At 58.1% G+C, this 112,970-nt stretch carries 109 protein-coding genes and 1 tRNA gene (1 of these 110 running past the window's edge); 74 read left to right on the top strand and 36 right to left on the bottom strand.

The genetic code is table 11. From position 1 onward, the window contains the following. Together G5179_RS06855 and G5179_RS06850 are read right to left on the bottom strand one after the other, a co-directional pair. Window positions 1-1,171, bottom strand: the 5' portion of a protein-coding gene (locus tag G5179_RS06855; protein WP_005348906.1) for an HlyC/CorC family transporter. 110 nt of this gene lie to the left of the window's left edge; only the first 1,171 of its 1,281 coding nucleotides appear in the window; it begins with the start codon at window positions 1,169-1,171; its stop codon lies beyond the left edge, outside the window. A gap of 42 nt (window positions 1,172-1,213) precedes the next feature. Next, window positions 1,214-2,005, bottom strand: coding sequence for a cytochrome C assembly family protein (locus tag G5179_RS06850; RefSeq protein ID WP_216952848.1), 792 nt, complete (start codon window positions 2,003-2,005; stop codon window positions 1,214-1,216). A gap of 205 nt (window positions 2,006-2,210) precedes the next feature. Between G5179_RS06850 and ffh the strand changes: the two genes are divergently transcribed. From ffh to rplS, 5 genes are all read left to right on the top strand, one after another. Continuing rightward, the gene (ffh, locus tag G5179_RS06845) at window positions 2,211-3,587 is read left to right on the top strand and encodes a signal recognition particle protein (RefSeq protein WP_005341384.1); all 1,377 of its coding nucleotides are present in this window, start codon (window positions 2,211-2,213) and stop codon (window positions 3,585-3,587) included. Between the two features lie 182 nt (window positions 3,588-3,769). Continuing rightward, window positions 3,770-4,018 (top strand): 30S ribosomal protein S16, encoded by a 249-nt coding sequence (gene rpsP, locus G5179_RS06840; protein ID WP_216952849.1) that lies wholly within the window; start codon window positions 3,770-3,772, stop codon window positions 4,016-4,018. 24 nt (window positions 4,019-4,042) lie between these two features. Further along, window positions 4,043-4,564 (top strand): ribosome maturation factor RimM, encoded by a 522-nt coding sequence (gene rimM / locus G5179_RS06835; protein WP_005340394.1) that lies wholly within the window; start codon window positions 4,043-4,045, stop codon window positions 4,562-4,564. Window positions 4,565-4,598: 34 nt separating this feature from the next. Continuing rightward, the gene (gene trmD / locus G5179_RS06830) at window positions 4,599-5,348 is read left to right on the top strand and encodes a tRNA (guanosine(37)-N1)-methyltransferase TrmD (RefSeq protein WP_290037524.1); all 750 of its coding nucleotides are present in this window, start codon (window positions 4,599-4,601) and stop codon (window positions 5,346-5,348) included. A 32-nt stretch (window positions 5,349-5,380) separates the two neighbouring features. Next, on the top strand, window positions 5,381-5,728 hold the full coding sequence (gene rplS / locus G5179_RS06825) for a 50S ribosomal protein L19 (RefSeq protein WP_005308701.1): 348 nt from the start codon (window positions 5,381-5,383) through the stop codon (window positions 5,726-5,728). Window positions 5,729-5,829: 101 nt separating this feature from the next. Here rplS and G5179_RS06820 read toward each other — a convergent pair whose 3' ends face one another. Together G5179_RS06820 and mutH are read right to left on the bottom strand one after the other, a co-directional pair. After that, complete coding sequence (locus tag G5179_RS06820) at window positions 5,830-6,153, bottom strand: isoamylase early set domain-containing protein (RefSeq protein WP_227341903.1); 324 nt, start codon at window positions 6,151-6,153, stop codon at window positions 5,830-5,832. Window positions 6,154-6,233: 80 nt separating this feature from the next. Continuing rightward, window positions 6,234-6,908 carry a DNA mismatch repair endonuclease MutH gene (gene mutH, locus G5179_RS06815; RefSeq protein ID WP_421172262.1) on the bottom strand — a complete coding sequence of 225 codons (675 nt, stop codon included), beginning with the start codon at window positions 6,906-6,908 and terminating at the stop codon, window positions 6,234-6,236. A gap of 733 nt (window positions 6,909-7,641) precedes the next feature. Between mutH and rppH the strand changes: the two genes are divergently transcribed. The 8 genes from rppH (at window position 7,642) to G5179_RS06775 (ending at window position 15,240) form a co-directional block, all read left to right on the top strand. Continuing rightward, window positions 7,642-8,169 carry an RNA pyrophosphohydrolase gene (gene rppH / locus G5179_RS06810; protein ID WP_005340421.1) on the top strand — a complete coding sequence of 176 codons (528 nt, stop codon included), beginning with the start codon at window positions 7,642-7,644 and terminating at the stop codon, window positions 8,167-8,169. Window positions 8,170-8,183: 14 nt separating this feature from the next. After that, the gene (ptsP, locus tag G5179_RS06805; protein WP_421258087.1) at window positions 8,184-10,463 is read left to right on the top strand and encodes a phosphoenolpyruvate--protein phosphotransferase; all 2,280 of its coding nucleotides are present in this window, start codon (window positions 8,184-8,186) and stop codon (window positions 10,461-10,463) included. A gap of 67 nt (window positions 10,464-10,530) precedes the next feature. After that, window positions 10,531-11,355 carry a prolipoprotein diacylglyceryl transferase gene (gene lgt / locus G5179_RS06800; RefSeq protein ID WP_031227775.1) on the top strand — a complete coding sequence of 275 codons (825 nt, stop codon included), beginning with the start codon at window positions 10,531-10,533 and terminating at the stop codon, window positions 11,353-11,355. Then, window positions 11,355-12,149, top strand: a complete 795-nt coding sequence (gene thyA, locus G5179_RS06795) for a thymidylate synthase (RefSeq protein WP_330124901.1) — start codon at window positions 11,355-11,357, stop codon at window positions 12,147-12,149. The genes lgt and thyA overlap by 1 nt, the downstream gene beginning before the upstream one ends. A 223-nt stretch (window positions 12,150-12,372) precedes the next feature. Then, on the top strand, window positions 12,373-13,563 hold the full coding sequence (nhaA, locus tag G5179_RS06790; protein ID WP_421258086.1) for a Na+/H+ antiporter NhaA: 1,191 nt from the start codon (window positions 12,373-12,375) through the stop codon (window positions 13,561-13,563). A 38-nt stretch (window positions 13,564-13,601) separates the two neighbouring features. Continuing rightward, window positions 13,602-13,967 carry a hypothetical protein gene (locus tag G5179_RS06785; protein ID WP_216954529.1) on the top strand — a complete coding sequence of 122 codons (366 nt, stop codon included), beginning with the start codon at window positions 13,602-13,604 and terminating at the stop codon, window positions 13,965-13,967. After that, window positions 13,954-14,886: a transcriptional activator NhaR gene (nhaR, locus tag G5179_RS06780; protein ID WP_005340434.1), complete on the top strand. Its 933-nt coding sequence runs from the start codon at window positions 13,954-13,956 to the stop codon at window positions 14,884-14,886. Before G5179_RS06785 ends, nhaR begins: the two co-directional genes overlap by 14 nt. 51 nt (window positions 14,887-14,937) lie before the next feature. After that, entirely contained in the window at window positions 14,938-15,240 is a 303-nt protein-coding gene (locus tag G5179_RS06775; protein WP_013724128.1) for an ArsR/SmtB family transcription factor, read from the top strand. A 49-nt stretch (window positions 15,241-15,289) separates the two neighbouring features. On the opposite strand, the gene rpsT is transcribed toward G5179_RS06775, so the two are convergent. Then, a complete protein-coding gene (gene rpsT / locus G5179_RS06770; RefSeq protein WP_005308808.1) occupies window positions 15,290-15,553 on the bottom strand; it encodes a 30S ribosomal protein S20 in 264 nt (87 codons plus the stop codon). Window positions 15,554-15,744: 191 nt separating this feature from the next. On the opposite strand from rpsT, the gene murJ reads away from it, so the two are divergent. The 12 genes from murJ to tppA all read left to right on the top strand — a co-directional run bounded on the left by murJ (window position 15,745) and on the right by tppA (window position 29,707). After that, on the top strand, window positions 15,745-17,307 hold the full coding sequence (gene murJ / locus G5179_RS06765; RefSeq protein WP_042053341.1) for a murein biosynthesis integral membrane protein MurJ: 1,563 nt from the start codon (window positions 15,745-15,747) through the stop codon (window positions 17,305-17,307). A 155-nt stretch (window positions 17,308-17,462) separates the two neighbouring features. Further along, entirely contained in the window at window positions 17,463-18,437 is a 975-nt protein-coding gene (gene ribF / locus G5179_RS06760; protein ID WP_421258119.1) for a bifunctional riboflavin kinase/FAD synthetase, read from the top strand. Then, window positions 18,437-21,298: an isoleucine--tRNA ligase gene (gene ileS / locus G5179_RS06755; protein ID WP_421258085.1), complete on the top strand. Its 2,862-nt coding sequence runs from the start codon at window positions 18,437-18,439 to the stop codon at window positions 21,296-21,298. Before ribF ends, ileS begins: the two co-directional genes overlap by 1 nt. Beyond that, window positions 21,298-21,795, top strand: coding sequence for a signal peptidase II (gene lspA, locus G5179_RS06750; protein ID WP_005340447.1), 498 nt, complete (start codon window positions 21,298-21,300; stop codon window positions 21,793-21,795). The genes ileS and lspA overlap by 1 nt, the downstream gene beginning before the upstream one ends. Beyond that, entirely contained in the window at window positions 21,792-22,244 is a 453-nt protein-coding gene (gene fkpB, locus G5179_RS06745) for an FKBP-type peptidyl-prolyl cis-trans isomerase (RefSeq protein WP_005341354.1), read from the top strand. Before lspA ends, fkpB begins: the two co-directional genes overlap by 4 nt. Continuing rightward, window positions 22,244-23,179, top strand: coding sequence for a 4-hydroxy-3-methylbut-2-enyl diphosphate reductase (gene ispH / locus G5179_RS06740; protein WP_421202924.1), 936 nt, complete (start codon window positions 22,244-22,246; stop codon window positions 23,177-23,179). Before fkpB ends, ispH begins: the two co-directional genes overlap by 1 nt. Before the next feature lie 255 nt (window positions 23,180-23,434). After that, window positions 23,435-23,938, top strand: coding sequence for a type IVa pilus pseudopilin TppE (gene tppE / locus G5179_RS06735; protein WP_100646794.1), 504 nt, complete (start codon window positions 23,435-23,437; stop codon window positions 23,936-23,938). Further along, entirely contained in the window at window positions 23,935-24,348 is a 414-nt protein-coding gene (gene pilV, locus G5179_RS06730) for a type IV pilus modification protein PilV (RefSeq protein WP_100654571.1), read from the top strand. Before tppE ends, pilV begins: the two co-directional genes overlap by 4 nt. Further along, window positions 24,345-25,445: a PilW family protein gene (locus G5179_RS06725; protein WP_421172256.1), complete on the top strand. Its 1,101-nt coding sequence runs from the start codon at window positions 24,345-24,347 to the stop codon at window positions 25,443-25,445. The genes pilV and G5179_RS06725 overlap by 4 nt, the downstream gene beginning before the upstream one ends. Before the next feature lie 11 nt (window positions 25,446-25,456). Continuing rightward, complete coding sequence (locus G5179_RS06720) at window positions 25,457-25,933, top strand: pilus assembly PilX family protein (protein WP_123173790.1); 477 nt, start codon at window positions 25,457-25,459, stop codon at window positions 25,931-25,933. A 10-nt stretch (window positions 25,934-25,943) separates the two neighbouring features. Continuing rightward, window positions 25,944-29,297, top strand: coding sequence for a pilus assembly protein (locus G5179_RS06715; protein ID WP_421206087.1), 3,354 nt, complete (start codon window positions 25,944-25,946; stop codon window positions 29,295-29,297). Between the two features lie 8 nt (window positions 29,298-29,305). Next, window positions 29,306-29,707, top strand: coding sequence for a type IVa pilus pseudopilin TppA (gene tppA / locus G5179_RS06710; protein ID WP_100654567.1), 402 nt, complete (start codon window positions 29,306-29,308; stop codon window positions 29,705-29,707). Window positions 29,708-29,710: 3 nt separating this feature from the next. On the opposite strand, the gene G5179_RS06705 is transcribed toward tppA, so the two are convergent. Beyond that, window positions 29,711-30,100, bottom strand: a complete 390-nt coding sequence (locus G5179_RS06705; protein ID WP_100654566.1) for a type IV pilin protein — start codon at window positions 30,098-30,100, stop codon at window positions 29,711-29,713. Window positions 30,101-30,195: 95 nt separating this feature from the next. On the opposite strand from G5179_RS06705, the gene G5179_RS06700 reads away from it, so the two are divergent. From G5179_RS06700 to luxS, 8 genes are all read left to right on the top strand, one after another. Beyond that, window positions 30,196-30,747 (top strand): GspH/FimT family pseudopilin, encoded by a 552-nt coding sequence (locus G5179_RS06700; protein ID WP_216952860.1) that lies wholly within the window; start codon window positions 30,196-30,198, stop codon window positions 30,745-30,747. A 20-nt stretch (window positions 30,748-30,767) separates the two neighbouring features. After that, on the top strand, window positions 30,768-31,355 hold the full coding sequence (locus G5179_RS06695) for a PilW family protein (RefSeq protein WP_216954532.1): 588 nt from the start codon (window positions 30,768-30,770) through the stop codon (window positions 31,353-31,355). Window positions 31,356-31,359: 4 nt separating this feature from the next. Further along, window positions 31,360-32,466, top strand: coding sequence for a PilX N-terminal domain-containing pilus assembly protein (locus G5179_RS06690; protein ID WP_216952861.1), 1,107 nt, complete (start codon window positions 31,360-31,362; stop codon window positions 32,464-32,466). Between the two features lie 8 nt (window positions 32,467-32,474). Further along, entirely contained in the window at window positions 32,475-34,583 is a 2,109-nt protein-coding gene (locus tag G5179_RS06685; RefSeq protein ID WP_421206088.1) for a type IV pilus modification PilV family protein, read from the top strand. 73 nt (window positions 34,584-34,656) lie between these two features. After that, window positions 34,657-36,279, top strand: coding sequence for an NAD+ synthase (locus tag G5179_RS06680; protein WP_421258084.1), 1,623 nt, complete (start codon window positions 34,657-34,659; stop codon window positions 36,277-36,279). Between the two features lie 9 nt (window positions 36,280-36,288). After that, the gene (gene glnB / locus G5179_RS06675; protein ID WP_005308848.1) at window positions 36,289-36,627 is read left to right on the top strand and encodes a nitrogen regulatory protein P-II; all 339 of its coding nucleotides are present in this window, start codon (window positions 36,289-36,291) and stop codon (window positions 36,625-36,627) included. Between the two features lie 50 nt (window positions 36,628-36,677). Continuing rightward, window positions 36,678-37,280 (top strand): transglycosylase SLT domain-containing protein, encoded by a 603-nt coding sequence (locus G5179_RS06670; RefSeq protein WP_042030721.1) that lies wholly within the window; start codon window positions 36,678-36,680, stop codon window positions 37,278-37,280. Window positions 37,281-37,298: 18 nt separating this feature from the next. Continuing rightward, on the top strand, window positions 37,299-37,808 hold the full coding sequence (luxS, locus tag G5179_RS06665; protein ID WP_005340462.1) for an S-ribosylhomocysteine lyase: 510 nt from the start codon (window positions 37,299-37,301) through the stop codon (window positions 37,806-37,808). A 324-nt stretch (window positions 37,809-38,132) separates the two neighbouring features. Here the strand turns inward: luxS and G5179_RS06660 are convergent, their stop codons facing one another. Beyond that, window positions 38,133-38,750, bottom strand: coding sequence for a type II secretion system protein (locus G5179_RS06660; protein WP_421258083.1), 618 nt, complete (start codon window positions 38,748-38,750; stop codon window positions 38,133-38,135). Between the two features lie 41 nt (window positions 38,751-38,791). Between G5179_RS06660 and G5179_RS06655 the strand changes: the two genes are divergently transcribed. The 7 genes from G5179_RS06655 to deoD all read left to right on the top strand — a co-directional run bounded on the left by G5179_RS06655 (window position 38,792) and on the right by deoD (window position 46,013). Continuing rightward, a complete protein-coding gene (locus tag G5179_RS06655) occupies window positions 38,792-39,565 on the top strand; it encodes a TatD family hydrolase (RefSeq protein ID WP_421258082.1) in 774 nt (257 codons plus the stop codon). A gap of 222 nt (window positions 39,566-39,787) precedes the next feature. After that, window positions 39,788-41,062: a NupC/NupG family nucleoside CNT transporter gene (locus G5179_RS06650; RefSeq protein ID WP_005340466.1), complete on the top strand. Its 1,275-nt coding sequence runs from the start codon at window positions 39,788-39,790 to the stop codon at window positions 41,060-41,062. A 125-nt stretch (window positions 41,063-41,187) separates the two neighbouring features. Next, window positions 41,188-41,358, top strand: coding sequence for a XapX domain-containing protein (locus tag G5179_RS06645; protein WP_005340467.1), 171 nt, complete (start codon window positions 41,188-41,190; stop codon window positions 41,356-41,358). Between the two features lie 424 nt (window positions 41,359-41,782). Then, on the top strand, window positions 41,783-42,556 hold the full coding sequence (gene deoC / locus G5179_RS06640; RefSeq protein WP_421258081.1) for a deoxyribose-phosphate aldolase: 774 nt from the start codon (window positions 41,783-41,785) through the stop codon (window positions 42,554-42,556). A 109-nt stretch (window positions 42,557-42,665) separates the two neighbouring features. Beyond that, window positions 42,666-43,997, top strand: a complete 1,332-nt coding sequence (gene deoA, locus G5179_RS06635) for a thymidine phosphorylase (protein ID WP_005358033.1) — start codon at window positions 42,666-42,668, stop codon at window positions 43,995-43,997. A 14-nt stretch (window positions 43,998-44,011) separates the two neighbouring features. Next, a complete protein-coding gene (locus G5179_RS06630) occupies window positions 44,012-45,220 on the top strand; it encodes a phosphopentomutase (RefSeq protein ID WP_139408470.1) in 1,209 nt (402 codons plus the stop codon). Between the two features lie 76 nt (window positions 45,221-45,296). Further along, window positions 45,297-46,013 carry a purine-nucleoside phosphorylase gene (deoD, locus tag G5179_RS06625; protein ID WP_040096807.1) on the top strand — a complete coding sequence of 239 codons (717 nt, stop codon included), beginning with the start codon at window positions 45,297-45,299 and terminating at the stop codon, window positions 46,011-46,013. Between the two features lie 60 nt (window positions 46,014-46,073). Here deoD and G5179_RS06620 read toward each other — a convergent pair whose 3' ends face one another. Then, window positions 46,074-46,709: an AhpA/YtjB family protein gene (locus G5179_RS06620; RefSeq protein ID WP_219265291.1), complete on the bottom strand. Its 636-nt coding sequence runs from the start codon at window positions 46,707-46,709 to the stop codon at window positions 46,074-46,076. Window positions 46,710-46,828: 119 nt separating this feature from the next. Here G5179_RS06620 and serB point away from each other — a divergent pair, with 119 nt between their 5' ends. Both serB and G5179_RS06610 read left to right on the top strand, forming a co-directional pair. After that, window positions 46,829-47,839, top strand: a complete 1,011-nt coding sequence (gene serB, locus G5179_RS06615) for a phosphoserine phosphatase SerB (RefSeq protein ID WP_216952868.1) — start codon at window positions 46,829-46,831, stop codon at window positions 47,837-47,839. Window positions 47,840-47,867: 28 nt separating this feature from the next. Continuing rightward, complete coding sequence (locus G5179_RS06610; protein WP_216952869.1) at window positions 47,868-48,773, top strand: alpha/beta fold hydrolase; 906 nt, start codon at window positions 47,868-47,870, stop codon at window positions 48,771-48,773. A 38-nt stretch (window positions 48,774-48,811) separates the two neighbouring features. Here the strand turns inward: G5179_RS06610 and G5179_RS06605 are convergent, their stop codons facing one another. Continuing rightward, the gene (locus G5179_RS06605; RefSeq protein WP_421206094.1) at window positions 48,812-51,193 is read right to left on the bottom strand and encodes a PilZ domain-containing protein; all 2,382 of its coding nucleotides are present in this window, start codon (window positions 51,191-51,193) and stop codon (window positions 48,812-48,814) included. A 100-nt stretch (window positions 51,194-51,293) separates the two neighbouring features. Between G5179_RS06605 and radA the strand changes: the two genes are divergently transcribed. Further along, window positions 51,294-52,661 (top strand): DNA repair protein RadA, encoded by a 1,368-nt coding sequence (gene radA / locus G5179_RS06600; protein ID WP_005341318.1) that lies wholly within the window; start codon window positions 51,294-51,296, stop codon window positions 52,659-52,661. 56 nt (window positions 52,662-52,717) lie between these two features. Here radA and G5179_RS06595 read toward each other — a convergent pair whose 3' ends face one another. Beyond that, window positions 52,718-53,098, bottom strand: a complete 381-nt coding sequence (locus G5179_RS06595; RefSeq protein WP_216952871.1) for a PilZ domain-containing protein — start codon at window positions 53,096-53,098, stop codon at window positions 52,718-52,720. 101 nt (window positions 53,099-53,199) lie between these two features. Further along, the gene (rsd, locus tag G5179_RS06590; RefSeq protein ID WP_216952872.1) at window positions 53,200-53,682 is read right to left on the bottom strand and encodes a sigma D regulator; all 483 of its coding nucleotides are present in this window, start codon (window positions 53,680-53,682) and stop codon (window positions 53,200-53,202) included. A 337-nt stretch (window positions 53,683-54,019) separates the two neighbouring features. Between rsd and hupA the strand changes: the two genes are divergently transcribed. Beyond that, a complete protein-coding gene (gene hupA / locus G5179_RS06585) occupies window positions 54,020-54,292 on the top strand; it encodes a nucleoid-associated protein HU-alpha (protein WP_005340484.1) in 273 nt (90 codons plus the stop codon). Window positions 54,293-54,406: 114 nt separating this feature from the next. Here the strand turns inward: hupA and G5179_RS06580 are convergent, their stop codons facing one another. The 3 genes from G5179_RS06580 to G5179_RS06570 form a co-directional block, all read right to left on the bottom strand. Next, window positions 54,407-54,850 (bottom strand): PACE efflux transporter, encoded by a 444-nt coding sequence (locus G5179_RS06580; protein WP_005358045.1) that lies wholly within the window; start codon window positions 54,848-54,850, stop codon window positions 54,407-54,409. A 136-nt stretch (window positions 54,851-54,986) separates the two neighbouring features. After that, the gene (locus G5179_RS06575; protein WP_421258080.1) at window positions 54,987-55,871 is read right to left on the bottom strand and encodes a hypothetical protein; all 885 of its coding nucleotides are present in this window, start codon (window positions 55,869-55,871) and stop codon (window positions 54,987-54,989) included. A 111-nt stretch (window positions 55,872-55,982) separates the two neighbouring features. Beyond that, window positions 55,983-57,206, bottom strand: coding sequence for an Nramp family divalent metal transporter (locus tag G5179_RS06570; protein WP_227341920.1), 1,224 nt, complete (start codon window positions 57,204-57,206; stop codon window positions 55,983-55,985). Window positions 57,207-57,443: 237 nt separating this feature from the next. On the opposite strand from G5179_RS06570, the gene rpsF reads away from it, so the two are divergent. The 4 genes from rpsF (at window position 57,444) to G5179_RS06550 (ending at window position 59,432) form a co-directional block, all read left to right on the top strand. Continuing rightward, window positions 57,444-57,830: a 30S ribosomal protein S6 gene (gene rpsF / locus G5179_RS06565; RefSeq protein ID WP_005308887.1), complete on the top strand. Its 387-nt coding sequence runs from the start codon at window positions 57,444-57,446 to the stop codon at window positions 57,828-57,830. 30 nt (window positions 57,831-57,860) lie between these two features. Continuing rightward, a complete protein-coding gene (gene rpsR / locus G5179_RS06560; RefSeq protein ID WP_005308890.1) occupies window positions 57,861-58,091 on the top strand; it encodes a 30S ribosomal protein S18 in 231 nt (76 codons plus the stop codon). Window positions 58,092-58,143: 52 nt separating this feature from the next. Next, the gene (gene rplI / locus G5179_RS06555; protein ID WP_005340490.1) at window positions 58,144-58,590 is read left to right on the top strand and encodes a 50S ribosomal protein L9; all 447 of its coding nucleotides are present in this window, start codon (window positions 58,144-58,146) and stop codon (window positions 58,588-58,590) included. A 101-nt stretch (window positions 58,591-58,691) separates the two neighbouring features. Further along, window positions 58,692-59,432 (top strand): ferredoxin--NADP reductase, encoded by a 741-nt coding sequence (locus tag G5179_RS06550; RefSeq protein WP_201953778.1) that lies wholly within the window; start codon window positions 58,692-58,694, stop codon window positions 59,430-59,432. Between the two features lie 50 nt (window positions 59,433-59,482). Here G5179_RS06550 and G5179_RS06545 read toward each other — a convergent pair whose 3' ends face one another. Further along, window positions 59,483-59,833 carry a hypothetical protein gene (locus G5179_RS06545; RefSeq protein WP_042053367.1) on the bottom strand — a complete coding sequence of 117 codons (351 nt, stop codon included), beginning with the start codon at window positions 59,831-59,833 and terminating at the stop codon, window positions 59,483-59,485. A gap of 19 nt (window positions 59,834-59,852) precedes the next feature. Then, window positions 59,853-60,149, bottom strand: a complete 297-nt coding sequence (locus G5179_RS06540; RefSeq protein WP_139494910.1) for a hypothetical protein — start codon at window positions 60,147-60,149, stop codon at window positions 59,853-59,855. A gap of 255 nt (window positions 60,150-60,404) precedes the next feature. Here G5179_RS06540 and G5179_RS06535 point away from each other — a divergent pair, with 255 nt between their 5' ends. After that, window positions 60,405-61,415 carry a Preprotein translocase subunit SecY gene (locus G5179_RS06535; protein ID WP_421208954.1) on the top strand — a complete coding sequence of 337 codons (1,011 nt, stop codon included), beginning with the start codon at window positions 60,405-60,407 and terminating at the stop codon, window positions 61,413-61,415. 54 nt (window positions 61,416-61,469) lie between these two features. Here the strand turns inward: G5179_RS06535 and G5179_RS06530 are convergent, their stop codons facing one another. After that, the gene (locus G5179_RS06530) at window positions 61,470-61,637 is read right to left on the bottom strand and encodes a hypothetical protein (protein ID WP_005308905.1); all 168 of its coding nucleotides are present in this window, start codon (window positions 61,635-61,637) and stop codon (window positions 61,470-61,472) included. A gap of 56 nt (window positions 61,638-61,693) precedes the next feature. Here G5179_RS06530 and G5179_RS06525 point away from each other — a divergent pair, with 56 nt between their 5' ends. The 4 genes from G5179_RS06525 to gshA all read left to right on the top strand — a co-directional run bounded on the left by G5179_RS06525 (window position 61,694) and on the right by gshA (window position 67,606). After that, on the top strand, window positions 61,694-62,671 hold the full coding sequence (locus tag G5179_RS06525) for an NADP-dependent oxidoreductase (RefSeq protein ID WP_236758185.1): 978 nt from the start codon (window positions 61,694-61,696) through the stop codon (window positions 62,669-62,671). Next, the gene (locus tag G5179_RS06520; protein ID WP_421222207.1) at window positions 62,668-63,105 is read left to right on the top strand and encodes a YqaA family protein; all 438 of its coding nucleotides are present in this window, start codon (window positions 62,668-62,670) and stop codon (window positions 63,103-63,105) included. The genes G5179_RS06525 and G5179_RS06520 overlap by 4 nt, the downstream gene beginning before the upstream one ends. Before the next feature lie 27 nt (window positions 63,106-63,132). After that, complete coding sequence (locus G5179_RS06515) at window positions 63,133-65,946, top strand: M16 family metallopeptidase (protein ID WP_064337320.1); 2,814 nt, start codon at window positions 63,133-63,135, stop codon at window positions 65,944-65,946. Between the two features lie 61 nt (window positions 65,947-66,007). Further along, complete coding sequence (gshA, locus tag G5179_RS06510) at window positions 66,008-67,606, top strand: glutamate--cysteine ligase (RefSeq protein ID WP_421258079.1); 1,599 nt, start codon at window positions 66,008-66,010, stop codon at window positions 67,604-67,606. Between the two features lie 81 nt (window positions 67,607-67,687). Here gshA and G5179_RS06505 read toward each other — a convergent pair whose 3' ends face one another. Then, window positions 67,688-69,478: an AMP-dependent synthetase/ligase gene (locus G5179_RS06505; protein WP_421203820.1), complete on the bottom strand. Its 1,791-nt coding sequence runs from the start codon at window positions 69,476-69,478 to the stop codon at window positions 67,688-67,690. A 227-nt stretch (window positions 69,479-69,705) separates the two neighbouring features. Here G5179_RS06505 and G5179_RS06500 point away from each other — a divergent pair, with 227 nt between their 5' ends. Then, window positions 69,706-70,206, top strand: coding sequence for a hypothetical protein (locus G5179_RS06500; protein ID WP_406596058.1), 501 nt, complete (start codon window positions 69,706-69,708; stop codon window positions 70,204-70,206). A 7-nt stretch (window positions 70,207-70,213) separates the two neighbouring features. On the opposite strand, the gene rimI is transcribed toward G5179_RS06500, so the two are convergent. Beyond that, on the bottom strand, window positions 70,214-70,663 hold the full coding sequence (gene rimI / locus G5179_RS06495; protein WP_216952883.1) for a ribosomal protein S18-alanine N-acetyltransferase: 450 nt from the start codon (window positions 70,661-70,663) through the stop codon (window positions 70,214-70,216). A gap of 111 nt (window positions 70,664-70,774) precedes the next feature. Next, on the bottom strand, window positions 70,775-71,209 hold the full coding sequence (locus G5179_RS06490; protein WP_421258078.1) for a DNA polymerase III subunit psi: 435 nt from the start codon (window positions 71,207-71,209) through the stop codon (window positions 70,775-70,777). 313 nt (window positions 71,210-71,522) lie between these two features. On the opposite strand from G5179_RS06490, the gene G5179_RS06485 reads away from it, so the two are divergent. From G5179_RS06485 to G5179_RS06465, 5 genes are all read left to right on the top strand, one after another. Then, entirely contained in the window at window positions 71,523-73,136 is a 1,614-nt protein-coding gene (locus tag G5179_RS06485) for an ATPase RavA domain-containing protein (protein ID WP_216952885.1), read from the top strand. Between the two features lie 9 nt (window positions 73,137-73,145). Further along, window positions 73,146-74,600 (top strand): ATPase RavA stimulator ViaA, encoded by a 1,455-nt coding sequence (viaA, locus tag G5179_RS06480; RefSeq protein ID WP_421172245.1) that lies wholly within the window; start codon window positions 73,146-73,148, stop codon window positions 74,598-74,600. A 195-nt stretch (window positions 74,601-74,795) separates the two neighbouring features. Then, complete coding sequence (locus G5179_RS06475) at window positions 74,796-76,643, top strand: diguanylate cyclase (protein WP_421258077.1); 1,848 nt, start codon at window positions 74,796-74,798, stop codon at window positions 76,641-76,643. A 219-nt stretch (window positions 76,644-76,862) separates the two neighbouring features. Further along, a complete protein-coding gene (prfC, locus tag G5179_RS06470; RefSeq protein WP_421258076.1) occupies window positions 76,863-78,449 on the top strand; it encodes a peptide chain release factor 3 in 1,587 nt (528 codons plus the stop codon). Between the two features lie 57 nt (window positions 78,450-78,506). Further along, on the top strand, window positions 78,507-78,983 hold the full coding sequence (locus G5179_RS06465) for an ASCH domain-containing protein (protein ID WP_302247330.1): 477 nt from the start codon (window positions 78,507-78,509) through the stop codon (window positions 78,981-78,983). 44 nt (window positions 78,984-79,027) lie between these two features. On the opposite strand, the gene G5179_RS06460 is transcribed toward G5179_RS06465, so the two are convergent. Both G5179_RS06460 and mdtH read right to left on the bottom strand, forming a co-directional pair. Next, complete coding sequence (locus tag G5179_RS06460) at window positions 79,028-79,942, bottom strand: bifunctional helix-turn-helix transcriptional regulator/GNAT family N-acetyltransferase (protein ID WP_081042924.1); 915 nt, start codon at window positions 79,940-79,942, stop codon at window positions 79,028-79,030. Between the two features lie 139 nt (window positions 79,943-80,081). Next, window positions 80,082-81,278: a multidrug efflux MFS transporter MdtH gene (gene mdtH, locus G5179_RS06455; RefSeq protein ID WP_005340523.1), complete on the bottom strand. Its 1,197-nt coding sequence runs from the start codon at window positions 81,276-81,278 to the stop codon at window positions 80,082-80,084. 92 nt (window positions 81,279-81,370) lie between these two features. On the opposite strand from mdtH, the gene G5179_RS06450 reads away from it, so the two are divergent. Next, window positions 81,371-82,264, top strand: a complete 894-nt coding sequence (locus G5179_RS06450; protein ID WP_005349020.1) for a LysR family transcriptional regulator — start codon at window positions 81,371-81,373, stop codon at window positions 82,262-82,264. Between the two features lie 32 nt (window positions 82,265-82,296). Here the strand turns inward: G5179_RS06450 and G5179_RS06445 are convergent, their stop codons facing one another. After that, window positions 82,297-84,072 carry a M4 family metallopeptidase gene (locus G5179_RS06445; RefSeq protein WP_421258075.1) on the bottom strand — a complete coding sequence of 592 codons (1,776 nt, stop codon included), beginning with the start codon at window positions 84,070-84,072 and terminating at the stop codon, window positions 82,297-82,299. A gap of 345 nt (window positions 84,073-84,417) precedes the next feature. Here G5179_RS06445 and G5179_RS06440 point away from each other — a divergent pair, with 345 nt between their 5' ends. Both G5179_RS06440 and rimJ read left to right on the top strand, forming a co-directional pair. After that, a complete protein-coding gene (locus G5179_RS06440) occupies window positions 84,418-84,972 on the top strand; it encodes a GNAT family N-acetyltransferase (protein ID WP_005340529.1) in 555 nt (184 codons plus the stop codon). Then, entirely contained in the window at window positions 84,972-85,523 is a 552-nt protein-coding gene (gene rimJ, locus G5179_RS06435) for a ribosomal protein S5-alanine N-acetyltransferase (RefSeq protein WP_204480175.1), read from the top strand. The genes G5179_RS06440 and rimJ overlap by 1 nt, the downstream gene beginning before the upstream one ends. A gap of 62 nt (window positions 85,524-85,585) precedes the next feature. Here the strand turns inward: rimJ and G5179_RS06430 are convergent, their stop codons facing one another. The 3 genes from G5179_RS06430 to G5179_RS06420 all read right to left on the bottom strand — a co-directional run bounded on the left by G5179_RS06430 (window position 85,586) and on the right by G5179_RS06420 (window position 88,492). Beyond that, window positions 85,586-85,834 carry a hypothetical protein gene (locus G5179_RS06430; protein ID WP_005340533.1) on the bottom strand — a complete coding sequence of 83 codons (249 nt, stop codon included), beginning with the start codon at window positions 85,832-85,834 and terminating at the stop codon, window positions 85,586-85,588. A 309-nt stretch (window positions 85,835-86,143) separates the two neighbouring features. Further along, window positions 86,144-87,193 carry an oxidoreductase gene (locus tag G5179_RS06425; RefSeq protein WP_279497455.1) on the bottom strand — a complete coding sequence of 350 codons (1,050 nt, stop codon included), beginning with the start codon at window positions 87,191-87,193 and terminating at the stop codon, window positions 86,144-86,146. A gap of 135 nt (window positions 87,194-87,328) precedes the next feature. Beyond that, a complete protein-coding gene (locus G5179_RS06420; RefSeq protein ID WP_042053392.1) occupies window positions 87,329-88,492 on the bottom strand; it encodes a multidrug effflux MFS transporter in 1,164 nt (387 codons plus the stop codon). A gap of 238 nt (window positions 88,493-88,730) precedes the next feature. Between G5179_RS06420 and rdgB the strand changes: the two genes are divergently transcribed. Then, window positions 88,731-89,327: an RdgB/HAM1 family non-canonical purine NTP pyrophosphatase gene (gene rdgB, locus G5179_RS06415; protein WP_005340539.1), complete on the top strand. Its 597-nt coding sequence runs from the start codon at window positions 88,731-88,733 to the stop codon at window positions 89,325-89,327. Between the two features lie 90 nt (window positions 89,328-89,417). Further along, window positions 89,418-90,563: a radical SAM family heme chaperone HemW gene (gene hemW / locus G5179_RS06410; RefSeq protein WP_421258074.1), complete on the top strand. Its 1,146-nt coding sequence runs from the start codon at window positions 89,418-89,420 to the stop codon at window positions 90,561-90,563. A gap of 215 nt (window positions 90,564-90,778) precedes the next feature. On the opposite strand, the gene G5179_RS06405 is transcribed toward hemW, so the two are convergent. Both G5179_RS06405 and zntR read right to left on the bottom strand, forming a co-directional pair. After that, window positions 90,779-91,018 (bottom strand): alternative ribosome-rescue factor A, encoded by a 240-nt coding sequence (locus tag G5179_RS06405; protein WP_421258073.1) that lies wholly within the window; start codon window positions 91,016-91,018, stop codon window positions 90,779-90,781. Between the two features lie 214 nt (window positions 91,019-91,232). Continuing rightward, entirely contained in the window at window positions 91,233-91,688 is a 456-nt protein-coding gene (zntR, locus tag G5179_RS06400; protein ID WP_335837108.1) for a Zn(2+)-responsive transcriptional regulator, read from the bottom strand. A 415-nt stretch (window positions 91,689-92,103) separates the two neighbouring features. Between zntR and purH the strand changes: the two genes are divergently transcribed. From purH to G5179_RS06380, 4 genes are all read left to right on the top strand, one after another. After that, a complete protein-coding gene (gene purH / locus G5179_RS06395; protein ID WP_247823934.1) occupies window positions 92,104-93,696 on the top strand; it encodes a bifunctional phosphoribosylaminoimidazolecarboxamide formyltransferase/IMP cyclohydrolase in 1,593 nt (530 codons plus the stop codon). Between the two features lie 114 nt (window positions 93,697-93,810). Further along, complete coding sequence (purD, locus tag G5179_RS06390; RefSeq protein WP_058056774.1) at window positions 93,811-95,097, top strand: phosphoribosylamine--glycine ligase; 1,287 nt, start codon at window positions 93,811-93,813, stop codon at window positions 95,095-95,097. Between the two features lie 277 nt (window positions 95,098-95,374). Further along, the gene (locus G5179_RS06385; protein ID WP_005349056.1) at window positions 95,375-95,749 is read left to right on the top strand and encodes a cytochrome b562; all 375 of its coding nucleotides are present in this window, start codon (window positions 95,375-95,377) and stop codon (window positions 95,747-95,749) included. Continuing rightward, window positions 95,730-96,284: a cytochrome b/b6 domain-containing protein gene (locus G5179_RS06380; RefSeq protein WP_247823935.1), complete on the top strand. Its 555-nt coding sequence runs from the start codon at window positions 95,730-95,732 to the stop codon at window positions 96,282-96,284. The genes G5179_RS06385 and G5179_RS06380 overlap by 20 nt, the downstream gene beginning before the upstream one ends. 164 nt (window positions 96,285-96,448) lie before the next feature. Here the strand turns inward: G5179_RS06380 and G5179_RS06375 are convergent. The 5 genes from G5179_RS06375 to rpsU form a co-directional block, all read right to left on the bottom strand. Next, window positions 96,449-96,525, bottom strand: a tRNA-Ile gene (locus G5179_RS06375). Window positions 96,526-96,712: 187 nt separating this feature from the next. Further along, on the bottom strand, window positions 96,713-98,608 hold the full coding sequence (gene rpoD, locus G5179_RS06370) for an RNA polymerase sigma factor RpoD (RefSeq protein WP_263718854.1): 1,896 nt from the start codon (window positions 98,606-98,608) through the stop codon (window positions 96,713-96,715). Window positions 98,609-98,791: 183 nt separating this feature from the next. After that, entirely contained in the window at window positions 98,792-100,579 is a 1,788-nt protein-coding gene (gene dnaG, locus G5179_RS06365; protein WP_421208946.1) for a DNA primase, read from the bottom strand. A gap of 88 nt (window positions 100,580-100,667) precedes the next feature. Continuing rightward, on the bottom strand, window positions 100,668-101,111 hold the full coding sequence (locus G5179_RS06360; protein WP_421208945.1) for a GatB/YqeY domain-containing protein: 444 nt from the start codon (window positions 101,109-101,111) through the stop codon (window positions 100,668-100,670). Between the two features lie 15 nt (window positions 101,112-101,126). Next, complete coding sequence (rpsU, locus tag G5179_RS06355) at window positions 101,127-101,342, bottom strand: 30S ribosomal protein S21 (protein ID WP_005309452.1); 216 nt, start codon at window positions 101,340-101,342, stop codon at window positions 101,127-101,129. 179 nt (window positions 101,343-101,521) lie between these two features. On the opposite strand from rpsU, the gene tsaD reads away from it, so the two are divergent. Further along, window positions 101,522-102,535 carry a tRNA (adenosine(37)-N6)-threonylcarbamoyltransferase complex transferase subunit TsaD gene (gene tsaD / locus G5179_RS06350; protein WP_042052807.1) on the top strand — a complete coding sequence of 338 codons (1,014 nt, stop codon included), beginning with the start codon at window positions 101,522-101,524 and terminating at the stop codon, window positions 102,533-102,535. A gap of 243 nt (window positions 102,536-102,778) precedes the next feature. On the opposite strand, the gene G5179_RS06345 is transcribed toward tsaD, so the two are convergent. Beyond that, window positions 102,779-104,098 (bottom strand): anaerobic C4-dicarboxylate transporter, encoded by a 1,320-nt coding sequence (locus G5179_RS06345; protein ID WP_021229055.1) that lies wholly within the window; start codon window positions 104,096-104,098, stop codon window positions 102,779-102,781. Between the two features lie 125 nt (window positions 104,099-104,223). Beyond that, complete coding sequence (gene aspA, locus G5179_RS06340) at window positions 104,224-105,666, bottom strand: aspartate ammonia-lyase (RefSeq protein ID WP_005340569.1); 1,443 nt, start codon at window positions 105,664-105,666, stop codon at window positions 104,224-104,226. 442 nt (window positions 105,667-106,108) lie between these two features. On the opposite strand from aspA, the gene G5179_RS06335 reads away from it, so the two are divergent. After that, window positions 106,109-106,585 (top strand): FxsA family protein, encoded by a 477-nt coding sequence (locus tag G5179_RS06335; protein WP_005340570.1) that lies wholly within the window; start codon window positions 106,109-106,111, stop codon window positions 106,583-106,585. A 47-nt stretch (window positions 106,586-106,632) separates the two neighbouring features. On the opposite strand, the gene G5179_RS06330 is transcribed toward G5179_RS06335, so the two are convergent. Continuing rightward, entirely contained in the window at window positions 106,633-107,967 is a 1,335-nt protein-coding gene (locus tag G5179_RS06330; protein WP_421208996.1) for an MATE family efflux transporter, read from the bottom strand. Between the two features lie 260 nt (window positions 107,968-108,227). Between G5179_RS06330 and G5179_RS06325 the strand changes: the two genes are divergently transcribed. The 4 genes from G5179_RS06325 (at window position 108,228) to G5179_RS06310 (ending at window position 112,760) form a co-directional block, all read left to right on the top strand. Then, window positions 108,228-108,521, top strand: a complete 294-nt coding sequence (locus G5179_RS06325) for a co-chaperone GroES (RefSeq protein ID WP_005309514.1) — start codon at window positions 108,228-108,230, stop codon at window positions 108,519-108,521. A gap of 44 nt (window positions 108,522-108,565) precedes the next feature. Continuing rightward, the gene (groL, locus tag G5179_RS06320; RefSeq protein ID WP_005341224.1) at window positions 108,566-110,200 is read left to right on the top strand and encodes a chaperonin GroEL; all 1,635 of its coding nucleotides are present in this window, start codon (window positions 108,566-108,568) and stop codon (window positions 110,198-110,200) included. Between the two features lie 104 nt (window positions 110,201-110,304). Further along, window positions 110,305-110,805 carry a molybdopterin-binding oxidoreductase gene (locus G5179_RS06315; protein WP_216952894.1) on the top strand — a complete coding sequence of 167 codons (501 nt, stop codon included), beginning with the start codon at window positions 110,305-110,307 and terminating at the stop codon, window positions 110,803-110,805. A 23-nt stretch (window positions 110,806-110,828) separates the two neighbouring features. After that, complete coding sequence (locus G5179_RS06310; protein ID WP_227341942.1) at window positions 110,829-112,760, top strand: putative bifunctional diguanylate cyclase/phosphodiesterase; 1,932 nt, start codon at window positions 110,829-110,831, stop codon at window positions 112,758-112,760. Window positions 112,761-112,970: the final 210 nt, after the last annotated feature.

The raw sequence follows: 112,970 nt of genomic DNA, 5'->3' as shown, positions 1-112,970 counted from the left end.
TCCCGATGTTGGGCTGGGGGATCTCCTCCAGATATTCGAGGATCAGGCCGTTGAGGGTACGCGGGCCATCGATGGGCAGATGCCAGTTCATCTCCTTGTTCAGCTCACGAATATTGGCTGAGCCTTCGACCAGATAAGAACCATCTGACTGGGGATGGATCTCGTCGCTCGGCGCTGGCGTCATGGAGGTGGTGAAGTCGCCGACGATCTCTTCCAGAATATCGTCCAGAGTGATTAGCCCCTGAATATCGCCGTATTCGTCGACGATCAAGCCAATTCGCTCCTTGTTGCGCTGGAATTTGGCCAGCTGCACGTTGAGCGGCGTTCCTTCCGGAATGAAGTAGATCTCGTCCACTTCCCGCAACAGGCTCGATTTGTTGAACTGATCCCTGGCTACCAGCCGCAGGGCATCGCGCGCGTGCAAAAAGCCGACAACGTCGTCGATATTGTCGCGATAGAGGAGGATCTTGGTGTGAGCGCAGTGGGCCAGCTGGCGCTGGATGCTCTTCCAGTCATCGTTGATGTCGATGGCGTAGATATCGCTGCGTGGCACCATGATGTCCTCGACCAGCATCTTGTCGAGATCCAGAATGCTCAGCAGCATCTCCTGATGACGTTGGGGGATCAGGTTACCCGCCTCATTGACTATGGTGCGCAGCTCCTCGGTGTTGAGGGAGTCATCCTTGTTGGGATTGATCTTCAGCATCTTGAGCAGGCCGCTGGTGATGCCGTTGATCAGCCAGACCAGCGGCGAGAGCGGCACCATCAGCCCCTTGAGGATCCAGGAGGCGGGATAGGCGATCTTCTCCGGAAACATGGCTGCCAGGGTCTTTGGCGTCACTTCACCGAATACCAGCACCACCAGAGTCAGGCCGAAGGTGGCGATGGCGACCCCGAGATCACCAAACAGCCGGATACAGACGATGGTGGCGATGGCGGAGGCGAGGATATTGACCAGATTGTTGCCGATCAGGATCAGTCCCAGCAGGCGATCGGGGCGGGCGAGCAGTTGCTCGACGCGACGTGCGGCTTTGTGTTTGGTCTGTGCCAGATGCCGCAGTTTGTAGCGGTTGATGGACATCAGGCCGGTTTCGGCACTGGAGAAAAAGGCGGAAAGAAGGATCAAGATAACGAGAACAATCAGTAATGTACTCGTTGAGATGCTGTCCAAAAAGGGCTCCTGTTGGATGGTATGGCTAAAAGAGTATAGGTGTCAGCTCAACAGCACTTCTTTGACGAAGCGGCTGCCAAAGTAGGCAAGAGTCAGGATGAAGCTGCCAATCAGACTGAGTGTGATGACTTTACGGCCGCGCCAGCCATAGGTGTGATGACCCCACAGCAGCAACACGTAGACACACCATGCCAGGATGGAGAGCACTGCCTTGTGAGACTTGCCCTGGGCGAACATATCTTCGAGGAAGAAGAGGCCGGAGGCGATGGAGAGTGTCAGCAGCAGCACTCCCGCAGAGATCAACTGGAACAGCCGTTTCTCCACTGTCATCAGTGGCGGCATGGCTGGCAGGTTGCTGATTTTTCGAGATTTTAGTTGCTTGTCCAGACAGGCGAGCTGCAGCGCAAACAGACAGGCGATCATCAATACCGAGTAGGCCATCAGGGCGAGGCCGATGTGCAGCAACAGCTGGGGATGGGCCTCCAGATGGGTTATGTAGCGACCCGGGATCAAGGCGCTGGCAGCCAGCAACAGGGCCGAGAAGCTATAGACTACCGGCAGCAGGATCCAGCCGTTGAAGCGACGGGTGACGCAGGTCATGAAGCAACTGATGATCAGGCTCACCAGCGAGGCGACGTTGAGCATGCTCAGGTTTTGACCGGAATGGGTCACCATTACTTCGCTGGCAACAGATGCACCATGGGCTACCAGTGCCAGTCCCACGCAAGCGAACAGGGGGGTGTACCCGACTTGTTTGGCATTGAGCAGCAGGTGCAGTGAGGCGATGATGGCCAGCAGATAAAACGCCAGGGCCAGAACAGAGATCACGATCATAACCAGGTCGTTGTTACACAAGCATTTAGGGATATAAGAGGAGCAGTATACCTTGCACAAGATGTGCTCGCCAGTTGTGCAATGGCCGATCCGCCCATATATAGGGACGAAGCATAGATGAGCGACGGTGCGGTGAATAATCGTCCTCGCGGCTGCTCTGGGTTATAATGCCCCCCATTTATTACGCCAAGAACCGGAATGCGTCATGTTTGAGAATTTGACTGAAAGACTCTCGCGCACCTTGCGCAATGTCAGTGGCCGTGGTCGGCTGACCGAAGAGAACATCAAAGAGACCCTGCGCGAAGTCCGCATGGCGCTGCTTGAGGCGGACGTCGCCCTGCCGGTCGTGCGTGATTTCGTGGCGCGCGTCAAGGAGCGTGCCGTCGGGCAGGAAGTGGCCAAATCCCTGAGCCCGGGTCAGGCATTCATCAAGATAGTGCACGGCGAGCTGGTCACCGTGATGGGGGAGGCCAATGAACAGCTCAATCTGGCTGCCCAGCCGCCCGCCATTATCCTGATGGCCGGTTTGCAGGGGGCCGGTAAGACCACCACGGTCGGCAAACTGGCCAAACTGCTCAAAGAGCGCAACAAGAAGAAGGTGTTGGTGGTCAGTGCCGACGTCTATCGCCCTGCGGCGATCAAACAGCTGGAGACCCTGGCGGGTGACATCGGCGTCGACTTCTTCCCGAGCGATGCAAGCCAGAAGCCGGTTGCCATCGCGACTGCCGCTATCGATCAGGCGCGCAAGAAATTCTATGACGTGGTGATCGTCGATACCGCCGGCCGTCTGCATGTTGATAGCGAAATGATGGCCGAGATCCAGGATCTGCACGCCACCATCAAGCCTGTCGAGACCCTGTTCGTGGTGGATGCCATGACAGGTCAGGATGCCGCCAACACCGCCAAGGCGTTCAACGAAGCGCTGCCCCTTACCGGCGTGATCCTCACCAAGGCGGACGGCGATGCCCGCGGTGGTGCCGCCCTGTCGGTGCGCCACATCACCGGTAAACCGGTCAAGTTTATCGGTATGGGTGAGAAGACCGATGCGCTGGAGCCGTTCCACCCGGATCGTCTCGCCTCCCGCATCCTCGGTATGGGCGATGTGCTCTCTCTGATCGAAGAGGTGGAGCGTAACGTCGATAAAGAGAAAGCTGCCAAGCTGGCCAGCAAGGTCAAGAGCGGTAAAGGCTTCGATCTCGAGGACTTCCGCGAGCAGTTGGCCCAGATGCGCAACATGGGCGGCATGATGGGTATGCTCGACAAGCTGCCGGGCATGTCCGGCCTGCCGGACAACATCAAGGATCAGATGGATGACAAACTCACCGTGCGGATGGAGGCCATCATCAGCTCCATGACGCCGAAAGAGCGTGCCCATCCCGACCTCATCAAGGGCTCTCGCAAGCGTCGCATCGCTGCAGGTTCCGGCATGCAGGTGCAGGACGTGAACAAGCTGCTCAAGCAGTTCACAGAGATGCAGCGCATGATGAAGAAGATGTCCGGCAAGGGCGGCATGCGCAAAATGATGAGCCAGATGAAGAACATGCTGCCACCGGGATTTGGTGGCGGTCGCGGTCCGTTCTGATTATCCGGAGTTAGGTATTGAGCGAGGGTCTGCGAGTTGCAGGCCCTTTTCATTGCAGCCCTGCGCAAAAAATGGCTGGCTTGGTTGCAATTATTACGAATCCAAGTAGAATTATGCGGCTTATTTTAAGCTAGGGTCCGCGTGTTTGCGGGCCTTGTTCATTAGATGTTAATGAGGACGATATGGTAACCATTCGTTTACAACGTGGTGGCGCGAAAAAGCGTCCGTTCTACCAGGTAGTAGTTGCTGACAGCCGTAACGCCCGCGACGGTCGTTTCATCGAGCGCGTTGGTTTCTTCAACCCGGTTGCTTCTGGTCAGGCTGAAAAGCTGAACCTGGACCTGGCTCGTATCGAGCATTGGGTTGCTACTGGTGCCGCTGTTTCTGAGCGCGTTGCCAAGCTGATCAAAGACGCTGCCAAAGCTGCTTAATCAGCCAAACGGTAAGGAGTTAAGGTGGAAAAACCTGTAGTTCTGGGCACCCTGGGGACCGTTTACGGCATCAAGGGCTGGCTTAAAGTGAACTCCTTCACCGATGTTGCCGAAGCGATTTTCGATTACAACCCTTGGCTGATTAATCAGAACGGGGCGTGGCGTGAAATTCGGGTTTCATCCTGGAAACGTCACAACAAGGGTCTGATCTGCAAACTCGATGGTATCGATGTGCGCGAAGATGCCCTGGCATTGACCAATGTCGAGATCGGCGTACCCGCTGATCTATTGCCTGCGTTGCCTGAGGGCGAGTTCTACTGGCGTGACCTGATTGGTTGCTCGGTAGTGACCACCAAGGGATATGACCTAGGCAAGGTGACCGAATTGATGGAAACCGGCTCCAACGATGTGTTGGTGGTTGAGGCCAATGTAAAAGATGCCTTTGGTGCAAAGGAGCGGTTGATTCCGTTCCTGGAAGAGCAGGTGATCAAGAATATTGATCTGACTGCTCGAACAATCGAAGTTGATTGGGATCCTGGTTTCTAGTTTCCCGCGCTAACACGGGTGCCGGAGGTTTCTTATGTGGATTGGGGTTATTAGCCTCTTCCCTGAAATGTTCCGAGCCATTACCGAGCACGGGGTAACGGGTCGGGCCGTCAAGAGTGGCCTGCTGCAGATTGAGTGCTGGACCCCCCGGGACTTTACCCACGACAAACACCGTACGGTCGATGATCGTCCTTATGGTGGTGGGCCCGGCATGTTAATGATGGTTCAGCCGCTGCGTGACGCGATTCATGCAGCCAAGCAAGCGGCGGGAGACGGGGCGAAAGTCATCTATCTCTCCCCTCAGGGACGCAAGCTGACTCAAGCGGGCGTAACCGAGTTGGCGACGAATCAGAAACTGATTCTGGTAGCCGGTCGATACGAAGGTATCGATGAACGCGTGATACAAACCGAAGTCGACGAAGAGTGGTCTATCGGGGATTACGTGTTAAGTGGTGGCGAGTTGCCTGCCATGACCCTGATCGATGCGGTTTCGCGTCTGGTTCCAGGAGTCTTGGGTGATCAGGCCAGTGCTGAGCAGGACTCCTTTACGGATGGCTTGCTGGATCATCCCCACTACACTCGGCCGGAGGTGTTGGATGGATTGGCGGTGCCCGAGGCGCTGACAAGCGGCAATCACGAAGTGATTCGGCGCTGGCGTCTCAAGCAATCTCTCGGACGAACCTGGCAAAGAAGGCCGGAACTTATTAACAACCTAGCTCTGACTGACGAGCAAGAATCACTTCTTGCCGAGTATGTCCGCGAAGTGCGTGACAGCGTTAAGTAGAGTTTTCAGTTTATCCTAGGTAAGGAAAGACAATGAGCAAGATTATTCAGCAGCTTGAACAAGAGCAAATGCGTACCGACATCCCGGCTTTTGCCCAGGGCGACACCGTACGTGTTCAAGTTCGTGTTAAAGAAGGTGGTAAAGAGCGTCTGCAGGCTTTCGAAGGCATCGTTATTGCCAAGCGTAACCGCGGTCTGCACTCTGCTTTCACCGTTCGCAAGATCTCCAACGGCGAAGGTGTTGAGCGTGTATTCCAGACTCACTCTCCGCTGATCCACAGTGTAGAACTGAAGCGTCGTGGTGATGTTCGCCGTGCCAAACTGTACTACCTGCGCAACCTGTCCGGTAAAGCTGCTCGTATCAAAGAGAAGCTCAACTAATTCGATTCGAATTGGTGTCGGTATGTCGGCTAAAAGCTCGACAGGTAGTGAAAAGGCTCGCCAATGGCGAGCCTTTTTTGTATCCGGAATTCGGTCACTGCTTACTGGCTGACTCGTACCACCGAGTTGTCGCGGCCGTAGGGGCTGGGTACGTAGGCATCGGCTTGCCAGTCATTCTCGTAGAGGGTCTCTCCCTCAGGAGTGATGAACTGGTAGCAATACTCGAAACTCTCCGGCCCGTCGGTCGGCAGATTGAGGGTGGCCTTGAACTCACCGCTCTTCATGCGTTTCAGCTCGACCGGTTGCCACTGGGTGAACTCGCCGATCAGCATCACCTGTTCTGCCCCTGCTGCGGCCTCCTTCTCTACGGCGAAGGTCACCTTGACCTCGGGTTTGGACTTGAGAAACTGCTTGGTAAGCGGCATGACGCCTCCTTGTCTGTGAGTTAAAAATGGCTCCTGTCTATTTTTATACCACCATATGACAAAGATGTTGATAAGGTAGATCAAGTCGGCAAGGCAAAATAGCGTTGCAGCAGACTGTGGGTGAAGTCGATCTTGAGATAAAAGCCGCGGGGCAGCGTCATGATGGGTTGACCATCGCGGCCGATGGCGCGAGTCAGCGCTTTGTTGTTGGCTGCCTTGGGGCGCAGTTGCATCACCTGGCCGTGGCGCGCGCTGATCTGCTCCACCTCTCCCAGCACTATCATATCCATCAGCTCCTCCCAGTCCTGACGCAGCAGCCGATCTTCCTCTTCATTCGGGCTCCACATCAGCGGCATCCCGACCCGTCGCTCGCCAACCGGGATCTCCCGACTGCCTTCCACCGGGATCCAGAGCACCCGGGAGAGCTTGTTGCGCACGTTTGACTCTTCCCAGCGCTGGCCGCTGACGCCGATTAGCGGGGCGACGCAGACGAAGGTGGTTTCCAGCGGTTTGCCTTGAGGATCCACGGGGATCGTCTTGAGTTCGATCCCCAGCTCTGGGAAGTCTTGTTCCGGCTTGCTCCCCGCGCTGGCCCCCAGTTGCAACTCGATCAACTGGCCAACCCACCCCTTGTCACGGCGCAGATCTTTGGGCACCACGACGCCGGCCTCGGCGGCTATCTGCGCCAGGGTGAAACCGGCCATGGCATTGGCGCGGCTTAATAACTCCTGCTCGGATTGGGGATTGCTTGGCATAGTTGGCTCCATCTTGCTCGCCATATTCTAACAGGGGAGGATCCCGAGAAGGATCGTTGTTTTTATAACCGATCCTGAGTGGATAAGATCAAACATGGATAAGTTGAGTGTTATGTGTGCATCATCATGATTTTAAAGGTTTTTGTATGTTTTATCGAGCACGGTTCCTAGCGGTGCTTGAGCTTGAAATAGTTGTCCAAGGGTTTGCTCGCGATGTTACACACAGTTATCCACAGAAATCTTGGATAAGTGGATGAAAGTGGAAGGTATGGCCGATATGTTACAAAAAATTGTGAATCCTCCCCCATTTTTGCCGAGCAAGCAGGGTAGATAATGTGCCGTGCTTGTGGATAATCTGTCCTGGGTGGATCTTTGACCAGTTGAACTTGTTCACAATCAGTCTCAGGGAGCACGCTACCGGAAGAGCATGGATCCAGATCCAGTATTATGCATTTAAGTTATTGTATATAAAGTGATTTTTATATTGTGTGTCGTGTGGTGACATGAATGTCTTCTTTTCACTACTATTGAAAAAGTACTGTATATACCCGTTTGCTAACAGCTTTATGCACAGCCTGGGTGGGCAACTTGGAGGCGCGGATCCTTGGATTTGTTTATAAGTATGTTTGAAATCGAAAGTTATTCATGAAACAGGGGATTCACTCCTTGTTTGCTGCCACGGAGTGAATGTGGAACAATCTCCTTATAGATTCAGCCTTTATAAGGTGATCACGTGATTGATGGCGACGGATTTCGTCCCAATGTCGGTATCGTGATCTGTAACCGTGAAGGACAAGTGTTGTGGGCTAAACGCTATGGGCAGCACTCCTGGCAGTTTCCGCAGGGGGGGGTTGATGATGGTGAAACGCCAGAGCAGGCCATGTATCGAGAGCTGTATGAGGAGATTGGCCTCAAGCCCGAAGATGTGACCATCATGGCCACCAGTCGTAACTGGCTAAAGTACCGTTTACCCAAACGTCTTGTCCGCTGGGACAGTTCACCGGTCTGTATTGGCCAAAAACAAAAATGGTTCTTGTTACAGCTGAATTCGGGCAAGGAGTCGCGGATCCAGTTCGGCTGTCATGGCCATCCCGAATTTGACGACTGGCGTTGGGTCAGCTTCTGGTACCCGGTGCGTCAGGTCGTTTCGTTCAAGCGGGAGGTTTACCGCCGGGTCATGAAAGAGTTTGCCCCGCTGGCGATGCCGGTGCCGGCAGTGCAGGTCAACAAGAAGGATGGGCGGCGCAATCGCGCCCGTTAAGGAGCACAGATTAGTTGTTAACGGAACTGAGACGTATCGTCGAGAGCATGGCCGAGGCCAATACCCTCGAGCAGTCCTTGCAAGCATTGGTGAGCCAGACCCGGCACGCCATGGCAGTGGACTGCTGCTCCGTCTATGTCTCGGAACCCGAGGTGCGCCGCTATCGCCTGGCGGCTACTGACGGCTTGGCCCCGTCCGCAGTCGGCAAGGTGACCCTGCCTTACGAGCAGGGCATCGTCGGTCTGGTGGGTCAGCGGGAAGAGCTGATCAACCTGGCTGATGCCCCCGCGCATCCCAGTTTCAAATTCCTGCCCGATGTGGCCGAAGAGGCGTTCCGCTCTTTCCTCGGCGCTCCCATCATGCATCAGCGTCAGGTGGTCGGCATTCTGGTGGTGCAGCAGAAGGAGAGCCGCCGCTTCGATGAGGGGGAAGAGTCCTTCATGGTCACCCTGGCGGCCCAGCTGGCGGCGCGGATCGCCCAGGCGCAGGCCAAGGGGTGGTTGCAGAAGACCGACTGGAGCAAGCCGCTGCGCGGTATTGCCGGTGCCAGCGGCATCGCCATGGCCAAGGCCTGGGTGTGGCGGCCCCGCAAGGCGCTCTCGTCCATTACCCCGCGCAAGGATGAAGACCATGCCAGCCAGCTGGCGCGGCTGGAGCTGGCGGTTGAGGAGGTGCGCCACGATCTGGAGAGTCTGGCGCTGCGTTTTCGCGAGAGCTACAGCCAGGATTCGGTGGCGATTTTCGATATCTACCTCCATCTGCTGAACGATCCCGGCTATATCAAGCCCATTCGCAACAAGGTGAGCAAGGAGCACTGGACTGCGGTATCTGCGGTCAAGCTGATCAGTGATCGCTTGATCGAGCAGTTCAAAGGGATGAAGGATCCCTACCTGCAGGAGCGCTCCACCGACGTGAAGGATATTGCCCAGCGGCTGATCAGCCGACTGGTGCAGAATGAACCGGAACATATCTCCATCGGCGAGCCGGTGGTGCTGGTTGCCGATGAAGTGACCGCCACCATTCTGGCGGAAGTGCCCCGCGAGTATCTGACCGGGGTGGTCTCACTCAAGGGGGGGACCAACTCCCACGCCGCCATTCTGGCCCGCGCCATGGGGGTCGCCGCCATCATGGGGGTCGATCTGCCCCTCGGCGACATCGGCGGTCGCATGCTGGTTGTCGATGGTTACAGCGGCGATCTCTTCATCGAACCCAATCAGGTGATTCTGACCGAGTATCGTCAGCTGCTGAGCGAAGAGCGGGCGCTCGATACCTTGGTGCGCAGTGTCGACAACTTGCCATCCGAGACGGCCGACGGCACCAAGGTCTCCCTGCTGCTCAACGCCGGTCTCAGTGCCGATACCGAGATCTCCCTCAATCAGCTGGCGGACGGGGTCGGTCTCTATCGCACCGAGATCCCCTTTATGCTGCAGGAGAGTTTCCCCTCAGAGTGGGAGCAGACAGCCCGTTATCGCGGCATTCTGGAGACCTACCGCAACCGGCCGGTCTGCATGCGGACGCTGGATGTGGGCGGCGACAAGCCGTTGCCCTATTTCCCCATCGTCGAGGAAAACCCCTTCCTTGGCTGGCGGGGGATCCGGATCACCCTGGATCACCCCGAACTGTTTCTGGTGCAGCTCAAGGCGATGCTGCGGGCCAGTGAAGGGCTGGACAATCTGGCCATCATGCTGCCGATGATCAGCAGCGTCAGCGAAATCAAAGCCTCCCGTCGTCTGCTGGATCAGGCATGGCGGGAAGTGTCGGAAGAGGCGGCGAGCCGCGATGCAGTGATCCGCTACCCCAGCCTCGGGGTGATGATCGAGGTGCCCTCAGCCCTCTTTATTTTGCCGGAGATGGCGCCGCTCATCGACTTCTGGTCTGTGGGCAGCAATGACCTTACCCAGTACCTGCTGGCGGTGGATCGCAACAATTCCCGGGTTGCCAACATCTATGATGCTTTCCATCCTGCGGTGATCCGCGCCCTGCAACAGCTGGTTGATGCTTCCCACCGCTACCAGAAGCCGGTGTCGGTCTGTGGCGAGCTGGCCGGTGATCCGGTCGGTGTACTGTTGCTGCTTGCCATGGGCTATCGCCGCTTCAGTATGAACACCCACAACATCGCCCGGATCAAGTACGTGCTGCGTCAATCCACCCTGAGCGAGTTGACCGAACTGATGGCCGATGGCCTCAAACATGACAACCCCCACGTACTGCGCGGCCTGTTTGCCCGCTATCTGGAGGAGCATGGTTTGGGCGGTTTGCTGCGAGCCGGTCATAAATCGAAACAGAGTGATTGATAATCATGCCTTGTCCCTGCTGACGAATGATCGGAAAATGCGGCTTTTATTTTGACTGGGGCCGCATATGCAGCACGATGGATATTGGGTTTTCTCGCAGATTGATCCCGTAGCATTCAGTTTGGGACCACTATCGGTACGCTGGTATGGTCTCATGTACCTGTTCGGTTTCGCGTTTGCCATGTGGCTTGCCGGCCGTCGCGCCGATGCGCCGAACAGCGGCTGGACCCGCAACGAGGTGTCGGATCTGCTGTTTTACGGCTTCCTCGGGGTGATCCTCGGTGGCCGTGTCGGTTACGTGCTGTTCTACAACTTCGATCTCTTCCTCGCGGATCCCACCTACCTGTTCAAGATCTGGACCGGCGGTATGTCGTTCCACGGTGGTCTGATCGGGGTGATCACCGCGATGATCTGGTTTGCCCACAAGACCAAGCGCCACTTCTTCACCGTGGCCGACTTTGTGGCACCGCTCATTCCGTTCGGTCTCGGCGTCGGCCGGATCGGCAACTTCCTCAACGGCGAGCTGTGGGGCCGGGTCACCGATGTACCCTGGGCCATCATCTTCCCGGAGGCCGGCCCCGAGCCGCGTCATCCCTCCCAGCTTTACCAGTTCGCACTGGAAGGGGTGGTGCTGTTCATCATCCTCAATCTCTTCTGGCGCAAGAATCCGCCGCGCGGTGCCATCTCCGGCATGTTCCTGCTGTTCTACGGCCTGTTCCGCTTCCTGGTGGAGTTTGTGCGCCAGCCGGACAGCCAGCTTGGTCTCTATTTCCAGGAGATCAGCATGGGCCAGATCCTCTCCACCCCGATGATTATCGCCGGTGCCCTGATGATCTGGGCCGCCTACAAGCGTCCGCAGTTGTTCGGTAATGCCGTGAAGGAGGCGAAATAATGCGAGCTTATCTCGACCTGATGCAGAAAATCCTCGATGAGGGGACCGTCAAGTCTGACCGTACCGGCACCGGTACTATCTCCCTGTTCGGCCATCAGATGCGCTTCAATCTGGCGGAGGGTTTCCCGCTGGTGACCACCAAGAAGTGCCACCTGCGCTCGATCATTCACGAGCTGCTCTGGTTCCTCAATGGCGATACCAATACCGCTTATCTGAAGGAAAATGGCGTCAGCATCTGGGATGAGTGGGCCGACGAGAATGGCGATCTGGGGCCGGTTTACGGCGCGCAGTGGCGCTCCTGGCCTGCCGCTGACGGGTCTGTCATCGACCAGATCCAGAAGGCGGTGGATGACATCAAGCACAACCCGGATTCGCGCCGCATCATCGTCTCCGCCTGGAACGTGGGCGAGCTGGACAAGATGGCGCTGGCTCCCTGCCACGCCTTCTTCCAGTTCTATGTGGCGGACGGCAAGCTCTCCTGCCAGCTCTACCAGCGCAGTTGTGATGTGTTCCTCGGCCTGCCGTTCAACATCGCCAGCTACGCCCTGCTGACCCACATGATGGCCCAGCAGTGCAATCTGGAAGTGGGTGACTTTGTCTGGACTGGCGGTGATGTGCATCTCTACTCCAACCACATGGAGCAGACAGCTCTGCAGCTCTCCCGCGAGCCGCGCCCGCTGCCGACCCTGCTGATCAAGCGCAAACCTGACTCCATCTTCGACTACAAGTTCGAGGATTTCGAGATCGAGGGTTATGACCCCCATCCCGGCATCAAGGCGCCCGTCGCCATCTGATAGCAAGGCGCCTCAGGGCGCCTTTTTTATGCAGTTAAATAATTGAAAATTCATTTTATTGATTAATAAGACGGTAGCCAGAGACGAGGAAAAACCTGCTTATAGCAGGTATGTTCTATTTTGCTTTCGGTTTTTTCGTTGTATTGAGCAGCAAGAAACGATTTTCCATTGGTTGTTGCAAGGGATAGACTCAAACCAAAGCAATACGGTGGAAAATTTAACCATGAGTGACGTAATCAAAAAGTTCCTGAAGCTGGAGGCCGCCTCCGGAATTATTCTGATCATGGCTGCCATGCTGGCAATGATTTTAGCCAATACCGCGCTGGCTGGCGGGTATCAGGCGTTTCTCGACACGCCGGTGCAGGTGCGCATCGCGGCTCTCGACATCAACAAGCCACTGCTGCTCTGGATCAACGATGGCTTTATGGCGATTTTCTTCCTGCTGGTTGGTCTGGAAGTGAAGCGTGAAATGTTGGAGGGGGCGCTCTCCTCTCGGGTGCAAGCGACTTTTCCGGCTATTGCGGCGGTGGGCGGCATGCTGGCTCCAGCCTTGATCTACGCCTTTTTCAACTATTCGGACGAAGTGGCGCGTGCTGGCTGGGCGATCCCGGCTGCGACCGACATCGCCTTTGCCCTCGGGGTGATGGCGCTGCTCGGCAAGCGGGTGCCGGTGAGCCTCAAGGTATTCCTGCTGGCGCTGGCCATCATGGATGACCTCGGCGTCATCATCATCATCGCACTCTTCTATACCCAGCAGTTGTCGCTTGAGGCGCTGGCGATCGGCCTTCTGGCTACCTTTACCCTGTTCTGGATGAACCGTCGTGGCGAGGACAGGATCAGCCTCTACATGCTGGTTGGTCTGGTGCTCTGGGTTGCTGTACTCAAGTCGGGCGTTCACGCGACGTTGGCCGGTGTGGTGGTCGGATTTATGATCCCGCTCAAGGGGAAGCGTTATGAGTCGCCACTCAAGCATCTTGAGCACTCGTTACATCCCTGGAGCGCCTATCTGATCCTGCCGCTGTTTGCCTTTGCCAACGCAGGGGTATCCCTTGAGGGGATAGGTCTCTTCTCCCTGTTGAATCCGGTGCCCATGGGCATCATGCTGGGACTGTTTATCGGCAAGCCGCTCGGGGTGTTTACCATCAGCTGGCTGTCGGTCAAACTGGGTATCGCCCAGTTGCCGCCCGGGGTTAACTTCAAGCAGATTTTTGCGGTCAGCATCCTCTGTGGTATCGGATTCACCATGTCGATGTTTATCGCGTCACTGGCCTTTGAGCATGGTGGGCTGGATTACGGCAGCTACTCGCGCCTCGGGATCCTCGTTGGATCCAGCATTGCAGCGCTGGTTGGCTATCTGGCCTTGCGATTGTCACTCCCCAAGAGTGATGGGGACCAGAATGCGGAGGGTTTATGAGAAAACAGGCATGGTTACTGCTCTTCTTGGTCAGTCCTATGGGATTAGCTGGCGGGTTTGAAGAGTGTCGACAGGAGGCTGGATCGGCCAGCTGTTCGGCCTATCTCAACGGGGTGGTGGAGAGTGCTCTGATGTTGGGGGACAAGCAGGCTAAGGCTCGTTTCGGCGAGACCTTCTCCGAGCGGGCGCTGAGCAGCCGGGCTGGCGAGATGGTCAAGCGTTCCAACAAGCGTTATTGCGCTGACCGGATGCCGGACAAGGCACGCCTCAAGGCCAGTCTGATGGAGCAGTTTGGCGCGAACAAGGTTGACTCGGTCAGCGACATGTATGACATTCTGGCGGTTGAACTCAGCTGCTACCGGAGTCCGCGTCAAGCGGGAACCCCATCGGATGTCACACCTTAACTACAACCATCTCTACTATTTCTGGATGACTCAAAAGAAGGGCTCCGTTACCCAGGCAGCGGAAGCCCTTTTTTTGACCCCGCAGACGGTCACCGGCCAGATTAAGCTGCTGGAGCAGCGCCTCGGTGGCAAGCTGCTCAAGCGCAAGGGGCGTTCCCTTGAGGCGACAGAGCTGGGCCAGCTGGTGTTTCGCTATGCCGACAAGATGTTCAGCCTCTCCTACGAGATGCTCGATATCGTCAACTACCGCAAGGAGAGCCAGATCCTGTTCGACGTCGGCATCGCCGATGCCCTCTCCAAGCGCCTTGCCAGCCGCGTGCTGCTCTCCGTCATCCCCAATGATGGTTCCATCCATCTGCGTTGTTTCGAATCGACCCACGAACTGCTGCTGGAGCAGCTGAGCGAGCACAAGCTCGATATGATCCTCTCCGACTGTCCGGTGGACTCCAGCCAACATGCGGGGCTGCTCTCCAAACGGCTGGGCGGCTGTGGCGTCAGCTTCTTCTGCAAGGCGCCGCTGCCTGAAAAGCCCTTTCCAGCCTGTCTGGAAGAGCGCAAGCTGCTGATCCCCGGTCGTCGTACCGCCATGGGGCGTCAGCTGACCCAGTGGTTCGAGCAGCAGGGTGTCTCTCCCAGCATTCTTGGCGAGTTTGATGATGCCGCCTTGATGAAGGCGTTTGGCTTCTTCAATCAGGGCATCTTCATGGCTCCTACCATCTATCGGGAGGAGATCCTTGAGGGGGAGGGGGTGATGCTGATCGGGGAAACCCAGGATCTGATGGAGGAGTATTACGTCATCTTCGCCGAGCGGATGATCCAGCATCCGGCGGTGAAGCGGGTCTGCGAGAGCGATTTTACCTTTCTCTTTTCCGGCCAGGAGAACTTCTCCGCCATCCAGCCGGCCACCCTGTCGTTTTAAAACGGCCCGTCACCACGTATCATCGGCGATGAGTGGTAGAGGAGAGATGTGATGCAACTTGAAGAGATGGAAGCCAATGCGAGTAAAGCAGTGGCCTTGCTCAAGGCGCTGGCTAACGAACGGCGACTGTTTATTCTGTGCCAGTTGCTGGAGCGCGAACTGTCGGTGGGGGAGCTCAACGAGCGATTGGGATTGAGTCAGTCGGCCTTGTCACAGCATCTGGCGCTGCTGCGGCGGGATGAGCTGGTGACGACGCGCAAAGAGGCCCAGACGGTCTACTATTCGCTGCGCAGCCATGAAGTGCGTGAAATGATCAGCTTGCTGCATCGACTTTATTGCAGCGCAGATAAATAAAAAACCGGCACTAAGGCCGGTTTTTTCAGCTTTGATCAGCAGAAGCTGATTAAGCCATAGCTTTGATCTGGGCAGACAGGCGGCTCTTGTGACGAGCAGCTTTGTTCTTGTGGATCAGGCCTTTGGTCGCCATACGATCCATGATCGGCTGAGCAACAGCGAAAGCGGCAGTCGCAGCAGCTTTGTCGCCAGAGGCGATAGCAGCAATGACTTTCTTCAGGTAGGTACGGGTCATGGAACGACGGCTGGCGTTGTGCTGACGGCGTTTTTCTGACTGAAGAGCGCGCTTCTTAGCAGATTTGATGTTAGCCAAGGTAAAACTCCTAAAACTGTCTTAGCGAGTGTATTGAAAAGGCCCGGAAATATGCCCTTCCAACCACATATTGTCAAATGATTTGTGCAAATAAACACCGCCTCCCGGTGGTGTGTCAGTAGGGAGACGGTTAAACTGTCGGCCGATTCTAGCAGCATTCTTTTCATTCTGACAGTTCCAGAGGCCTCGTCTTGAGTAAGAAATTGATCAAATCCGGCATGATAGTGTCCGGAATGACGCTGGCATCCCGCGTAATGGGCTTGGTTCGCGATGTGGTGATCGCCAATCTGCTCGGTGCCGGGGTGGCCGCCGACGTCTTCTTTTTTGCCAATCGCATTCCCAACTTTCTGCGTCGTCTGTTCGCCGAAGGTGCTTTCAACCAAGCCTTTGTTCCCGTGATGACGGAGTACAAGAAAAATGGCGACGAGGGGGAGGTGCGTGAATTGCTGGCCGCAGTGGCGGGCACGCTGGGGGGCATAGTGACTGTGGTCACCCTGCTCGGGGTGCTGGGGTCGGGTGTGCTGACAGCTCTGTTTGGCTGGGGTTGGTTCTGGGACTGGCTGCATGGCGGCCCTGCGGCCGAGAAGTTCGAGCTCGCCAGTCTGATGCTCAAAATCACCTTCCCCTACCTCTGGTTTATCACTTTTACCGCCATGGCGGGGGCCATTCTCAACACCTTCGGCCGCTTTGCGGTCTCGTCGTTCACGCCGGTGTTTCTCAACATCACCATGATTGCGGCGGCCTGGTGGATTGCGCCGCTGATGGACAAACCTGAGATCTCGCTGGCGATTGGTGTCTTTTTGGGCGGTTTGGTGCAGTTTTTGTTCCAGTACCCCTTTTTGCGCCAAATCAACATGCTGGTATGGCCCAAGTGGGGATGGAATCACCCTGGGGTGGTGAAGATCCGCACCCTGATGATCCCCGCCCTGTTCGGGGTATCGGTCAGCCAGATCAACCTGTTGGTCAATACCATGCTGGCTTCTTTCCTCGCGACCGGTGCCATCAGTTACCTCTACTACTCGGATCGTCTGCTGGAGTTCCCCCTCGGGCTGTTTGCGGTAGCCATCAGTACCGTGATCCTGCCTGCGCTGGCCAAGAAGCATGTGGATGCCGATCCGGCCGACTTCTCCCGCACCATGGATTGGGGGGTGCGGATGGTGATGCTGCTCGGCTTGCCCGCCATGATAGGCATTGCGGTCATGCGCGAGCCCATTTTGCGAGTGCTGTTCATGCGCGGCGAATTTGGCCTGCATGAAGTGGCCATGTCGAGCGCCAGCCTGCTGGCCTCCACTACCGGTCTGCTCTCCCTGATGCTGATCAAGGTGCTGGCGCCCGGTTACTACGCCCGTCAGGACACCAAAACGCCGGTGCGGATCGGGGTGATGTCGATGATTGCCAACATGGTCTGCAACCTCATCTTCATCTACCCGCTCGGTTACGTGGGTCTGGCGCTCTCGACCGCCTGCTCGGGCACTCTGAATGCGGCCTTGCTGTTCAAGGGGCTGTACCAGCAGAGCGTCTATCGTCCCTCCCGCCATACCGGCGTGTTCTGCCTCAAGCTGCTGGTTGCCAGCGTGCTGATGGGGGGCGTGCTCGCCTATCTGTCGCCGGATCTGACCCAGTGGGGCGCATGGAGCATGGGCAAGGCCAGTTTGCAGCTGACCATGCTGCTGTCGCTAGGGGCTGCGGTCTATGCAGTGGTACTGCTGCTGCTGGGCATTCGACCGCGTCACCTTAAATCTGGGCAGCAGTAGCCGTGATCCTGCGGCGCCATGGGGATAGTGCCTCATGGCGCCGCAGATGGGCGGGCTTGGGCCCGGATAGTTGAAATCAGGCTATGAGGGCTGACCCTGCCTGCTGCCTGATATATAATCCGCCGATTTCCATGGCAGCAACGCACAAGGCACTGATGGAGCTTATTCGCGGCATTCACAATCTCAAGCCCCGTCACCGGGGATGTGTATTAACCATTGGCAACTTTGATGGGGTTCATCAGGGTCACCATGCGGTATTGGCACGTCTCAAGGAGAAAGCGGCCCAGCTGGGATTGCCCGCCTGCGTCATGCTGTTTGAGCCGCAGCCGCTGGAGCTGTTTGCCGGCACAGCTGCGCCCGCCCGGCTGAGCCGGTTGCGGGAAAAGTACGAAGCGCTGCTGGGGCTGCATATCGATCGCATGCTCTGCGTACGCTTCAGCCACCGCTTTGCCGAGCAGGGTGCCTCGACCTTCATCGAGCAGTTGCTGGTGGAGAAGCTCGGAGTGCGCTATCTGGTGGTCGGCGACGATTTTCGCTTCGGCAAGGGGCGGGAAGGGGACTTCCACCTGCTGGAGGAGGCGGGTCATCGCTTCGGCTTTGAGGTGATCAGTACCCAGAGCTTCCAGCTCGAACGGCAGCGGGTCAGCAGCACACTCGTACGCGAAGCACTCAAAGCGGGCCGGATGGCGGAGGTGGAGCTGATGCTTGGCCGCCCCTATACCATCAGCGGCCGGGTGGCCCACGGCGACAAGTTGGGGCGCACCATAGGTTTTCCCACCGCCAATCTGGCCCTCAAGCGCCAGGTGATCCCGGTCGGTGGCGTGTTTGCGGTGGAAGTGATATGTTCCGGCAAGACCTTCCCCGGTGTAGCCAATGTGGGTGTACGGCCGACCTTGAGCGGTACACAAGCCAGATTGGAAGTACATCTATTTGATTTTTCTGGTGATCTATATGGTCAGCAGGTCAAGGTGCTGCTTCGCCACAAGCTGCGCGAAGAGCAGAAGTTTGCCTCTTTCACTGCCTTGAAAGAGCAGATCGAACGAGATGCCCTGGCGGCCCGAGCCTGGTTCGGGCTGCCACAATTCAATTTACCCAGCACTCTTTTAGAAAAGAAGGGAACCCAGGACTGATGAGCGACTATAAACACACCCTGAATCTTCCGGAAACCGAGTTTCCGATGCGTGGCGATCTGGCCAAGCGCGAACCCAACATGCTGAAACGTTGGTACGATCAGGATCTCTACGGCACTATTCGCCGCGCCAAAGCGGGCAAGCCTTCTTTCATTCTGCATGATGGCCCCCCCTATGCGAACGGCAACATTCACATCGGTCACTCGGTCAACAAGATCCTCAAAGACATCATCATCAAGTCCAAGGGCCTCTCCGGTTTCGATTCCCCCTATGTGCCGGGTTGGGATTGCCACGGTCTGCCTATCGAACTGAAAGTAGAAGGTATGGTCGGCAAGCCGGGCGAGAAGGTTTCCGCTGCCGAATTCCGCGCCGAGTGCCGCAAATACGCCAAGACCCAGATCGAAGCGCAGAAGACCGACTTCATCCGTCTGGGTGTGCTGGGCGACTGGGAACACCCCTACCTGACCATGGATTTTGGCACCGAAGCCAACATCATCCGCTCCATGGCCAAGATCGTTGAAAACGGCCACCTGCACAAAGGCTCCAAGCCGGTGCACTGGTGTACCGATTGTGGCTCTGCGCTGGCTGAAGCCGAGGTTGAGTACTACGACAAGAACTCCCCCTCCATCGACGTGCGCTTCAAGGCGGTCGACGAGGCGGGCGTTGCCGCCAAGTTTGACTGCGCCGAAGGCCACACTGGCAAGGGCCCGATCTCTGCGGTGATCTGGACCACCACTCCGTGGACCCTGCCAGCCAACCGCGCCATCGCCATGCACGCCGATCTGGATTACGCACTGGTGCAGGTTGAAGGTGAGCACCCCGAGCGTCTGATCCTGGCCGCCGAGCTGGTCAAGGATGTGATGGATCGCGCCGGTATCGAGAAGTTCCACAATCTGGGCTATGCCAAGGGCGCCGCGCTCGAGTTGCTGCGCTTCAACCACCCCTTCTACAGCTTCGATGTGCCGGTGGTTCTGGGTGATCACGTCACCCTGGATGCCGGTACCGGCGCCGTACACACCGCCCCTGGCCACGGTCAGGAAGACTTCGTGGTCGGTCAGAAGTACGGTCTGGAAGTGGCCAACCCGGTTGGCAGCAACGGTGTTTACCTGCCGGATACCGAACTGTTTGCCGGCCAGCATGTGTTCAAGGCCAATGCCTCCGTGATCGAAGTGCTGACCGAGCGCGGCGCCCTGCTGCACCACAAGGTGTTCAACCACTCCTATCCGCACTGCTGGCGTCACAAGACCCCGATCATCTTCCGTGCTACTCCACAGTGGTTCATCAGCATGGAGCAGAAGGGTCTGCGCAAGCGCGCACTGGAAGAGATCGAGCGCATCGAGAAGGACGGTATTGCCCAGCAAGGCCAGAGCGGCTGGGTACCGGCCTGGGGTAAAAATCGCATTCAGGCGATGGTCGAGAACCGTCCTGACTGGTGTATCTCACGTCAGCGCACCTGGGGTGTGCCCATCTCCCTGTTCGTCCACAAAGAGACCCAGGAACTGCACCCGGAATCCGTGCGCCTGATGCACGAAGTAGCCAAGCGGGTCGAGCAGTCCGGCATTCAGGCATGGTGGGATCTCGACAAGGCCGAGCTGCTGGGTAGCGATGCCGACATGTACGACAAGGTGCCTGACACTCTGGATGTCTGGTTTGACTCCGGTTCTACCCACGCTTCCGTGGTTGATGCCCGTCCCGAGTTCAACGGCAAGCCGGCCGACATGTATCTGGAAGGTTCTGACCAGCACCGTGGCTGGTTCATGTCCTCCCTGATGATCGGTGTGGCCATGAAAGACAAGGCTCCCTATAACCAGGTGCTGACTCACGGCTTCACTGTGGATGGTCAGGGTCGCAAGATGTCCAAGTCCATCGGCAACGTGGTGAGCCCGCAGGACGTGATGAACAAGCTGGGTGCCGACATCCTGCGTCTGTGGGTAGCGAGCACTGACTACACCGGCGAAATGACTGTCTCCGACGAGATCCTCAAGCGCTCTGCCGATGCTTATCGTCGTATTCGCAATACTGCCCGCTTCCTGCTGGCCAACCTGAACGGCTTCAATCCGGCGACCGACATGGTGGCACCTGCCGACATGGTAGTGGTGGATCGTTGGGCTGTGGGTCGTGCCAAAGCGGTACAGGCCGAGATCATGGCGGCGTTCGATGAGTACAACTTCCACGGCGTAACCCAGAAGCTGATGCAGTTCTGCTCCATCGAGATGGGTTCCTTCTATCTGGACGTCATCAAGGATCGCCAGTACACCGCCAAGGCTGACAGCCTGGCCCGTCGCTCTTGCCAGACCGCCCTCTATCACATCGCCGAGGCCATGGTGCGCTGGATGGCGCCGATCATGAGCTTCACCGCCGATGAAATCTGGGCACTGCTGCCGGGTGAGCGCGGCGAGTTCGTCTTCACCGAAGAGTGGTACGACGGCCTGTTCGGGCTGGAAGCGGGTGAAACCCTCAACGACGATTTCTGGGCCGAGATCCTCACCGTGCGTGGTGAAGTGAACAAGGCGCTGGAGGTGGCCCGTGGCGAGAAGCGTATCGGCGGTTCCCTGCAGGCCGAACTGACCCTGTTCGCCAAGCCGGAGCTGGCTGCACGCCTGAACGCCCTGGCTGATGAGCTGCGCTTCGTGCTGCTCACCTCCAAAGCCAAGGTTGTGGAGGCTGACACTGCGCCGGAAGGCTCTGTGGCGACCGAGCGTGATGACCTGTGGCTGAGGGTGGCCCAGTCTGCCGCCGCCAAGTGCGACCGCTGCTGGCACCATGTGGAAGATGTGGGCACCATCGCGGGTCACGAAGATATCTGTGGTCGCTGTGTGACCAACGTCGAGGGTGACGGCGAAACGCGTCAATTTGCCTGATGAACATGACTCAACATAAAAGCGGCCTGCGTTGGCTGTGGCTGGCAGTGCTGGCCTTTGTACTGGACCAGGCGAGCAAGCTCGCCGTGGTCAAGTTGCTGCCATTTGGTTACCCGGGGGTGGAGATCACCCCCTTCTTCAATCTGGTTCACGTCTACAACAAGGGCGCCGCATTCAGCTTTCTGGCTGATCAGGGGGGCTGGCAGCGCTGGTTCTTCGCGGTGCTGGCTTTTGCCATCTGTGGATTGCTGATCCACTGGCTGCGCAAGCAGTCGGTGACCCAGCGTTGGAGCGGTATCGCCTATTCACTCATCATCGGCGGCGCCCTCGGCAACGTCTTTGATCGACTGGTGTTGGGCCATGTGGTCGATTTTCTCGACTTCTACTGGCAGCGTGCGCATTGGCCGGCATTTAATCTGGCCGACAGCTTTATCTTTATCGGGGCCGCCATGATCGTGCTGGACGGTTTCCGTGGTGAGAAAAAGGAGCAGGCATGAGCCAGCAGATCACCGCTAACAGCAGCGTGCTGTTCCACTTCTCCATCAAGCTGGAAGATGGCTCGGTTGCCGACAGCACGGCGCTGCACGGCAAACCTGCCCGCCTGCGGATGGGCGATGGCAGCCTGACCCCCACCTTCGAGCAGTGCCTTTTGGGGCTGAGCGAAGGGGAGAGCAAGAGTTTTACTCTGGCGCCGGAAGAGGCCTTTGGTCTCTCCAACCCCGACAACATCTACCATCTCGACCGTGCCAAATTTGGCGCCGATGTGGAGCCAAAAGTCGGCACCATCATCCTGTTCGATCAGCCCAATGGCAGCGAGCTGCCGGGCATTATCCGGGCGGTAGCCGGGATGTCGGTGACGGTCGATTTCAACCACCCGCTGGCCGGTCATACCGTCACCTTCGAGGTGGAGATCCTGGGCGTTGATGATGAGGAGAAGGTGCATTAATGGATATTCTGCTCGCTAACCCTCGCGGTTTTTGCGCCGGTGTCGATCGCGCCATCAGCATTGTCGAGAGCGCGTTGGAGAAGTTCGGTGCCCCCATCTATGTCCGCCACGAAGTGGTGCATAACCGCTATGTGGTGAACAAGCTGAAAGATGCGGGTGCCGTCTTCGTCGAGGAGCTCGATGAGGTGCCGGATGACAGCATCGTCATTTTCTCTGCTCACGGCGTGGCCAAAACAGTGCGCGAGATGGCCAAGTCCCGCGCCCTCAAGGTATTTGATGCCACCTGTCCGCTGGTGACCAAGGTTCACATGGAAGTCCATCGCGCCAGTCGCAAGGGCTCCGAAGCCGTGCTTATCGGTCATGCTGGCCACCCCGAGGTGATAGGGACCATGGGGCAATACGAGAATCGCGAAGGTGGCATGTATCTGGTAGAAACACCGGAAGATGTGGCCAAGCTCAAGGTAAAGAATCCGGATGACCTCTGCTTCGTCACCCAGACCACCCTGAGCGTGGATGAGACCTCTGACGTCATCGATGCGCTGCGCAAGCACTTCCCCAAGATCCAGGGGCCGCGCAAGGACGATATCTGCTACGCCACCCAAAACCGTCAGGATGCGGTGCGGGAGATGGCGGGGCTGGTGGACGCCATGCTGGTGGTGGGGTCTCGCAACTCCTCCAACTCCAACCGTCTGCGCGAGCTGGCCGAGAAGGTGGGCGCCAGAGCCTATCTTATCGACGATGCGTCGATGATTGAGGCGAGCTGGCTGGAAGGGGTGAAGGCGATAGGCGTCACTGCCGGCGCATCCGCCCCCGAGGTGCTGGTGCAGTCCGTGATTGCCCGCTTGCGGGAGCTGGGAGGCAAGGTGGTCGCCGAGCATCCTGGCCGTGAAGAGAACGTGGTGTTTGAAGTGCCGCCAGAGCTGCGGATCCTCTGATCCCTCTCATCTCGCTGGATGTCGGTTTATTGCCAGAGCCACCTCGTTGAGGTGGCTTTGTTTTTTTTGGCTCTAACGAGTCCTATTTTCATGTTCGCAACCAGATTGCAGCGAAAATTGATGATGCAGCTCGAACTTTTGCATTGCCGGGATTGAAACACCAAGTGCCCGGCATAGACTGCCAGCAAGCCCTTACTCTGGCTTAGCACACATGGAGTGTGTCTGTCCTCCTGGAACAAATCAGAGCGAAACAGGATGTTTTTGCGTTCAGGTTTTAGCCTTATCGAGCTTATGGTCACCATAGCGCTCGTTTCTTTGTTACTCACGTTGGGGGTTCCTTCCTTCAACGCTTTGCTGCGCACTATTTCTCTCAATACTCAGGCTAACAACTTTGTTGCGGCCATCAACCTTGCCCGCTCAGAAGCCATTCGCCGCAACACGGTAGTGACCCTCTCCGCCTCTGCCGATAACCTGACCCAGCATCACTGGGAGGCTGGCTGGCAGATCTGGGTCGATGGCAACGGTAACGGCATACTGGATAATGGTGAGTTGTTGCGAGGCTTTCCCGACATGGGGGGCGGGGTATTGAGCAGCAATACCTCCCTGCTGCGTTTTAATAGCGAGGGTTTTCTTGATGGCCGCACTCCGTTGGCACGGGTATTTTCCCTGCGTCCTGATGAGTGTCGAAATGAGCCCTCCCGTGATATCAACATCACAGTGGCTGGTCGCCCTTCCATTACCGAGGCTAGCTGCCCATGATGCGAGAACGGGGTTTGTCACTGCTTGAAATCATGATCTCGGTACTGGTGCTCTCCATCGGTATTCTGGGCATGGCGACTCTGCAACTGCAGGCTCTCAAGAGTAACCAGTCGGCGCTGACGCGTACCGAGGCGACCCAGTATGCATACATGATCAACGACATGATGCGGGCTAATCGCAGCGCGGCTCTGAACGGGCAATACAATATCGACTTGGGCGAAACTGTCTCGGGTAGCTCTATGGCGGTTCAGGATCTGCAACACTGGAAGCGGGTCGTAGCCGAGCTACCAGGTGGCGATGGCGCCGTATCGGTCAGTGCCGGAAGGGCCACCATCACTATTCAGTGGGATAGCAGTCGGCTGTCGACTGATCCTGCGTCGCGCAGCATGATCCTGAGGACGGACCTATGAGCAGGAGCGGTTTGCCGCTACACCAGCACGGGATCGGCTTGGTCGAGGTGATGATCGCCTTGGTGCTCTCGCTGATAACGGTGGGGGTCATGATTCAGGTGTTTCTCGGCAATCACAAAACCTATCTCACTGGCGAGGCCATTGCCCGGGTGCGGGAAGATAGCGGATTTGCCACCAATCTGCTGCAAAAAGAGCTGCGTATGGTGGGCTATCAGGGGTGTCTCAGCAAACAGGGGGTCAATATCACCAATACCCTCAATAACAGTACGGCACTGCCCTACAACTTCACCACCTTTTTGCGTGGTTACGACAATGTGACGTCCACTTTGCCAGCCGAGCTGTCTGCTCTGTTCAGCGGTTCCGAGCCCAGACCCATGCCGGGTAGCGATATCCTGTTGGTTCAGGGGCCGGTTGGGGTTGGGGTTCCGCTCAGTCGTGATAATCATAACAGTGCCGCCCAGCTGTTTGTGCAGCAGCTATCCAGCAAGGCCGACTATTGTGGTTCCGGCGCACAGGGTTATAGCGATCTGTGCGAGGGAGATATCGTCATGGTCTCCGACTGTCAGAAGGCCAGAATATTTCAGGTCACCAAAGTACAGGGCGTGGCAGGGGGGCGTGAGGTCAATATCGTCCACTCCAATGACAACAAATATACGCCAGGCAATGCCAGCAGTTCCTGGGGGGGGGCCAGCAGCCCACCCGAGGAGCGGTTTGGTCTTGGCTCGGTCGTGAACAGGGTGGAAACCCGTCTCTACTATATCGCCCGCCCCTCAGCCAGCAGCCCCTATGCGCTTTATCGCAAGAACGGGGTGGCTGCAGGTATGCCCCTTATCGAAGGGGTGGCCAATATGCAACTTACATTCGGCGAGGATCAGAACCGGGATCGGGCGGCAGATCGCTATGTGAGCGCCGCCAGCAATCCAAACTGGAACAATGTACTGGGGATTGGAGTACAGCTTCTTATGCGCAGTAACCAAGGCAATGTGGTGTCGTCTCCGCAGGCCCTTAGCTTTGCCGGAACCACCTTCCGGGCGACCGATCGCAACTGGTACTGGGTCGCCGAAACCACAGTTGCGCTGCGCAATCGGCTACCTTGAGGAGCCCAGTCATGATGGATCGACAGCAGGGGATGGCGCTGGTGATCAGCCTGATTTTTCTGGTCATGGTGAGCCTGCTGGGTATGGCCAGCATGCGTGGGGCGCAGTTGCAAGAGAAGATGGCGGGTAACCAGAAAGAGGCACTGCAGGCATTGCAGGCGGCAGAAGCGGGCCTGCGCGCTGCCGAGCGCTATATCGAGGCTGGCAACTCGGGTCCCTATGACAACAGCGCGGGCCTGTATGAATTTATCGACACCGCGGTGGATCCTGCCTCCCCTTCGACCGCCTGGCGTACCTATACCAACAGTGGTCTGGCGGGGCGCGCTCCCGAATACTTTATCGAACGGTTGCCCTATACCCAGGGGGGGAGCGAGGATCTGGCAGTCGATGAGCCCATCAGTGAGCGTCGTCTATATCGTATTACTGCAAGGGGATTTGGTCTCTCTGACGAGAGCCGGGTGCTGTTGCAATCGACCTATAGTCGCTAGGAGGCGGTGTATGGGCAAACTTGGTTTTGGCCTTTCAGTGATGCTCTGCTGTGCTTCGGCACAGGCGGCGCTCGATATTGCCCAGGTTCCCCTCTATCTCGGCACCCGGGCCGATCCCAATATCATGTTTACCCTGGATGATTCAGGCTCGATGCATTTCGAGTTGATGCCGGAGGGGTTGATCGAGAACAGCGCTCGCTACGTCTACCCCAGAGCCGACAATGTCTATGGCAGCGAGGATTATGACAACCGGACCGTGACCTTCACCAGCAATAACGACCGCAATGCCTATACCCGCTCAAGCAACAACAACAAACTCTACTACAACCCGCAGCAGAGCTATCGGCCCTGGGCCAAGGCGGATGGTACCCCGATGGCGAATGCCAGCATCAGCTGTGCACCGCACAACCCCTTCAATACCGCCGCCGGCTGTCGTGACCTGACCAAGAACAACCGCTCCAAGTCCCTGCGTTACTACACCGGATTCTCTTCCACCGATTACAACGATGACGAGACCTTCTGGCCAGCCGTCTACTTTGCCTACAAGGGCAGTGGTGACGTGAAGAAAGTGAGCAGTTATACCCGGGTCGAGATAAAGTCCGGCAGCACCTATGGCGGGCGGTCCAATCGCAGTGATTGTAAGAGCGCCCCCGTTTGTACCTATGACGAGGAGATCCAGAACTTTGCCAACTGGTATACCTACTACCGCTCCCGGATCCTAGCGGCTCGTGCCGGGGTCGGCCGTGCCTTTGCCAGCCAAGGGCAGGCCCTGCGGGTGGGGTTTGCCACCATCAACGCTAGCGGCAGTGTGATCCGCGGGGTGGCGCCTTTCTCCGGAACCGATCGCAGCGCCTTTTTCAGCGACCTTTACAGCCGCGATATTCCGGCCGCCGGCACGCCGCTGCGCACCAGTCTGAAGGACGTGGGGGAGTACTTCTCCCGCACCGACAAAAACGGCCCCTGGGCGGCCAGTGCCGGCAGCACCTTGCCCCACCTCACCTGCCGGCAGAGCTACAACATCCTGATGACTGATGGCTACTGGAACGGAAATTCTCCCTGGGTCGGCGATCAGGACAAAGATAGCATCGAGAATACGCTGGCCGATGTGGCCTACCAGTACTGGAAGACCGATCTGCGCCCCGATCTCGCCAACAAGGTGCCGACCAGCACGGCGGATCCGGCCAATTGGCAGCATCTGGTCAACTTTACCGTCGGACTCGGCGTCAACGGTTCCCTCAATCCTGCCAACGGTATCCCGAGCCGTTGGCCCAATCCCCATGATCCGGATGACAAGGAGTACAAGAATGCGACCTACATTCCGGAGTACAAGATTGATGACCTGTGGCACGCGGCACTCAACAGCAAGGGCAGTTTTTTCAGCGCGGGTGACCCCGACATCTTTGCTGCAGCTCTGAGCAGTACCCTTGCCCAGATCGCAGCGCGCAACAGCTCCGCCAGCTCGGTAACCGCCAACGCAACCCGGCTGGACAGCAATACCCACATCTACCAAGCCCGCTACAACAGCGGCGACTGGTCGGGGCAACTGGTCTCGATCCCGCTTAACAGCGATGGCACCCTTGGGGAGATCGCTTGGGATGCCGCTACCTTGATCCCCGAGCCTTCGGCACGCAATATCTTCACCCGGCAAGATGGTGTCGGCATCCCCTTTCGTTGGGATACGCTGAATGTGACCAACCGGGCTCTATTCAATGTCGCTGGTGACAACCAGGGAGAAAGCCGTGTCGCCTATCTGCGCGGTGATCGCAGTGGTGAGCAGCGCAATGGTGGTGCGTTTCGTAATCGTAGTGATCTGCTCGGCGACATCATCAATTCTGATCCCGTCTACGTGGGCAAGCGTGATTACGGTTACAGCAGTGCAGCCGGTCTGACCCAGACCGAGCGGGAGGGTTACCAAGCTTTTCTAAGCTCGACGGCGATTACCCGGCGCCCACCCATGCTCTATGTCGGTGCCAATGACGGTATGCTGCACGGATTTCGAGTCGCCGACGGTGTCGAGCGACTGGCCTATATCCCGTCCAGCCTGCTGGGCGAGCTGAATCAGTTGACCAGACCGAATTACAGCCATCGCTACTATGTGGATGGGACGCCCAGGGTAGGCGATGCCTATCTGGGCAGTCGCTGGAAGAGCATCTTGCTGGGATCCACCGGTGCCGGTGGCAAGGCGGTATTTGCCATCGATGTGACGGCCCCGGATAACTTCACCGCCGACAAGATGCTGTGGGAGTTCACCGATAGCGAAATGGGGGTTGCACTGGCGGCACCCACTCTGGTGCGGGTCAAAGCCGATAACAAATGGGTTGCTCTGGTTGCGAATGGTTACAACAGCACCAGTCAGACTGCGAGGCTGTTTGTGCTGGATCTGGCGACTGGCGCCATCATCAAAGAGATTGATACCGAGGTAGGGTCTTCCAGCGAGCCCAACGGTCTATCTTCCCCCTTGCCGGTAGATCAAGACGGGGACAGGGTTGTCGACTATGTCTATGCCGGTGACCTGCACGGCAATCTGTGGAAATTCGATCTGACTGACAAAAACAGTGCCCAGTGGGGAAGTGCTTTGAAAACGGGCAACAAGCCCAAGCCGCTGTTCCAGGCTTGTAATGGCAGCTGCAGTGCCGGTACGCGTCAGCCGATCACCATGCGTCCTTTGGCTATTCGGCACCCTAAAGGGGGGGTTATGGTGATGATGGGGACTGGCAGTTATTTTACCAATGATGACAAACTGGTTCCCGCCACGCCGAGGCTGGAAGCGGTGTACGGTATCTGGGATACGGGGGCTACCGTGCTCAGTAGCCAGCTGTTGCAGCAGAGCATCACCCATGAGTTTGTGGCCAACGGCACCACTATCAAGTTCAACGTGAGGGTTGTCTCCAACCGGAATGTCAATTACACCAGCCAAAAGGGTTGGTACCTGCTATTGAAATCGCCAAGCTTGAGCAAGGGGGTCGGTGAGCGGGCCGTCTCCGAGATGCTCTATCGGCATAAGCGATTGATCTTCAATACCTTGATCCCGTCGGCGGATGCCTGTGACTTTGGTGGCCGCTCCTGGCTGATGGAGCTGGATCCCATCTCGGGGGCCAGACTCACCTACTCGGTGTTTGATGTTAACGGCGACGGGGCCGTCAACGATGATGATTACGTCGCGATCGAGGATGAAGCCGGCAATGACATCAAGGTGCCGGTCAGCGGCAAGCAATTTGATGAGCTCACCACGACGCCAAGCGTAGTGGAAGATGCCGAGATGGAGCGCAAATATATCAGCGGCTCCAGCGGAAATATCTCGGTCACGCTGGAAGAGGGGGCTGGCGATCTGGGTGGCCGCCAGTCCTGGTTGCAACTGGAGTAGAGGTTGGCATGGAACGTGGTTTTACCCTGATTGAGTTGATGATAGTGGTCGCAGTGGTCGCCATTCTGGCCGCGATCGCGTATCCCAGTTACAACAACTACATGGCGGCTGCCAAGCGGGCCGAAGCCAAGGCAGTGTTGCTGGAAGCGGCGCAATATCTGGAGCGGGAGTTTACTGCCAATGGCAATTACGACGCCGGTAACCTAGCCTCTGCCGGCTTGGCGACCCTGCCGAGGGATGGGGGGGCTGCGTATTACAATGTAGCGCTCAATGCCAGTGGGGCCCGTTATACCCTGACCGCCATTCCGACCGGTGTGATGAATGGCGATCCCTGTGGATTGTTGACTCTCGATCAGAGCGGACTGCAGGGGGTATCACGAGCCACCATGACAGCCACCGAATGCTGGTAGCGTTCAGTTCCAGCACTCGGCAGGCGTCTTGATGTCGGCCTTGTTGATAGTCAGGGTATCACAGGCCGTATTGCCGGCCTTGTCGCCGACCTGGGCCCCCTTGCTGGTGGCCACCAGTGTGTAGGCGGTGGCGCTGGCGCCAGAAATGCTAAAGGTGTAGTAATCGCTGGTTGGGTTGCCCACACTGGCTATCGCACTGCTGTAACTGGCATTGGAGATGCGAAATTCTTCTTGTTTGAGCTGCATGGTCAGCAAGCCCTTGATGGCATCGGCTCGACGAGATTTACGCAGACCGTCAGTAAAGCTCGGGTAGGCGACAGCGGCAATGATGGCAACGATGGCAACGACCACCATCAATTCCAGCAGGGTGATTCCGGATTGTTTGATTCTCATGGGCGCGGCAGGGTTCGTTAAACAGATAGATACTATAGGATAGTACTGACATCATACTCTACTGGCATGTGCGAAAAGAAAGGAGTCTTTAGCCAATGGAATTCGCAGAGGGGCGCTCAGCCGGTTTTACCATGATTGAATTGATGATCGCCATGGCTCTGGTCGCCCTGCTGCTAACCGTAGCCATCCCCAGTTATCAGTCATTGCGCCAGGAGCAGATAGTCAAGGCGGCTACCCAAGCCGTTTACACGGATATCATGCTGCTCAAGTCTGAGGCTATCAAACGTAATAAACCGATAATCTTCAAGATATTCAATGCGGGGCAGGCCAATTGGTGCTATCGCATCGCTCTTGATTCGGCATGTAATAGCTGCTCGGATTCATGTTCTGCTATTGAAGGTCGCAAGGGCGTTGATGCCAGCGAGTTTAACGGCATTACTCTGACGACAAACTATGAATTATCCGGTTCTGAAAATGCTCTTGAAATCAATAACCGTAGAGGCTCATTCAAAGATCTTCACGGCAGTGGCGGTTTGGGCAATGGTTCTATTTGTCTGAAGAACGGGACCTCTGAGCACAGGGTTATTATTGCCACAAATGGGCGAGTGAGAACCGAGCCAGTCACGGGGAGCTCTCCATGCGATTAGGTCTAGCACGAGGCTTTAACATCGTCGAGTTAATGGTGGCCATGGTCGCAGGTCTGTTTTTGGTTGCAGCTGTAACATCCTTGTTCGCCACTATTCTCAAGGCCAATCAAACATCGATGCAGGTAAGTCGTCTAAATCAGGAGTTGCAAAGTATCACGGACATGATTGCCCGTGATGTACAGCGAACTGGTTACGATCAGGGAGCTACTGTGTTTCTCAATGCTGCATCAGGCTCCAGATCCCCCTTCTATTTTGATACTGGCAGCGACCTGATGAATGAGACGATCACTGGTTCCAAGATTTATCGCTGTATCCGGCTGAAATACGATGATGATAACAATGGAACCCTCGGTGCCAATGAGATCTTTATTTACAGCTACGACAGTACCGACAAAGGGGTGCAGCTCGGTACCAGTTGCAGCACGGGGAATTTACTCAGTACCGATGACACCATTGAGGTGACTGACCTCACTTTTTCGCTGCTTGGAAGCAGTGCGTCGGCTGGCGCGAGAACGGTGCGCTTGGCCATATCGGGTCAGTTAAAGGCAAATAGTGCACTTAAACTCACCTTGCAGCGTGATATCAAGCTGCGTAACGACGGGTATTGATGCCATGAAACGTTATCTTGGCTTTACCACATTCACTATTACGCTGCTGCTTATTGTGATCCTGCTTGGCATCTCTTTGCTGGTGGGCAAGCTGATGGTTGCTGACCGTCGTGTCAGTCTTAATGAAGTACAGTACCGGCAGGCGTTGGCACTGGCCGAGCTGGGTCTCTCGGATGGGGTCGGACGGCTTGCGCAGGATGCAGCTTGGCGCACCCCCAGTAGCGGTATATCTATCACTGTTTCGGCTGGCAATTATACCCTGTGGGCTCTGGATGAACCGACCGTGATTGTCGGTGGGGCGAACGTAGTTCCGGTTAAAGTGCGCACTATGGCAACCCTGGTGGACAGTACCGCCAATGCAGAGGTTGAGGTGAAGGCCATCAAGATAAGCGTGTTGGCCGGCACTCCCGCAGCCCCCCTGACAGTTGCCGGTGGTATGGCAGTATCCGGCAACTTCACTGTGGTGGCCAACCCTAACGGTGGGGGGCCAGGGGTTCCGCTATCTGTCTGGACGAATGGCAATGTGGATTTGACCAATGGTTCTGGTCAGACTTGCCACCAGGGAGACTACAGCGGCGGGTGCAGTACCTACATTAGCCAGAAGGGTGATAAGCAGTCGGACATCAAAGATAATGATACGGCATTCCCCACAGACCTGGTCTGGTATCTGTTTAACGAGAATGATGACGCTACGGGGTGGGCCAATCTGGAGTCACGAGCAGTACAACGGTTGAATAATTGCGACTCGCTCTCGACCGCCTCAAGCGGCCTTATTATCGTCGATGGAGACTGCAAACCGGGTGGGTCTATCGGCTCGGTTGCTGCGCCCGTGGTACTCATCGTTCGCAATGGCAATCTGATGGTCAATGGAAGCGCTACCCTCTATGGGCTGGTGTTTGCCTATTCATCCACGCCTGCTACGGCGACTACTGATATCAGCTTGAAGGGGGGGGCTATCGTCAACGGTGCCGTGGTGGCCAACTATCAACTGGGCAAAACGGCTAACGGCACCTTTGATGCCAAGTATGATCAGGCGGTGTTGAGCAATATCGAAAATGGGGCTGCGTTTCAGAGCATCAATCTGGTGCCTGGTAGCTGGCGCGACTGGTAGGAGCATGTATGAAACCGCACAAGGGATTTGGGCTGTTAGAGATTTTGATCACCCTGGTTCTGCTGGGAGTGGGGGTCGCAGGACTGGTGGCTATGTCTCGTTCGTTGCTCAATACCTCCCAGGATAGCCGCCGTTATGAGGTAGCCATGCGTCTGGCGGAGTCAAAACTAGATGCGTTTCGTACCTTCAATGGAGTGGTAAGCGCGGTTTCACCGCTTACTGCTTATAACAGTATCGCGGCAGGTTCCAGTTCGGCGACACCTCCTGATGGCGGTGGGACTTATGCCCTTAGTTGGAGCGTCAGTAATCAGTACTGGAATGGCTCTGGCTGGCAGACGGCTATCCCGGCGGGTTATTTGCATGCCTATCCTGGCCGAAAGGTGGTCAATGTCACTGTCAGTTGGAGCGACAGCGTCGGGCAGTCCCATTCCTTGTTGCTTTCCGGTGCGGTATCGCCTGCTGAGTCATTAACCCAGAATCAGTTTAACGGGGGGTTGGATACCAGTCGTGAACCGCCCCATGTGGTTTATACCCCCGGGGTCGCGCCCGATGTCATTTCCATCCAGATTGACCAGGAAGGACGCAAGCAAGAGACCAGCAAGCCATTGCCCACCGTGACCTCCAAGGATGGTTCTGTTGGCAAACTGGTGCAATTCGAGACTGTTACCTATAAGCCAGACAATGGTGGCAATACCCAACAGGTGCTGCAGGATCTGGCATCGGTCTCCTGTTCCTGCAGTTATGGCTCGAGTGTCAATGCCTACCTGCCCGGTAAGGCCATTTTGACCAGCAGCAACCTGTTGTACTGGAATGTGGGCTCCCAGGTTACCAAGCAGACCGGGGTACTCAACAGCAGTGTCAGAGATCAGCCGAGTCTCTGCACCAGTTGCTGCAAGGATCATTTCGATGGCAGCGGCAGCAGTTTCGAACAGTTTTACGCTCCACTCAATACCAGTCGACTGCGTTACAACAGTGGCCTCTCATCGGTCAATAGTGGTGATTATGTGGATGCCTGCCGCTTTGTCAGACTTGATGGTTACTATCGTCCGCTGCCTGACTGGAACCTGATAAAAGTTGTCGTGACCAGCGCTGATTTTCTTGCCAAGCCCGCAAACCAGACCAGCTACCAGAACTACATCAAGTACGTGGTTACTACCTACATCACCTGGCAGAAAAACACCCTGAACTGGACCGCAAACCCCACGGCCACGCCGCCGACGATCACCGAATTTGCAGAGTGGTTGCCTGCCAATGCTGCGACAGGGGGAGATACCAGCACCAAGATCACCATGAATACGGGGACCGCCCAGTTGATTGCTAGAGGTATCTACGTGGATCTGCTCGCGCCGGACAGTCTCTCGAAGCTCGATCTGACTTCTCAGGATCTGTTGGCCAAGGTCCCGTTTCAGGACATCAATCTGACCATGCTGGCGGAGTGGAGCTTGGTGCCATTGAGTGGCCAGTTGACTGGCAGTGCCTCTGACTATGTCGGTGTGACCAACGAGCCGGTCAAGACAGTCGTTGATCTTGGCAGCTATTATTTTGGTAGCTACAGCCGTGGTTATCTGTCCGCCAAGAAGAGCACCAAGGATGCATCCAACGTGTTGCAAAGTGCATCGATCAAGGTGACGGCCTACCAAGGTAACTCGGGGATCACAGCTTCACTTATCTCACCGGTAGATCGAAGTGAGGCCAAGGTCGCCACCATGCCTATCTCGATCGATACCAGCTCCCAGACTGTGCCAACTCTCACTGTATCGGGACGCATAGAGTGTCTTGAGCAAGGGAATGGCAACAATACTGCGCCAGTATCTTGCGGCAAAAATACCTTCAGTGGCTTGAATGTCAGTACCACAACTTCGGGGGCTACTTGCCGTATTGATAAACCCCAGGCTAACAACCAGCCGGCTACCTATGTCTGTACGGCAGCGCAAAATAGTAGCTTGGTGGTGAACTTCTCCTACAGTGCACAGGGCAATAAAACTTACTTGTTGAAACCTGCTTCCCTCAGCATCGCCATGACGCCACCCGCCAACGGTCAGGTGATTAGTGGTCCTTGTGCCCTGCTGGTGGATAATGGTGTAACCAATGCAGCTAATCTAAGTTGTACCCCTTGAATCCGGGGCGCTGGCACAGCCAGCGCCTTTTCTTTATCATTCCCCATCATTTTCGAATACAAGATGCATCGCCATGGCAAAAGCCCTCTCTCTGATGCTTGCCCAGTTGAATCTGACGGTAGGCGCCATCGAAGATAACACTGACAAAGTGCTCGCTGCGGCGGCTCAGGCCGAGCAGCAAGGTGCCGATCTGCTGGTCTGCTCCGAGCTGGCCCTGACCGGCTATCCACCGGAAGATCTGCTGCTGCGCGCCGATCTGATGATCCGGGTCGAAGCCGCGTTGGCTCGTGTTGCCGAATGGCAGGGCAACTGTGCCATTTTGGTGGGGCATCCCTGGCGTGAAGGGGAGGCGCTCTACAACGCGGCGTCACTCTATGAGCAGGGCAAGCTGATTGCCCGTTACTTCAAGCAGGACTTGCCCAACTACGGCGTGTTTGATGAGAAGCGCTACTTCACCGCGGCAACCGAGACCTGCGTGGTGCCGTTCCGTGGTCACCAGCTGGGGCTGCTCATCTGTGAAGATCTGTGGCAGCCGGGTCCGGCGCTGGCTGCCAAGGCGGCGGGTGCCGAGCTGCTGCTCACCATCAATGCGTCGCCATACGATCAGGAAAAACCCTGGATCCGCCGCGAGCTGATGGCCGAGCGCTGCGATCAGACCGGTCTGCCGCTGGTTTACCTCAATCAGGTATGCGGTCAGGATGAGCTGATTTTCGACGGCTGCTCCAAGGTGTTCAACAGCCAGGGCGAGTTGACCCACAAACTGGCCCCGTTTGCCGAAGAGCTGGCGCTGGTACGTTTTGCCGATGGCCAGCCGGTGAAAGAACGGGAGCCCGCTGCGCCGCTGGAACCCTTGGCCGAGACCTATCAGGCGCTGGTGCTGGCGGTGCGCGACTATGTCACCAAGAACGGTTTCCATGGTGCCGTACTGGGTCTCTCCGGCGGTATCGACTCGGCGCTGACGCTGGCCATCGCGGCCGATGCCATCGGGGCCGACAAGGTGCAGGCGGTGATGATGCCGTTCCGCTATACCGCCCAGATGAGCGTGGAGGATGCCAAGGAGCAGGCCGAGCGGATGGGGGTTGAGTTCAACATCATCTCCATCGAGCCTATGTTTGAAGGGTTTATGGCCCAGCTGGCACCGCTGTTTGAAGGCACTGCCCGTGATACTACCGAAGAGAACCTGCAGGCCCGCTGCCGCGGCGTGCTGTTGATGGCGCTCTCCAACAAGCGTCGCCGTATCGTGCTGACCACCGGTAACAAGAGCGAAATGGCGGTCGGTTATGCCACCCTGTACGGTGACATGGCGGGCGGTTTCGACGTGCTGAAAGATGTGCCCAAGACGCTGGTATTCAAATTGTGCGAATATCGCAACTCGGTCGACTATGTGATCCCGCAGCGGGTTATCGACCGTCCTCCTTCAGCGGAGCTGGCGCCGGATCAGGTGGATCAGGATAGTCTGCCCCCATACGACATCCTCGATGCCATTCTCAAGTGCTACGTGGAAGAGGATGCCTCGGTCGCAGACATGGTGGCGGAGGGCTTCGAGGAAGCTGTGGTACGCAAGGTGATCCGACTGGTGGATCTCAACGAATACAAGCGCCGTCAGGCGGCGGTCGGGCCCCGCATTACGGCTCGCAACTTTGGTAAGGATCGCCGTTACCCCATTACATCCGGGTTCGGCAAACAGAACTGGTAAGGAGTCACCATGAAGAAGATTGAAGCCATCATCAAACCGTTCAAGCTGGACGATGTGCGCGAGGCCCTGGCAGAGATCGGCATCAACGGCATGACCGTATCCGAAGTCAAAGGCTTCGGCCGCCAGAAGGGCCATACCGAGCTCTATCGCGGCGCCGAATATATGGTCGACTTCCTGCCGAAAGTGAAGGTGGAGCTGGTGGTGCAGGATGAGGATCTCGATGCTTGTCTGGAAGCGATCCAGAACACCGCCCGCACCGGCAAGATTGGTGACGGCAAGATCTTCGTTTGCGAGGTGGAGCGCGTCATTCGTATCCGTACCGGCGAAGAGAACGAAGACGCTATCTGATGTCGTTTTTGCCTCGTTATGTTCAGGAGAGCAAATCAAGTTCTGCTCTGATGTCCCGAAAGCGCATCGTGGCGGTGGCAGGCCTGCTGGCAGTACTCACTGCGTGCAGTACCCGCCCGCCGGCTCAGCCGGAAAACCTGTGCCAGATCTTTCGCGAGAAGCCGGAGTGGCACAAGGCCGCGCTCAAGATGAACGAGAAGTGGGGGACGCCGATCCATGTGGTGATGGCCATGATGTATCAGGAGTCCTCCTTCGTACACGACGCCCAGCCGCCGATGGAGTATTTCCTCTTTATTCCGACCGGGCGGGCGAGCTCGGCTTATGGCTACGCTCAGGTGAAAGACGAGACCTGGGCTGATTACCAGCGAGAGACCGGCAATAGCTGGAGCGATCGCGATGACTTTGCCGACGCCATCGATTTTATGGGCTGGTACACTAACAAGGCCCAGCGGCTCAATGGCACCTCCAAGTGGGATGCCTATGGCCAGTACCTCAACTATCACGAAGGGTGGGGTGGCTACCGGCGTGGCAGCTATCGCAGCAAGGGGTGGTTGATGAAAACCTCGCGCAAGGTAGAGGCTCGCGCCCAGCGCTACGGCGCCCAGTATCGACAATGCAAGGATCAGCTCTCCCGCGGGGGCTGGTTCTGGTAACCCAATCAGGAGTCAGAAATGCCGTTATTGGACAGTTTTACCGTTGACCACACCCGTATGGAAGCGCCAGCGGTGCGTGTGGCCAAGACTATGCAGACCCCGAACAAGGACACTATTACCGTGTTCGACCTGCGTTTCTGTGTGCCGAACCAGGAGATCCTCTCCGAGCGCGGTATCCATACGCTGGAGCACCTGTTCGCCGGTTTTATGCGTGATCACCTGAATGGCAACGGCGTGGAGATCATCGATATCTCCCCCATGGGTTGCCGTACCGGCTTCTACATGAGCCTGATCGGCGCGCCGGACGAAGCCCGTGTTGGCGCAGCCTGGCAGGCGGCCATGAGCGACGTGCTGACCGTGCAGGATCAGGCCAAGATCCCCGAGCTGAACGAGTATCAGTGCGGCACCTACAGCATGCACTCGCTGGAAGAAGCGCACGCCATCGCCCGTCATGTGCTGGAGCGTGGCATCGGTGTTAACCACAACGACGAGTTGGCTCTGCCGGAAGAGAAACTGAAGAGCCTTTGAGGCGGATGAGCTATCGCTCATCTGATAACCTCTTCAGGGAATCTTAAAAGAGCCGGTCAGCCATGCTGACCGGCTCTTTCTATCTCAACCGACCGCAAAAATTGGGATGGCTTGCTCCCCTTGTCGACTCTGATTAGGATGGTTTTTGACCTGAACCTGTTGGCGGAGGTGTGACGATGAAAGGGGTATTGCTGCGTTGGCTGGCCCGTTACGATGCGTGGTGCGAGGAGTGGGGGCTCACTCAGGAGAACCGGCGCTGCTGCACACCGGTTCGTTATAATGAGGACTCAAGCAAAGAGCGAGCTTGCGCAGAAGAGGCTGAGCTCAATCAAAATTGCGGGTCACGGCACCGGTAACACTGTTGTATTCGAAGCCGAGGCCGTTGGGGTGATCCGGGAAGCGGCCGATAGAATCACGCAGGATATAGCGGCAGTTGTGATGCTCTAACCCTCCGATCTCAGTTTGGTCATCTGCAATAATAAGTTCGGAACTATAGTCAGTTTCAGTGTTGTTATTGTCTAAGTCAGGAACAGTCTGCTCTGTATCAAGTAATCCAGTGAAGAGTAGCTTGCAGTCATCTTCGTTGTTAACAGAGATCTGGTTTTCGTTAGAGCCAGGTGGAAATGTTGTATCTGGCGCTTGGTTATAGTCCTCTTTCGTGCCTACAGGCCAACCATAGCGATTAATATCAAGATCGCCTTTGCCAAAGCTACTCAAGTTGTAGAGCCCGATAGACTCCCCCTTCACTTTCACCGACCAGCCGGCATTTGCCAGCTGAACTGCACTGGCAAAGCTGCCAGCACTCGCCGAGACCGTGCTTTTCAGGGCATCATCCTTGATATTGATAAAGCGTGGCAGGGCGGTGACGGCCAGGATCCCCAGCACTATGATCACCAACACCAGTTCAATCAGGGTAAAGCCGTTGTTTCTGTTGTTCATCATGTTCAATGACCCATTAAATACCGCAAACAGGTGTGAGTGATATGCAGCTGATAGATACCCATTGCCATCTCGACTTTCCGGTGTTCGACCAGGACAGGGAGGCGCTGCTGGCCCGTTGCCGAGCATTAGGGGTGACGCAGTATATCATTCCTGCCATCGCAGAGGATAACTGGACTCGTGTGATGGCACTGGCAGATCAGCATGACGGCCTTTTTTATGGTTTGGGCATTCATCCCTGGTATACCGGTGAGCAGCGGGAGGGGGTGATGGAACGGCTGCGAGCGTTGGTGATGAGCCAACCTGCTAGGCTGGTGGCTATCGGTGAGTGTGGGCTGGACCTCCGTTCTCACGTGCCGCAGGAGGGGCAGCTTGCGCTGTTTGAGGCTCAGATCCGGCTGGCTGCAGATGCCGGGCTCCCCCTGATGATCCACTCGGTGCGCGCCAATGACACTGTGGCCAAGCTGTTGCGCCGCTTCAAGCCGCCTCGTGGTGGGGTGATCCATGCTTTCAGCGGTTCGTTGCAGCAGGCGGAGGCTTTCTGGCAACTGGGCTTTCGACTCGGGGTGGGCGGGGTAATCAGTTTTGAACGGGCGAACAAGACGCGAGAGGTATTTCGGGCTATGCCGCTCGAGGCCCTGGTGCTGGAAACCGATTCGCCAGATATGCCGTTGCAAGGCGCACAAGGCTCCCGAAATACACCGGAAGCTCTGCCGAAAATAGCGGAAATATTGATGACATTGCGGGATGAATCATCGGCAGATGTTGCCAAGGTGTTATTTGAAACTGCCCAACATATTTTCCATCACGACCAATAGCCATGAAACAAATTCGCAACACCTGATTGAGTTGTCAGGAAAAAAAATGAGCGTAAAAATCGTTTGCTGTCTAATTTTGTGACACTTGGACATTCTGATAACGATAAAATGTGACCAGCATTCTATTTTATCGGACTTTAATTAGTATAATGCGCTCCCCTTGATTAGTTGGGTTTAATAACAACTCGCTAACAAGCCAGGTGCTACTAGAGGAAGATAATAATGAATTTGTTCATGGGTCTGGTAGGGATGGCGACGCTCGTCCTTATCGCGGTGCTGTTCTCCAGCAATCGCAAGGCAATCAACGTCCGTACCGTTGTCGGTGCGTTCGCAATTCAAGCCGGTCTGGGGGCGTTTGTTCTCTATGTTCCGGTTGGTCGCGATATCCTGGTCGGCGTGTCCGACGCGGTATCCAGCGTGATCAGCTACGGCCAGAACGGGATCGACTTCCTGTTTGGCGGTCTGGTCAGCAACAAGATGTTTGAAGTGTTCGGTGGCGGCGGCTTTGTCTTTGCCTTCCGTGTTCTGCCGGTCATCATCTTCTTCTCTTCCCTGATTGCAGTGCTCTACTACCTGGGCATCATGCAGATGGTCATCAAGTTGCTGGGCGGCGGTCTGCAGAAAGTACTGGGTACTTCCCGCACCGAATCCCTCTCTGCAACCGCCAACATCTTCGTCGGTCAGACCGAAGCGCCGCTGGTAGTTCGTCCCTACATCGCCAAGATGACTGACTCCGAGCTGTTCGCCGTCATGTGTGGTGGTCTGGCTTCCGTTGCCGGTTCCGTACTGGCCGGTTACGCCTCCATGGGCGTGAAGATGGAGTACCTGATTGCTGCCTCCTTCATGGCTGCACCGGGTGGTCTGCTATTCGCCAAGCTGCTGGTTCCCGAAACCGAGACCCCGAACTACGACGAAAGTTCTGCCGATGCCGAGCTGGATGACAAGCCTGCCAACGTCATTGACGCTGCTGCTGCTGGCGCTTCTGCCGGTATGCAACTGGCCCTGAACGTCGGCGCGATGCTGCTGGCCTTCATCGGTCTGATTGCCATGATCAACGGCATCTTCTCCGGTGTGGGTGGCTGGTTCGGTTATCCGCAACTCTCTCTGGAACTGCTGCTGGGCTGGATCTTCTCCCCGCTGGCCTTCCTGATCGGTGTGCCCTGGAATGAAGCAGTGGTTGCCGGTTCCTTCATCGGTCAGAAGCTGGTAGTGAACGAGTTCGTGGCTTACCTGAACTTCGCTCCGTACCTGAAAGACGAAGTGCTGATCAACGGTGTGGCCATGTCCGATCACACCAAGGCGATCATCTCCTTCGCGCTGTGTGGTTTTGCCAACCTCTCCTCTGTTGCCATCCTGCTGGGTGGTCTGGGGTCCATGGCGCCGAACCGCCGCGGTACCATTGCACGCTTTGGTCTGAAAGCCGTACTGGCTGGCTCTCTGTCCAACCTGATGTCTGCCACTATCGCAGGCTTCTTCCTGGCACTGTCCGGCATGTAATCGCCGCCTGACTGACAGGGTATAAACACGAACGCCACGGCATCTGCCGTGGCGTTCGCGTATGGAGCGGTGACAACCGTTTTCCTATCTAAACTAATAATAAAATGAGTCAAATCGGAGGTTATATGAATGAAGTGCTACTGGCGATGGTGGCCGGCTTTATAGTTGGTTTGTTGTTTTCTTTCCTCAAATTGCCGATCCCGGCGCCTCCCGTTTTATCCGGGGTAATGGGGATCGTCGGGGTCTATCTGGGGGGATTGGCCTACTCATGGATCCTGACCCGTTTCTTTTCGTAAGGCTTTTTTAGACCTGGATTTGTCAGATGTGAGGTACCTCTGAAATTGGCAAATCCGGCTTGCAAACAGGGGGTATCTCGGCTGAAATAGGCGTTGCCAGCAGGGTGCTGGCAATGACTAATACTCGATGAAATCGGGTGTTGGCGGTCAAATGGAATTGATTGGGAAGTCGGGTCAGATGTTGTCGGCCTTTCTCAAGTCTTCATGGAACCAAGTCCGCACTTTTGTAAGAAAGTGACAGGGCTCTTGCCTTATTTACAGTCGCAGTGCCTGCAGGGTGTTTTGAATAGCATCCCGATAGTGCCGGTGCCTTCGCACTGTAATTCCATTCCCGTATAGCTGGGGATTACTGCCTGTGCATCCATCGCTGGATGGTATGGTGGTGCCCGGTTATCTGGATTAAATCGAGACTTTGGAGAACAGAATGACTGATCTGAAAGTGGCCGCTCAGCGCGCCCTGAATCTGATGGACCTGACCACCCTGAACGATGACGACACCGATCAGAAGGTGATCGACCTGTGCCATAAGGCCAAGTCACCGGCTGGCCTGACCGCCGCCGTCTGCATCTACCCCCGTTTTATCCCTATCGCTCGCAAAACCCTGCGTGAGATCGGCGCTGCCGACGTACGCATTGCGACCGTGACCAACTTCCCGCACGGCAACGACGACATCGAGATCGCCGTGGCCGAAACCCGTGCCGCTGTCGCCTACGGTGCTGATGAAGTGGACGTGGTGTTCCCGTATCGCGCCTTCATGGCCGGTAATGAACAGATCGGTTTTGATCTGGTCAAAGCCTGTAAAGAGGCCTGCGGTGCCAACGTGCTGCTGAAAGTGATCATCGAAACCGGCGAGCTGAAAGAAGAGGCGCTGATCCGTCGCGCTTCCGAAATCTGTATCGATGCCGGTGCCGACTTCATCAAGACCTCCACCGGCAAGGTGCCGGTCAATGCGACCCCAGAAGCGGCGCGGATCATGATGGAAGTGATCAAAGCCAAGAATCCGAAAGTCGGCTTCAAGCCAGCTGGTGGCGTGAAAGATGCCGCCGTGGCCGGTCAGTACCTGGCCATGGCCGAAGAGATCCTCGGCAACGACTGGGTATCCGCCCGTACCTTCCGCTTTGGTGCATCCAGCCTGCTGGCCAGTCTGCTGGCCACTCTGGGGCATGGCGACAAGTCAGCCAACACCAGCGGTTACTAATAGGTTGATGAGAGGGCGGACGGCTGTCCGCCCTGTTAGCCCCCACCATGCGGTGTGCGGGCAAAGATTCAGGCTTGTGTAACGCCAGCAATGGCGGAGGGAATGAAAGATGTTTTTGCCTCAAGAAATTATTCGCAAGAAGCGCAACGGTGAAGCGCTCAGTACCCAAGAAATTCAATTCTTCGTCCAGGGCATTACCAATAACACCATCGGCGAGGGGCAGATCGCTGCACTGGCGATGGCGGTCTACTTCAAAGACATGACCATGGATGAGCGGGTCGCCCTGACCTGCGCCATGCGCGACTCCGGCATGGTGCTAACCTGGGATCACCTCAATCTGGGTGGCCCGATTGTCGACAAACACTCCACCGGCGGTGTGGGTGATGTGGTCTCTCTGATGCTTGGCCCGATGGTCGCTGCCTGTGGCGGTTTCGTGCCGATGATCTCCGGTCGTGGTCTGGGCCATACCGGCGGTACCCTCGACAAGCTGGATGCCATTCCCGGCTACCAGACCTCGGTCGACAACGACCGTTTCCTGAAAGTGGTGAAAGAGGCGGGCGTGGCCATCATCGGCCAGACCGGCGATCTTGCCCCTGCTGACAAGCGTATCTATGCAGTACGTGACATTACTGCAACCGTCGAATCCATCGCCATGATCACCGGCTCCATCCTCTCCAAGAAGCTCGCCTCCGGGCTCGAAGCGCTGGTGATGGATGTGAAAGTGGGCTCCGGCGCCTTTATGCCAACCTTCGAAGCCTCCGAAGAGCTGGCCAAGAGCATTGTGGCCGTGGCCAACGGTGCCGGTTGCCGCACCTCTGCGCTCTTGACCGATATGAACCAGGTGCTGGCCTCCAGCGCCGGTAACGCGGTGGAAGTACGTGAAGCGGTGCGTTACCTGACAGGTGAATACCGCAACCCGCGCATCCACGAAGTGACCATGGCGCTGTGCGCCGAGATGCTGATCTCCGCCGGCCTTGCCAGCGACGAGCGCGATGCCCGCACCAAGCTGCAGGCGGTGCTGGATAACGGCAAGGCAGCCGAGATCTTCGGTCGCATGGTGACTGGTCTCGGTGGCCCGGCCGATTTTATGGAGCGTTATGACGCTTACCTGCCCAAGGCTGCCATCGTGCGCCCGGTCTTCGCGGCCAACAGCGGTTTCGTGACCGCCATGGATACACGCGAGCTGGGTCTGGCCGTGGTGGCGATGGGCGGTGGTCGCCGCGCTGCCGGTGACAAACTTGATTATGCGGTCGGTCTGACCGACTTTATCCGCCTGGGTCAAAGTGTTGATGCTGACAAGCCGATCGCGATGATCCACGCTCAGACTGAAGAGCAATATGCTCAGGCTGCTAGCATGGTGCAGGCGGCTGTCCGGATTGGTGGCGAGCGGCCGGAAGCACTGCCTGAAGTGTACCGCCGTATCACCCTGGCCGATTTGTAACAAGGGGAAGACCCATGAAACGTACCTTTATTCTGATGATGGACTCTTTCGGTATTGGCGCAGCTGCCGACGCCGACAAGTTCGGAGATGTGGGCGCCAATACCCTTGGCCATATCGCCAAAGCGTGTGCGGCAGGTGAAATTGAAGGCCGTGGTGCCCTCAATCTACCCAACCTCAACAAGCTGGGTCTGGGCCACGCCTGCGAGCAGGCTTCCGGCTACTTCCCGGAAGGGCTGAAGAAAGATATCGAGGTGGTCGGTGCCTACGGCTTTGCTCAGGAGCTCTCCTCCGGCAAGGATACCCCGTCCGGTCACTGGGAGATCGCCGGCGTGCCCGTGCTGTTCGAGTGGGGCTACTTCAAGGATCACCACAACAGCTTCCCGCAGGAGCTGCTGGACGCCATCGTCGAGAAGGCTGGTCTGCCGGGCTATCTCGGTAACTGCCACGCCTCCGGTACCCAGGTGCTGGACGATCTGGGCGAAGAGCACATGCGCACCGGCAAGCCGATCCTCTACACCTCTGCCGACTCCGTGTTCCAGATTGCCTGCCACGAAGAGACCTACGGCCTCGAGAAGCTCTATGAGCTGTGCCACATAGTGCGCGAGCTGCTGGAGCCCTACAACATCGGCCGCGTGATTGCGCGTCCGTTCGTGGGTACTGGCAAGGGCAACTTCAAGCGCACCGGCAACCGTCACGACTACTCAGTGCTGCCGCCGGCGCCGACCGTGCTGGATTACATGAAAGATGCGGGTGGCCAGGTTGTCTCCATCGGCAAGATTGCCGACATCTATGCCCAACAGGGCATCACCAAGCAGGTGAAAGGGACCGGTCTGACCGAGTTGTGGGATCGCACGCTGGAAGAGGTGAAAGCGGCCGGTGACAACACCATCGTCTTCACCAACTTTGTGGACTTCGACTCCTCCTACGGCCACCGCCGTGATGTTGCCGGTTATGCCGGTGCGCTGGAGTATTTCGATTCCCGCCTGCCGGAGCTGTTTGAGCTGCTGCAAGATGGCGACGTGGTGGTGCTGACTGCCGACCACGGCTGCGACCCGACCTGGGGTGGTACCGACCACACCCGCGAATACATTCCGGTGCTGTTCTTCGGCAAGCCGGTCAAGGCTGGCTCTGTCGGTCGTCGCGAGACCTTTGCCGATATCGGCCAGAGCATCGCGGCTTACCACGGCCTGCCGAAACTGGCGTACGGTACCAGCTTCCTGTAATTTACCCGCCCGCCACTTCGGCGGCGGGCAATTTATAAAACAATAAAACTCAACCTAGTGTGAAGGAATCAAGAGAATGGCAACTCCTCATATCAATGCGAAAGATGGCGCCTTTGCTGATACCGTGCTGATGCCGGGCGACCCCCTGCGCGCCAAGTACATCGCTGAAACTTTCCTGGAGAACGTCGAGCAGATCTGCGACGTGCGCAACATGTTCGGCTTTACCGGTACCTACAAGGGCCGTCGTATCTCCGTAATGGGCCACGGCATGGGTATCCCCTCCTGCTCCATCTACGCAAAAGAGCTGATCACCGATTACGGTGTGAAGACCCTGATCCGTGTGGGCTCCTGTGGTGCCGTGCGTGAAGACGTGAAACTGCGTGACGTGGTGATCGGTATGGGTGCCTGCACCGACTCCAAAGTAAACCGTCTGCGCTTCAAGGATCACGACTTCGCTGCCATCGCTGACTTCGACCTGGTTGCCAATGCCGTGCAGGCCGCCAAGAACAAGGGCGTTGCCGTGCGCGTCGGTAACATCTTCTCCGCCGACCTGTTCTACACCCCGGACCCCTCCATGTTCGACGTCATGGAAAAATACGGCATCCTGGGTGTCGAGATGGAAGCCGCCGGTATCTACGGCGTGGCCGCAGAGTACGGTGCCAAGGCGCTGACCATCTGCACCGTCTCCGACCATATCCGTACCGGTGAGCAGACCACCTCTGAAGAGCGTCAGCTGACCTTCAACGATATGATCGAAATCGCGCTGGATTCCGTCCTGTTGGGCGACAACTAATCCCGCAGCCTCTGGAACCATGCAAAAACGGCGACCTCTGGTCGCCGTTTCTTTATCCGTTTACTGCGCCGCATCATTGTTGGTTGGCGGCGGGGAGGGTGGAGGACTTCGTTTTTTGTGCTTGCGCACTCGCATATAGTTGCGACGAATGCCATAGGAGATAAGCAGACCTGCCAGCAGCGCAATCAGCAATATCAGCCGCTGTTTCTCCTGAATCGTTTTGAGTCTGGTGTCCTTGTCCGCCAGCATCTGCTGCTCTTCCAGGGTGATGCGCAGGTAGCCCAGTGTCTGATCGCCATCCAGGACCTCCTGTACGAACTGGATCCGCCCCTTGCCTTGTTCCGGCATCGATTTGTTATTGTCACCGATGGGTAGCAGGCTCTCCAGCGGTACGGCCTGTTCCGACTGGGCGAGGGGAATGCCGCGTCCATCATAGAGTGTGACATCGAGGATCTCCGGCTCGGTCGCCAGATCCCGGGCCAGCCGTTCCAGCTCACTGCTGTTCTCCTCCTTGATCCAGCGCTTCATGTCGCGGGCAGCATAGGCGACCAGTGCCTGGGCGCGGTTGCGTGCTTCGGTGTGCAGCGCAGCCTGGCTCTCTCCCTGCATATGAAGGAGAACAACCAGTACCCAGCAGCCGAGCAGCAGGCCGGCTACCAGACTGAGTACACGTTTGATGGGAAGATGACGCTGCAAGCGCGAGACCTCATGCTGACAATGAGTGCCGGATCTTGGCGCTTGCCTGCGCAAAAAGCAATACGCTACTCTGGGTCAGCATTGTTAACCCCCTGATCACCAAGGAAGGCGTATCTCTTATGTTGTTGTCCCGGCTCCCCCCTCTGTTATCCGATTGGCCTGCGTTGTTGTCCGGCTCACCCTGTTGGCAGCTCAACGCCGATGCGTTGCAACCGACAGAGACCCCGCAGGCGGGCGGCTGGTTGGTACTGTTTGGCAAGGGGCTGGGCGCCTCCCATCTGACGCATCTGTCACCACTGTTGGCTGCGCAGGGGCTGGTGGCCACCCTCTATCCTCCCACCGAGGTGACGGAGGTGCCGCTGCTGCTGCTTGGCTGCGATCGCTTCTCTTCCGAGTTGGTGGCCGAGCTCAAGAGCGGTGAGTGGGAGATCGATCTCTGCCACCTGCCGGCACTACCCACCCTGAGCGAACCCGGCCTGTTGGTGATGGACATGGATTCCACCGCGATCCGTATCGAGTGCATCGACGAGATCGCGCGGCTGGCGGGGGTCGGCGATCAGGTGGCGGCGGTAACAGCTGCTGCCATGCAGGGCAAACTGGAGTTCTCCGACAGTCTGCGCAACCGGGTGGCCCTGCTGGCTGGAGCGCCGGTCACCATTCTCGACGAGGTGGCCGCCAACATGCCGTGGATGCCCGGCTTGCAACTGATGGTCGATACCCTCAAAGAGGCTGGCTGGAAGGTGGCCATCGCCTCCGGCGGTTTTACCCGTTTTGCCGGCGAGTTGCAGCAGGCGCTGGGGCTCGATGCTATCTTCGCCAACGAGCTGGCGGTGGAAGGGGGTCAGCTGACTGGCAAGGTGAGCGGGCGCATCGTTGATGCCAGCGTCAAGGCCGAGGTGTTACAGCAGCTTGCTCAGGAGTACGGCATTGCTGCCGCCCAGACCGTGGCCATCGGCGATGGTGCTAACGATCTCAAGATGATGGGCGTGGCAGGTCTTGGGATTGCTATTCATGCCAAGCCGCTGGTGCGGGCGCAGGCTGCGGCCACCCTCAATCATCACGATCTGGAGGGGGTGATCTGCCTGCTGGCGGCGCGGGCCTGCAGCGAACAACGCTGGGACAAGCGCTGACTGTGTTTCAAGGAGGAAACCAATAAAAATGGAATTGTTGCAGCAGTCTCTGTTTATCCCCTGTGGCGCCCATCAACTGCATGTTCGCCACATCAAACCCCGGGTCGCCGTGCATGGCGAGCCGATCCTGATGGTGCACGGCGCCATCGAGAACGGCCGCATCTTTTACACCGAATCGGGCAAGGGGCTGGCTTGTTTTTTGGCCCGCCACGGCTATCAGGTCTATGTGGCTGATTTGCGGGGACGGGGGCTCAGCACTCCGGCCATCGCCGAGCAGGCGGAGCACGGCCAGCACGAGCTAATCACCGAGGACTTGCCCGCCCTGCATCGCTGGATTGCCGAGCGCCATCATGGCTTCAAGGTGCACTGGGTGGCCCACTCCTGGGGTGGCGTCATCATGGCCTCGACCCTGGTGCGCTTTCCCGAGCTGGCGGAGCAGGTGGCCAGTCTGCTGTTTTTTGGTACCAAACGCGGCGTGTCGGTGCACAATCCCGAGCGCTGGCTGAAGGTGGATCTGATCTGGAATCGGCTGGCCCCCTGGCTGGCTCGCCGCCGTGGTTTTCTGGCTGCTCGCACTCTGAAGATAGGTGCTGACGACGAGCCGCTGCGCTATCTGCAGGAGACCATCCCCTGGGTCAAGTGTGGCCCCTGGCGGGATCCTCACGACGGTTTTGCCTATGACGAAGGGGCGGCACGGGTCAACTGGCCGCCACTCTGGATGATCTCTGCCAGAGCCGACAAGGTATTGGGCCATCCGACCGATGTGCGCCGTTTCAGCGACGAGATAGGCTCGGCTGCTCGTCACACCCGCCTGGGGCGTGATAATGGCAACCGGCTTGACTATGACCACATCAATATGCTGACCGCCCCGCAGGCGCAGGAGGATCACTTTCCCCGGATCCTGGAATGGCTGCTCAATCCGCAGGCAGCATGACAAAAAACAGGGCACATAGTGCGCCCGTGTCGATGGGATCAGCGGGGCGGCTGCGTGATGCCGAACCGGAACAGAGTTGCCTGGGTGGTGTCGGTCAGCTCGCCAACCCCCACGACACTCCACAACTCCTCTTCCAGCCGCTTTGCCTTGTGAATGGCGAACTTGGCGATGTAGTCCAGCTCATTGGCAATGAAGTTGGTGTCGGGGCGTCCGGTGCGGGAGATGCCGACCAGCACCGAGTAGAATTCTCCCTGCTGCAGTGCCAGCTCGATGAACTGGCGCTTCTCTTTTAGGTTGCTAAAGCTGCTGGCGAGGCGGCTGGTGAAGATGGGGAGGCCTGCCTTGGTCTGGATGCTGGCAATATAGACCTCATCTTCACGCGGTTTGTCCTCCCGCTCGATGGCTCGCAACGGATTCATCAGCAGCTCCTTGAACAACTCCCCCTGAAACAGCGGATAGAGGTTCTCCTGCTCAGGTTGCTCGGCACAGGCGGTTAACAGTTGTTGCAGGCTGCGCGGAGTGAGTGACTTGCCGATGGCGGCTGGCTTGGGGGCACCCTTCAGTTTGTTGATATAGACCGGTGAGTTGAACAGGTGGTGGGTGTAAATATTGCGCAGGGCTCGCGCCAGTCCGCGATAACGGCGCTGCTCCTGCGCCGCCTTGAGCTTGTTCTGGTTGCTCTCGATCAGCAGGCTGAAGAACTGACGACCGGTATGACGATCGGAATCCCCGTCGATACAGAGGTGCAGCACGGTGCGAGTCATGTTGAGACTAACCAGCCGGTAGGAGAGATGCTGCAGATCCATGCTCTTGGATAACTCCTGCAGACGGGGCAGGGCGATGGTCACCACATCGTTTTTCTCGCCGATAAAGGCATCTTCCAGCTCGACCTGCAGGCCATGGGCAGAAATATCTCGGGTCCAGCCAAGCCATGACTTGCCATTGTGATGGATGGCAACGGCTGTTTTGTGGATATAGCGCAGCTCCTTGCGCAACTGGACATAGTGCAGGGATTCAATCTCGAAGGGGGCAACGCCCAGCTCGTGACCAAAACGTTGCAATTCATTGGCATTATTGCCCAGCTCGCCCTCCGGGCGGAACTCCTCCCGTTGGGACTCCAGACTGATCTCCTGCAGCAGGCCGCAATACCCAATCAGTTTGAGACGTTCGAGTAACAGAATATCCTGCAGTTGCGAATTTTCGACCCCCTGCAACTGCCCTACATCTGCCTCCAGCGATTCACACGCCTCCAGTGAAAACTTGTAGACACGCCAGCTGGGACGTCGGGAGCCCACCTGGAAGAAGAGGGCGGTGAGACCACTCTGGCGCAGCTCTTCAGCAGTGGCAGAGAAGAAATAGATATGGCTGCGTACCGTGTGGGTGAAGCAGTAGATGAGGGTTTCGGTCGTGGTGCCGGGAGCAGGGCAGAGGCGTTTCATCCGTTTTGCTGAGAAGAGTCCCGCCAGGGCATCGCGGTTTTTCTCGTCGCGCCAATACTCCAGCAGGTGCTGGTTGTTCTCGGTGCGCAGTGCTATCTCGAGTGAGGGACAGTCTCCTGTGCTGAAGAAGAGCGGCATGCCGGTCATCCGTGGCAGGTAGAACTGCTCATATCCCTTGATGATGGCGGCGGAGAGCAGATAGTCGACGCTGACCCGATAGCGGATCTTGTTGGCTTCGATAAAGTCGCTGAGGAAGGCATCGAAGGCGGGCTGCTCACCGGAGCGTACCAGCCTCAGCCAATACTTCCCTTCCTTGCTCTCTTCACCGAGGATCTGGTAACCGACCGGCTGATGCAGCACCGGATTGGGGTGATCCCGCTCCAGCCCGGTAAAGAAGACCTCGACCTGAGCGCCGGTCTGGTAATTGGGCAAATAGGGGACCGAGACTCTCATGCCGCCGAGGGAAAGATCGGAACTTTTGGCGAACAACTTCTCCCCGTCATGAAGTTTGATGAGCAAGGGCGAGCTGAAGTGCATCCGCTCTTGTCGTCGCCCGTAGTAACTGGCAAAGACGATGGTGTTGACGTCGTATTGCCGGAAGGGGCTGACAGGGGGTTGCAGCAGGCCATCCACCCGGGCGTGGTGATGGTTCTTTTGCCATTGTTGCAGCGCTTCGTAAACGCCAAGGGTATAGGCGTCACGGTAGAGATAGCACTGGGACTGAAACAGTCCGATGGCCTCGGCCGGCATAAAGTGGGTGATACCGTCGAACTCGTGCACCAGGCACTCGTCCTCCAGTTCATCGCGCATGTCGATAACCCTGCGGCAAGGGGAGCATTTGCGATTGAGCTCCATCTTGATCAGAAAACGGCCGTTACTGTTTTCGTCCTGGGTCAGACGGTTGAAGATCTCTTCGAAATCTTTCTCCCGCAGCAGGGGTACAAGTTGTTCAATCAGATGTTGTTGGTGTACTGAATCCATGTGTTCCTGCCACGGAAAGTCACTTTTCCGATTCTGGGTTTGATCTGTCGGTCGCAAACAAGTATATCAAGCAGGAATTCATCCTGTCCCCGAGTTATCAATGGCTAAAAATAAAACTGCTTATGTTTGTTCCGAATGTGGTGCCGACTTCACACGCTGGCAAGGTCAATGCAGCGAGTGCAAGGAGTGGAATACCATCACCGAGGTACGCCTTGGCTCCGTCACTCCCGCAGGCAAGAGTGCCCGTTACACCGGTTATGCCGGCGCGGTCGGCAGTCAGGTACAGACACTGGCAGAGATCGCCACCACCGAAATCCCCCGTTTTACTTCCGGTTTCAAGGAGTTGGATCGGGTGCTTGGTGGCGGTGTGGTGCCCGGCTCGGCGATTCTGATCGGTGGTAACCCGGGGGCGGGTAAATCGACCCTGCTGCTGCAGACCATGTGTGGTCTGGCAGAGCGGATGAAAACTCTCTATGTCACCGGTGAGGAGTCGCTCCAGCAGGTGGCAATGCGGGCCAACCGCCTTGGTTTGCCTACCGACAAGCTACGGATGCTCTCCGAGACCAGCGTTGAGCAGATCTGCCTGATTGCCCAGCAGGAGCAGCCGCAGATCATGGTGATCGACTCCATTCAGGTGATGCATGTGGCGGATGTCCAATCTTCTCCCGGTTCGGTCTCACAGGTGCGTGAGGCAGCAGCGTTACTGACCCGTTACGCCAAGCAGAACCATGTGGCCATCTTCATGGTGGGTCATGTGACCAAGGATGGCAGTCTGGCTGGCCCCAAGGTACTGGAACACTGCATCGACTGCTCTGTGCTGCTTGACGGTGGCCATGACTCCCGTTTTCGGACTCTGCGCTCTCACAAGAACCGCTTCGGTGCGGTCAACGAGCTGGGGGTCTTTGCCATGACTGAACAGGGGATGCGCGAGGTGAGCAATCCCTCCGCCATCTTCCTCAGTCGGGGGCAGGAGCAGGCGCCCGGTTCCATCGTCATGGTGATCTGGGAGGGCACCCGGCCGCTGCTGGTGGAGTTGCAGGCGCTGGTGGATTACTCCCAGCTCTCCAACCCGCGTCGGGTAGCGGTGGGGATGGATCACAACCGGCTCGCCATGTTGCTGGCGGTGCTGCACCGTCACGGTGGGCTGCAGATGGCGGATCAGGATGTCTTCATCAACGTGGTTGGCGGGGTCAAGGTCGAGGAGACCAGTGCGGATCTGGCGCTGCTACTGGCGATGGTCTCCAGTTTCCGGGATCAGGCGCTGCCCAAGGATCTGGTGGTGTTTGGCGAAGTGGGGCTCTCAGGGGAGATCCGTCCTGTCCCCTCTGGTCAGGAGCGGCTGCAGGAAGCGGCCAAACACGGTTTTCGTCGTGCCATCGTGCCGCACGCCAATGCCCCCAAGCATCCTATCGAGGGGATGGAAGTGGTGCCGGTCAAGAAGTTATCAGAGGCGCTCGAGGCGTTATAACCGTAGCAATAGAGGCTGAATGAACAGAAAAGAGCACCATGTCTGGCCGGGCGTCGTTACGACTGGTTGTGCTCCTGATGCTCGTTCAACAGCTGTTCCAGCTCCCGATGCAGCAGCTCTTCGTCACCTACGTTGAGCTCTATCATCCGCTTGAGGTGGGTGGCACTGTCGATGTCGATGTGGTGGCAGTAGAACCCCAGCTTCTTGCTGGCTTCATGGGTTAGCTCGACCTGCATCTTGATCTCGATGTCGCTGCCACTCAGGACAAAACTGAGCTGGTACTCCTTGTTGTCACGGCTCTCCCAATCATCCGGTCGGATTAACAGGGCGCCCTGCAGGGATATGTCGACAAGCTGAGTCTGCCACTTGTGCTCCCCCTGGGTGAGTTCGGCCGTGGTCAAATAGAGGATCCGTGCAAAACGGCGGCGCTCAGACATGCTCATCTCCTAGTTTGGAATCAGCTGGACACAGGGAATCATTGCTCTGAGTGTAATGCACCTTGGCTGCCAGTATCTTGAACTTGCTCCGAAAATAGCAATCAGGCTTGCTGGGCACTGAGGAACTCCACCACATGGAGTGCCTTGACCAGACGATCTTCCTGTTTGAAGCGATCCTCCAGTACCGGACCCAATTCGTTGAGGTCATCATCGAGCAGTAGCAGTTGGGCCTCGTCGGCATCACTGTATTTGTCGTTGAATTCGAGGGCAAACTCGGTAGTGGCACGAATATGGGGATAAATGCGCTTGGCCAGCTCCAGTGTTTCGCCGCTGGCTTGCTCGAAGGCGGTGACGACGTGGTGGTAGATCTCGAAATGGCCCGCGCTGACATAGTCGACTAGGCGGTCGCAAAACTGATGCAGCTCTTCTGTTTTGGGCAGGCTGCGTTGCTTGGTCCGCGCCGGAGTAAGGCCTGCCAGCTGCATGTATCCAACCAGCAACGCTTGCCTTGCATCCAGCCAGTCGTCGATAGCTTTATGCTTGCCTGCCAGCGCCTGCTTGGTCTGTTCCAGTTTCGTCAACATAATCCCTATCCCTCCGTGGGGCAAAGGCTGGCCGATTGTTCGGTATTCCGAGCCGTTTGAGCAGTGACACAACCTATAACTAGGGAAAATCTGGGCAAGCGTCAATAGCCATGGGGGGATAATGTTAAGTGGCGAAGAAATAGTCAGCGGATTGTGTCTGCGTGCTAGCAGGTTTCAGGCCTGCTCACGGTTTTTCGCGTGTGGAATGTGACTATTTCCGCAGATCTTGATGAAAACCCCAGCGTTTGACGCGTTCGGCTCGATAAAGGCTTTGCCTGTGCGTTTTTTTTTGCATAGAGTGACCCAGCGCTAAATGCCCGATCATAAAGGAAATGTTATGAACAAAGCTCAACTTGTCGATGCGATTGCCGCCAAAGCAGATCTGAGCAAAGCTCAGGCCAAAGTGGCTCTGGAAGAGATCATCAATGGTATTACCCAGAGCTTGAAAGAAGGCGATGCTGTGCAACTGGTCGGTTTTGGCACCTTCAAGGTCACCCACCGCGCAGGCCGCACCGGTCGTAACCCGCAAACTGGTAAAGAGATCCAGATTGCTGCTGCCAACGTGCCTTCATTCGTGGCTGGCAAGGCTCTGAAAGACGCAGTCAAGTAAGTCCGAAAGTCTGTTTTGTCCAATGCCAGTCAGCTTGCTGACTGGCATTGTTTTTATGGGATTCTCCCATCCTTCCTGACTTTTCCTTTTGTCGGCCTCGTTGCGGCTGAGGCCTTATGCCGTTTGCGGGTTGGATGGCAGCGGCCAGATCCGCTCATAGGCCCAGGTAAAGACCATGATGTAGACGAGGTAGAAGGCGACGAAGCCGAGATCCAGCATCAGGGCGTCCCACACTCCCAAATCGAGCCAGAACATGACGCAGGGGAGGGAGAGCATCATAAAGCTCGCCTCATAGCCAAACGCGTGCAGGAAGCGGTCCAGTGGTCGCTTGTTAGTGCGTCCGCAAAGTTTGAGCAACCCCTTGTCGAACAACAGGTTCCAGCCGTAGGTCCAGGCGGTGGCGACGATGGAGAAGAAGATGGCCAGTGAACCGACCTCGGCGACGCCCTGACCGAACAACTGGCTGATCAGCGGTGCGACCAGTGCCAGCCCGATGCCTTCGTAGAGAACCAGATAACGAAGTCGATCGGGGGTGGTGCGTAGTTGGGTACTACTCATGGGGATGTGCCTCCTGTGGGAGGCGCATTCTAATCAGGGAGTGGTTAAAAGAGAAGCATCGGCCCGTCATGACGGGCGTTGAGGGGCATGATGATGCCCCCTCATTTGCGATACGTCTCTATTGCCAACTTGGGCGTTAGCCCTGAGTGGTCAAGTCTGCGACTCTGGCGCCGGTTGGCGTGACCCGGGTCAGCATGGCAAAGCCCTCTTCCACTTGAGTGAGCTCTACCTTGACCTCTCCCAACTCGGCGAGCGAGGCAACATGGGTGCCGCCACAGGGGATGGTGACCTCCTGGCCTTCCAGCGAGCAGTGCCAGTAACGGGAGTCGATGATCGCCTCGCCGGCCCGGCTTCGGCGAATGTCAGCTCCGCTTGCTACCCAGTCGGCCAGTTGTTGGTTGACTTTCTCTTCAATCAGCGCCAGATCTGCCAGCAGCGCCTCGCTGTTGACTCCTTTCTTGCGCAGGCTCTTGCCGATTCGGTACTGCTCCCACGATCCGCAAGGCTCGACCCGCGAGCTTTGAATAGCAAGACGATCGAAGTCGGGCTGGCCCAGTGCATCGCGCTCGCTTACCTCCTTGCGCCAGTAGGGAGTCAGTACTCGATTGAGCGCCAGCGCGGCCAGATGGCAGCCGCTATGGCCCAGACTCAGGGCGTGGCGGGCAGCGCTATCTACTTGCAATTCGACCTGGCTGCCAACGGCTAGCGCGTGGTCACCGGTCATTGGATGGACCACCACGAAACGCCACCCTTCAGCCCCCCGTTTTACCGGAATCGCAGTATCGACAAACAGCTTGCCATCCGGGCTGATAGCCCCCATCCGGCAAGGGCCAATGGCGGCTTCGCCCCCTTCCCAGCGAGCATGGCCCACATCCCCCGGCTGATCGGGCCAGAGGTGGCTCTGGGGATGAAAGGGGGTGAGGTCGGTGACCAGCAGTGTGGTGTCGCCACGCTGACAGCAGACCACGCTGGCTTGCTCCTGATGATGGCCCAGCACGAAGCTGACTCGGGTATGTTCCATGGCAAGGCTCCCGCAACGATAAATGAGAAAAGAAAGCGGCAGCATACGCCAAAGTGCGAAGAGGCTCATTAACCAGAGTTAATGAGCCCCTCTTCTCGGTTTGACGGTTCGCTAGATCATGGCGACCAGCAGGTAGGCGTTGAGCCCGATCACCAGGGCGACGATGAGGCGGCCGACCGCCTGGGTCACCGGGTGGTTGCGATACTCCCCCATCAGGGCGCGATCGCCGGTCAATATCAGCAGCGGGATGAGCGCCAGCGCGATGCCGAAGCTCAGCACCACCTGGCTCAGCACCAGGATCTCGGTGGTGTTGAGGCCCATGGCGATTACCACGAAGGCAGGGGCCATGGTGATGGCGCGGCGCAGCCAGAGCGGGATGGTGAAGCGCACGAAGCCCTGCATCACCACTTGGCCGGCCAGCGTGCCCACCACGGTAGAGCTGATGCCGGAGGCGACCAGCGAGAGGCCGAACAGAGTCGCGGCCGCCTGACCCAGCAGCGGGGTGAGGGTCTGGTAGGCCGACTCCAGCTCGGCTACTTGCTGGTTGCCGGAGCTGTGGAAGGCGGCCGCCGCCATGGCCATCATGGCCAGATTGACGAAGCCGGCGATGGTCATGGCAATCGCCACATCGACCCGGGTGGTGTGCAGCCGCTGGGGGACCGAGCCCTGATCCTGGGTGTGCTGGGTCAGTGCCGAGTGCAGGTAGATAACGTGGGGCATCACGGTGGCGCCGAGCACGCCGGCCGCCAGATAGACGGCGTCACTGTTGGGCAGGCCGGGGAAGAGGGCGCCCTCCAGCAGGCTAGGCAGATGGGGGCGGGAGAACACCAGCTCGACGATGTAGGCCGCCGCCACGAACAGCAGCAGGCCGCCCACCACGAACTCCAGCGGTTTCTGGCCGCGGGATTGCAGCATCAGGATCCCCCAGGTCACCACGGCGGTGATGCAGGCCCCTTCAAGCAAGGTCACGCCAAGCAGCAGCTTGAAGCCGACGGCGGCGCCGATAAATTCGGCGAGATCGGTGGCCATGGCGATGATCTCTGCCTGCACCCAGTAGGCCCAGACCGCCGGTTTCGGCAGTCGGTCGCGGATGTGCTCCGCCAGATTTTTGCCGGTGACGATGCCGAGTTTGGCCGAGAGGGTTTGCACCAGCATGGCCATCAAGTTGGCCCATACCACTACCCAGAGCAACTGGTAGCCAAAGGTAGAGCCCGCCTGAATATTGGTGGCGAAGTTGCCCGGGTCGATATAGCCGATGGCGGCGATAAAGGCAGGCCCGAGCAGGGTCAGTTTGAATTTGCGGGCTGGAATCGTAGTCGTCAGTGCGGGTTGCATGGCATCACCCTCCATAAGGATATGGAGAGAGAATAGATCTAAATGATAATCGTTATCAATTGTTGTTTCTGATGATTTACATCGGGAAAAACATTTAAGGCGGTCAGTTGCAGTGAGGGATGTGATTTCGTACAATACGCCGCCCTAGAAAAGCAGCGACTAAACACCTTTATGTTCCTTGCCTCCGAGGTCTGGCTGCACCTGGGCGGAGGCTGAATTAATCCGTAAGGAGCTAAAATGCGTCATTACGAAATCGTCTTCATGGTTCATCCGGACCAGAGCGAGCAAGTTCCCGGCATGATCGAGCGTTACACCGGCGCCATCACCACCTCCGGTGGTACCATTCATCGCCTGGAAGATTGGGGCCGTCGTCAGCTGGCTTACCCGATCGACAAACTGCACAAAGCCCACTACGTTCTGATGAACGTAGAAGCAGAGCAAGCCGTTATCGATGAGCTGGAAACCAACTTCCGCTTCAACGATGCCGTTATCCGCAACATGATCATGCGCACCAAGCACGCCGTGACTGAAGTTTCTCCGATGGCCAAGGCCAAAGAAGAGCGCTTCACCCGTCGTGACGACGAGCGCCGCGAAGAAGCTACTGAAGCTGCTTCCGAAGAGTAATTCTGGATCACTGACTAGAGGATAAAGGCCATGGCACGTTATTTCCGTCGTCGTAAGTTCTGCCGCTTCACCGCCGAGAACGTTACCGAGATCGACTACAAAGATATCGTTACTCTGAAAAACTACATCACTGAATCTGGCAAGATCGTACCGAGCCGTATCACCGGTACCCGCGCCAAGTATCAGCGTCAGCTGGCACGCGCCATCAAGCGTGCTCGTTACCTGGCTCTGCTGCCGTACACCGATCTGCACAACAAGTAAGAATCGGCCCGGCACTTAAGCCTAACTCAACGAAATTTATAGAGGAAAGGTAATGCAAGTTATCCTGCTCGACAAAATCGCCAAACTGGGCGGTCTGGGTGACCAAGTTTCCGTGAAATCTGGTTATGCCCGTAACTACCTGATCCCGCAAGGCAAAGCTGTTATGGCCACCAAAGCCAACATCGAAGCTTTCGGTGCTCGTCGCGCTGAGCTGGAAGCCAAACTGGCTGCCAACAAAGCTGCTGCTGAAGAGCGTGCTGCCAAGCTGGCCGAACTGGCTACCGTGGTTATCGCTTCCAAGTCTGGCGACGAAGGCAAGCTGTTCGGTTCCATCGGTACCCGTGACGTGGCTGAAGCCATCACTGCTGCCGGCGTAGCCGTTGCCAAGAGCGAAGTCCGCATGGGCAACGTTCTGCGTAACACCGGTGACTACGAAGTTGCTGTTCAGCTGCACGCTGACGTTAAAGCAACCGTACAGATCCAGGTTGTTGCCCTGTAATAGCGATTCGCTTTTGCAGAAAAAACCCGCGCTCTTGCGCGGGTTTTTTATTTTCCGGCCCGGGGGTAGAGTGAAGGTCTGTTCCACTGGAGGAGATCATTATGGCTTGGGTAGAAGGTCGCGTCATCGAACGCATCGAATGGACACCCACCCTGTTCTCCCTGCGGGTAGCGGCCGAGCTGGTCCCCTACAAGGCAGGCCAATTCACCAAGCTGGCCCTCGAGCAGGGCGATCGCCGCATTCAGCGCGCCTACTCCTTCGTCAATCCCCCCTCTGCGCCATACCACGAGTTCTATCTGGTCGAGATCCCGAGCGGTGAGCTGACTCCGTCCCTTGGCTTGCTGCAAGCGGGCGATACATTGCTGGTGCAATCCCAGGCCACCGGCTTCCTGACGCTGGATGAGGTGCCCGCCGGGCGCGATCTCTGGCTGCTCTCGACTGGCACTGCCATCGGCCCCTTCCTCTCCATGTTGGCAGATGGGGAAGCCTTCAACCGTTTCGAGAATCTGGTGCTGGTGCACGGGGTGCGCAAAGGCGAAGAGCTGAGCTATCAGGATTTGATCGCCAGCTTTGCCGAGCAATATGGCGAGCGTTTTTGCTATGTCCCCTTTGTCAGCCGCGAGCCTTGGCCCGATGCAATGGCAGGGCGGATCCCGGCGGCTATCGCCAATGGTCAGCTGCAGGCTAGAGTGGGGTTGGAGTTCTCACCCGAGCTGAGCCAAGTGCTGATCTGCGGCAATCCGGAGATGGTGAAAGAGACCCAGCAAACCTTGCTGGCGCTGGGGTTGGCCAAGAATCTGCGGCGGGCACCGGGCAATATCAGTGCGGAGAATTATTGGTAAAACAATCAGCACAGGGGCGCCAGGCCCCTGCTGGATAAGGAAAGGGGGGGTCAGTTTTTCTTGCCGTTACCCTTGTTTTTATCCTTCTGTTTGTCGTGACCCTGTCCCGGGTTATTGCCGCTGTGGATGCTGCGGTTGTAGTGATCCCGGTACTTGCCATCCATCTTGTCGCAGTTGAGTTTGATCCGGCTGTCGCCAATGCCAAGATCCAGACAGTTGTCTTGCCACCAGTCGTACTCCTTGTCATCCCAGTCGAGATTGATCTTGATGTCATCACCGGAGATCTTGATGCCATCGCTATTTTTGCTTGGCGGTGCCGCAACCGCGATGCCGTGCGCCATGAGCAGGGAAAGCAGCAGGGCGCCGCGTCGGATAACGGGGTTGTGTTTAGCTTGGGTCATCGCAAGGGTACTCCTGTTGTTACTGGTCGCTCTGCGAGTTGGCAGGGACCTGGTTGGTTTTCGGTGGCTGGTTGCGATTCTCTTCATCTTCCAGATTGAATTTGACCGCCTTGCAGTCGACGGTGGAGGTCTCCCCGATATCCAGAGTGAGGCAGTCGTTCTGGGTCCAGCCGAACTGTTTGTCATCCCAGTCCAGATTGAATTTAAGCTCATCGACGGAAAATTCGGTGCCACCGCTCTCTGGATATTGCTGTGTCGCAGCGGCGCCGCCGGTAACCAGAAGAAGGGAGAGTAGCAAGGTGGTCGTACTGTTCATGATGGCCTCGGATAATTGCAACGGTGGATGAGTGTACGGATCTGGGCTGAACCCGGGCGGAATCGCACCTCATCTCACCACATGATCAAGTCAGGGAGGAATTGTATCGCTTTTCTGCTGCCGATTTGTCCGTTTTGGTCGCACTCTGGGCAGCTGGTTGCCAATCTGAAGGAATTCAGTCATTTGCCCTTCTCTGTGCGAGTCTGGCGACTATAATCGGCAGCCAACTTTTCCTGCACAGCACACCCCTTCATCATGACCACACAGGACTCCTCCACACAGCGCTACCCCAAGGGGTGGTTCGCTCTGACGACGGTATACAGTTTTACCGGATTGGCCATTCTGGCCTCCATTATCTTCTCCCTGCTGCTGTTCCTCTCCATCGATGACAACCCGCTGATGAAGTGGCTGTTCGGCGGCTTGGCCATCATCTTCGAGCTGGGCAAGTTTTACGTCTGGTACGAGTACGGCGAGCGCAAGGCGCGGCGGGATTTGAGTGGTGCTCTCTGGTCGCTGCTGTTTTACAGCGTGCTGGCGGCCATATCCATCGGCGGCAGTATCGGTGGCATCAACAGCGCCACCAATACGGTGTTGAGCCAGCAGGCGCGCCACGAGCGGGAGCTTGCCCGTTTCGACGAGCAGATCGCCAGCATCGAGCGGCAGATCCAGCTCAACGAGGAGGCGGCCCGCAAATATATCGAGCTGGAGCGCATCTCCAGTGGCGTCTCCTCGTTGCAGCACGCCAACACCAAGCTGCGCTTGCAGCAGGATGAGCTGCGTCAGCAGCGCGATGCCAAGCCGGTCAACGAACAATCCTCCATGCTGGGGCTGATGAGCAGTCTGGCGGACGGGGTAGGGATGAGCATCAGTCAGGTGCAGTTCCTGCTGGTCTGCTTCCTCTCGGTGCTGCTCGACGTGTTCGGTGCCTTTTTCGTCAGCCTGATCGGCGAGGAGAACCGCTTTCGCCGGATGTGGCGCTGGCAGCAGGATCAAGCTCGCAGAGAGGCGCAGGAGGCGTTGGCGATGGCAGCCCAGCCTGAGCCCATGCTGCCGCCCGAGCCCGCCCCCGAGGTGCTGGCGCAGGTGCGCGGTGCGCTGGTGAGCGGTGAGCTCAAGTGCAGCAAACGCTCGGTGGCACAGGCTTTGTCACTCTCGCTGGAGGAGGTGGATCGGGTGTTCCACCATCTGCTGTCGCAAGGGGTGCTGGGGCAGGGGAGCAATCGACACTACTACCTAAATCCGGCGCTGGAGCAGCAACCCGAATAGTGAGAAGGCCACCGGAACGCGGTGGCCTTTTTCGTTATCGAGTGGCTGTGGCACTCAGTGAGTCAGCACCATCATCAGGCTGAGGAAGGCGGCCAGTCCGCCACCGATGCCGATGATCCAGTAAAACCCCTTGGCCCCCTGTTTGAGCGGGATGCGGAAGTAGAGCAGAAATGCCCACCACCCCAGTGCCAGCAACAGAGGAATAAGAAACATTCGAGCCATGGTGTCCTCGCTGTTATTCTGTTGACCCTTGATCAATCAACAGGATGGATTGTGCAATGACGCAACTACAGATTACCGCATTCGGTGACCCCTCGGTACTCAAGCTCAACCCTTCCCTCGATAAGGTGCCAGCCGATGGCGAAGTGCGGGTACGCATCTGCTTTGCGGGGGTCAATCCCATCGATGCCAAAACCCGCGCCGGTCTTGGCTGGGCGGCGGCCCAGAACAAGGACAAGCTGCCCTGGACGCCGGGTTATGACATCTCCGGCGTGGTGGAGAAGATAGGCCCCGGCGTGACCTCGCTGGTCGAGGGGGATCTGGTGTGCGGCATGGTCGGTTTTCCCCTCGCTGCCGGTGGCTACGGGGAGTCTGTGGTGGCAAGCGAAGGCGAGCTGGTCAAGCTCGACGGAGTGAGCCTGCAGCAGGGGGCGGCGCTGCCGCTGGCCGGTCTCACCGCCTGGCAGGGGCTGCTTGAGCACGGCGGCCTCCAGAGCGGTCAGCGGGTCTTGATCCTCGCCGGTGCCGGTGGCGTCGGCCATCTGGCGGTGCAGTTTGCCAGCGCTTATGGCGCCGAGGTGGTGGCCACCGCCAGCCCCGACAACCATGGCTTCCTGCACGCACTGGGGGCGCGCTGGATGGTGGATTACCATGATGCGAACTGGCCAGCACAGGTGGTGGCAGAGGCCAGTCAGGTCGATCTGGTGCTGGATCTGGTGGGCGGCGAGAGCGGCAAGGCGGCGCTGGCCTGCGTCAAACCGGGTGGCCGCCTGGTGACTGTGCCTACCATTACCGCCCAGCAGATCAAGGATGCTGGGGCTGCGGCGGGTATCGAGGTGGTCGGCATGCTGGTTCACCCCGACCAGAAGCAGCTGGGTCAGATGTTGATGCTGCTGCGTCAGGGGGAGGTGAAGGTCACCCTCGCCGGTGAGTTCGCTCTGGCTGAGGGGGCGCTGGCCCATCAGGCCATCGAAGGGGGCCATGTACGCGGCAAGCTGCTGCTGCGCATGCCTGCGGCCGATGGCTATCCCGGATGAGCGAGATGATGGAGATGGGGCTGGGGTGGCTCTTTTTAAGTGCATTCACCTCCGCCACCCTGCTGCCCGGCAGCTCCGAAGTGCTGCTGGGGGCCATGGCGGCCAAGGGGGAGTGGAGCATGGCGAGCCTGCTGCTGTGGGCGACGCTGGGCAATACCCTCGGATCCATGACCACCTGGTGGCTCGGCTGGCTCGCCACCTTCAAGAAAAAACCGGAAGATTTTCAAGGCCGTGGGGAACAAAAAGCCTTAGGCTGGCTCAAACAACATGGTCACTGGTGTCTGCTGCTTGCCTGGACGCCGGTGGTCGGTGATGGTCTCTGTCTGTTGGCCGGTTGGCTGCGCCTCTCCTTCTGGCGCTCTTTCATCCTGATCGGGCTCGGCAAATTGTTCCGTTATGCCCTGGTTTTTCTGCTGGCCAGTCACATTTTCTAGCCTGTTTTTGTCACTCACGAGGTTACCGTGAACAAAGTCATACCTTTAACGATTCTGCTGGGCTTCACCCTGCCGGTGCTGGCGGCACCGACCCTGATCGCCGAACAGGGCAAGGAGGAGGGCAAGCTCGCCATCCCCTACCAGATGTACAAGCTGGACAACGGCCTGACCGTGATCCTGGCCCCCGACCGCTCAGATCCGCTGGTGCACCTCGATGTGACCTATCACGTCGGCTCATCCCGCGAGACAGTCGGCAAGTCCGGTTTCGCCCATTTCTTCGAGCACATGATGTTCCAGGGCTCGAAACACGTCGGTGATCAGGAGCATATGCGGATCATCAACGAGGCCGGTGGCGACATGAACGGCACCACCAACAAGGATCGCACCAACTACTACGAGACAGTGCCGGCCAACCAGCTGGAAAAAGTGCTCTGGCTGGAGGCGGATCGGATGGGCTTCCTGCTCGATGCGGTGAGCCAGAAGAAGTTCGAGATCCAGCGCGCCACCGTCAAGAACGAGCGTGCCCAGCGGGTCGACAACCAGCCGTACGGGCTGGTGAGCGAGAAGGTAGGGGAGGCGCTCTATCCGCGTACTCATCCCTACTCCTGGCAGCCTATCGGTTACGTGGAAGATCTCGACCGGGTCGATGTGAACGACCTCAAGCAGTTCTTCCTGCGCTGGTATGGCCCCAACAACGCCACCCTGACCCTGGGCGGCGACTTTGACAGCAAGCAGGCCCTCGAGTGGATCGAGAAATACTTCGGCTCCATCCCGCGCGGTCCGGACGTGGCCGAGCCGACGCCAAAGCCGGTGACTCTGCCCGAGACCCGCTACGTGACGCTGCAGGACAAGGTGCACCTGCCGCTGCTCTATATCAGTTACCCCACTGTCTCCCTTGGTGACCCGCAGGAGCCGGCGCTCGACATGTTTGCCGACGTACTCGGCGGTTCCGCCAGCTCCATGCTCTACCAGTCGCTGGTGAAAACCGGCAAGGCGATCGATGTGGGGGCGTCCCACTACTGCGAAGAGCTGGCCTGTACCCTGACCGTCTACGCCTATCCCAATCCGTCGCAGGATGGCAGCCTCAAGACCCTCAAGGGGGAGGTGGACAAGGTGATCGGCGAGTTCGCCCAGCGCGGCCTCAAACCGGAAGATCTGGAGAAGGCGATCGCCAAGTACCGTGCCTCCGCCATCTGGGGTCTGGACAGCGTCTCCGGCAAGGTGAGCCAGCTCGCCATGGGTCAGGTGTTTGCCCAGGATCCCAACTATGTGTTCAAGACTCTCGATGCCATCGGCAAGGTGACACCTGAGCAGGTGAAGGCGGCCTACGACAAGTTCATCGCCGACAAGCCTGCGGTGGTGCTGAGCGTGGTGCCCAAGGGCAAGACCGAGTGGCAGGTTGCCACCCCGAACTTTACCCCCGCCAAGCGCGAGCTGCCGGATTACAGCAAGCATGACGAAGCGCTGGCCGAACGACCGGTAAAAGACAATTTCGATCGCAGCGTGCAGCCCAAGGCGAGCGAGGCGGTGAGCGTCAAGGTGCCCGCCATTTGGCACGGCAAGCTCGACAAGAACATCGAGATCATTGGCACCAAGAGTGACGAGATCCCGGCCGTCTCCATCATGATCGCCCTGCCGGGCGGCATTCGTGCCGAAGATAAGGGGCAACTGGGGTTGGCCAATCTGACCGCCGCCATGATGGGGCAGGGCACGGTGCGCCTGACCGAGGCTCAGCTGAGCGACGAGCTGCAAAAGCTGGGCTCAAGCATTGATGTCTCCAGCGCCCAGTACAACAACCTCATCACCGTCAGCTCGCTGGCGGACAAGTTGCCCCAGACCCTAGCGCTGGTGCGCGAGGTACTGGAGCGCCCGGGCATGCGGGAGGCTGACTTCGAGCGGGTCAAGGCGCAGCTGCTGCAAGGGATGCAACAGGCCCAGCAACAGCCCGAGTGGCTGGCCGGGCAGGCGTTCCGCGAGCTGGTCTACGGCAAGCAGAACCGCCTCGGTCAACCTACCGACGGGGTGGCGGCCGATGTGGCCAAGCTGACCCTGGCGGACGTGAAGCACTTCTATCAGGCCTACTACAACCCCACCAATGCCAAAGTGGTGGTGGTCGGTGATGTGGGCCAGAAGCAGATCGAGGAGCAACTTGGCTTTCTGACCGAGTGGAAGGGGGCCACGCCGACTCTGGGGGATCTCAAGCTCAAGGGTGAGCAGGCCAAGCCGGGCATCTATCTGGTCGACAAGCCGGGGGCGCCCCAGTCGGTGATCCGCATCGGCCGTCGCGCCATGCCGTTCGATACCACGGGGGATTACTTCACCGCCGGGCTGATGAACTTCAACCTGGGTGGCAACTTCAACAGCCGCATCAACCTCAACCTGCGGGAAGACAAGGGTTACACCTATGGCGCCAGCTCGGGTTTCTCCGCCAACCGCGAGGTGGGCACCTTCGCCACAGGCGCCAATGTGCGGGCCGATGCGACTGTGGATGCCATCCGCCAGTTCCTCAAGGAGATGGACAACTACCGCAAGAGCGGCCCGACCCCGGTCGAGCTGGCCTATATGCGCAGCGCGGTTTCCCAGCAGGATGCCCTCTCTTACGAGACCTTGGGCCAGAAGGCGGGCTTCCTGCTGCAGATGGTGATGTATGACCTGAAACCGGACTATGTGCAGGCCCAGAACAACCTGATCAAAACGGTGTCGCCCGAGGCGCTCAAGGCCAGTGCCGCCCGTTGGCTCAATCCGGCCGACATGGTGATCGTGGTGGTGGGAGACAAGCAAAAGCTTGAAAAACCCCTGAAGGAGCTTCATCTTCCCATCTATCCGCTGCAGTTGCCGTAACTGACGCTTTATAAAAATCAAGAGCCGCCCCGGATGGGGCGGCCTCACATGAGCCGTGAATATGACTACAACAAGCTTGTCGCTCACCGAGTTGCTGAATGCGTTGGGATCACCGGAGCGCCTCACCGCGCTCAAGGGGATCCGGCGCGGGATCGAACGTGAATGCCTGCGCATCACGCCGGATGGCCGACTCGCCCAGAGTGACCATCCACGGGCGCTGGGCTCGGCCCTGACCCATCCCAATATCACCACCGACTACTCAGAGAGCCTGCTGGAGTTCATCACCCCGGCCACCGACTCCATCGACAGCCTGATGGAGCAGCTCGGCGACATCCATCACCATGTGATTCAGCATCTGGGTGACGAGCGGATTTGGCCGCTCTCCATGCCATGCTTCGTCGGTGGGGAAGAGAGCATCCGGCTGGCCCAGTACGGCAGCTCCAATATCGGCAAGATGAAGACCCTCTACCGTCAGGGATTGAAGAACCGCTACGGCAGCCTGATGCAGGTGATCGCCGGGGTGCACTTCAACTTCTCCATGCCCGACAGCTTCTGGAGCGAGTGGCAGGATCTGGTGTGCGAAGGGTGCTGCAGCCAGCGCTTTATCTCCGACAAGTACATGGGGCTTATTCGCAACGTCTACCGCTTCGGCTGGCTGGTGCCCTATCTGTTCGGCGCCTCCCCGGCCATCTGCGAATCCTTCCTCAAAGGGCGCAAGAGCAACCTGCCGTTCGAGAAGACCGGCAAGGGCACCCTCTATCTGCCTTACGCCACCGCGCTGCGTCTCTCCGATCTCGGTTACACCAACAGCGCCCAGGCTGGGCTCAAGATCAGCCACGACAGCCTGCCAGCCTATGTCAGCAGCCTGCGCCGCGCCATCAACACCCACAATCCCGACTTTGCCAAGATCGGGGTCAAGGTGGATGGGGAGTATCGTCAGCTTAACGACAACGTGTTGCAGCTGGAGAACGAGCTATACGCCCCGATCCGCCCCAAGCGCACCCCGCGCAGCGGCGAGAAGCCCTCGGATGCGCTGGATCAGCGCGGCATCGAATACATCGAGCTGCGCACCGTGGACGTCAACCCCTTCACCCCTCTCGGCATCGATGCCGACCAGATCCGCTTCTTCGATCTGTTCCTGGTCTGGTGCCTGCTGCGCCCCTCTCCGGTGTTGAGTGACGAGGAGATTGCCCGCAACCGCCGCAACCAGAACAAGGTGGTGCTGGAGGGACGTCGTCCCGGCCTGATGCTTGAAGATGAGCAGGGCAATGCCATTGGCCTCAAAGAGTACGGCCTCAAACTGTTTGACGAGCTGGCTCAGGTGGCCGATCTGCTGGATCGCTGCTGTGGCCGCAACCGCTATCGCGAGACGCTGGCGATGCACCGCGAGAAGCTGCTCAACCCAGAGCTCACCTACTCCGCCCGCATGCTCAAGGAGCTGCTGGAGAGTGGCAAGGATAACGGCTGTTACGGTGACAAGCTGGCGACCCGCTATCGCGAGGAGCTGCTGGCAGGGGAGCTGCAGTACTGGGATGAGGCCTACTTTGCCGGTGAGGCGAAGGATTCGCTGGCCAAGCAGCGCGAACGCGAGCGCAGCGATAGCCTGTCGTTCGATGACTTCCTGGCCGACTACTTCGGGACCAGTACCACCACGGCCTGAAGGCGGGTTCGTACCAACCCAAGTGCCAGCAAAAAGCCGCTCGAGTGAGCGGCTTTTTTATTTCTCTGAACCTGAGCGATATCAGACGTGGTTATACATGGCCTCGATTTCGCTCTGGTACTTGGCCTCGATGATCTTGCGGCGCAGCTTCATGGTGGGGGTCAGCTCACCCAGCTCCATGGAGAAGGCGCTCGGCAGCAGGGTAAACTTCTTCACCTGCTCGAACTTGGCCAGCTCTTTTTGCAGATCGGCGATGCGGGCTTCGAAGAACTCCATTACCCGGGAGTGGCGCAGCAGCTCGGTCTTGCACTGGTACTGCAGGTTGATGGAGCGGGCGTACTCCTCCAGCGACTCGAAGCAGGGGACGATCAACGCCGAGACGAAGTGGCGGGCATCGGCGACGATGGCGATCTGCTCGATAAAGCGATCCTTGCCGATGGTCCCTTCCACCAGTTGCGGGGCCACGTACTTGCCGTTGGAGGTCTTCATCAGCTCCTTGAGGCGCTCGGTGAAGTAGATATTGCCCTGGCTGTCGAGCTCACCGGCATCGCCGGTACGCAGGAAGCCATCCTCGGTCATCACTTCGGCGGTGGCGTCCGGCTTGTTGTAGTAGCCGCGCATCACTGTGGGGGAGCGCACCAGCAGCTCGTTGTTCTCACCCAGCTTCACTTCGATGCCGTTCAGTGCCGTGCCGATGGAGCCGAGCTTGAACTGGCTGTCTTCGTAGCAGCAGACGGTGGCAGTGGTCTCGGTCATGCCGTAGCCGTACTTGAGGTTGAGCCCCATCGCCTGGAAGAAGAGGTTCACATCGTCGGCCAGACGGGCGCCCGCCACCGGCAGGAAGCGGGTGCGGCCGCCAAAGCGGGCGCGCAGCTTGCGAAACACCAGTCGCTCGGCGAGCCAGAGCTGGCCGTAGAGCAGCGGGGAAGCGGACTTGCCCGTCTGACGGGTGGCAACCATCTGCTTGCCGACACGGGTTGCCCAGCCAAACAGGGCGCGCCGCAGAGCCGGAGCCTGAGCGACTTTGGCCTGGATCATGGCATAGGCCTTCTCGTAGAGGCGCGGCACGGCGCACATCACGGTCGGCTGCACCTCGCCAATCACATCCATCACCTTCTGCGGATCGCGGATATAGACGTTCTCGGCGCCGCAGTAGAGCACGTAGTAGCTCCATGCCCGCTCGAACACGTGGCTGAGCGGCAGCATGCAGAGCGACACATCCTGCTCATTCAGATCGAGGCGACTGTTGTGCATCTCGAAGCAGGCGGCGATGTTGTTGAAGTCGAGCATGACCCCCTTGGGTTCGCCTGTGGTGCCGGAGGTGTAGATCAGGGTCAGCAGATCATCCATCCGGTACTGGGTTTCCCGCTCGCGCAGCTCCTGCTCACTGGGCTGATGGTTGCCGGAGACCAGAAATGTCTGGAAGTGACTCGCCTGCCCGCAGTCGCGCAGGTTGACGCTGCCATCGAGGGCGACGATCTGGCGGATCTCGCCGTTTTCAATCAGTTGCAGCGCCTGATCGAACTGGGGTTGCTCGCCAACGAACAGCACCTTGATGCCGGCATCTTTGACGATGTAGCGCAGCTGATCGAGGGTGCTGGTGGGATAGATAGGGACGCTGACGCCGCGGGCGGCCAAGATGCCGAGATCGGCCTGAGTCCATTCCGGCATGTTGCGGGCATAGATGCCGACCATCTCGGTGGGCTGGTGGCCGGCACGGATCAGCGCCTGTGCGCAGTAGTCCATGGCCTGGCCCAGAGTACGCCAGCCGATGGCGCGCCACTGGCCATCCTGCTGAACCCGCAGGGCAGCCTTGTTGCCAAGCTGGGCAATACGTTCACGCATCAGTCGAACCAGATGAAGCTTCGGCATCAGTTAAACATCCTTTAATTACAGTTGTACGCCCGCAAGGGCACTAAAAATCGGGCTAGAGTTTAAACTCCAAGATTACAGCTTACAAGTGTTCGCTGTTTGTCTTGGATCACAAAGAGTGCAAATAGCTCTTCCTTTGTGCAGAGTGGCCGATACTGCAAAGGAGCAAAGGGAGAGTTAACGATATGAATCTATGGATGAAAGGGGCATTGGCCGTGATCGGGCTCATGATGGTGGGGGGCGGGGCGGCCTGGTACTTTCTGGGCAAGACACAGCAGCCTGCGAATCCCTGGTATGAAGGGGCGGAGGGATACCAGCAGGCCCAACAGCAGGCATTGGCGCTGGGCTATCCGCTGCTCTATGTGCTGGAGACCCCCAAGTGCCGTCGCTGCAAGGCATTGAACGAACGCTTCTGGCGCAGTGAAGAGATGAGAGTGCCGTTGAGCCGATTGGTCAAGGTGCGGCTCAATCCGGGCAAGGGGGATGGTAGTGAACAGATCCTGCGCCGTTTTCCCAAGGTGGCCACACCGCCCGGCATCTATATCCAGCAGCCGGGTCAACCCCTCAAACCGATCAAGATAGTGGTGGATATACAGCAGATCTGGATGCCGGGGAAAACCTGGCTGCGGGGCTTCTATATGCCGCTTTCCGCCGCCGGATTCGAGGCGGTGGTTCACACCACTCTCTCCTTGCAGGATCCGGCGATGGACAATGCCCCCCTCGATTGAGGCGGGATCAGCTGAAGTCGAACAGGCGGGACATCAGTACCGCATCTTCCCGATCATTGCCGGTGCCGTAGTAGTCGGCGCGGCGGCAATACTCGGCAAAGCCGGCGCTCTCGTAGAGGTTGATGGCGGTCTGGTTGCCTGCCCGCACCTCGAGAAACCAGGCCTCTGCCCCGGCTTGTTTGCTGCGAGTCAGGTAGGCTTGCAGCAGTGTCCGTCCCAACCCCTTGCCCTGAAATTCGGGGTGGACACAGATATTCATCAGCGAGCTGTCTCCGGCCACCAGATCCGAGATATAGAAGCCGGCCGGGCGACCATCGACCAGCATCAAGCCGTTGAGATAGCGAGGACCGAAGCAGGATAGCAGGTTGGCCTGGCTCCAGGGCTCCTTGTGGGCGGCCTGCTCTATGGGATAGACAAGGTCGAAATCGGCTTCGAGCAGGGGACGAAACTCAGGCATGGTGACTCCGGGTAGCTGAATAGGGGATGTCTCGGGGTTGTCAGACACAACGTTTGTAAAATCAGGTAAATAGAGCTGCTTCAGTGAGGATGTTGAAGGCAGGATGCAGGATCATGCCGTGGAACTTGCCATATGTCGGCGCAGTTGTTGCCACAAGGCTCGCTTTTGCGCGGCGCTGGGGGCGAGCGGACAGATCAACGCATCGGGTCGTTCCGGGTTGGCCTCCGTCAGCCAGAGCAGCGGTGAGGCATCCGCCGTTTGCAGGTTGGCAGGCGGCAGCTCGCTGAGCAGTGAGACCTCGTCGGGGGTCATGCCGAGCAGCTGGCAGATATCCGCCAGCAGCGTGGTGGCAGGCAGCTGAGGCGCCAGCAACCAGAGTTTGCCGCTGGGCAGCGGAGCGCGGGTGGCCGGTGCTGTCTGGTCGGGCTGCACGGCATCTTGCGCAAGCTCGGGTACGAGATCTGCACCCAGCAATGCCGGACGACGCAGTTGCCAGCTTTGAATGCCCATGCGGGCCAACATGCTCTGACGAACGGGATCTTGCATCTGGGGCGACTCACTCTTGATCTGCGTTGGGGAAAATTGTGTTGCGCAGGGTACACTCGAACCGCTTTTGCTGCACCCTTTGCAACGCATCATCTGGCGCATGCGGGCATGGTGCCATCACGACACTGGCTATGCATGGGCGCAGCACGCTGCCGATACGGTATCGCACTGCCTTTGCGTTTTTTCCTGCCAGAGGCGGGTATTGTGCGGCAAGAGATACCAGAATAAACATCATAACAAGACAAAACCCAAGGTCGAGCAAATGGATATCACGCCTTGGGGCTAACATCATCCCAGCTTCGGAACACTCTCTATGTCGTCTTTAGCTCAAGCCCAGAACCCTGCGCGTCTTATTCCCATCCAGGAGCGCCTGCCCCGGCTGCTGGCAGCCCTTGGTGAGGGGCTTTATGAACGGCAGGATGCCCTGCGCCTCGGTCTGCTGGCAGCCCTCAGCGGTGAGAGTGTCTTCTTGCTGGGGCCACCCGGTATCGCCAAGAGTCTGATTGCCCGTCGCCTCAAGCTGGCCTTTCACGACGCCCGCCACTTTGAATATCTGATGACCCGTTTCAGCACACCGGAGGAGGTATTTGGCCCCCTCTCCATTCAGGCGCTGAAAGAGGATGGCAAATACCTGCGCCTCACTGCCGGCTATCTGCCGGAGGCTGAGGTGGTGTTCCTCGACGAGATCTGGAAGGCGGGTCCCGCCATTCTCAACACCCTGCTCACCGCCATCAACGAACGGCAGTTCCGCAATGGTGATAGCCAGCATCCCATCCCCATGCGGCTGCTGGTGACCGCCTCCAACGAGCTGCCGGCGCCGGACAGCGGGCTGGAAGCGCTCTACGACCGGATGCTGGTGCGGATCTGGATGGACCGGGTGCAGGAGAAAGCCAACTTTCAATCCATGCTGGCCAGCGACGGTCACGCCCACCAGAATCTGCCGGAATCCCTGCAGATCCGGGGGGATGAGTACGAGCAGTGGCAGAGCCAGATTGAGCAGGTGCGCCTGCCGGATGCCTGTTTCGAACTTATCTATCAGCTGCGCCAGCAGCTCGACAGTCAGCTGGCCCATCGCTGCTATGTGTCGGATCGCCGCTGGAAGAAGGCGGTACGGCTCATCAAGGCGAGTGCCTTCTTCAATGGCCGCGATGAGGTCGCACCGGTAGATCTGCTGCTGTTCAAGGATTGTCTCTGGCACGACGAGGAGTCCCGCACCGCCCTGCTGGAGATGATGACCGAGTTCTCCCGTCTCTACGGTTATCAGCAACTGGCCTTGACCCGCCAGCTGCTTGCCCTGCGGGATCAATTCAAACAGCTCAAACAGGGCGTGGCCCAGCGTCTCTGCTGCAAGGCGCGCAAGCGCAAGCAGTGGTTTGGCAGACGGGCGAGGGGGATCGAGATCCCGCTCGCCAACGCCAGACCCTTTGGCAAGCAGGTGCACTTCCATCTGCTCACCCCGGCCCCGCTGGATGGCAGCGATCCCGAGCGTCTCACCAGCACCCTGGTGTTCGATCGTACCCTGCTTTCCCATTGGCATCCGACCGGTGAGGCGCTGGTGGGTTATCAATATGGCAACCCGAAAGAGGGACACTACGAGCTGGTACTTGACGATGAGCTGCGCCTGCAGGTGCTCGATATCCAGCGCCAGCAGATCCCGCTGGTATTGATGGAGCGCAACGCCATCCCTGAGGTGGTGCTGGAGCCCTGGCTGCAAGCGCTCGATGAGCTGCTTGCCCAGGTTGGCAAGGTGGTGCAGGAGCTTAAACAGCAGCGCACTCTGTTCGATCGTCATCGGCAGCACCTCTTTATTGCCCAGCGCTGGCTGCAACAGGTGGAAGACAGCTTCTTCGTGCTGAGCCGGGATCTTGAACTGCTGCGCGGCGAGCTGACACAGTGGCGCGAGCGGTTGCCAAGGCTGGACGAGTAAGGAGCGCTCATGCTTGAGATTGGCATGCTGGATCTGGGGCTCCTGATCGGTGAAGGGGAGCTGGCAGGGGAGGTGGCTCTTTTGCTTGCTGCGTCGCCCAAGATCTCCGAGTTCATCAAGCGCTCCCCGCTGCAGGGCAAGCTGCTGAAAAAGCGCCTGCAGAGCTGGGGTGAGCAGCTTGGCGAGGAGATCCGTCACAAGCCGGTGCCGGTGGCGCTGGAGCAGGAGTACCTGCTCTATCAGGCGCACCGGCAGTTGCCGATGACCGAACTGATAGGCCGTTTGCCCGCCCTGCTGGAGTCGCTGGATCACTACAGCCCCTTTGCCGGTGAGGCCCGTTCGCTGGTTCGCCAGCTGATGGCTCACCCCACCGAGGGGCTGCGCCAGCTCTTTATCGATAAGTGGCGCGCCAGTCTGGTGGGGAGCCTGCTGCAACTGCAGCAGCAGATCGCCGAGGCGGAGCGGGAGAAGCAGCGTCAGGAGATTGAAGATCAGCTGCTGGCGAGCCGCACCCTGGCCGATGCCCTCGATCCGAACCAGATCTCAGCCGGTGGTCTTTGGGATCTGGCGCAGGGGCACTGGCACAAACGCAGTCTGGTGCTGGTCAAGCAATACGCCCGTATGTTGCAGCGCGAGCCCTTGCTGGCGGAGATTGCCGCTCTGCTCGGGCGCAGCGAGCGGGATCGCCGGGCGCAGGAGCAGCCGGTGCCACCGGTTCAGGTGCTGGAGCTGGAGCCCGCCCCCAGCGACGATGTGCCGGACGACCTGGTGGGCATCCACCAGGCGAGCGACCTGATGCGGCTACTGCCAAGCGAGGCGGTGATGCTGGGGCTGCCGGAGCTGGAGCTGGAGTTCTACCGCCGCTATCTGGAGCGGCGCCTGCTCAGTTACCAGTCACGCGGCACCTTGCCGCGCCAGCGCATCATGCTGCGCACCCCGGAGCAGGGGGGGCAGCAGTTGCAGCAGCGGGGCCCCTTTATCGTCTGTGTCGATACCTCCGGCTCCATGGGGGGCTATCCCGAGGAGTGTGCCAAGGCACTCTTTCTTGCGCTGCTCAAGGTGGCGATGGATGAGAAGCGCGGTTGCTACCTGATGCTCTTCTCTACCGAGGTGGCGACCCTTGAGATCACCGCCGATACCGGACTGGACAAGGCGGAGCGCTTCCTCTCCATGAGCTTTCACGGTGGTACCGATCTGGTGCCTTGTCTGGAGAAGGCGCTGGTCAAACTCGATGATCCTGCCTTTGCCAAGGCAGATGTGCTGGTTATTTCGGACTTTATCGCTCAGAGTCTGCCCCATGCCCTGCTCGAGCAGATGAACCGCTATCGCCAGCGCCAGACCCGCTTTCACGCAGTGGCCATGTCCCGGCACGCCAAACCGGCACTGTTGCGGGTCTTTGACAACAGCTGGCTGCTCGATTGCGGTCTGCGCGGCCGGCTACTGCGGCGCTGGCAGCATCATTAGTTACCGGGAGGGAGCCAGCCCCCTCTTTCGCTCTGTATCCCCCTCCTCATTCCAACGTTATGATATTGCTGTAAAATGTGAGATGAAACCCATTCAAGTCCTCTCTCCTTGCGGTAGCCTTTACAGCCGTTGTTACAGGGTGATTTTCCGGTATCGGGTCGCCTGCTGCTCTTTCCCCATTCATCCGGAGTGTTTATGAGCCGACTTGCCTTGCTGCTGTTGCTGGCGGTATTCGGGCTGGCAGCCAGACCCTTGTCCCCCGAGCAGTTGGAAAATGAACTGGAGGAGATGGAGCAGGTCCATCAGCCTATCGAGTTGCTGCGGGAGCGCGTTGCTCGCTTGCTGCGGGATGGCAGCGACTATCCACCGTCCCAGCTGATGCGGATCAGTCGTCTGGCTTGCTGGGCCCAATCTGCCGATGACATCCAGGCGTCTCGCCGTGCGATTGCGTATGCCGACAGCCAACTGGTGCTGGCTCAACAACGGGGAGATGACGCAGCCATTGCCGAGTTGCTCATCTGTCGTGGCTGGTTCAATCAGCTGCTCGGCGAGGTGGCACAAGCCCGTCGGGATTATGATGAGGGGCTGCGGTTGGCAGGGGAGGCCGCTGTGCTCAAGCTGGAGGCGCTGGCGCTGTCCCACCGGGGAGCCATGTTGTCGTTTCAGGGGGCGTCAGGGCAGGGGCTGGTGGATCTCACTAGGGCGCACGACATCTACGAACGGTTGGGATTGACCACCTGGTATAACCGGGCGCAGCTCGAGATTGCCGCCGCGTTTCGCCGCATGGGTCTCTATGCCGAGGCTCTCACTACCCTGAACCGGTTGCATGAACACTTTGCCCACAACCATGACGGGTTCGGTTTGGCCAGGATGAGAGAGCAGCTGGCTCTGGTCTATCTGGAGACGGGGCGCTATCAGGAAGCGCAGCAGGAGCTCGAACGTAGTCTCGCCTTTTTGCAACAACCCGAGTACCGGATTGAACATGCGGATCGTCAAGTGATGCTGGCGGAGGCTCTGTTCGGTCTGGCGCGCTTGGAGCAGGCCGGACGCTTGCTGGCGCAGGCAGCAGGCGTGCTCACCCCTGAAGTTGATCCTATCCTCCACGCCCATCTCGAGCTGGTAATGGCCAAACTGCAGGTGAAAATGCGGGATCCGGCCCCGGCCTTGAGCGCACTGGCGAAGATTGAACCGATCCTGAAGGCTGAGGGGCACACTCGTTACCTGATGGATCTCTACGCAGTGCGCAGCGAAGCATTCGAGCTGCAAGGGGACTATCCGGCTGCGCTGGCGGCCTTGCGGGATCATTTGGTGCAAGAGCAGCGCCTCGACCAGATGCAGCGAGAGCAGAGTACAGCCTGGGTGCGCGGCCAGTTTGAACTGACCCGCCAGGCGGAAGAGAACAAGCGGTTGCGGGTCGAGCAGCAGTTGCAGCGGCAGGAGCTGGCGCAGATCAAGGAGCGTCGCTTCTGGTTGCTGGTGGTGATGGTGCTCTGCGGTGGAGTGGCTCTGCTGACGATGAGGTGGTTGCTGGAGCGCAATCGTCGGATGCATCGGTTGGCCTTTACCGATGAGCTGACCGGCATCGATAACCGGCGTCGGGTGCTGGTGGATGGGCGCGAGCACTTTGAGCTGGCCCGCAGGCAGCGAATGCCCTTTTCTCTGCTGCTTTTTGATATCGATCACTTCAAGCGGATCAACGATTCGCTGGGTCATCATCAGGGAGATCGGGTACTGCAGTGGGTATCCAGAATGGTGGCAAGAGAGTTGCGGCAGCAGGATCTGCTGGGCCGTACCGGTGGAGAGGAGTTTTTGGCACTGCTGCCGGAGACGGGGCTGGAGGAGGCGTCCCGTTTGGCTGAGCGGATCCGCGCCAGGGTCGGCCAACGGGCGTTGCCCGGTTTGTCCCATCCGGTGACCATCAGCATCGGGTGTGCCTGCCAGCGCGATGATGATCAGGATCTGGCCGCGTTGATCCGGCGTGCGGATGAGGCTCTCTACCGGGCAAAAGGGGCCGGGCGCAACCGGGTGGAAACAGACGACTGACGGACTGGGTATTTTTCACTCGCGCGGGTATAATGTCGCGCAATTTTGCTTTGACTCAGGCGAGAAGACCCATGTAACGCAACCCTCCTCCCTCTCTCCACCAGGTTGGCAACACGCCAGCTGGCGTGGCTTTCGTTGCGTATACATGTGCCGTGAGCGGCATTCCGGATTTATTCCCACGGTGGCTGATGCCACCGCTCAATAGAAGAACGTTGAATTATGTCAGCTGAATTTCTGAGTGAAGTCTCCAAGAGACGCACTTTTGCGATCATTTCGCACCCGGATGCGGGTAAAACCACCATCACCGAGAAAGTCCTGCTGTTCGGACAGGCCATTCAGCGCGCCGGTACCGTCAAGGGCCGTGGCTCGGGCCAGCACGCCAAATCCGACTGGATGGAGATGGAGAAGCAGCGTGGTATCTCCATCACCACCTCGGTGATGCAGTTCCCCTATGCCGACTGTCTGGTCAACCTGCTCGACACCCCGGGTCACGAGGACTTCTCTGAAGATACCTACCGCACCCTGACCGCGGTCGACTGCTGCCTGATGGTCATCGATGCCGCCAAGGGTGTTGAAGACCGGACCCGCAAGCTGATGGAAGTGACCCGTCTGCGTGATACCCCCATCCTCACCTTCATGAACAAGCTGGACCGCGAAGTGCGCGATCCGATGGAAGTCATGGACGAGGTGGAGCGCGAGCTGAAGATCATGTGCGCCCCGATCACCTGGCCCATCGGCTGTGGCAAATCCTTCAAGGGTGTCTATCACCTCTACAAGGATGAGACCTATCTCTATCAGACCGGTCAGGGCCACACCATCCAGGAGAAGCGGGTGGTCAAGGGGCTGAACAACCCGGATCTGGATGCCGCTGTCGGCGAAGATCTGGCCCAGCAACTGCGCGACGAGCTGGAGCTGGTGCAGGGTGCCTCTCCCGAGTTCGATCACGATGCCTTTATCGCTGGCGAGATGACCCCGGTCTTCTTCGGTACCGCACTGGGTAACTTCGGTGTCGACCACATGCTGGATGGCCTGACTGACTGGGCGCCGTCTCCCATGCCACGCAAGGCCGAGAGCCGCGAAGTGGTGGCGACCGAGGAGAAGTTCTCCGGCTTCGTGTTCAAGATCCAGGCAAACATGGATCCGAAGCACCGCGACCGTATCGCCTTTATGCGTATCGTGTCAGGTACTTACAGCAAGGGCATGAAGATGCGCCATGTGCGTATCGGCAAGGATGTGAACATCTCCGATGCCGTGACCTTTATGGCCGGTGACCGTGAGCAGGCGGAAGACGCCTTCGCCGGTGACATCATCGGTCTGCACAACCACGGTACCATCCAGATCGGCGACACCTTCACTCAGGGTGAAGATCTCAAGTTCACCGGTATCCCGAACTTTGCGCCGGAACTGTTCCGCCGCATCCGCCTGCGCGATCCGCTCAAGCAGAAGCAACTGCTCAAGGGGCTGGTCCAGCTCTCCGAAGAGGGGGCGGTGCAGGTGTTCCGTCCGCTGATTAGCAACGATCTCATCGTCGGTGCGGTCGGTGTGCTGCAGTTTGACGTGGTGGTTTCGCGCCTCAAGAGCGAGTACAACGTTGAGGCCATCTACGAGGCGGTCAACGTCTCCACCGCCCGCTGGGTGGAAGGGACCGACGTCAAGAAGTTCGAAGAGTTCAAGCGCAAGAACGAGGTCAACCTGGCTCTCGATGGCGGTGACAACCTCACCTATATCGCACCGACCATGGTCAACCTGCGCCTGGCACAGGAGCGCCACCCCGACGTGCAGTTCCGCCAGACTCGCGAGCACTGATACTGCTTACCAAATCCCGCCAGATGGCGGGATTTTTTTATGCATCAAGGAGAGGTGATGGTTGAATCGATGAATCCTGCCTGCTCGGCTCTGGCTGAGAGTTATCTGTTATCCCTTCCCGTAGCTGCACGGGCTCGTCATGTCTCGGCGGACTACTTCTGTGCTGATGCACACAATGCCAACCTCTGTGCCGCGCTGGTAGTAGCAGGCCGCAAGCGAGCAACCTGTAGCCTCGCTTACTGGTATCTGGAGAAGGGCGAGCGGATGCCGGAACAGGGGGACCTACTGGTGGTAACCGACTGGAGTGGTCTGCCCAAGGCTCTGGTTGAACTGGTGTCAGTCACCTTGTGTCCATTCGATGAGATTGATGCTGCGTTTGCCGCCGAGGAAGGGGAGGGAGATGGCTCTCTGGCTTGGTGGCACGAGGCGCACAAGGCCTTTTTCGAACGCGAGATGAAGGCGGAAGGGAGAGAATTTGATGAGCACGCCACGCTGGTGCTGGAGCGATTCCGGGTAGTGGCGCTGCCGCAGTAAACGAAGCGGCAAGCAGGGGGAGACTCCTGCTTGCCGCTATCACTTTAGAGCGCCAGGTCTAACACCATGCAGATCTCGCAATCCCCGTGGCCGGTGCAGCCAAGGGGGCCGGGCAGGTGTTCAAAGCCCAGTGATTCATAGAGGCTGGTGGCTTCGCGCAGTACCTCAGTGGTCTCCAGATAGCAGCGGCGATAGCCCAAACCACGAGCGGCATCCAGCGCTTGCAACACCAGCCGTTTGCCAAGGCCCAGTCCGCGCAGGGCGGGCATAAAGTACATCTTCTGCAGCTCGCAGACTCCCTCTTCTCCTGCCAATGGCGCGATACCACCACCACCGAGGATGGAACCGTCCGGCCCTTCGATGACCCAGTAGCGACTCTTCTCCCCCTGATAGCTCTGGGAGAGGGTGTCGAGATTGGGATCCGAGACCCCATACCCCTTGTCGGCGGTGAGGCCATATTCGGCCGAGACGGCGCGGATCACCAAGGCGATCTGGGCATTGTCCGCCGCCGTGATGGGGCGGATCTGGTAACCCCGCTGGCGACGGGCGCGGGAGAGGGCGCTGCGATAGAGCCGCAGCCCTTGCCACAACTGCTCCCGCTCGGGCAGGCTCAACTGCGCCAGCATCTCTTCCATCGCCCCGTCCATCTCCCGGTGCAACTCCAGCAGCATTCCCTGACCGTTGACGGTGAGGCGGGCCTCCTTGCTGCGGCCGTCGGAGGGGTGCGGGTGCCAGCTGATAAGCTCCCGCTCGGCGAGGCGTGCCAGCGGACGGCTGGCGTTGGATTTGTCGATGTGCAGCTTTTCTGCCAGCTGCTGATTGGTGGCCGGGGCGTTTTCCAGCTCGATCAGCAGGTGAGCCTCGATGGGGGTGAGGGCCAGATTGCCGCACTGCTGGGAGAGCATGCCGAGTTCGCGAACCAGATCGCGCGACAGGGCGCGCAGGGGACGGGGATCCATGTCGTGGTTTCCTTTTTAGTTGTGCATGACAACTAAAATAGCGTAAAAGTTGTAATTCGCAACCTTTTGCTGTGATGGCTTGCAGAATTTGGGGTGAGCGGCAGCCCCGTTGATTGGGCTGCCGCAGGTGGGGCGGTCGTCAGGCGGCGGCTCTGATAGCCAGCTCCGGGCGGCGGGAGAAGCAGCGGGCGAGCAGCAACATGGTGGCAACGCCTATGGTGCCCAGCACCAGCCAGGGGAGGGCCGGTTGTCCCTGTTGCAGCGAGAAGTCATAGAGGGAGCCGCCGCCCACATAGCCGGTCATGCCCCCCAGCGCCAGTCCGAGGCGGCTGAAGCCCATGTAGCTGCCGCGGGCTGTGGGGTTGGCCAGCCGGGTCATCAGGGTCTCCCGGGCCGGTTCGCAGATGATGATCCCCAGATAGAAGCAGGCCAGCAGCACGAAGATGCCGGAGAGGGTGCTGACGAAGGCGACCAGCCCTATCCCCACCGTCATCAGCAGGATACCTGCCATCAGTCGGCTCTCCAGCCGATAGCGCCGTTCGCTGAAACGGGCGATAGGGTAGAGCAGCGCCAGTGACAGCGCCGTTTCCAGGCTGTACATCCAGCCCACCGCCGTGGTGGTGCCGGAGAGCTGCTTGACCAGAATGGGGAAAATCAGCATCACCTGTACCCACAGCATGTAGTAGCCGCTTAAGATCAGCACCAGTCGGCAGAAGGCGCGATCCGCCAGCACCTGTCCCAACCCTTCCCGCATCGGAGTCGGTTTGACCGAGAGGCGGTAGGCGGGCAGCAGGGTCCAGTTGCAGAGCGCCGCCAGGGTGAAGAGCCCGGCGCCCAGCAGACAGACGTAGGTGAAGTCAAAGCGCAGCAGCCAGCTGCCGAGCAGGGCACCGGTGACGGCCCCTGCGCTCTCCAGCATCATCAGCAGGGAGATAAAGCGGCCCCGCTCATGGGGACGGGTAAATTTGATCACCAGTGCCGCCCGGGGCGGGTCGAACAGGCAACCGCCCAGTCCGGAGAGGAAGCAGGAGAAGATCAGCATGGCGCCACTGTCGGCCCAGGCCAGGGTGGCGAAACCCACCGCCCGTAACAACATGCCGGTGACGATGAGCGGGCGGGCGCCGAAACGGTCAGCGAGGGAGCCGCCAAAGATCCCCAGCCCCTGTTGGGTCAGCTGGCGCAGGCCGAGGGCCAGCCCCACCAGACCGGCCGCCCAGCCGAGTTGATCGACGAAGCGCAGGCTGATCATCGGCATCACCACAAAGAACCCCAGGATCACCAGTGTGGTATCCAGCGCCAGAAACCAGCGTCCCCAAAACCTCGCCCTATCGACCATAACGCCCTCTCATTCACAGATACCTTCATTCTGGAGAGGGTTTAGATATAGTGGTAGACGACAACTACCTATATTTCATATCAGGATTATTTATGTCTATGGATCTGGACGATCTGCAACTGCTGCTGGATGTGGCCGAGCTGGGCAGCTTCAGTCAGGCGGCGGCCATTCGTGGCTGGTCACAGCCGCTGGTGAGCCAGCGGATTGCCCAGCTGGAGGAGAGCCTCGGGGCGCCGCTGTTTCAGCGCCATCGGCGTGGCGTAACGCCGACCCGTGCCTGCGAGGAGTTTCTGCCATCGGCCCGCTCGGCGCTGGCGATCCTGAGCGAAGGGCGGCTGGCACTGCAGGGGGCGCCTGCGCTGCCTTGTATCCGTCTCTCCAGCCTGCCATCCCTCACTTCGGTGGTGTTTGGCTCGTTATTGATGGAGCTGGTGGACGAGCCGTTCGAGATCCGCTGCACCACGGATCACTCCGGCGAGATCATGCAGTCGCTGCTGACTGGGGAGGCCGATATTGGCTTTGTACTCAAGCGTCCGCCGGTTGCGGGCCTGCAGATGGAGCTGCTCTGCTGCTCCCCCATTATCGCTATCGCCTCGCCACTGCATCCGCTGGCCGGTTGTCACGGCCTCACCCTGGAGGATATTGCCGACCAGCGGCTGGCGCCTCAGGTATGGGGGCCGGGGTGTGACGTCTTTATCCAGCAGTTACGGCGGCTGCGACGGGCGGCCAGCCCCCTGCATGCGGTGCAGCCCGCCAGTGCGGCGCGGGATCTGGCGCTGGAACACGGGTTTATCACCCTGATGCCGGAGCTGGCCATCAAGCGGGATCTGGAGGTGGGGCGGCTGGTCAGGCTCGATGTGCGCAATCTGCCGCAGGAGCATTGGGATGTGATGATGGCGTGGCGCGGTGGCAAGCGGCCCAACCCGGCCCGGGAAACCGTGTTGGCCACCGCCCGCACGCTGGCGAAACGGTGGCGCAATGAGTAGAGCGATGCGGGACAAGGCCCGCATCGGGTGGATCAGTAGCTGGCCTTGAGGGTCACACCACTGAACGCGGAAAACCCTGACAGCTGCACATGCCAGGTGCCCGCCTTGGGATTGGTGAACGAGCAGCTTTCGTTATTGCCCCCCTTGTAGGGACGGCAGTCGTAACTGCTGCTGGTGGGGGCGCTGCCAAAGCGGACGTAGAGGTCGGCATCACCGGTACCGCCGCTGCTGCTGATTTGCAGCGACCTGGTGCCAGCCGGTACGTTCAGGGTGTAGTTGAGCTTGCCACCCTTGCTGGCGGCGAGGTTGCTTACCGGCACGCCGTTTTGCAGTACGTTGTCACTCGGTGGCGGCGTGCTGCCGCAGCTGGCATCGACCCCGACGGTCTGGAAGGCCCGTGCCACATCCGCCAGACTGTACCCCAGGTCGGCGGTCGCCCGGCTGACGCCGCAGGCCCCTTGCTGGTAGTTGGTGTTGGCGCCCCAGTAGAGGCGGTTGGCCAGCAAGAACACTTCAAATGCCTTGCGGGTGTTCCAGCCGCTGCTGGTGGCGAGCAGGTAGAAGGCGCGGTTATAGACCCCGGAGCTGTGGTGTACATCCATCCCCTCCTGATAATCCGCCGCATGGCCGATGGATCTGCCATCCCGGGTCGGATCCTCGAAGTAGCGCAGGGAGCCGTTGCCCTTGAAGATCTGGGCGCCGACCAGCCAGTCGTTGCTCCCCTTCATGTAGAACTCGGCCGCTTCCCCCGCCATATCGGAGAAGGCCTCGTTGATGCCGCCGGATTGTCCCGAATAGACCAATCCGGAGTTCTGCTCGGTGAAGCCGTGGCTCACCTCGTGGGCCGCCACATCGAGGCTTACCAGCGGGTGGAAGGTGGTGGCGCCGTCACCGAAGGTCATCTGGCTGCCATCCCAGAAGGCATTCTCGTAATTCTTGCTGTAGTGAACCCGCATCTTCAGTTTGAAGGTGAGGGGCGCCGTGTTGTACCAGTTGCGGTACATTTCGAACACCACGTTGCCGAAGTAGTGGGCGTCGTTGAGGGGCGAGTAGGCGCCGTTGATCTCCTTGACCCGGTTCTCCGGGCAGGTGAACTGGTGGATGGCCCCGCCGGAGGTGGCGTGGTTGAGGTTGATGGTATCGACGTTGGGGCTGGTCATCCGGCAGTTGTCATCGACGATGAGTGGGCCAAAATCGGTGCCGTAGAAATATTTGCCGGTCTTGATGTTGCCCCCCGGGCCGGTGGCGTCCTTGTGGTTGATCCCCTCCCAGCGTTTGAGCTCCTCACCGCTCTGGGCATCAAGTATGACGAAGGGGCGGCTTGGCTTGTCACCTTCGGCGATGAAGGAGACCTGATAAACCAGCCGGGCCAGCCCGTTCTCATCCTGCATCACGTAGAGTTTGACCTGCTCGTTGCTCCCCTTGCTGCCCGCCTTGGCCTTGCTGGCGGCATCCTGTGGTGAGAGGGTGGCGACCGGGCTTGCCACATCCTGATCGATATGGCGCAGCATGCGCCCGCTGGCCTGCTGCAGCTGGCCGTTCAGGCTCTTGTCAGCCACCACCACCTGACCCATTACCGGGATGCCGTTCCAGACCTGCTCGTAGCGGATCCGCTGCTGGCCGTTGGGCAGCTTGACCACACGCACCTGACGAAACTCGCCATCTTCCAGCTGCAAGGTACCACTCGCGGCACTGAGGCCGGTCATGGCCCGGATGCCGTTTGCCATTACGTTGATCTCTACCTCTTGCGCCGCCAGTGCGGCGCTTCCCCAGCAGGCCAGCGCAACGGCCAGATAAATTTTATTCATCTCTTCTTTCCTTAAATCGATGAGGTTGATAAACCGACCGAAGGTCGGGCGTTTTGAAGCTAGTGCCGGTGGGGGAAAGTGCCCCCTGTCAAAAGTGACAGCGCAGCACAAAGGGGTAGCAGGATCTGCCAAAGTGCCGTTTGTGGGTATTTATCGGCGTCATGTGGAGAGCATTATCCGGTTTCAGACACCCACCCTCCTCTTTTGAGGGGGGAGAGTACGCGCGCTGTCACCCTCTGCGAAGCCTGCCGGAGGGGGCCGTAAAAGTGGCTGGCGCGGCCAGTGGCGATTGGCTACATTGGGTGCTGGTTCGCTATTTGATCACTGATTTGAAAGGAGAATCCCATGTTTTCATGGCAGTTGGACGACGAGCTTGCGCTGCTCTTCTTGCAGCCCGATATGGCGAGCGAACTGTTTGCCCTCTGCAATGACAACCGGGAGTACCTCTCCCAGTGGCTGCCCTGGCCGCCACTGATCCAGCGCCCCGTTGACAGCGCCCTCTTCATTCGCAGTGCCATCGAGAAGTTCGCCCGGGGCGAGGGGCTCACCACTGCCATCGAGTATCAGGGGGAGGTGGTGGGGGTCATCGGTTACAACAGCATCGATCATGACCTTGGCAAGGTGGTCATCGGCTACTGGCTGGCGGAGCGCTGGCAGGGTAACGGCATCATCACCCGTGCCTGTCAGGCCCTGATCCACCACGCCTTCGAGGAGATGGGGATGGAGAAGGTGGAGATCAGCGCTGCCACCGATAACGAGCCCAGCAGAGCCGTCTGTGAGCGGCTCGGGATGCAGCTTGAGGGGGTGACCCGGCGCGCAGAGCGGCTGGGCAACCGGATTGTGGACCATGCCCACTACAGCTTGCTGCGCGATGAGTGGTTAAGGCAGAGGGAGTCCTGATGGCGCTGCCACATATCAAGACGGCCCGCACCCACCTGACCATACTGTCGCCGGATCAGGCCCCTATGATGCTCGACTTCTACCGGCGCAACCGCGACCACCTTACCCCCTGGGAGCCGCTTCGGGACGAGCACTTTTACACCCTCTCTTACTGGCATGCCCGGCTGCAGGACAGCTACAGCCAGTTCTTCAACGGCACCGGCGTCAATCTGGTGGCCCTCGATCCGGCTGGCGAGCGGGTGATCGCCACCTGCAACTTCAGCAATATCCTGATGGGGGTCTTCAAGGCGTGTCATCTGGGCTATGCCATCGACCAGCAGCATCAGGGGCAGGGGGTGATGAGAGAGGTGCTGTCAGCCGCCATTGACTACCTGTTTCGCGAGCACGATCTGCATCGCATCATGGCTTGCTATATGCCTGCCAATCAGCGCAGTGGCGCCTTGCTGGAGCGGCTCGGCTTCGAGCGAGAGGGATTCGCGCGGGCGTATCTGATGATCAATGGTCGCTGGGAGGATCACATCCTCACCTCGCTGATTAATCCGGCTCCCTGATTGTCAGATAAAAAAACGGGCCCGAAGTTGCCTTCGGACCCGTCTTCGAATGAGGTGCAGGCTTAGTTGGCCTTGGCATCGCTCACTGCAGCTTCAACCTTGGTAGCTGCTTCGGTAGCAGCTTTTTCTACGGTTGCAGTCGCTTCGGAGGTGGCCTTCTCTACGGTAGAGGTGGCTTCGCTAGCGGCTTTTTCTACAGTGGCAGCAACTTCGGCGGCCGGAGCAGCAGCAGGAGCGGCAGCTTTTTCTTCTTTCTGACCGCAAGCAGTCAACATCAGACCCAGGATACCGGCTACCAGTACTTTGTTCATGTGCATTCCCTCAAAAAAAGATGGAGAGATGGTCTGTGCAACCATCACAGCGCCCACCGTTGCCCGGTATTGAAACAAGAAGCCGGGAGGCAGCAGGCGGGCGCAATATAGCCCCATTAGTTACCGATGAAAACGGATATCACAATGACATTTTTTCGTGCCGTGGATAAAAAGCTCCACTGCAACGACTGATATCAATACAAGATGCCGTTAAATGGCACTAATTGCACAATAAAACACCACTTTGTTGCCATCTTGTGGCGGTTTAACAAGGTCAAGGTTGGTCAAGCGCGGCCGATGACCCGCACCTTAGTCAGACAGCTTCTGACAGGGCAGCCGTTTTCCCTCAAGGTGGCTCTGACGGGCCAGATCCAGCAGCGCCATCACCGCCAGCGCTTCACTTGCTGGCACCGGGTTGCTCCCTTCGCCCTTGATGGCGGCGCAGACACCGCGATAGTAGGCGCCATAATCCCCCGCCTCACCCACCACGCTCTGCTGCTGTAACTGACCATCGACAATGCGGCTGAGCTGACCGGGTTCACTATCCATGCCCCAATCCGCCGCCGGTGGCCGCTTGCCCAGTTTGAGCTGATCTTCCTGCACATCCATACCGAATTTCACGAACGAACCCTGGCTGCCGTGAATGACAAAGCGCGGCATGGTGGCTGAAACCAGACAGCTGCCATGCAGAATAACCCGCAGAGCACCGTAACCCAGCACCACATGGAAGTAGTCGTCAGCCAGTGCGCCGGGGCGCTGCTCGGCCAGATCGGCCTGCAGCCAGTCCGGCTGGCCGAACAGCTGCAGCGCCTGATCCAGCACGTGGGGGCCGAGATCGAACCAGAGGCCGGAACCCGGGCCACCCGCTTCGCGCCAGCGCTGGCGCACTTCGGGGCGATAGCGATCGAAGTGGGATTCGAACTGGGCGATCTGCCCCAGCGTCCCTTCGGTAATCAAATGGCGCACGGTGAGAAAATCCCCGTCCCAACGGCGGTTGTGGAAGATACTGAGCAGCCGCTGCTGCTTTTCGGCCAGCTCGACCAGCGCTTGCGCCTCGGTCAGATCCAGTGCAAAGGGCTTGTCGATCACCACATGTTTGCCTGCCAGCAGCGCCTGGCGGGCCAGAGGAGCGTGGGTGTCGTTGGGGGTGGCGATCACCACCAGATCGACGGTCTCATCGCTTAGTACATCCTCCAGTGAACCGACCCGGCAGCCGGGCAGATCGGCCTGCACCTTGGCGGCATCGCGGCTCACCACCCAACTCAGGGACAAGCCCGGGGTGGTGGAGAGGAAGGGGGCGTGGAAGGTCTTGCCTGCAAAGCCATAGCCCACCAGGGCTGCGTTGAGAGTGTGGCTCATCGGGAGTTCTCCGCTGACATCGAGTGAGTGGGGTTGCCATCGCCGGCTCTCTGCCGGATGGCCATATGCTGTAAAGGCGATACAAACGAGAAGGGGGCCGATGGCCCCCTGAGTGTGCCCATCAGAGCACAGGATTTATTGCAAACACAAGCGACGACCGCGTCGGGTCATCAGCATCACCAAGGGCGGCAGCAGCAGCCACATATGCAGCGCCAGCTGGCTCAGCGGGTCGTGCATCAGGGCGCCGGTCAGGCCAACCAACGCGCCGGATCCGCTCATCTGGAACAGGCCGAGCAGAGCCGCGGCGGTACCGGCGCAGTGGCCGAACGGTGCCAGCGCCATCCCTGCGGCAGCGCCCAGGATCATGGCAAAGCCGATGCTGGAGAGGAATACCGGCCCCATCATCGCCAGCGGATGCTCGATATGCATGGCCAAAGTCAGGGTGATGGCCGAGAGCATCAACACCAGCAGGCCGATGCGCAGGGTGCGTCTTGGCCCTACCTTGGCGATAAAGCGCGGCGCCATAAAGCAGGCCAGAATGTTGAGGGCGGCGTTGGCGGTAAACCAGTAGCTAAAGCCGCTCATATCGAGCCCCAGTTTCACCATCAGCTGCACCGGTGCGGCGGTGACATAAGCGAGGATCACCGCCATCGCCAGCATGCACAGCGCCGCATTGAACAGGAAGCTGGGGGAGCGCAGCACCGGGCTGTAGCGGGACCAGCTGATGAGGGCCCCTTCACTGCGGGTCTCCTCCGGGCGGGTCTCAGGCATCCGCCACATCAGCCAGCTGCCGACGATGAGCGCATAACCGGCCATAAACCAGAAGTTGGCAGACCAGCCCGCCTTGGCGGTGAGCCAGCCACCGAGCAGGGGGGCCAGCGCAGGAATAAAGCAGATGGCGCCATTGAGATAGGAGATCATCTGACCGCTCTTTTTCGGGCCATAGCTGTCACGCACCACCGAGAAGGCGGCGACCGAAGTAGCGCAGGCGCCGAAGCCCTGCAGCACCCGGGCCAGCATCAATTCACCGAGGCTGGCGGCAAAACCGGCCCCCAGCGCGCTCAGGCCATAGAGCAGCACGCCGCCCAGCGCGATGGGCTTGCGACCGTAGCGATCGGCCAGCGGGCCAACAAGCAGTTGCCCCAGTCCCATGCTGAACAGGAACCAGGTGATGGTGCCCTGCATCAGAGTTACTTCGGCGCCCAGTTGCTCGGCCATCTGCGGAATGGCGGGCAGGTAGATGTCGATAGCCAGCGGACTGAACAGCACCAGTAGTACGAGCAAAAGTATCAATGGCATCTGTCACCTCTTTAGTCAGCCAGGTTAATGAATTGGGGCGCGAGTCTACTGACTCACAGTAATGAATAGAAATGGTATTTAATCACTTTGGTTATTCCATTATGGAAACATGTATTAAAAAGCTGGTTATTCGATGGCGGCAAATCACCCGCAACCCCATCACAGCGGGTGTAATTGACGCTTTTACTAAACGCTTGCGCCGCATAGAATGCGCAGATTATTTTTGCGGAGGTGCTCGATGAACAAGCTTGTCCTGGCAACAGGTAACCAGAAAAAGGTGAAGGAATTGGCCGCCATGCTGGCCGATATGAAGATCCAGGTGATCCCACAGAGCGAGTTTGCGGTCTCCGATGCCGATGAGACCGGCACCACCTTCGTCGAGAATGCCATCATCAAGGCCCGCCACGCTGCCCGCATTACCGGTCTGCCCGCTGTGGCCGATGACTCCGGTCTGGAAGTCGACCTGCTGCAAGGGCGCCCCGGCGTCTACTCCGCCCGCTTTGCCGGTGTGGGTGCCGGTGACAAGGCCAACATCGAGAAGCTGCTCGGCGAGCTGCAAGGTGCCCCCGAGTACCTGAAGAGCGCCCGCTTCTGGTGTGTGCTGGTCTATATGCGCCACGCTGACGATCCCACCCCCATCATCTGTCAGGCGAGCTGGGAAGGGATGATCATCGATGAGCCGCGCGGTCAGCACGGTTTCGGCTATGACCCCGTCTTCTTCGTGCCGGATCACGACTGCACCGCCGCCCAGATGCCTGCCGAGCTGAAAAACCAGCTGAGCCATCGCGGTCAGGCGCTGGCCAAGCTCAAAGCGGCGCTGGCTGCGGCGCATTGAGTCACTTCGCCACCTTGTCGGTTACACACGGTCAATCACACATAGTCATCTACAATGGGGGCCTTGAGCCCCCGTTTTATTGGAAGCCCCATGCTGCAACTGCCGCCGCTCTCTCTCTATATTCATGTGCCCTGGTGCGTCCAGAAGTGCCCTTACTGTGACTTCAACTCCCATGCCCAGAAGGGGGAGTTGCCTCACCTCGAATATGTCGCCGCTCTGCTGGAGGATCTGGATCAGGATCTGAAGTGGGCACAAGGGCGGCCGCTCTCCTCGATCTTTATCGGCGGCGGCACCCCCAGCCTGCTGACGGTGGAGGCGATGCAAACCTTGCTGGACGGGGTGCGGGCCCGCATTCCGCTCTCCGCCGATTGCGAGATCACCATGGAAGCGAACCCGGGCACGGTGGAGGCGGACAAGTTCGCCGGTTTCCAGCGCGCCGGCATCAACCGTATATCCATCGGGGTGCAGAGCTTCCAGCAGGAGAAGCTGACCCGCCTCGGCCGCATTCACGGCCCGGAAGAGGCGCGCAAGGCCGCCGCTCTGGCCCACGCCATCAAGTTGCCCACCTTCAATCTGGATCTGATGCACGGTCTGCCGGATCAGAGTCTGGATGACGCCCTTTATGACCTGCAGCAGGCTATCGACTGTGCACCACCGCACCTCTCCTGGTATCAGCTCACCATAGAGCCGAATACGGCATTTGCCTCCAAACCACCCAAGCTGCCGGAAGATGACACCCTGTGGGACATCTACGAGCAGGGCCACGCCATGCTCACCGCCAGCGGTTATCGCCAGTACGAGATCTCGGCTTATGCCAAAGAGGGCTACCAGTGCCATCACAACCTCAACTACTGGCGCTTTGGTGACTATCTGGGGATCGGCTGTGGTGCTCACGGCAAGGTGACTGATCTCGCGAACCAACAGATCCTGCGCACTGCCAAGGTGAAGCATCCGAAAGGGTATCTGGATAAGAGTCGCCCCTATCTGGACGAGCAGTGGCAGGTGACGGCAGACGATCTGCCGCTCGAATACTTTATGAACCGCTTCCGCCTGTTTGAACCGGCCCCCAAGGCGGAGTTCGAGGCCTATACCGGCTTGCCGTTGGAGCGGGTCGAGACGGTGCTCGCCATCGCCCAGAGCAAGGAGCTTATCGAGGATCTGGGAGATAGCTGGCAGCTCACTTCTCTCGGCCATCGCTATCTGAACGTATTGCTCGAACTGTTTATGGATGAGTGAAAACGGGTTCACGATCTGGCTGCGAGGCCGAGATCAAGGTTCATGTACTGCTCGGAAGCCTCACGTATCTCTATACGCTCCGGTTCCTGCGCTGCTCTTCACCTTGCTGACAGCTTCTCGCGACAGGTCGTGAGCCAGTTTTGGCGAACCGTGTTTTGAGATAACAATCAGGGCGCCAATGGCGCCCTGATTGTTTATGGTCGGTAGAAACCCGCTCAGCAGCAGACGCGGATCATCTGCTGTTGGCCGGGCTCCCACCGCTTGCCGAATTTGGCCTTGCGCTGGTAACTCCCCTTGCCCTTCTTGTTGCGCTCGACCCGGCTGCGAAACAGGGGAGCGGAGAGCAGGGCGTGCAGATGGTTATCCTTTATCTCGCCGCGCTGATGGGCATAGTGGTCCCCTTGCGCATCTTCCTCACGGGGGAGGGCGGGTTGGTCGACCCGAATCTTGGCCATGATGGCTCCTCTTCTTTGTCCTTGGGGTGTTGATGCTTGTGTCTGGATGGCGGTTTTCGCTGCGGGCGCCTGTTCAGGCTAGCGCCCGGCAACCGGATGCACTGGCATCGGTTAAAAACGCGGTGATTTTGTCACCAAATCGCAGCTGGAGCAATGCGTCGGATACGCCGAGTCAGTCACACTGAGCTAGGCACGCTCAGTCAGGCATACCATGTCAGCCGTGAACCGGGTCATGCTGGTCGTGGCTATGATGCTCGTGATGGGCCGGGGCGCCAGATTCCAGCGTCTCGAGGATGGCGCATTGCTCCGCCGAGCGGGGGCCGCCGCAGCAGATATTGGAGAGCTCGCGCAGATTGTCGCGAAAGCGGGTCAGTTCGATGATCTTCTGCTCCACCTGGGCCAGCTTGGTGTCGGCTACCGCTTTCACCTCCTGACAGGTGACTTTGGCCTTGTTGGTATCGAGGTCGAGCAGCTCGCCGATATCAGCCAGCGAGAATCCCACCGACTTGGCGCGGATAATAAACTCCAGCCGCCGCTTGTCCTGTTCACTGTAGAGGCGGTAGCCGGATTCGTTGCGGATCCCCGGTGAGATAAGCCCGTTCTTCTCGTAAAAACGCAGGGTATCTGCCTTGACCCCGCACGCCTTGGCCAGTTCACCGATCCGATACATGCTCTCTCTCCCCTTGAATGTATGCCGCAACAAAAACCGGAATCCACTATCACCCCTTTGCCCATGGATTGCCAGCCAAGGGCATAAAAGGGGCAGATAAACATCTCCTGGCGACCCTTTTTCCCATAAAACACTGAAAGTGCAAACGTTTCGAAAAAATCAAGTGGAAAACGTTTAACGCCTCGCCAAATAAGGCTTTGCCGTTTCAAAAAATCCACAACAGGTCACATTTTTTGTGTAGAATACGCGCCCATAACAGAGCGCCGCACCAAGCGGGCATTTCCTAAAGCGCTTTTGCCGGATGTCGGGGTGAGAGTGGTTTGCGAAATCCCCCACTTCCATTTATTTGGGGACTCTCTGTGTTGAGCCTCGCCTCCCATGGAACGGTCCCCGTTATGTTGAGGACGATAGTGTGATGGAACAAGCTCGACCCATTCGCCGTGCACTGCTGAGTGTGTCTGACAAAACTGGCATTCTGGAATTTGCCAAGGCACTCAACGAGCGTGGTGTTGCCCTGCTCTCCACGGGCGGTACCGCCAAGCTGCTTGGCGAGGCGGGTCTGCCGGTGACCGAGGTCTCCGACTACACGGGTTTCCCTGAAATGATGGATGGCCGGGTCAAGACCCTGCATCCCAAGGTTCATGGTGGCATCCTCGGCCGTCGGGATCAGGATGACGCCATCATGGCCCAGCACGCTATCTCCCCCATCGACATGGTTGTCGTCAACCTTTACCCCTTTGCTGCCACCGTAGCCAAAGCGGGCTGCACTCTGGCCGATGCGGTCGAGAACATCGACATCGGCGGTCCGACCATGGTGCGTTCTGCCGCCAAAAACCATAAAGATGTCGCTATCGTCGTCAAAGCTGCCGACTATGATCGGGTTATTCGCGAGATGGATGCCAACGGCAACAGCCTGAAACTGGCGACCCGTTTCGATCTGGCCATCGCCGCCTTCGAGCACACTGCTGCCTACGACGGCATGATCGCCAACTACTTCGGCACCATGGTGCCCTCTTATGGCGACAACAAGGAGGGTGACGAGGAGTCCCGCTTCCCGCGCACCTTCAACAGCCAGTTCATCAAGAAGCAGGACATGCGCTACGGCGAGAACAGCCATCAGGCTGCCGCTTTCTATGCCGAGGAGCATGCCGCGCCGGGTTCCGTCTCCAGCGCGGTTCAGCTGCAGGGCAAGGCGCTCTCCTACAACAACATCGCCGATACCGATGCGGCGCTGGAGTGCGTCAAAGAGTTCGACGAGCCGGCCTGCGTCATCGTCAAACATGCCAACCCGTGTGGCGTGGCCGTCGGTAACGACCTGCTGAGTGCCTACGATCGCGCTTACCAAACCGATCCCACCTCCGCCTTCGGCGGCATCATCGCCTTCAACCGTGAGCTGGATGGCGCAACTGCCGCTGCCATCGTGGCCCGCCAGTTTGTTGAGGTGATCATCGCCCCGACTGTCAGTCAGGAGGCCCGCGAAGCGGTCGCCGCCAAGCAGAACGTGCGTCTGCTCGAATGCGGTCAGTGGACGGCTCCGGCGCAAGGTTTTGACCTCAAGCGCGTCAACGGCGGCCTGCTGGTACAGGAGCGGGATCTCGGCATGGTGACGCTGGGTGACCTGACCGTGGTCAGCAAGCGCCAGCCGACCGAGGCCGAGCTGCAGGATCTGCTGTTCTGCTGGAAAGTGGCCAAGTTCGTCAAATCCAACGCTATCGTCTACGCCAAAGATGGCCAGACCATCGGCGTCGGCGCAGGCCAGATGAGCCGCGTTTATTCGGCCAAAATCGCCGGTATCAAGGCGGCGGACGAAGGGCTGACCGTGGCGGGCTCCGTGATGGCCTCCGATGCCTTCTTCCCGTTCCGCGACGGTATCGATGCTGCCGCTCAGGCCGGTATCTCCTGCGTGATCCAGCCGGGTGGCTCGATGCGCGATCAGGAGGTGATCGATGCCGCCGACGAACACGGTATGTGCATGGTCTTCACCAACATGCGCCATTTCCGTCATTGATGGGTCAGGGGCTGCCGATGGCGGCCCTTTTGTTGTCTCTTTTCAACTGACTATTTCCACTGACTGATGGCCCGGGTGGCCGTCCAGTGACCACAAATAGAAGCGAGCGATACGATGAAAGTACTGATCATTGGCAACGGTGGCCGCGAACACGCTCTGGCCTGGAAGGCCAAACACTCCCCGCTGGTACGCCACGTTTTTGTGGCGCCGGGCAATGCAGGCACCCAGCTTGAGCCGGGTGTCGAGAACGTCGCCATCGAGGCGACCGATATCGAAGGGCTGCTGGCCTTTGCCAAAGAGAAACAGGTCGGCCTCACCATCGTCGGGCCGGAAGCGCCGCTGGTGAAAGGGGTGGTGGATGCCTTCCGCGCTGCCGGTCAGCCCATCTTTGGCCCGACCGCTGCCGCTGCCCAGCTGGAAGGCTCCAAGGCCTTCACCAAGGATTTCCTGGCCCGTCACGCCATCCCGACTGCCGAATACCAGAACTTCACCGAAGTGGAGCCAGCACTCGCCTACTTGCGCGAGAAGGGCGCCCCCATCGTCATCAAGGCCGATGGTCTGGCGGCGGGCAAGGGGGTGATTGTCGCCATGACCTTGCAGGAAGCGGAAGACGCGGTGCGCGACATGCTCTCCGGCAATGCCTTTGGCGAAGCGGGCTCCCGGGTAGTGATTGAGGAGTTTCTGGAGGGTGAAGAGGCAAGCTTCATCGTTATGGTCGATGGCGAGCACGTGCTGCCGATGGCCACCAGTCAGGATCACAAGCGCGTTGGCGACGGTGATACCGGCCTCAACACCGGTGGTATGGGGGCTTACTCCCCGGCGCCTGTGGTGACCGCCGAGGTACATCAGAAGGTGATGGAGCAGGTGATCATGCCGACCGTGCGAGGCATGGCGGCCGAGGGCAACGTCTACACCGGTTTCCTCTATGCCGGTCTGATGATCGACGGTGCAGGTAATCCTAAGGTGATCGAGTTCAACTGCCGCTTTGGTGATCCCGAGACCCAGCCCATCATGCTGCGGATGCAGTCCGATCTGGTGGAGCTATGCCTGGCCGCTTGCGCAGGCAAGCTGGACCAGAAAGAGGCCATCTATGATCCCCGCGCCGCTATCGGCGTGGTGTTGGCGGCGGGAGGCTATCCCGGCGATTACAGCACCAACCACCCCATCAGCGGCTTGCCGGTGGATGAAGTGGCAGGAGAGAAGGTGTTCCATGCCGGGACCCGCCTGGAGGGCGATACCAGCCTGACTGCTGGCGGCCGCGTGTTGTGCGCCACCGCCCTCGGCCACACAGTGGCAGAAGCCCAGCAGCGTGCCTATCAGCTCGCTGGCCGCATCAAGTGGGATGGCGTCTTCTACCGCAAGGATATCGGCTGGCGCGCCATTGCTCGCGAACAAGAGTAACTGACGCACGCAAATGGCCAGCTGATTCAGACCCCGCTACGGCGGGGTTTTTTGTCCCTGTTTACCGCTTTCAACCATCCTCATGCTGCGTGTCACCTGCGTTCAATCAGTTACCAAGCGCAAACAAGCGCGGCATATCTGTCACTATTTGCCACAAAAAACAGCATTTTTCACAAACGTTTCACCATGAGTCATGGCATCATGCTGGTGATGAATTCTTGTTTGGATTCATAAGTACCCCTAACAATTCGAGCATGTCGTTATATAAGGAAATCCCATGTTGAAAACCGTCCGCCCCCTGCTGCTGCCCCTGATGTTTGGCCTGATGACCTTGCCTGCCGTGGCGGGTGATCTGGAACAGCCGATGAAGAAGATTGGCTTCAACTACAAGCAGGCCGTCAAGGCTGATGATGCAGCCACCATGGAGAAGCACATCAACGAGATGAAGGCCCAGCTGGATGTGGCCAAGCAGAAGAACATGCCGGCTGCCAAGAAAGAGAAATTCCTTGAAGGGATGAACGAGGTACAGACCGAGCTGGACGCCAGCCTGGCCGCACTCAAGGCGGGTGATGAGGCCAAGGCGCGCGAACATCTGGCCAAGGTCAACGACCTGAAGAAGGAGTACCACAAATATGCCAAGCAAAAAGGGTGAGTCCTTTCGCTGGGATCCGCTGGTTCGCCTGACCCACTGGGGCTTGGTGGCGGTCTGCATCAGCAATCTCTGGGTTAACGAAGCGGGCGAGGAGTGGCACGAGTGGCTGGGTTACGGCGCCATTGGGCTGGTCTCCTTGCGTCTGCTCTGGGGGCTTACTTTTGCCCGTGGCTACGCTCGCCTTGGTGCCCTCATCCCCAGCGGTGAGGATTTTCGCCAGCAAGCGCGCGAGATGCGTGAGCGGCAGCCTCCGGCACCGGGTCATCACGGTAGCGGCAAGCTGGCCGTGTGGGCGCTCTGGCTGGTTGTGCTGGCCACCGCTGGCAGCGGCTGGTTTCAAAATACCGAGACGGGATTTGAACTGGGAGCTGACGAGTGGCATGAGTGGTGCGTGGTGGCGCTGCAGGGGCTGATTGGTCTGCATCTGCTGGCCATCATCTTCACCTCCTGGCGTCAGCGCAGCAATCTGGTTACCCGGATGCTACCCGCCGGGCGTCGCTCATCCATCCAGAGCGGCAGCAACGAACAAACCTGAGGCTCAGCATTAGGCTCCTTGTCTCTGACTGAGGCGCCTGATCCGGACCCTGCCCAAACCCGCCCATGGCGGGTCTTTTCTATGACCTCATCGAGCTTATCACGGGACATTGCTCGATCCGCAGATGCAAAAAGGCCGCTCATGATGAGCGGCCTTTTTCAATTTGGTGGCCCCTGGGGGACTTGAACCCACGACCAATCGATTATGAGTCGACTGCTCTGACCAACTGAGCTAAGGGGCCAAATTGTGCGTTTAGCGGCGTGGATTATATGGGAAGAGGAAAGGGCAGTCTATAGGCATATCAACCACTTGGCGACTAATTGTCCAGGTCGATAGAGGGTGCAAAGCGGGTCGCAAGGGTAAATGCCAGACAAAACAAAGCCCCGCATGGCGGGGCTTTGGCAGAGCAGTTTGACACAGGGTCAGGACTATTCGTCCAGGAAGCTGCGCAGCACTTCCGAGCGGCTCGGGTGGCGCAGTTTACGCAGTGCCTTGGCTTCGATCTGACGAATACGCTCACGGGTAACGTCGAACTGTTTGCCCACTTCCTCTAGGGTGTGGTCAGTGTTCATGTCGATACCGAAACGCATCCGCAGTACCTTGGCTTCGCGGGCGGTCAGGCCAGCAAGCACTTCGCGGGTGGCGTTGCGCAGGCTTTCGCTGGTCGCCGCATCCGCTGGCAGAGCCAGGGTGGTATCTTCGATAAAGTCGCCCAAGTGGGAATCTTCATCATCACCGATGGGCGTCTCCATGGAGATAGGCTCTTTGGCGATTTTCAGTACCTTGCGGATCTTGTCTTCCGGCATGCCCATGCGCATGGCCAGCTCTTCCGGGTTCGGTTCGCGACCCATCTCCTGCAGCATCTGACGGGAGATACGGTTGAGCTTGTTGATGGTCTCGATCATATGTACCGGGATACGGATGGTACGGGCCTGATCCGCGATGGAGCGGGTAATGGCCTGACGGATCCACCAGGTAGCATAGGTCGAGAACTTGTAGCCACGACGGTATTCAAACTTGTCTACCGCCTTCATCAGACCGATGTTGCCTTCCTGGATCAGATCCAGGAACTGCAGACCACGGTTGGTGTACTTCTTGGCGATAGAGATAACCAGACGCAAGTTGGCCTCAACCATCTCTTTCTTCGCACGGCGGGCCTTGGCCTCACCGATGCTCATGCGGCGGTTGATATCCTTGATCTGGGCAATCGACAGACCGGTCTCTTCTTCAATCTGCTGCAGCTTGCCGATGGCGCGCTGAATATCCTCGTCCATTTCAACCAGACGGGGAGACCAGGCTTTGCCAGCCTGCTTCTGGTATTCGAACCAGGCAGTTTCACACTCGTTGTTGGTGAAGGCCGCGACGAAGGTTTTCTTCGGCATCTTGGCCTGCTCAACGCAGAGCTTCATGATGATGCGTTCCTGCACGCGGACACGCTCCATCATTTCACGCATGTTGTTGACCAGGCGATCGAACTGCTTGGGCATCAGGCGGAATTGACGGAATACATCGGCCAGCTGGGCGATGGCGGCTTGGGTATCTTCGTGCGCGCGACCATTCTTCTGAATGGAGAGGCGGGTCACTTCATACTGGGCACGCAGTTCACCAAACTTCTCGCGAGCGACTTCCGGATCCGGACCACCGTCACCGTCGTCGTCAGAGCTGTCGCCATCTTCGTCTTCGTCTTCTTCGTCTTCTTCATCTTCGTCGGCCAGATCGTCTTCGCCGAGCTCGGAACCGATATGCGTGGCGGTAGGCGCCATGTCTTCAGTTTCGTTCGGGTCAATAAAGCCAGAAATGATGTCAGAGAGACGTAGCTGCTCGGCTTCGTACTTGTCGTACTGTTCGAGCAGGTAAGTAATTGCTTCAGGGTACTCGGCTACGGAGCTTTGTACCTGGTTGATACCGTCTTCGATCCGCTTGGCGATGTCGATTTCGCCTTCACGGGTCAGAAGTTCGACGGTACCCATTTCCCGCATGTACATGCGGACGGGATCGGTCGTGCGACCAATCTCAGATTCAACAGATGCCAGAGCCTGGGCCGCTGCTTCGGCAGCGTCCTCATCGGCGGTACCACCTTCAGCCATGATAAGGTCATCGGCATCCGGAGCGTTTTCAACCACTTGAATGCCCATATCGTTGATCATCTGAATGATGTCTTCGATCTGGTCTGAATCGACAATGTCTTGCGGGAGGTGATCGTTCACCTCGGCATAGGTCAGGTAGCCCTGTTCTTTACCTTTGGCAACGAGGAGTTTAAGCTGAGACTGCGGGGTTTGCTCCATAGAACTCATCCGGTTGGTGTTGCTAGGTTGCGCGTACAGTGCGCTGCTGCGCAAATAGCCAATTCTAATAGAAAACCGCCAGACATGCTATGTCTGGTTGCGGCGTCGGTCATGAGAAACCCCTGCCCGCAGTATTGTCGGGGCCAGGCGGTTATAAAAATTTTGCTTTTCATCCCGTCGATTCGGGCAACGCTATCCATATTGGGACTAATCACTCAAATATCAAGCCCCACTCTCATTTCTTTTCTCAATTTGCACCTCTCTTATCAGCATCATCAGCTCTTGGGTTTCTTCGGAGCTTAGTCCTTCCTGAGCCACTTTGGCCTGCAATTCTTCGATCCGCTGCTTCAGAAACTGGTTGATGAAGCCGACGAAGGTGTCCTGCAATTCTCCCAGAATATCCGGCTCCTGATCGAGTTTGATCTCCTCGAACAGGTCGTGCATGGCCAGCTGAGCAAGGATCTCTCCTTCCTTGGTACCACGCCAGTGTTCCAGCAGGATACCGGTTGTGATACCAGGCTGTGCCTGGATTTGCTGGTGCAGTTGCAGCAGGAACTTGATGCCCTGTACGCGTAGTCCGGCCAATTCCGGCATGGGGGGAAGCTCAGCCGTTACTGCCGGATATTGCACCATCAGTGCCAGTGCACGCCGCAGTGGTGTCAGCTTGGCTGCCTTGGGTTTGTTGACCTCGGCCTTGGGCTGACTGTTGCGAGCAAAGAGCTCTGCGATGCGCTGCTTGTTCTCGCCCCAACGCATCATGCTGGATAGACGAGTGATCAGCCCTTCGCGGGTAAACCCTTCCGGAACGCGACGAATAAGCTCGGCGGCCTTGTTGGCCACTTCGAACTTGCCTGCCTCACCAGAAAGTGCGGCATCCCGGCCGAGACGCTCGAACATGAAGTCGGCGAACGGTTGGGCTTCATCGAGCAGGGCTTCAAAACCCTCCTTGCCGATCTGGCGTACCAGCGAGTCGGGATCCTCGCCATCGGGCAGGAACACGAACTTCAGCTCGCGGCCATCCTGCAGATGAGGGAGGGCATTATCCAGCGCGCGCCAGGCGGCTTCACGACCGGCGTTGTCACCATCGTAGCAGCAGACTACCTCGGCGGTGGTGCGAAACAGGGTGTGGATATGGTCGCTGGTCGTTGCAGTACCCAGCGCCGCCACCGCATAGTCGATGTCGTACTGACCGAGTGCCACCACATCCATGTAGCCTTCCACCACCAAGATCCGGCGTGGATCCTTGTGTGCCTGCTTCACCTCGTAGAGACCGAACAGCTCCCGCCCTTTATGGAAGATGGGGGTCTCCGGCGAGTTCAGGTATTTGGGGGTGCCATCACCCAGCACCCGGCCACCGAAACCGATGACCCGGCCACGCTTGTCACGGATCGGGAACATGATGCGATCGCGGAAACGATCATAACTCCCCGGGCCATTGTCACGGGTGATCAGCATGCCGCCCGAGATAAGCAACTGCTCGTGATCCCGGCTGGTACCAAAGCGGCGGCGCACCTGATCCCAATCGCTGGGTGCATAGCCAATGTTGAATCGTTTGACCACTTCACCGGTCAGGCCGCGGCCTTTGAGGTACTCCACCGCATGGGGAGCGCTCTTGAGATTGCTCTCGTAGAAGCGGGCGATCTGGTTCATCAGCTCGAACAGATCCTTGCTGACTGCGGGCTGGCTATTGGCCGAGCCGCCGATGCTCTGCTCGCGAGGTACCTGCATGCCTTGCATGCTGGCGAGCTCTTCGATGGCATCGGGAAATTCGAGACCGTCGTACTCCATGACAAAGCCGATGGCGTTGCCGTGGGCGCCACAACCGAAACAGTGGTAGAACTGCTTCTCCTGGCTGACGGTAAAAGAGGGGCTTTTTTCGTTATGAAAAGGGCAGCAAGCCTGGTAGTTTTTACCGGCTTTTTTCAGCCGCACTCGCGAGTCGATCAGCTCGACTATGTCTGTGCGTACGAGCAGATCGTCGATAAAGGATTGTGGGATCCTGCCTGCCATAACCGTCCTGTTTCATTGCGGAGAAAATAAAAAAGCCGCGCATTCCAAGGGAAGCACGGCTTCTTCGACCAAACAAGAGAGTTGCCTGTTACGCCAAGCGGGTTTTCACCTGAGCACTGACGGCGCCGACATCGGCACGCCCCTGAATTTTCGGCTTCAAGACAGCCATGACCTTGCCCATATCAGCCATGACGGCAGCACCACTTTCAGTGATGGCTTGCTCGATCAGGGCGGCAATTTCATCTGCGGCCAGCTGTTGCGGCAGGAATTCCTGCAATACAACGATCTCGGCGGACTCTTTGTCGGCGAGATCCTGGCGACCGGCAGCTTCAAATTGGCTGATGGAATCGCGGCGCTGTTTGACCATTTTGGTCACGACAGCGAGGATATCCTCATCATTCAGCTCGATACGGGTATCGACTTCACGTTGCTTGATTTCTGCCATCAACAAGCGGATCGCTCCCAGACGTGCCTTATCTTTGGCAAGCATGGCGAGCTTTTGCTGATCCTTGAGTTGATCCTTCAGAGACACGGCAATATCACCCGATTAGTACAGGCGGATACGACGTGCGTTTTCGCGAGACAGCTTCTTGGCGTGACGCTTGACAGCAGACGCTTTGGCGCGCTTACGAATGGTAGTCGGCTTCTCGTAGAACTCACGGCTACGAACTTCGGACAGGATACCGGCTTTTTCGCAAGAACGCTTGAAACGACGCAGAGCAACGTCAAACGGCTCATTTTCACGGACTTTGATTACTGGCATGTGCCTTTCACCTCAGTGATAAATTGTTAGCTGACCTTCAATCGATCAGCATGTCTTAAAATGGTGCGAAATTATACTCTGGACAGGGAATGAAAGTAAACCCGCAGAGATCGCTCTGGTTTAAAAAACCCGCGAAGGTTACCATAGCCGTCTCATTTTAGCAGTGAAATTTTTTAGCAATGCGTGTATTGGGCATAGAGACATCCTGTGACGAAACCGGGATCGCGATCTTCGACGATCAAAAAGGGATCCTTTCCCATCAGTTATACAGCCAGGTCAAGCTGCATGCGGACTACGGTGGCGTCGTCCCCGAACTCGCCAGCCGGGATCATGTTCGCAAGACGATCCCGTTGATCCAGGCCGCATTGCAAGAGGCGGGACTGGGCAAAGATGACATCGACGGCATCGCGTATACCGCGGGTCCGGGTCTGGTTGGCGCCATTCTGGTGGGAGCCACTATTGGTCGTTCACTGGCGATGGCATGGAACAAGCCTGCTATCGCCGTCCACCATATGGAAGGCCACCTGCTGGCTCCTATGCTGGAAGAAAAGGCCCCCGAGTTCCCCTTCGTGGCGCTGCTGGTCTCCGGTGGTCACTCCATGCTGGTGCGGGTTGACGGCATCGGCAGCTATCAGCTGTTGGGCGAATCCATCGATGATGCTGCTGGCGAAGCGTTCGACAAGACCGCCAAGCTGATGGGGCTGGACTATCCAGGTGGTCCGCTGCTCTCCCGTCTGGCCGAGAAGGGCACTACCGGGCGCTTCCACTTCCCTCGTCCGATGACAGATCGTCCCGGGCTCGACATGAGCTTCTCCGGCCTGAAGACCTTCACCGCCAACACCATCGCTGCCAATGGTGATGATGAGCAGACCCGTGCCGATATCGCTCGGGCGTTTGAAGATGCGGTGGTCGATACCTTGGCCATCAAGTGCCGTCGTGCCTTGAAAGAGACAGGTCTCACGCGTCTGGTGGTCGCCGGTGGCGTCAGTGCCAACCGTCATCTGCGTGCCCAGCTGGCCGAGCTGATGGAGAGCCTCAAGGGCGAGGTGTTCTATCCGCGCACTGAATATTGCACCGATAACGGCGCCATGATCGCTTACGCCGGTATGCAGCGCCTGAAAGCGGGCGTGTTCGAACCGCTGGCGGTCAAAGCCGTGCCGCGTTGGCCGCTGGATACCCTGGATCCGGTCTGATCCAAAGGATCCCGCCTTCTGGCGTGGTGGTGAGTACCATGGTGGCCTACTGCTCCTGCAATCCGGCAGCGGTGGTTATAGCGCCGTTGGCACGCTGTTGTGGTGTCTGCTGTCGCCGTGGTTGAGCCACCCGTATAAGAGGTCAGGTCTCTTGCTGGCAGACAGCCAAGCACAGAGTAAAGAGATAAAAAAATCCCCGCCAACTGGCGGGGATTTTTGTTTGGTAATCGGCAGGCGATAGGATTACAGCAGGATGCCGCCGAAGAAGAAGCCCAGCGCCACGGCGATGGCGATGGTGGCGGTGCCCGGTACGAAGAAGGGGTGATTGAAGACCGCCTTACCGATACGGGTGGAGCCGGTGTCGTCCATCTCTACCGCGGCCAGCAGGGTCGGGTAGGTCGGCAGTACGAACAGGGCGCTCACGGCTGCGAAAGAGGCAATCGCAGTCAGCGGGCTGACACCCAGTGCCAGTGCGGCAGGCATCAGGGCCTTGGTGGTGGCGCCTTGTGAATAGAGCAGCATGGCAGCGAAGAACAGCACCACGGCCAGCAGCCAGGAGTACTGGTTCAGCAGGTCGCCAGCGATCAGCTGGATGGTGTCCATGTTGCCTTTCACGAAGACGTTACCCAGCCAGGCGACACCCAGTACGCAGATACAGGCGGACATACCGGACTTGAAGGTCGGCATGTTGGTGACCTGGGTGGCGTCTAGTTTGCACACCAGGGTCATGATGGTGGCCGCGGCCAGCATGATGCCCATGATGGCGCCGTCACGGGGGATCGGCGGGTTGGTGATCAGGCCCACTTTACCGGAGATGGCAGTGGCATAAGCCATGACAGCAACGATGGCGGCGATGAAGATCCAGACCGACAGCTTGGCGTACGGTTTGATCTCGAGCTTGGTAGTACCACGCAGTTTGATCAGCCCCTTGGCTTTACGCTCCAGATAGACTTCGTCCTGCTCCAGCGGCTTGCCCATCATGTTGGCAATGAAGGCGCCCAGGATACAGGCCAGGAAGGTAGAGGGGATGCAGATGGCCAGCAGGGTCAGATAATCAACACCAAACGGCTCGAGCATGCCGGAGAAGGCAACCACAGCGGCAGAGATCGGGGAAGCTGTGATGGCGATCTGGGAGGCGACAACCGCGATGGAGAGCGGACGGGATGGGCGGATCCCTTGCTCTTTGGCCACTTCAGCGATCACCGGCAGGGTGGAGAAGGCGGTATGACCGGTACCGGCCAGCATGGTCATCAGGTAGGTGACCACCGGGGCGGCGAAGGTGATGTATTTGGGGTTCTTGCGCAGCGCTTTTTCTGCCAGGAAGACCAGATAGTCCATCCCGCCAGCCAGTTGCATACAGGCGATGGCACAGATGACGGACGCGATAATCATGATCACATCCCAAGGGATGTAGCTGACCAGTTGATCGCTCGGGATGGGCATGCCCAGACCCCACGTCAATACCAGTACCCCCAGACCACCGGCAAAGCCGATGCCGATGCTGCCTATCCGGGCCCCCAGATAGATAGCGGCGAGCACGACAAGTAACTCGATTCCAATCATAGCGATAACTCCATTTTTTAGTTTTTGGTTTTTATTTGGCAAAAAGCCAATTCCCGATCGGGCTGGGGATAAAGACCAATCGGGAACTGACTTTATGGGCCGGGAAGATCCCGGCCCACACTCGCTTATACGGCAGCTTCGCGGGTGAAACGCTTGGCTTTGTATTGCGGGTTCATCAGGTTCTCGATGGAGAGAATTTCGTCCAGCTGCTCGGCGCTCAGCAGGCCACGCTCAAGAACGACTTCGCGGACGTTCTTGCCGGTCTGGGCACAGATCTTGCCGACGATATCCCCTTCGTGGTGGCCGATGAAGGGGTTCAGGTAGGTCACGATACCGATGGAGTTCAGCACGTGATTCATGCAGATTTCCGGGTTGGCGGTGATACCTTCCACGCACTTCTCGCGCAGGGAAATACAGGCTTTTTCCATCAGGCTCAGGGATTCGAACATCGCCTGACCAATCACCGGCTCCATGACGTTCAGCTGCAGCTGACCGGCTTCGGCGGCGAAGGTGATGGTGATGTCGTTACCGAATACCTTGAAGCAGGATTGGTTGACCACTTCCGGGATAACCGGGTTGACCTTGGCCGGCATGATGGAGGAACCCGCCTGCATTTCCGGCAGGTTGATCTCTTTCAGTGCAGTGCGCGGGCCGGAGGAGAGCAGACGCAGGTCGTTACAGATCTTGGACAGCTTCATAGCCAGACGCTTGATGGCGCCGTGCAGCATGACGTAGGCGCCACAGTCTGAGGTCGCTTCGATCAGGTCTTCTGCCGGCACATAGGCACGACCGGTGATCTCGGCCAGACGCTTGATAGCCAGTGCAGAGTACTCGGGCGGAGTGTTCAGACCGGTACCGATGGCGGTTGCGCCCAGGTTCACTTCCAGCAGCAGCTCCTGGCAACGCTTGATGGATTTGATCTCTTCACGCAGGGTCACGGCGAACGCGTGGAACTCCTGACCCAGGGTCATCGGAACCGCATCTTGCAGCTGGGTACGACCCATCTTCAGGATGTTTTTGAACTCTTTCGCTTTGGCATCGAATGCCGCGATCAGGTGCTCCAGCGCATGCAGGGTCACGTCAGTGCTGTTGACCACAGCAACGCGGAAACCGGTGGGGTAGGCATCGTTGGTGGACTGGCACTTGTTGACGTGGTCGTTCGGGTTGATGACGTCGTAACGGCCTTTCTCCAGACCCATGATTTCCAGGGCGATGTTGGCCAGTACTTCGTTGGTGTTCATGTTGACGGAGGTACCGGCACCACCCTGGTAAACGTCGACCGGGAACTGGTCGAAGCATTTGCCGGTGTTCAGCATCAGGTCGCAGGCTTCTACGATCTTGTCAGCAATTTCAGGACGGATGGTACCCAATTCACCGTTTGCCAGCGCAGCGGCTTTCTTGGTCAGCACCATACCGCGGACGAATTCCGGAACGTCAGAAATCTTCTGAGAGCTGATCTTGAAGTTCTCGACAGCGCGCAGGGTGTGCACACCGTAGTAGAGATCATTGGAAACTTCTTTGGTGCCCAGCAGGTCTTCTTCAATGCGGACGTTCTTGATGTCGCTCATTGTAATGCCTCAGAAATCAGATAAATGGAAAAATCCTCACCGAGTGGTCGCGAGTTCCTTGCGCACAGCTCATCCTGAAGCACCACACATCGAGTGGGGCGGTTGGGAGAATGACCTCCCGAAAAACTAATCAATATACTACTCCAATTGAGGTATCGGTTATTAGAGGTGGATCACTAAATTTGCGACATTTTCAAATTACTTTGAGGAAAGTACACATATGTTATGAAGTTTTTATCATGATGATTTTTATAAATTTTTGTGACTTTTTGCTGATTTTTTAGATTGCTGATGACGTAGGAGTCAGTTGACCAACTTGAAAAGAGGGGGGCCGCCCCCATTTATTCAGGGCAGAAAGTGGTGATGACGGGGCGGCAAAATCGCCTCTGACCATCGTTGGATGGGCGCCACTTCTTCTCAATTTACCGGTGCTGGAGTGGATATGGGCAAGTTGTTTTTGTTGTTGGTGGGTCTGGTTGTACTGGAACTCACCGTGATGATCGAGGTCGGCTCGGTAATCGGGGCGCTGCCGACTGTCGGCTTGCTCATACTGACCGCGGTATTGGGCTCCTCGCTGGTGCGAAGTGAAGGGATCAAGACCCTGTTCAGCGCCCAGCAAAAGATGCAGATGGGCGAGATGCCGGGCCGCGAGGTGATGGGGGGCATGATGCTGGCGTTGGCGGGCCTGCTGCTGATTATCCCGGGTTTCGTGACCGACATTTTCGGTGTGCTGTTGCTGCAACCCTGGCTGCGCAACAAACTGGCTGACAAGCTGATCGGCAGCAGCCAGTTCCGGATGCAGATGGGCGGTTTCCAGCGTACTCAATCGCCGTTTGGCAACGCACCGTCCGATGATCATCTGGGGAACGCCAAGCAGGGCGGCACCACCATCGAAGGCGAATTTGAGCGCAAAGAGTGAGCGTAAAGAGTAATCGACGAGACGAAAACCCGAGGCGAGTGACTGAATCAGGGTTTGCCCTGATGGCACAGCGCCTCGAAGCGGTGTCGGGCATACCACCACGCGAGGGTGCCCGCCGCCAGATTGGCCAGCAGTATTCCTAGATATATCCCCTGTTCTCCCCCCAGCTTTGCCCCCAGCCAGGCTCCTGGCAACAGAAAACCAAACAGTCGCAATCCGTTGAACAAGAACGAAATACTGGATGCTCGCACGCCATTGAGTGCCGAGGCCAGCAGCATCACCATGCCCTGAAAGCCGTAACCGATCGGCACCAGATGCAGATAGAGAATAATCAGGCGAATGACCTGCGGATGATCGCTGAACAGATTGGCGATCAGCGGGGCGAGCAGCCAGGTCAGGCCATAGATGGCGAGCTGGAACAGCAGGGCAAAGCGCAGGCAGCTCTGAAGTGCGGCTTTGGCCCGGGCCGGATTGCCGGCGCCGCAGTTTTGCGAGATGAAAGGGGCCAGTACGGAGGCAAGGGCCATCATCACGATCAGCAGCAGCGCCTCGACCCGCGATGCGGCGCCGTAAGCGGCTACCACCTCGGTACCCAGGCCCGCAAAGATCGTCATCAGCACTGCATTGGCCAGAGGGTTGAGCATATTGGTAAAAGAGGCGGGGACGGCAACATGGAGCAGCGCCCGCCAGTGGGTCAGCAACCGAGCCCGAGGCGAGAGGCGCCACAGCAGCAAGCCCTCCCGATGACGCAGGATATAGAGGCTGACCAGCATCGCCATCAACCAGGAGATAGAGGTGGCGATGGCTGCCCCGCGGATCCCCCATTCGGGAAAGGGGCCGATACCGAAGATCAACAGAGGATCCAGTACCCCGTTGACCAGCCCGGCTATGGCCATCACCAGGCTGGGGGTTTTGGTATCGCCGGTCGCCCGGATAGCGGCATTGCCCACCATGGGCAGCACCAGCATGGGGACGGTGAGATACCAGATCAGCATGTAGTCATGGATGAGAGAGATAAGCTCGGCACTGGCCCCCAACAGAGTAAACAGAGGCTTGATGGTGAGAGCCCCCCCCGCGGATAGCAGGGCCACCATGATCACCGCCAGAAACAGGCTGTCGGTGGCGAGATGGGCCGCCTCATCGTGTTTGCCCTGCCCCAGAGTATGACCGATCACCGCTGACAATCCGGCGCCCAATCCCATCGCCAGCGAGGTAACCACAAAAGTGACAGGAAAGGTAAAACTGATGGCGGCCAGTGCTTCGGTGCCCAGCATACCGATAAAAAAGGTATCGACCAGATTGAAGGCCAGAATGGCGATGATGCCGAAGATCATGGGGCCCGTCATCTGGCGCAGTACGACCGGAATAGGGGCTGTCAACATGGGGTTGGTGCGGGTCAAGGGCTCGTCTCTACAGCTGGCTTTGAAGGTTCTGGCATGGAAAACGGGCGGCTTGAACCGACCTTGCTCCAGGGTGTGGACATGGCTGAACCATCGAAGATGTTTATAGTACGTGAAAAAATTTTTTTTGTATTTGCCCTTGAAGGGTTAGCAACTCTGCCCCACATCAGGGACATATCTAATTTGGCCTGGAACGGCCATTCCTCAAAGCAACAATGAGACTCATTTTGGGAGAGTTATCGATGAAAATTCGTCCACTGCACGACCGCGTCATCATCAAGCGCATCGAAGCTGAAGCCAAATCTGCCGGCGGTATCGTCTTGACTGGTACTGCGGCCCAGAAGTCCACCCGTGGTGAAGTGCTTGCCGTGGGGACTGGTCGCATCCTGGATAATGGCGATGTGAAAGCGCTGGCCGTGAAGGTTGGTGACAAGGTGATCTTCAACGAAGGCTACGGCGTGAAGACCGAGAAGCTGGATGGTCAGGACGTCCTGATCCTGTCCGAGACTGACATCCTGGCGATTGTCGAAGAGTAATCTATCCCCGATTTTCCCCGAATTGATAGAAAGGATTGAAGAAAATGGCTGCTAAAGACGTCAAGTTTGGTAACGAAGCTCGCATCAAGATGCTGGAAGGTGTCAACATCCTGGCTGATGCCGTCAAGGTGACTCTGGGCCCGAAAGGCCGCAACGTGGTGCTGGACAAGTCCTTCGGCGCCCCGACCATCACTAAAGATGGTGTATCTGTTGCGCGCGAAATCGAGCTGGAAGACAAGTTCCAGAACATGGGCGCCCAGATGGTCAAGGAAGTGGCTTCCAAGGCGAACGATGCCGCCGGTGACGGTACCACTACTGCAACCGTTCTGGCTCAGGCTATCGTCAACGAAGGTCTGAAAGCCGTTGCCGCCGGTATGAACCCGATGGATCTGAAGCGCGGTATCGACAAGGCCGTTGTGGCTGCTGTTGCTGAACTGCAAGCACTGTCCCAGCCGTGCGCCGACAGCAATGCCATCGCTCAGGTGGGCACCATCTCCGCCAACTCCGACGAGAAAGTGGGCAAGCTGATTGCCGAAGCCATGGACAAAGTGGGTCGCGATGGCGTCATCACCGTTGAAGATGGTCAGGGTCTGGAAGATGAGCTGGCAGTTGTTGAAGGTATGCAGTTCGACCGCGGCTACCTGTCCCCCTACTTCATCAACAAGCAAGAGACCGGTTCCGTTGAACTGGACGACCCGTTCATCCTGCTGGTTGACAAGAAAGTCTCCAACATCCGCGAAATGCTGCCGGTGCTGGAAGGTGTTGCCAAAGCGGGCAAACCGCTGTTGATCGTTGCCGAAGACGTAGAAGGCGAAGCCCTGGCGACTCTGGTGGTCAACACCATGCGTGGTATCGTGAAAGTGGCAGCCGTCAAGGCGCCTGGCTTCGGTGACCGTCGCAAGGCTATGCTGCAGGATATCGCCGTACTGACTGGCGGTACCGTCATCTCTGAAGAAGTTGGCATGGAGCTGGAAAAAGCGACGCTGGAAGATCTGGGTCGTGCCAAGCGCATCGTCATCACCAAAGAGAACACCACCATCATCGATGGCGTGGGCGATGCCGGTGTGATCGAAGGTCGTGTTGCCCAGATCCGTCAGCAGATCGAAGAGACCTCTTCCGACTACGACCGTGAGAAGCTGCAAGAGCGCGTAGCCAAGCTGGCTGGCGGTGTTGCCGTGATCAAGGTTGGCGCTGCCACCGAAGTCGAGATGAAAGAGAAAAAAGCCCGTGTGGAAGATGCCCTGCACGCTACCCGCGCCGCCGTTGAAGAAGGCGTGGTTGCCGGTGGTGGTGTTGCTCTGGTTCGCGTTGCTGCCAAACTGGCTGGTCTGCGCGGTGACAACGAAGACCAGAACGTCGGTATCAAGGTTGCCCTGCGCGCCATGGAAGCCCCACTGCGTCAAATCGTCATCAACGCCGGTGAAGAAGCCTCCGTCATCGCCAACGCGGTGAAGAATGGTGAAGGCAACTTCGGTTACAACGCTTACACCGAGCAGTATGGCGACATGCTGACCATGGGTATCCTGGATCCGACCAAGGTCACCCGCTCTGCCCTGCAGTTCGCCTCTTCTATCGCCGGCCTGATGATCACCACCGAGTGCATGGTGACCGAGCTGCCGAAGAAAGATGCTCCAGCCATGCCTGATATGGGTGGCATGGGTGGCATGGGCATGATGTAATCATCATCCCGGCTCTGTTTGAGAAACGGCTCGCCTTGGCGGGCCGTTTTTTTATATCTGACTAAACTGAGTCTGTTGATAGCAGAAAAGTGTAAGGGGGAAAGATGAAGGTGCTTGGATGGATAACTCTGCTGTTTGCATTGATTGCCATGCCGCTTGTGGCTGCCGAGGCCCTCAAGGGGCCTGTGATCTTGAAAGTAAGCGGCAATATCAGCTCCCCAGATGAGGTGGACGGCAAAGTGCTTTTTGACTTGGCCACGCTGCAGGCGTTGCCGCAATATGAGATAGTCACCAGCAACCCTTGGGTTGATAAACCTCACAAGTACAGAGGGCCCAAGGTGGCGGATGTGCTGGCCGCAGTGGGGGCTAATGGCAAGAGCATAACCCTGACAGCATTGAACAGTTTCCAGATCCGCATCAATTGGGACAAAGTTGCCAAGTATAACCCTATTCTTGCTTGGGAAGATGACGGGGTAGCCATGAGGGTCCGTGACAAGGGGCCGCTCTGGTTTATGTTGCCTCTTGATCAATATCCGGAGCTGAAGCGCTCTGAATATACCGACATGATGATTTGGCAGCTGGATCTGATAGATATTCAACACTGATAAAAGAGTCACGGGAGCACGGGGTGAAAGGAAAGACTAGGGCGTGGCCACTGCTCGTCATTCTGTATGTATCCATCCTGTCGTTTACCGGGAGCACCCTTTATTGTCTGGTTCAGCTCCAGAATGCGACCAGAGCGATGGAGAAATATACCTATGATGTCTCCTGGGCGCTGATGCAGCTGCAGCTCGAGTTGGGGCGTTTCCTCAGTGCTGTAGAGGTCTACCATTATGGTGGAATAGAGCACAATGACCTGATGTTGCGCTATGACATTCTTTGGAGCAGAACCCCCATCCTGTTGAGCGGTCAGTTGCGTAAAAGCATGCAGGATAAGCAGAAAACCTTGCGCTTGGTGCAACTGATTGAAAACAACATTCGCGATATAGAGCCTGTCATTACCAAGCTGCAGAGCGGAGACTCTGTCTACCAGCAAATAATGATGCGCCTAGCCCCCTTGCAGGAGCCTTTATCCTATGCACTAGCTTCCGTTATGCAGAAGAACATCAACATCTACTCAGAGAATGATCGCCATTTTGGTCAATTGCGTAATGCTCTGCTGTTGATGGTGTCTGGGTTGGTTATCTCGGTTTTACTCCTTAGCTCGCTTCTTGTATATGAAGCTCGACGTCACTTTAGGGCAGCAAGGCGTGACCCGTTGACGGGTCTATCCAATCGGGTGGCATTGCTGGAACGGATGGAGCTCTGTGCCACTCAGGAGGTGCCTTTCGGATTGGTATTGGTCGATATCAACGACTTCAGAGATATCAACAGCAAGTTTGGTTATGACGCGGGCGATTTTTTGCTCAGTGAATTGGCCAGACGGATCAGATTGCTCTGTGAAGAAGGGGAGTGGAGTGGTCGGTTGGGTGGCGATCAATTTGCCATTATCCAGCGTGGTAGCAGCGATCTGCGTCAGGTCAGGGAGCTGGTAGCGCGACTGCTGCACGTTCTGAAGCAAGATATCGTCTATGATAACTATCCCTTCCGGCTCGAGGTGGGGATCGGGATTGCCTTCTATCCGATGGACAGCGATAAAACACAGGAGTTATTGAGTCGTGCGGAACAGGCTCTGTTCCATAGCCGCAAGACCCATGTCCCCTATGTGATTTACGATAACTCCTTGCTCAACGAGACGGCGCGGCGCAAGCATTTGGCCTCGGACATGATCATGGCGCTGGAACACAATGCGTTGGAACTCTATTACCAACCCATCGTCAATCTCGAGAGTGGTCGTTGTGAAGCTGTCGAGGCACTGCTGCGCTGGCGGCATCCGGAGCTGGGCTTTATTCCGCCAAACGAAGTGATCATGGTGGCTGAGGAGTTCCAGCTTGCAGAGCGTCTGGGTGGCTGGGTGTTGAACACCGCTTGCGAGCAGCTTTATCAGTGGCATCAGTTGGGTATGGTCGACCTGCAGATGTGCGTGAATGTCTCGCCGGGCATGTACCAGCGCAATTTGCTCAAATTGGTGGCCAAGGCATTGATGGAGCACCACCTGCCAGCCAGCAGTCTGGTTTTGGAGGTCACGGAAGATACCACCATGCGGGAAGTGAAGAACTCGCTGCAACTGATGCAGGATCTCAATCAACAGGGTGTGTTGCTGGCATTAGACGATTTTGGGACTGGTTATTCATCTTTGAGTTATCTGCAAAAGCTACCTGTGAGCAAGGTGAAGATTGACCGCTCCTTCATACAGGGCATTGATACTTCCATGGAGGCATCCGAGCTGGTCGCCAATATTTGCCGGATGGGATCCATGTTGGGCAAGAGTCTGGTTTGTGAAGGGATTGAGACTCAGGCCCAGCTTGATGTACTGCGATCCCTGACCGATATCCACTTGTATGGACAGGGCTATCTGTTCAGCCGGCCAGAACAGGCGGAGAAAATCTATCAAACTTTGCTGGAGATGGAGGAGCTTTGGCTGGCGCGTCAACAATCGGAAATGGCTTATATGAGTTAAGAAGAGGCTTGCCTGTCATCTGCCTCCATAATGTGTGATTTAGCTCGAATTTTCTTCTTGTTGTTTGTTGTTTGAACGGTTGTGCGGTCTTATCAAAAAAATATGCAAATTACCCTTGCCAGAAAGAATCGGCTCCCTATAATGCGCCTCCATCGACAGGGCAAGCGGCAACGCAAACAACCTCGTCGATAACCTCGAAAAGCCTTTGAA

This window comes from Aeromonas sp. 600886 (genome assembly GCF_049174935.1).
Lineage (GTDB): Bacteria > Pseudomonadota > Gammaproteobacteria > Enterobacterales > Aeromonadaceae > Aeromonas > Aeromonas veronii_A.
The sequence above is the reverse complement of the archived record's forward strand: the minus strand, read 5'-3'. Positions and strand labels throughout refer to the sequence as shown.

What these genes read in the sequence shown, in the direction of transcription:
- G5179_RS06850 (WP_216952848.1), bottom strand. Translation starts at nt 2,005, where the DNA reads ATGATCGTGATCTCTGTTCTGGCCCTGGCGTTTTATCTGCTGGCCATC.
- ffh (WP_005341384.1), top strand. Translation starts at nt 2,211, where the DNA reads ATGTTTGAGAATTTGACTGAAAGACTCTCGCGCACCTTGCGCAATGTC.
- rpsP (WP_216952849.1), top strand. Translation starts at nt 3,770, where the DNA reads ATGGTAACCATTCGTTTACAACGTGGTGGCGCGAAAAAGCGTCCGTTC.
- trmD (WP_290037524.1), top strand. Translation starts at nt 4,599, where the DNA reads ATGTGGATTGGGGTTATTAGCCTCTTCCCTGAAATGTTCCGAGCCATT.
- rplS (WP_005308701.1), top strand. Translation starts at nt 5,381, where the DNA reads ATGAGCAAGATTATTCAGCAGCTTGAACAAGAGCAAATGCGTACCGAC.
- G5179_RS06820 (WP_227341903.1), bottom strand. Translation starts at nt 6,153, where the DNA reads ATGCCGCTTACCAAGCAGTTTCTCAAGTCCAAACCCGAGGTCAAGGTG.
- mutH (WP_421172262.1), bottom strand. Translation starts at nt 6,908, where the DNA reads ATGCCAAGCAATCCCCAATCCGAGCAGGAGTTATTAAGCCGCGCCAAT.
- lgt (WP_031227775.1), top strand. Translation starts at nt 10,531, where the DNA reads ATGCAGCACGATGGATATTGGGTTTTCTCGCAGATTGATCCCGTAGCA.
- thyA (WP_330124901.1), top strand. Translation starts at nt 11,355, where the DNA reads ATGCGAGCTTATCTCGACCTGATGCAGAAAATCCTCGATGAGGGGACC.
- nhaA (WP_421258086.1), top strand. Translation starts at nt 12,373, where the DNA reads ATGAGTGACGTAATCAAAAAGTTCCTGAAGCTGGAGGCCGCCTCCGGA.
- G5179_RS06785 (WP_216954529.1), top strand. Translation starts at nt 13,602, where the DNA reads ATGGGATTAGCTGGCGGGTTTGAAGAGTGTCGACAGGAGGCTGGATCG.
- nhaR (WP_005340434.1), top strand. Translation starts at nt 13,954, where the DNA reads ATGTCACACCTTAACTACAACCATCTCTACTATTTCTGGATGACTCAA.
- G5179_RS06775 (WP_013724128.1), top strand. Translation starts at nt 14,938, where the DNA reads ATGCAACTTGAAGAGATGGAAGCCAATGCGAGTAAAGCAGTGGCCTTG.
- ribF (WP_421258119.1), top strand. Translation starts at nt 17,463, where the DNA reads ATGGAGCTTATTCGCGGCATTCACAATCTCAAGCCCCGTCACCGGGGA.
- ileS (WP_421258085.1), top strand. Translation starts at nt 18,437, where the DNA reads ATGAGCGACTATAAACACACCCTGAATCTTCCGGAAACCGAGTTTCCG.
- lspA (WP_005340447.1), top strand. Translation starts at nt 21,298, where the DNA reads ATGAACATGACTCAACATAAAAGCGGCCTGCGTTGGCTGTGGCTGGCA.
- fkpB (WP_005341354.1), top strand. Translation starts at nt 21,792, where the DNA reads ATGAGCCAGCAGATCACCGCTAACAGCAGCGTGCTGTTCCACTTCTCC.
- ispH (WP_421202924.1), top strand. Translation starts at nt 22,244, where the DNA reads ATGGATATTCTGCTCGCTAACCCTCGCGGTTTTTGCGCCGGTGTCGAT.
- tppE (WP_100646794.1), top strand. Translation starts at nt 23,435, where the DNA reads ATGTTTTTGCGTTCAGGTTTTAGCCTTATCGAGCTTATGGTCACCATA.
- pilV (WP_100654571.1), top strand. Translation starts at nt 23,935, where the DNA reads ATGATGCGAGAACGGGGTTTGTCACTGCTTGAAATCATGATCTCGGTA.
- G5179_RS06725 (WP_421172256.1), top strand. Translation starts at nt 24,345, where the DNA reads ATGAGCAGGAGCGGTTTGCCGCTACACCAGCACGGGATCGGCTTGGTC.
- G5179_RS06720 (WP_123173790.1), top strand. Translation starts at nt 25,457, where the DNA reads ATGATGGATCGACAGCAGGGGATGGCGCTGGTGATCAGCCTGATTTTT.
- G5179_RS06715 (WP_421206087.1), top strand. Translation starts at nt 25,944, where the DNA reads ATGGGCAAACTTGGTTTTGGCCTTTCAGTGATGCTCTGCTGTGCTTCG.
- tppA (WP_100654567.1), top strand. Translation starts at nt 29,306, where the DNA reads ATGGAACGTGGTTTTACCCTGATTGAGTTGATGATAGTGGTCGCAGTG.
- G5179_RS06705 (WP_100654566.1), bottom strand. Translation starts at nt 30,100, where the DNA reads ATGAGAATCAAACAATCCGGAATCACCCTGCTGGAATTGATGGTGGTC.
- G5179_RS06700 (WP_216952860.1), top strand. Translation starts at nt 30,196, where the DNA reads ATGGAATTCGCAGAGGGGCGCTCAGCCGGTTTTACCATGATTGAATTG.
- G5179_RS06690 (WP_216952861.1), top strand. Translation starts at nt 31,360, where the DNA reads ATGAAACGTTATCTTGGCTTTACCACATTCACTATTACGCTGCTGCTT.
- G5179_RS06685 (WP_421206088.1), top strand. Translation starts at nt 32,475, where the DNA reads ATGAAACCGCACAAGGGATTTGGGCTGTTAGAGATTTTGATCACCCTG.
- G5179_RS06680 (WP_421258084.1), top strand. Translation starts at nt 34,657, where the DNA reads ATGGCAAAAGCCCTCTCTCTGATGCTTGCCCAGTTGAATCTGACGGTA.
- glnB (WP_005308848.1), top strand. Translation starts at nt 36,289, where the DNA reads ATGAAGAAGATTGAAGCCATCATCAAACCGTTCAAGCTGGACGATGTG.
- G5179_RS06670 (WP_042030721.1), top strand. Translation starts at nt 36,678, where the DNA reads ATGTCCCGAAAGCGCATCGTGGCGGTGGCAGGCCTGCTGGCAGTACTC.
- luxS (WP_005340462.1), top strand. Translation starts at nt 37,299, where the DNA reads ATGCCGTTATTGGACAGTTTTACCGTTGACCACACCCGTATGGAAGCG.
- G5179_RS06660 (WP_421258083.1), bottom strand. Translation starts at nt 38,750, where the DNA reads ATGATGAACAACAGAAACAACGGCTTTACCCTGATTGAACTGGTGTTG.
- G5179_RS06655 (WP_421258082.1), top strand. Translation starts at nt 38,792, where the DNA reads ATGCAGCTGATAGATACCCATTGCCATCTCGACTTTCCGGTGTTCGAC.
- G5179_RS06650 (WP_005340466.1), top strand. Translation starts at nt 39,788, where the DNA reads ATGAATTTGTTCATGGGTCTGGTAGGGATGGCGACGCTCGTCCTTATC.
- G5179_RS06645 (WP_005340467.1), top strand. Translation starts at nt 41,188, where the DNA reads ATGAATGAAGTGCTACTGGCGATGGTGGCCGGCTTTATAGTTGGTTTG.
- deoC (WP_421258081.1), top strand. Translation starts at nt 41,783, where the DNA reads ATGACTGATCTGAAAGTGGCCGCTCAGCGCGCCCTGAATCTGATGGAC.
- deoA (WP_005358033.1), top strand. Translation starts at nt 42,666, where the DNA reads ATGTTTTTGCCTCAAGAAATTATTCGCAAGAAGCGCAACGGTGAAGCG.
- G5179_RS06630 (WP_139408470.1), top strand. Translation starts at nt 44,012, where the DNA reads ATGAAACGTACCTTTATTCTGATGATGGACTCTTTCGGTATTGGCGCA.
- deoD (WP_040096807.1), top strand. Translation starts at nt 45,297, where the DNA reads ATGGCAACTCCTCATATCAATGCGAAAGATGGCGCCTTTGCTGATACC.
- serB (WP_216952868.1), top strand. Translation starts at nt 46,829, where the DNA reads ATGTTGTTGTCCCGGCTCCCCCCTCTGTTATCCGATTGGCCTGCGTTG.
- G5179_RS06610 (WP_216952869.1), top strand. Translation starts at nt 47,868, where the DNA reads ATGGAATTGTTGCAGCAGTCTCTGTTTATCCCCTGTGGCGCCCATCAA.
- G5179_RS06605 (WP_421206094.1), bottom strand. Translation starts at nt 51,193, where the DNA reads ATGGATTCAGTACACCAACAACATCTGATTGAACAACTTGTACCCCTG.
- radA (WP_005341318.1), top strand. Translation starts at nt 51,294, where the DNA reads ATGGCTAAAAATAAAACTGCTTATGTTTGTTCCGAATGTGGTGCCGAC.
- G5179_RS06595 (WP_216952871.1), bottom strand. Translation starts at nt 53,098, where the DNA reads ATGTCTGAGCGCCGCCGTTTTGCACGGATCCTCTATTTGACCACGGCC.
- rsd (WP_216952872.1), bottom strand. Translation starts at nt 53,682, where the DNA reads ATGTTGACGAAACTGGAACAGACCAAGCAGGCGCTGGCAGGCAAGCAT.
- hupA (WP_005340484.1), top strand. Translation starts at nt 54,020, where the DNA reads ATGAACAAAGCTCAACTTGTCGATGCGATTGCCGCCAAAGCAGATCTG.
- G5179_RS06580 (WP_005358045.1), bottom strand. Translation starts at nt 54,850, where the DNA reads ATGAGTAGTACCCAACTACGCACCACCCCCGATCGACTTCGTTATCTG.
- G5179_RS06575 (WP_421258080.1), bottom strand. Translation starts at nt 55,871, where the DNA reads ATGGAACATACCCGAGTCAGCTTCGTGCTGGGCCATCATCAGGAGCAA.
- G5179_RS06570 (WP_227341920.1), bottom strand. Translation starts at nt 57,206, where the DNA reads ATGCAACCCGCACTGACGACTACGATTCCAGCCCGCAAATTCAAACTG.
- rpsF (WP_005308887.1), top strand. Translation starts at nt 57,444, where the DNA reads ATGCGTCATTACGAAATCGTCTTCATGGTTCATCCGGACCAGAGCGAG.
- rpsR (WP_005308890.1), top strand. Translation starts at nt 57,861, where the DNA reads ATGGCACGTTATTTCCGTCGTCGTAAGTTCTGCCGCTTCACCGCCGAG.
- rplI (WP_005340490.1), top strand. Translation starts at nt 58,144, where the DNA reads ATGCAAGTTATCCTGCTCGACAAAATCGCCAAACTGGGCGGTCTGGGT.
- G5179_RS06550 (WP_201953778.1), top strand. Translation starts at nt 58,692, where the DNA reads ATGGCTTGGGTAGAAGGTCGCGTCATCGAACGCATCGAATGGACACCC.
- G5179_RS06545 (WP_042053367.1), bottom strand. Translation starts at nt 59,833, where the DNA reads ATGACCCAAGCTAAACACAACCCCGTTATCCGACGCGGCGCCCTGCTG.
- G5179_RS06540 (WP_139494910.1), bottom strand. Translation starts at nt 60,149, where the DNA reads ATGAACAGTACGACCACCTTGCTACTCTCCCTTCTTCTGGTTACCGGC.
- G5179_RS06535 (WP_421208954.1), top strand. Translation starts at nt 60,405, where the DNA reads ATGACCACACAGGACTCCTCCACACAGCGCTACCCCAAGGGGTGGTTC.
- G5179_RS06530 (WP_005308905.1), bottom strand. Translation starts at nt 61,637, where the DNA reads ATGGCTCGAATGTTTCTTATTCCTCTGTTGCTGGCACTGGGGTGGTGG.
- G5179_RS06525 (WP_236758185.1), top strand. Translation starts at nt 61,694, where the DNA reads ATGACGCAACTACAGATTACCGCATTCGGTGACCCCTCGGTACTCAAG.
- G5179_RS06520 (WP_421222207.1), top strand. Translation starts at nt 62,668, where the DNA reads ATGAGCGAGATGATGGAGATGGGGCTGGGGTGGCTCTTTTTAAGTGCA.
- gshA (WP_421258079.1), top strand. Translation starts at nt 66,008, where the DNA reads ATGACTACAACAAGCTTGTCGCTCACCGAGTTGCTGAATGCGTTGGGA.
- G5179_RS06505 (WP_421203820.1), bottom strand. Translation starts at nt 69,478, where the DNA reads ATGCCGAAGCTTCATCTGGTTCGACTGATGCGTGAACGTATTGCCCAG.
- G5179_RS06500 (WP_406596058.1), top strand. Translation starts at nt 69,706, where the DNA reads ATGATGGTGGGGGGCGGGGCGGCCTGGTACTTTCTGGGCAAGACACAG.
- rimI (WP_216952883.1), bottom strand. Translation starts at nt 70,663, where the DNA reads ATGCCTGAGTTTCGTCCCCTGCTCGAAGCCGATTTCGACCTTGTCTAT.
- G5179_RS06490 (WP_421258078.1), bottom strand. Translation starts at nt 71,209, where the DNA reads ATGCAAGATCCCGTTCGTCAGAGCATGTTGGCCCGCATGGGCATTCAA.
- G5179_RS06485 (WP_216952885.1), top strand. Translation starts at nt 71,523, where the DNA reads ATGTCGTCTTTAGCTCAAGCCCAGAACCCTGCGCGTCTTATTCCCATC.
- viaA (WP_421172245.1), top strand. Translation starts at nt 73,146, where the DNA reads ATGCTTGAGATTGGCATGCTGGATCTGGGGCTCCTGATCGGTGAAGGG.
- G5179_RS06475 (WP_421258077.1), top strand. Translation starts at nt 74,796, where the DNA reads ATGAGCCGACTTGCCTTGCTGCTGTTGCTGGCGGTATTCGGGCTGGCA.
- prfC (WP_421258076.1), top strand. Translation starts at nt 76,863, where the DNA reads ATGTCAGCTGAATTTCTGAGTGAAGTCTCCAAGAGACGCACTTTTGCG.
- G5179_RS06465 (WP_302247330.1), top strand. Translation starts at nt 78,507, where the DNA reads ATGGTTGAATCGATGAATCCTGCCTGCTCGGCTCTGGCTGAGAGTTAT.
- G5179_RS06460 (WP_081042924.1), bottom strand. Translation starts at nt 79,942, where the DNA reads ATGGATCCCCGTCCCCTGCGCGCCCTGTCGCGCGATCTGGTTCGCGAA.
- mdtH (WP_005340523.1), bottom strand. Translation starts at nt 81,278, where the DNA reads ATGGTCGATAGGGCGAGGTTTTGGGGACGCTGGTTTCTGGCGCTGGAT.
- G5179_RS06450 (WP_005349020.1), top strand. Translation starts at nt 81,371, where the DNA reads ATGTCTATGGATCTGGACGATCTGCAACTGCTGCTGGATGTGGCCGAG.
- G5179_RS06445 (WP_421258075.1), bottom strand. Translation starts at nt 84,072, where the DNA reads ATGAATAAAATTTATCTGGCCGTTGCGCTGGCCTGCTGGGGAAGCGCC.
- G5179_RS06440 (WP_005340529.1), top strand. Translation starts at nt 84,418, where the DNA reads ATGTTTTCATGGCAGTTGGACGACGAGCTTGCGCTGCTCTTCTTGCAG.
- rimJ (WP_204480175.1), top strand. Translation starts at nt 84,972, where the DNA reads ATGGCGCTGCCACATATCAAGACGGCCCGCACCCACCTGACCATACTG.
- G5179_RS06430 (WP_005340533.1), bottom strand. Translation starts at nt 85,834, where the DNA reads ATGAACAAAGTACTGGTAGCCGGTATCCTGGGTCTGATGTTGACTGCT.
- G5179_RS06425 (WP_279497455.1), bottom strand. Translation starts at nt 87,193, where the DNA reads ATGAGCCACACTCTCAACGCAGCCCTGGTGGGCTATGGCTTTGCAGGC.
- G5179_RS06420 (WP_042053392.1), bottom strand. Translation starts at nt 88,492, where the DNA reads ATGCCATTGATACTTTTGCTCGTACTACTGGTGCTGTTCAGTCCGCTG.
- rdgB (WP_005340539.1), top strand. Translation starts at nt 88,731, where the DNA reads ATGAACAAGCTTGTCCTGGCAACAGGTAACCAGAAAAAGGTGAAGGAA.
- hemW (WP_421258074.1), top strand. Translation starts at nt 89,418, where the DNA reads ATGCTGCAACTGCCGCCGCTCTCTCTCTATATTCATGTGCCCTGGTGC.
- G5179_RS06405 (WP_421258073.1), bottom strand. Translation starts at nt 91,018, where the DNA reads ATGGCCAAGATTCGGGTCGACCAACCCGCCCTCCCCCGTGAGGAAGAT.
- zntR (WP_335837108.1), bottom strand. Translation starts at nt 91,688, where the DNA reads ATGTATCGGATCGGTGAACTGGCCAAGGCGTGCGGGGTCAAGGCAGAT.
- purH (WP_247823934.1), top strand. Translation starts at nt 92,104, where the DNA reads ATGGAACAAGCTCGACCCATTCGCCGTGCACTGCTGAGTGTGTCTGAC.
- purD (WP_058056774.1), top strand. Translation starts at nt 93,811, where the DNA reads ATGAAAGTACTGATCATTGGCAACGGTGGCCGCGAACACGCTCTGGCC.
- G5179_RS06385 (WP_005349056.1), top strand. Translation starts at nt 95,375, where the DNA reads ATGTTGAAAACCGTCCGCCCCCTGCTGCTGCCCCTGATGTTTGGCCTG.
- G5179_RS06380 (WP_247823935.1), top strand. Translation starts at nt 95,730, where the DNA reads ATGCCAAGCAAAAAGGGTGAGTCCTTTCGCTGGGATCCGCTGGTTCGC.
- dnaG (WP_421208946.1), bottom strand. Translation starts at nt 100,579, where the DNA reads ATGGCAGGCAGGATCCCACAATCCTTTATCGACGATCTGCTCGTACGC.
- rpsU (WP_005309452.1), bottom strand. Translation starts at nt 101,342, where the DNA reads ATGCCAGTAATCAAAGTCCGTGAAAATGAGCCGTTTGACGTTGCTCTG.
- tsaD (WP_042052807.1), top strand. Translation starts at nt 101,522, where the DNA reads ATGCGTGTATTGGGCATAGAGACATCCTGTGACGAAACCGGGATCGCG.
- G5179_RS06345 (WP_021229055.1), bottom strand. Translation starts at nt 104,098, where the DNA reads ATGATTGGAATCGAGTTACTTGTCGTGCTCGCCGCTATCTATCTGGGG.
- aspA (WP_005340569.1), bottom strand. Translation starts at nt 105,666, where the DNA reads ATGAGCGACATCAAGAACGTCCGCATTGAAGAAGACCTGCTGGGCACC.
- G5179_RS06335 (WP_005340570.1), top strand. Translation starts at nt 106,109, where the DNA reads ATGGGCAAGTTGTTTTTGTTGTTGGTGGGTCTGGTTGTACTGGAACTC.
- G5179_RS06330 (WP_421208996.1), bottom strand. Translation starts at nt 107,967, where the DNA reads ATGTTGACAGCCCCTATTCCGGTCGTACTGCGCCAGATGACGGGCCCC.
- G5179_RS06325 (WP_005309514.1), top strand. Translation starts at nt 108,228, where the DNA reads ATGAAAATTCGTCCACTGCACGACCGCGTCATCATCAAGCGCATCGAA.
- groL (WP_005341224.1), top strand. Translation starts at nt 108,566, where the DNA reads ATGGCTGCTAAAGACGTCAAGTTTGGTAACGAAGCTCGCATCAAGATG.
- G5179_RS06315 (WP_216952894.1), top strand. Translation starts at nt 110,305, where the DNA reads ATGAAGGTGCTTGGATGGATAACTCTGCTGTTTGCATTGATTGCCATG.